Source organism: Arthrobacter sp. Ms25 (assembly GCF_059090365.1).
The window spans coordinates 168,900-284,242 of the sequence record NZ_JBNHFP010000002.1; the positions used below are offsets into that span (position 1 = coordinate 168,900).

The following is a 115,343-nucleotide window of genomic DNA, read 5'->3' on the forward strand; positions in this document are numbered from 1 at the left end:
ACGGGCAGCAGGGTGCCGGCGTCGAGCGGGGCCGGACCGATGCCGCTCATCGTGTCGGTGCTGCGGCTGCCCAGCACGGGGGCCACGGCCAGTCCGCCGCGGACGGCAACGTAGCTGCGGACCCCGCGGAACGGAGTGCCCAGGGTCAGGGTTTCCCCGTCCAGCAGGGCAAACGGTGTGTTTAGCGGTGCGGGCCGGTCGCGCGTCCCGCCGGGGGACACGACGGCGGCCGGAAGCTCCGCGCCCGACAGCGCAAGGACAGTGTCGCCGTGGGCGGTCAGCTCCAGCCCGCCGAGCAGGTTCTCGATGACGGATGCTTCTGCCGGATTGCCCACCAGCCGGTTCGCCTGCCGGGCGGAGCGGGTATCGGCGGCGCCGGCGACGGAGACGCCGAGGTCCGCGTACCCGGGGCGGCCGAGGTCCTGGACCAGGGACTGGAGGCCTGCGTTAACCACTTCCAGGGATGGGCCCACGGCGTCGCGGGTTTCCTCGGCCTTTTCAGCCCCATCCGTAGGAGCTGGCGTGGTGGTGATCAATTCCCGGACGGGGTGGAAAACTACCGAGTCGCCCGGGCGGATGAGCGCCGGGTCGGGGCGGGAGAGATCCCATAAGGGGGCGTTGGTATGGCCGATCAACTGCCATCCCCCGGGGGACGTGCGGGGATAGATCGCTGAATAGTCGCCCGCCAAGGCGACGGAACCGGCCGGAACCGCTTTGCGGGGAGTGCTGCGCCGGGGGACGTTCAGGACCGGATCACCGCCCACCAGATAGGTGAACCCCGGGGCGAAGCCGCCGAACCCGCCGGTCCACGGCGTGCCGGTATGGGCATTGATAACCGCCTCTTCCGAGAGGCCGGTGAGGCGGGCGACCTCGGCGAGGTCCTCGCCGTCGTACACCGTATCGATGGTGACCGTGCGGGCATCGGGCAGCTCGGCATGGCTGAAGTCCAGATCCGACAGGAGCCGGACGGCGGCAACCGTCTCGCGGCGGCCGGCTAAGCGGACCAATACGGTTCCGGCGGCGGCCAGCGCGTCCACCTGCCCGGGCAACGGGGAGGCCTGCAGTTGGGCATGGAGGGCGACGACGTCGGGCAGGGAGTCGAGTTCAACCAGCAGCGCCCTGGTTCCGGCGGAGCGGATGGCGCCGATCCGCGGACCGTCGGTCTGCGCGCTGCTCACACGAAACTCGAGATGGTGACGCCGGCGTCTTCCAGCCCGGCACGCACCGCGCGGGCCATCGCCACGGCGCCGGGGGTGTCGCCGTGCACGCAGATGGACTCGGCGGACATCGGGATCTCGGTGCCGTCGACGGCGGTGATGACGCCCTGGGTGGCAAGGCGGACCATGTTGGCGGTGACCTGGCCGGCGTCGTGGATGACGGCATTGGTTTCACGGCGGGACACCAGCGTGCCGTCGGGGTTGTAGTTGCGGTCGGCGAACGCTTCGGTGACGCCGCGCAGGCCGGCGTCGGCGGCAATGTCCAGGGCCACGGCGCCGGGCAGCAGCAGGATGGGCAGGTCCTTGTCGAAGGTGCGCACGGCGTCGATCACGGCCCGGGCGTGCACCTCGTGGCGCACAATCGTGTTGTACAGGGCGCCGTGCGGCTTGACGTACCGGATTTCCGAGCCGGCCGCGCGGGCCAGGCCCTGCAGGGCACCGAGCTGGTAGAGCACGTCGTCGAACAGTTCCGTGTAGGAGCAGTCCAGGAAGCGCCGGCCGAAGCCGGCCAGATCCCGGTACGCGGGGTGGGCGCCGATGGTGACCCCGGCGGCCACGGCATCACGGCAGGTCTGGGCGATGGTGGAGGGATCTCCGGCATGGAAGCCGCACGCCACGTTGGCACTGGAGACGGACTCGAAGACGGCGGCGTCGTCGCCCATGGCCCAGTTGCCGAAGGATTCGCCCACGTCGCTGTTCAGGTCAATGACGGTCATGGTTCTGCCTCCGCGTTCGTGCCGATGAATGTTCCTACAGTGTGCCCGGTCACGCTGGATTGTTCAACAATCTGTGGTGATCTTGGCCGTGCCGCCGCTCTTGGTGAAGAGTTTTCGCCTGAAGGCAGGACGGTGCAAGGGTGCAGCTGGAAACGGCAATGGCTGCCGCTCCGGGGAGCGGCACGTGCGCCGCGGCGGGTAGGTAATCCGGTGCCAGTGTGCGCAGTTGCGTCTGCTGCGTCACACCGCGGGCAATGCCCTGGTCCGTTGTTACACAGTTGGTGCTTGGGAATGCCCAAAACCGGGTCCATCAGGGGACCGTGGCTGAAATAATAGCCAAGGCGGCTTACTACTTCGGGGCCGCCGTACCACCAGAGTCTCGTGCCCAGGAATGGAGCCCCCCAGTGTCTTCCGAATCAGCCCAGCCGTTTGAGCTTTCCGCAACGGACCGTGTCACCGTTTACGGTGCCAAAGACTTTCCCGAGGTAGCCGGGCTGCTGCCGGCGTCCGCGTTCCTGGCCGAGGATGACGGGCGCTTCCCGGCCGACGTCGTGCTCCTGTTCGTCGCGTCCGCAGCCGACCTGGCTCATGAGCTGGCGACGGCGGCTGCCGCCGTCGAACCGGGCGGATCCCTCTGGGTCTGCTACCCGACGGCGGACGTGGACGGGGGATCCCCGGACCTGAACCGGGACACCGTGGCCTCCCTGTTCGAGGCAAACAACTGGGAGCCGGTGGGGGACGCCGTGTTCAGCGGCGAATGGTCGGCGGTCCGCGGCCAGCCCGCAGGGAAGTAGCCAGGAGGGAAGCAGGTAGGGCCAAATCCAGGGAAGCGGGTTCCGCCGCGCCGTCGCCGGGGGCATACTCGGTTCATCCGGTCCTACCCCTGAAGGAGACACCCATGTCCACCCTGATGAACCCCTACCTCAGCTTCCGGGACAACGCCGCCGAGGCCATGGCTTTCTACCAGGACGTGTTCGGAGGAACGCTGGAAAGTTCCACCTTCGGTGAGATGAACATGGCCGAGGATCCGTCCGAGGCGAACAAGATCATGCACTCCTCCCTGACCACCGACAACGGCCTGGTCTTAATGGCTTCGGATACGCCGAACAGCATGAATATGGATCAGGGCAGCAGTTACTCCATCTCCCTCAGCGGCGACAACGGTGAGGAACTGCGCCGGTACTGGGACAAACTGCTCGACGGCGGCCAGATGACCCTCCCGCTGGAGAAGGCACCCTGGGGAGACGTGTTCGGGATGCTGACCGACCGGTTCGGAACCAGCTGGATGATCAGCATCGAGACTGAAGACTCCTAGGCGGCCGGAGCTGCCTGGCACTGAGCCGCCGCCCTGTTTAGGCGGCGACCCAGGTCAGCGCAGGTCAGCCGCCGAACCGCGCGGCCATCTCCTCGGCCGTCAGCTCGGTGCCGGCCCCGTTGTAGATGGCGTTGGTGACCACCGTCCAGGAAGCGCGCGGCCAGGTACGGAAGGTGATGTGGCCGCCCGCAATGGTCACTTCCCCTTCACCGACGTCAAAGGACGCAATGTTGGTGGCACCGTTGAGCGCCTCGGCACCCAGGGCGTAGCCGCTGACCAGCGGGTTGCCCTCGGCCGGATACCGCGACACGGAGGTGCCCTCACCGGTGAGCCGGAACGCGGCGTCGTTGTTGAACCAGGTGGGCCAGGCCGCCGGCATGCCCCACGCCGCCTGCTGGGCGGTGTCATACTCCTGCGCCAGCAGGGCACCGGGCACGGTAAACACGTTCCGGTCCTCCGGGGTGACGTTCTCCACCGGCAGGCCCATGGCGGACGCCGCGGTGAGGGACGAGGAGCCCAGCGCCAGGATGTTCCCGCCCTGGTTCGCGAACTCGGCCAGCCGCTGCGGAGCGTCCGGAACACCGGCAGCCCAGGCGAATTCCTCCGGATACTTGGTGGCGTCCAGCCCGGCGGTCAGCCGTTCGGTGGTGATGCCCGGAGCCAGGACAATGGTGTCGAACTGCTCGGACAAGGTGGCGTAGTCCGCCGCCTCCACCACCTCGTAGTTCGTGCCGAACTGGTCCATCATCCACATCAGCCAGCCGCCGGGCATGTTGTTGGCGCCCCGGACAAGTCCCACCCGGGTGTCCTCTGCCAGCTGGACCGCCCCGGTGGCAGGCATTGCCGCGGTGGCATACACCGGCAGCGCCGTTTCCCGGACGGCCCGGGTCAGTGTTTCCCGCGCCCTGGGCTCGCCGGCCGGCACCATCAGGGCGCCGGGAGCAAACTCCCGGCCCTCCACGGTGATCGGTCCGGATGCCCGGTAGGCGTCCACGCCGGCGTCCTGCAGTGCGTCGATGATCCGGCCCAGCCCGTAGGACTCGGCGCTGAGGATGTAGGCGCCGTCGGCGCCGGGTGCACGGGGCATCCGGATCCGCTCCTGGGTGATGGCCTGCACCGGCCGGGTCTCGGCGTCGAACTGTTCCTGCACCGCTGCCACATCCACGCCCATAAACAGGCCCACATTGTCAGTGGTTTCGCTGTACGGCAGGATCAGCGGGCAGTCGTCGCATTTGCGGGCGCTGTCCGGATATTCGTCGATGCGCAGCAGCTGGTCCACCCACCGGCCCAGCGGCTGCTGGGTGCGCAGGATGTAGGAACCGGCGTCGAACTCCCGGCCCTCGGCGGTGAACGGCGCGGTGGCCTGCTCAATCTCCACCTCGCCGATGTCGAAGATCCGCATCATGTCGTACACCGCGTACGGATCGCGCTGGTTGGCCGGCACCACGTAGGCGTAGGGGCCGCCGTCCCAGGTTTCGCTGTTCGCGTTGACCCGGTAGAGGTTGTTCAGCAGCCAGGACTGCGGGTCGCCGGCCACGGTGTTCAGTCCGGAGAACGCGGCGGCGGTGCCGTACTGGACAATCTGCTTGAGCGTCCAGGTGTCCGAATCGTAGGGCAGGGGAGAGCGGAGTGTCTTGTCCGTCGGTTCGAGCACGTCCTCGCCGGTGTACGGGTAGGCGAGGTCCCGGGCGGAGGCGATTTCGGTGAGGAAGATTGAGGTGCCCAGGAAGGTGCCGTACCCGGCGACGTCGGCGTTCCAGAGGATGCCGTACGCGTCGTCGGATTTCACCCCCTTGAACCCTTCAGCCACCAGGTCGCGCTGCGTGAACTGCCCCAGCGCGTTGGAGGATGCGACGGCTATCGGATCCACGTCGGGCGAAAGCGGTTCGTCATAGGGCGGGGTCCAGATCCGCGGGCTTTCCGTGCCGGCCTGGTGCATGTAGTGCTGCACCACCGGCCGGTATTTCTGTTCCAGGGCCACCCGGGTGCGGGATTCCTTCTGCGTGAACATGAACCAGTCGCGGTTGTTGTCGTGCCCCACGTACCGGTGATAGAGGTCGGGATAGACCCGGTTGTACTCGGTGCCGGCGGTGTCGTTGAAGTAATCCACCACCATCTGCTGGCCGTCCGGATTCGCGGAAGGCACCACGAGGACCACGAGGTTGTCCAGGATCCGATTCATCGCCTCGGAGTCCTCGGTGGCCAGGCGGTGGACGACGTCGACCAGCGCCTGGGTGTTGCCGACCTCCGTCGCGTGGATGGACGCTTCGATGTAGTAGACCGGAACCGTGGTCCGGGCGAGCTGCCGGGCGTATTCTTCCGGTTCCATCCCGGCGCCTTCGGCTTCCGCGGCCATGGCCTCGGGATCGGCAAGCCGTTCATTGACGGCCAGGATCGAATCCAGCCGGGCCAGGTTTTCCTCGCTGCTCAGGCGCAGGATCGGATATTCATTGTTGTCCGTGGTCCGGTCCACCACCTCGTAGTCCACTTCGGAAGAGGAATCGGCAATCGTTTCGAAGTATTCGGAAATGTCGCTGAAGGCCGCCAGCCTGCCTTCGTCGCCCATTTCGAAACCGAAGTATTCGGCCGGAGTGGGCAGGTCCGGAAGTTTGCTGGCGGGTGCGGTTTCGCCGCGCGTTCCGGCCGCCGGGGAAATGGTGAGCCCGAGCAGGGCAAGGGAGGTAACAACCGCCGCGGCGGTTCGATGTCTGAGCTGCATGAAGGATCCCTCATCAAGAGGCCGCGCCTCCCCCTGGCGCAGCGGGTACCGCTTCGAGTCCGCACCGTGAAGCGTGCGGTGGTGCGGACGACGCCGGCCGGACAGCTTTGCGCCGGCCGGCGGTCCGCGGTGTGCCGCATCCAGTGACGATGCGGCGGCGCGAGTGCATCGGGGACGCTATGGGTGCGGGGCAGGAGCGTCAATACGGGGTGCACGCTTTCGAAGCGGTTGTGCCGATTGCCCTTGCCGTTCCCCACTCTGGTCCGGGACATTTCGGTTGGATAAAGTTTGCTGATTGTCTTGTCAGCTGCCTCTGTCGGCGGATATGTTGTCTTCGCCTACAAATCGTTGATGCATTCGTCGACAGGGCGTTACAGCGCTGTATCCGCTCGATCCGGCCACAAGATACCTCGTTACCGGCTGCCGCACCCGCGGCAGCCGGTGCGCGGGAAAGTCCCCACCGCCGGGTCCTTTTCGAAGGTTTCCAGCATGACCAGAATCAAGAATCTCTCGGCCGTTTTTCTGGCCGCTGGGTTGGCCGCCGGCATGTCGGCCTGCGCACCGGCGGGCTCCAGCACCGAAAGCGAGGGCGAGGGCACGTCCTGCAATGTCGGTATCTCCATGCCCACCCGCAGCCTCGAGCGCTGGATCAATGACGGCGAGGGGCTGAAGGAAAAACTCGAAGCCAAGGACTGCGACGTTGACCTGCAGTACGCCGATAACAAGACGGACCAGCAGATCAGCCAGATCCAGAACCAGGTCGCCGGCGGCGCGAAGATCCTGGTGGTCGCCGCCATTGACGGCGAGACCCTGGGCCCCACGCTCGAAGACGCGAAGGAACAGGACGTAGAGATCATCGCCTACGACCGCCTGATCAACGGCACCGAGGCAGTGGACTATTACGCCACGTTCGACAACTACCAGGTGGGTCAGCTCCAGGGCGAGTTCATCGAAGAGCAGCTGGGCCTGGCCGAGGGCAAGGGGCCGTTCAACCTCGAGCCCTTCGCCGGAAGCCCGGATGACAACAACGCCGCGTTCTTCTTCTCCGGAGCGTGGGACGTGCTGCTTCCCTACGTCGAAAGCGGCCAGCTCGTGGTTCCGTCAGGCAAGTCCCCGGCCAGCAACGAGGACTGGACATCCATCGGCATCCTCGGCTGGGAATCGCCCGATGCCCAGGCGGAAATGGACAACCGCCTGCAGTCCTTCTACACCGGAGGCGAGAAGGTCGACGTCGTCCTGTCCCCGAACGACAGCCTGGCCCTGGGCATCGAGGCCTCCCTGGATTCGGCCGGATACCGGCCCGGCACGGACTGGCCGCTGATCACCGGCCAGGACGCGGACGTCGCCAACGTCAAGGCCATGCTGGAAGACCGGCAGTCCATGACCGTCTGGAAGGACACCCGCGAGCTCGGCACCCAGGTCGAAACCATGATCGATGCACTCGTGGCGGGCGAGGACGTGGAGGTCAACGACACCGAGACCTACGACAACGGGGTGAAGGTGGTCGACACCTACATCCTCGATCCCGTGGTGGTCACCAAGGACCAGGTCGAGTCCACGCTGGTGGAATCGGGCTTCCTTGAGGCCGGCGACGTCGGTCTCTGATTCGAGGCAGGACGCGGCGGAGGACCACCGCCGCGTCCTGCTGCCCTGCACGGAAATGAGAACCACATGAGTGACGTCATCCTGTCCATGGACGGCATAGTGAAGGAGTTCAACGGCATCCGGGCCCTCGACGAGGTGTCGGTGAATGTTAAACGCGGCGAAGTCCACGCCATCTGCGGCGAGAACGGCGCCGGCAAATCCACCCTGATGAAGGTGCTCAGCGGGGTCTACCCGCACGGCAGCTTCTCCGGAACCATCACCCTTGAAGGCAAGCCCGTCAGCTACGGTTCGATCAACGACAGCGAGCGCGACGGCATTGTGATCATCCACCAGGAACTGGCATTGAGCCCGTACCTGTCGATTGCCGAGAACATTTTCCTGGGCAACGAAGTGGCGCGCGGCGGGGTAATCGACTGGAACAAGACAAACCTGCAGGCGGTGGAACTGCTTCGCCGGGTGGGGCTGGACGAAAACCCGGCCACCAAGATCCTTGAGCTCGGCGTGGGCAAACAGCAGCTGGTGGAGATTGCCAAGGCCCTGTCCAAAAGGGTGAAGATCCTGATCCTGGACGAGCCCACCGCAGCGCTGAACGACGACGACTCCGCCCACCTGCTGGGCCTGATCGACCAGCTGCGCGGGCAGGGGATCACCTCGATCGTCATTTCGCACAAGCTCAAGGAAATCCGGGCCATAGCAGATACCGTCACGGTCATCCGCGACGGACGCACCATCGAGGATTTCCCGGTGGAGGACACCGACGCCATCGAAACCCGGATCATCCGCGCCATGGTGGGCCGCCCGCTCGATCACCAGTTCCCGCCCCGCGAACCGAAGATCGGGGAGGAGAAGTTCAGGGTGGAGAACTGGACTGTCCACCATCCGGTGGATCCGGAACGCATGGTGGTGAAGGATGCCTCCTTTACCGTCCGGGCCGGGGAAATTGTCGGCTTTGCCGGGCTGATGGGCGCCGGCCGGACCGAGCTGGCCATGAGCATCTTCGGACGCTCCTACGGAAGCAACATTTCCGGGCACGTCTACAAGGACGGCGTCGAAATCTCCACCCGCACGGTGGGAGAGGCTATCCGGAACGGCCTTGCCTACGTCAGCGAGGACCGCAAACGCTACGGCCTGAACCTGATCGGCAGCGTGACGGTCAACGTCTCGGCCGCTGCGCTGGGGAAGCTGGCCCGGCTCGGAGTCATCGACCGGCACCGCGAATACGCCGTGGCCGACGATTACCGGCAGCGGATGAACATCCGCACACCCAGTGTCACGTCCACGGTCAGCAACCTGTCCGGCGGGAACCAGCAGAAAGTGGTCCTCAGCAAATGGATCTACTCCGGGCCGGACGTGCTGATCCTCGATGAGCCGACCCGCGGGATCGACGTCGGCGCCAAGTACGAGATCTACGGAATCATCAACGAAATGGCGGCCCAGGGCAAAGCCGTGATTGTCATTTCCAGCGAGCTGCCCGAACTGATCGGGCTCTCGGACCGCATCTACACCATCGCGGAAGGCCGCCTCACAGCAGAGGTGGACCGGGCCGAGGCGACCCAGGAAGAACTGATGCGCCACATGACCGCCGCCAGGACCCAAGGAGCACAAGTCCAGTGACCACCACTACTCCCGAACAGGCGATGGCACCGCTGCCGCCGTCATCCGGTGCGAAGCCGAAGAAACGACGCCGGGTCGACCTGCGCCAGTACGGCATCCTCGCCGCGCTGGTGGTGATCATCCTGCTGTTCCAGGTGCTCACCGGCGGCCGGCTGCTGTACCCGGGCAACGTCAGCAACCTCATCCAGCAGAACGCCTACGTGCTGATCCTGGCCATCGGCATGGTTATGGTCATCATTGCCGGGCACATTGATCTGTCCGTCGGCTCCGTGGTGGCGGCGGTTGGGGCGATCGCCGCCCTGGCCATGAACAACTGGGGGATGCCCTGGTGGGCCGCCGTGGTGCTGTCACTGGTGGTCGGTGCGCTGATCGGCGCGTGGCAGGGCTTCTGGGTCGCGTTCGTGGGGATACCGGCCTTCATTGTGACTCTGGCCGGCATGCTGGTCTTCCGCGGCGTCGCGCTGGTGCTGCTCAGCGGCGGCACCATCAGCGGGCTGCCCCGGCCGTACATCTCCATCGGCTCCGGCACCCTGCCTAGCACCGGAACCCCGGACCTGCTGACCCTGGGCATCGGCGCGCTGGCATCCATTGCCCTGGTGGCGCAGCAATTCAAGGGCCGGGCGGACCTGCGCCGGCTGGACCTGCCGCGCGAGCGGACGGCGTCGTTTGTCTTCAAGATGGCCGTGGCCGTCTTCGCGATCATGTACCTCTGCTACCTGCTGGCCTACAACCGCGGCATGCCGATCATCCTGATCATCCTGGCCGCGCTGGTGCTGGCGTACTCCTTCCTGCTGGGCCGGACGGTCTTCGGCCGGCACATCTACGCGATGGGCGGGAACCTGAACGCGGCCATGATGTCCGGCGTGAAGACCCAGTGGGTGAACTTCCTGGTCTTCGTGAACATGGGCTTCCTTGCGGGGCTGGCCGCAGTGGTGAGCACCGCCCGCGCCGGCAGCGCCGTTGCGGGCGCCGGCAGCGGCTTTGAGCTCGACGCCATTGCCGCCGTGTTCATCGGCGGCGCCTCGGTCCAGGGCGGGGTGGGCACCGTGGTCGGCGCCGTGATCGGCGGCCTGGTCATGGGTGTGCTGAACCAGGGCCTGTCCATTCTGTCCGTCGACGCCGCCTGGCAGCAGATCATCAAGGGCCTGGTGCTGCTGGCGGCGGTTGTGTTCGGGCTGAGCCGGAGCCGCAACGCGCGGTAGGGTTCGGAGAACAAGAAAGAAAGGGGTCGTCAGAGGTACTGGCGACCCCTTTTCCCGTACACCAGGCTCCTGAGCAGGAGGAATACCCGCATCGAGAGTGGATAGTCGTAACAATCCGGTTTTGTGATTTACCACCGATAGACTTCAATGCTCTAACTAATCAACAACGATTCCTGATGTGCGACCAGCCGCGGTATCGGGAGTCGCCGCACGGCCAAATCCGCCATGTATTCACGTCCCCGCGGGCTAGCGCGGTCAGGCGAAATGCAACGGGGGAAAAATGAATATGGAAATGGGCGGCATGATTATTGACTCCGTCACTGCCCTGGCGGCCGTAGTTGGTGTGCTGGTAGCCGCGCACCTGGGCCGGAAAGCGGTAAACGTCGCGAGGGAGACCGTGGACCGTTCCGCGAGGGATTATGCAGCCGGGCGGGTAGACATCCTCACGGACCTGCAGGGCGTCGTGGTCCAGCGCATGGCGGAGCTGAAAGCAGACATGCATGTGTTCTGGAAAGAGGACCCGGACACATTGCTGGCTGCAGATCCGCAGTCCACGCGTGCCGGAGAGCTCTTGAAGCTGCGGAGTGAGGCGGAAGTGGCAATCCACCGGACCATGTACCTGCTGAGCGGTGCCTGCGTACGCCTCGCGAAGGCAGTGCCGGCCGCGCGCATCGACATCGGTACCGAGACGGTACCGCCGGCCGCGGACGTCACCCGTGCCCTCGCTTCCATCCGCCTCTTTGAACGAAGCGCCATGCCCCTGTACTTTGCGCTGGTGGCGTCCCAGCAGGTCTTTCCGTCTCCGGCGTCCAACCCGGCGCGGTTCAAGCAGATTTTTCTTGGCGAGCTGCGGTTCGACCCGGAATCAGAATTGCTCCGGGGCGAGGCGGAACGGTGGCTTGATGAACACTTCGAGGCTCTGTCCAAGGACCGGCTGACACCCGGAATTGTGGCCATCAATTTCATCGAGGACTTTGCGGTCGAGACGATGGATGCCAGCCTGGAGCGTCTCATTGCCCCGATCCTCGAGGCCTGCCGGCCGGTGGTGAAGACCTCCCGCTAACACCGGGAAAACAACGGCAGGACGACGACGACGGCGGCCGCCTCCGGAGAGGAGGGGCCGCCGTCGTTCCTGCTTAAGGCGGTACCTACTTTAGGCTGCCGAGGGAGAGCCCGCCTTGCCAGTATTTCTGCAGCAGAAGGAACGAGACAATGAGCGGAATGACGGAGACCAGTGACCCGCTGGTGACCAGGTTCCAGATGAGGCTGCTCGCCGTGGCGGAGTTCGACTGCACCTGCCAGGCATTGAGTCCCACCGTCACCGGAAGCAGCGTCTGGTCCGAGATCATGGCCAGCGGCAGGAAGTAGTTGTTCCATCCGCCCACCACGGACAGCAGCAGCACGGTGACCACGGCCGGACGCATCAGCGGCAGCGCGATGGTCAGGAAGGTCCGGATTTCGCCGGAGCCGTCCACCCGGGCGGCATCCAGGAGCTCGTCCGGAATAGCATCCTGGACGTAGACGCGCATGAGGTAGACACCGAACGGGCTCAGCAGCGAGGGGAGGATGACCGCCCAGACAGTGTTCGTGAGGCCGAGGTTGTTAAACAGCACGTAGGTCGGGATGACCAGGGCCGTGGCGGGAACCATGACCGAGGCCAGGAGGATCATGAAGCTGACGGTCCTGCCCCGGAAGCGGTACTTCGCAAACGCGTACCCGGCCAGCACCGCCAGGACGGTGGCGCCGACGCCGCCCGCCGTCGCGTACAGGAACGAGTTGCCGAGCCAGCGCAGGTAGATGCCGTTGCTATAGGTGGCCAGCTGCTGCAGGTTCTCGAAGAAAGCGAAGTTTGCATCGAACCACAGCGGCCCGCCGGTCCCGGTGAACAGCCCCTGGGTGCTTTTGGTCGCGGCGACGATGAGCCACCACAGCGGAAGGAGAAAATAGAGGGACGCCACGGCCAGGAGGATGTGCATCCCGACGGACCGCTCACCCCTCGCTTTCCGGGGCGTGCGCTGTTTCGCCCGCCCGGCGGTGGTGACGGCCTGGTCGAGGAGCGGTGCAGGTGAAGTGGTCATCAGTTGAGTCCGCTCTTCTTGCGGGTAGCGATCAGGAAAATGATGGAGGCCAGGAAGACCATGAGGCCGAGCGCGAAGGAAATGGCCGAGGCGTAGTTGAACTGCTGGTAGGAGAACGCCAGATTGTAGGCGTACAGGTTGGGCGTGTACGCGGCGTCAATGGCGTTGCCGGCCAGCGGGGCCAGCACCTGCGGTTCGGTAAAGAACTGCAGCGTCCCGATCAGCGCGAACACCATGGTCAGCACGAGCGATGACGTGACAATCGGTACCTTGACCTGCAGGGCTGTCTGGAGTCTGGAAGCTCCATCGATCCTGGCCGCCTCGTAGATGGACGGGTCGATCGACTGCAGGGAGGCGTAGATGATGATCATGTAGTAGCCGGTCCACTGCCAGGTCACGATGTTGGTCAGCGACCAGAAGATCGACTCCGGGTTGAGCAGGTCCGGTGCCTGCAGCTGCAGGAAGTCGAAGAAGGACACCAGGGGACCGAAGGACGGGCTGTAGAGGAACCCCCACATCAGGGCTCCGATCACGCCGGGGATGGCGTAGGGCGCGAAGATGAGCAGGCGCGAGAATCGGGACAGGCGGGTCCGGACGTCGTCGAGGATCAGCGCGAAGAGCAGCGCCAGTCCGATCTGGAGCGGCACGAAGACGACGGCGAACCCCGCGACCCGTGCCATCCCGGCCAGGAAGCGCTGGTCGCTGAACGCTTTGAGGTAATTCGCCAGCCCGGCGAATTGTTCGCCTCCCGCGAGGGTATTGGTGTGCAGGCTCATCCAGAACGCATAACAGAGCGGCAGGACGAGGAAGACGAGGAACACGACCGCGAAGGGGGTGAGGAACACCCAGCCGAACCGGGCGTTCTTACGCTCCAGGCTGGCTTTCCGTCGTACCGGTGCCGGCGGGCCAACGGGTTCCTTCCGCTGCGAGGTGGCTGAGGTGGCTGACATATGTCTCTTCCTTCGGGCGCCTATGGGGTGGCCTCCGGGCGGGCGGGGCAGCGCTCCGCCCGCCCGGAGCTACTCATTTCAGGGTGAAACCCTGCTCGGTGGCGTAGGTCTCCAACGAGGCCTGGAGTTCATCCGCCGCGTCGGTTGCCGAGATGCTGCCCTCGATCGCCTCCGAGAGCAGGCGCTGGGACTCGTCATAGTAGAACTGGGTGAACGGCGAGAAGGTCACGCCCTTGTAGTCGAGGGCCGCCGGACCGAACACCTCCTTGTTCAACTGCTGCCCGCCGTAGAACTCGTAGGGGCGGTCCTGGAAGTACGCCGATTCGATCATTTCGGGGTAGGCCAGGAAGAGCCCCCCAACCTCCACTCCGAGTTCCTTGTTCTCCTGGGGAAGGTAGAGCTCGGCCGCCACCTTCGTGGCGAGTTCGGCGTCGTCGGCCTGCACGGTCACACCCAGCGTGCTGCCGCCCCAGTTCACCTGTTTCGGGCTGGCGGCGTCCCACTGCGGAATCGGTGCCGCACGCCAGACGGCCTCCGCGTCAGCACCCTCGAGCGCCGGAATTTGGATGTTGTACCAGACCGGATAGATCGCCGTGGCGTACCGGCCGGTCCCCAGAGCGGTGCTGAACTCGGGGGTCCATGCCTGGTCGGTGCCCACCAGGCCCTGGTTGACGAGATCGATCCAGTAGTCGAAGACCTTCTTGCTGGCATCGTCATTGTGGTTGATGCTGATTTCGGTGGGATTGCCGTTATCGAAGTCGAACGGTACCGCGCCTGCCTGGTCGAGGAAGGCGTAATGCTGGCCCTGGCCGTTCGGCGCGAAGTTGCCGATCAGGGTTTCCCCGCCGGAGGCCTCGGCCAGCTGTTCGGCTGCGGCTGCATACTCATCCCAGGTGGTCGGAACCGGGATGGAGTATTTGTCGAAGATGTCCTGCCGGTACCACATGCCCACCGGTCCCAGGTCGACCGGTACGGCGTAGACGCCTTCACCGCTGGAGACGTCGCGCCAGGCGCCCTCGGTGAAGCTGTCCTTGTACTCCTCGATGCCGTACTCGGTCATGTCCACGAGTCCGTCCTGCAGGAGGAAACTGTTCAGCCAGTCGTATTCGATCTGCACAATGTCCGGCGCCCCGGATTTGGACTGGAGCGAGGTGGAGAGCTTGGCGTACGCATCGGCTCCCTGCCCGGCGTTCGACCAGCAGATCTGCACATCGTCATGGCTGTTGTTGAAGTTGTCGACGGTCTGGGCGGTGTCTTCGAACCATCCCCAGTAGGTGACCACGGGGACGTCCTGCACCTTGATCTCATTGGTGCAGTTCGTTTTGCTGGCGCCCTCCCCGCCGCCGCCGGCATTGCCGCTGCCGTCACCGGAACAGCCCACCATTGCTGCGGCTAAGGCCGTGGTGATGCCTGCTGCGAGCAGGCCTTTTCCCTTATTCATTGTTAGCTCGTCCTTTCGCGGTGCAAAGACACCGTTGTCAGCAGCCCGGAATGTGGCTTTCAACTCCGCTGCTGCTCCGCTGGGTGGATGATGGTGCGTTCGGTGCTAAACGTGGGAGGTGCTAGGTCAGCGCGAGTGCAGTCCAGGACACCGGAGGAAGGGTCACCGTGACCGTTCCGTCGTGGACATACGCGCTTTTGTTGGGTTCGGGGACCACACGGTCCTGGTCCTGGAGGGTGTTGGCGGCGTGAAGGTCCTCATCATGGAGGGTCTCGGCGCTCCGGATGCCGTCGATGCCCAGCTGCCCGGCATCGATGGTGATGGTGGCGGGTTCGGTCAGGCTCCGGTTGACCAGGAACACCGAGGTGTTTCCGGTGGCCTCGTCATGGGTGGCGACGGCATCGACCATGGGCACCTGCCCGTAGGCGTCGGTGTGCATGGCCGGTGAGTCGATTTTCGGATCCAGGACCGTTCCGCGGGCCAGCCGCGAGGTGATGGCAAAGGGATAGAACGTGGTCTGCCGCCAGACCGGTCCCTGCGGTTCGGTCATGATCGGTGCGATGACGTTGACCAGCTGCGCCAGGCTCGCCGCCGTCACCCGGTCCGCGTGCCGGAGCAGGCTGATCAGGAGCCCGCCGACGACGACGGCGTCCATGGCCGAGTAGGCGTTCTCCAGCAGGCGCGGCGCCTGCGGCCATGTGCCCGCGTCGGTGATCTTCTCGCCGTCGTTATACTGCGACTGGTACCAGACGTTCCACTCGTCAAAGGACAGGTACATGGTCTTGGCGCTGCCGCGGACGGCTTTCACATGGTCGGCGCTCGCGGTCACCGAGTCGATGAAGCGGTCCATGCCGACGGCGGAAGCGAGGAAGCTGGCGAAATCGCCGTTCCGCGGTTCGTAGTAGGCGTGGCAGGAAATGAAGTCGACATCCTCGTACGTTTCCTCCAGCACCGTGCGTTCCCAGTCCCCGAAGGTCGGCATTGCGGCGCTTGAACTGCCGCAGACCACGAGTTCCAGGGCGGGGTCCAGCTGGCGCATGGCCCGGGCCGTTTTGCCGGCCAGGCGGGCGTAGTCGGAGGCGGTGCCGTGGCCGAGCTGCCACGGCCCGTCCATTTCGTTGCCGAGGCACCAGATCCGGATGTTGTGGGGGAGGGGGCTGCCGTTGGCAATGCGCTGGTCCGAGAGTGCGGTGCCGGAGGGGACGTTCGCGTATTCGAGGACGTCCAGCGCCTCCTGCACGCCCCGGGTGCCGAGGTTCACCGCGTACATCAGTTCGCCGTTGATCTCGCCGACCCAGCGGGCAAACTCGTCCAGCCCGACGTCGTTGCTTTCGATCGAGTGCCAGGCCAGGTCCAGCCGGGCGGGCCGGTCCCGGCGGGGACCCACCCCGTCCTCCCACCGGTAGCCCGAGACAAAGTTTCCGCCCGGGTAGCGCACGGTGGTCACTCCCAGCTCACGCACGAGGTTCATCACGTCGCGGCGGAAGCCGTCCTCATTCGCGGTGGAATGCCCGGGCTCGTAAATGCCGCCGTACACGCTGCGTCCCAGGTGTTCCACGAAGGAACCGAAAATTCTGCGGCTGACCGGTCCCACCCGGAAGCGGGGATCAAGGGTGAGGCGGGCATTGGGCATAAGGACTCCGTTGTCAAAATGTCACTGATCGGTGGGATTTCCGATGGTGCGGATACCGCGTCGATGGTGCAGCCTGAGGTGAGGTACAACGTTGTACCGGAACGCTAAACGGAGTCACCGCGGGCGTCAATAGCCATTCCGGGGAAAAGCGAAAATGTTATTTACCCCCGCCCGGCTGTCCGTCCGGGCCGGGTACGGACGGGCGGAGACGCGGACAGCCGAGCATTTTCTGCGGGGCTAGGATTTGTACATTGCCCCGCCGGAGACGCTGGAGGGCAGGAGAGGGGCACGGCGTCAGCATGAGTCCGACAATCCACGACGTTGCGCAGGCGGCCGGGGTGTCCATCAAAACGGTGTCCAACGTCCTCAACGACAGTCCCAAGGTGGGACCGGCAACCCGGTTGCGGGTCCGCAGGATCATCGAGGAGCTGGGGTACCGGCCGAATCTCTCGGCCCGCGGATTGCGGTCCGGCAGGACGGGGGTGATCGGCCTGACGGTTCCCTCGCTGCGGGAGAATTACTTTGCCGAACTTGCCGATGCCGTGATCCGGGAAGCCGCCAAGCGGGGGCTGCGGGTGCTGATCGAGCAGACGAACGGAGATCGCAAGCTTGAGCTCGAAGCGCTTTCCGGCGGCCAGATCCGCTTCATCGACGGAATGCTGTTCAGTCCCGCCGAGCTGGGCCAGGATGACGTGGGCCTCCTGCCGGCCGGCGGGCCCCTGGTGCTGCTGGGGGAGCGTATCTTCGACGGTCCCACCGACCACGTGACCATGCACAACACCTCGTCCGCGCGGGCCGCCGTCGAGCACCTCCTGGACACCGGCCGCTTCCGGATCGCCCTGGTGGGAGCGATGGACGTTGCCGGGGACGCGGCGAGCTCGGCCAGCCTGCGCGAGCGCGGCTACCATCAGGCCCTCGCCGGTGCCGGAATTCCCGGCGATCCGGAGCTGGTGGTGCGCGGCGGCAGCTGGGGCCGGGAAACCGGAGCCGCGGCCATTGCGGACCTGTGTCGCCGCGGCGTGGCCTTCGATGCCGTGTTTGCCATGAATGACACGCTTGCGCTCGGTGCGCTGCGCCGGCTCGCGGAGGAAGGCCTCAGCGTGCCCGGCGACGTCGCGGTCATCGGCTTCGACAATATCGATGAGGGCCGCTATTCCCTTCCCTCCCTGACCAGTGTGGATCCGGGCCGGGAAGAGATCGCCGAGACGGCGGTCCGGCTGCTGGTGGAGCGGATCGGGGAAAAGGAGGAGCGACTTGCTCCCCGGACCGTGAAGGCCGGGTTCCGGATTGTCCACCGCGAATCCACCGGGGGCGGCGACGGTTCGACCCGGTAAAGCATGTGCTCCCGGCGGAGGGGTGGACGCTCCGGACGGACGCCGAGGTAACAGGCACGACGACGGCGGCCGCCTCCCGCAGGAGGGGCCGCCGTCGTCGTTGTCCCGGGCCTAGCGCGAGGAAAAGGCGGCGTCGAACGCGGCGTCCGGCGGATCCATCGCCAGCGACCGGACAAACTCCAGGGCCTCCGGAGCTCCGACCAGCCGGTCCATTCCGGCGTCCTCCCATTCCACCGAGATGGGTCCGGTGTAGCCGATGCTGCCCAGCATCCGGAAGGCGTCCTCCCACGGGACATCCCCGTGCCCGGTGGAGACGAAGTCCCAGCCGCGCCGCGGATCGGCCCAGGGCAGGTGCGAGCCGAGCCGGCCGTTGCGGCCGTTGCTCATCCGCTTCTTCGTGTCCTTGCAGTCCACGTGGTAGATCCGGTCGGAAAAATCCCAGAGGAAACTGACCGGATCCAGGTCCTGCCAGACGAAGTGGCTGGGGTCCCAGTTCAGGCCGAACGCCGGCCGGTGTCCGATGGCCTCCATCGCCCGCTGCGTGGTCCAGTAGTCATAGGCGATCTCGCTGGGATGCACCTCGTGGGCAAAGCGCACGCCCACCTCGTCAAAGACATCCAGGATGGGGTTCCACCGGTCGGCGAAGTCCTGGTAACCGGCGTCGATCGCCTCGGCCGATACCGGCGGGAACATGGCCACGTACTTCCAGATGGACGAGCCGGTGAAGCCGACCACGGTGTCCACGCCCAGCGCCGCGGCGAGCCGGGCGGTGTGCTTCATTTCCTCCGCGGCCCGGCGGCGGACGCCCTCCGGATCGCCGTCTCCCCACACGGCGTCGGACACCATGTCCCGGTGCCGTTGGTCGATCGGGTCGTCGCAGACGGCCTGCCCCTTGAGGTGGTTGGAGATGGCGAAGACCTGCAGGTTGTACTTGTCCAGGATGTCGCGGCGGCTTTGCACGTATGCCTCGTCATCCCACCGCCAGGGATCCAGGTGGTCTCCCCAGCAGGCGAGTTCCAGCCCGTCGTACCCCCAGCCGGAGGCGAGCCGGGCTACTTCTTCGAGCGGCAGGTCGGCCCACTGGCCGGTAAACAGTGTGACGGGTCGGGACATGGCAGGCTCCTTTGCCTTGTGCGTGCGGTTAGGGGACAGCATAGGGGGCGGGAAGGTCAACGGACGGGCAACCACACGCTGGATTTGGCGGCGCTGCGGGTCACGGCGTCCAGGACGTCCTGGACCTGCAGCCCGTCAGCGAACGACGGCGCGGGTTCGGTTCCGGCGGCGATGGCCTCCACAAAGTCCTTGGCCTGGTGGACAAAGCCGTGTTCGTACCCGAGCGAGTGGCCGGCGGGCCACCACGCGGAGACGTAGGGGTGGTCCGGTTCGGTCACCATGATCCTGCTGAAGCCCTGCCGGTCCTGCGGAGCGGCGTAGTCGTAGAAGTCCAGGAAGTTCAGGTCCTCCAGGTCGAAGTGCACCGCGCCGAGGCTGCCGGAGATCTCCAGCCGGAACGCGTTCTTGCGCCCCGTGGCCATCCGGCTGGCTTCAAAGGACCCGAGCACGCCGTCCTCGAACCGGCCGAGGAACAGGGCGACGTCGTCGACGGTCACCGTCCCGCGCTCGCTGGCATCACCCGTCCCTCCGCCGAGGCCGGAACCGCCGCTGGCCGCGCCGGGCACCGGGCGGCTGCCGACCAGGGTCTCGAGCGTGCCGCTGACCTCGGTGAGCCGGCGGCCGGTGATGTACTGGGCCAGGTCGATGGCATGGGCCCCCAAATCGCCCAGTACCCCGGATCCGGCCTGGTCCTGCTGCAGCCGCCAGGTCAGCGGGGAGTCTTCGTCCACCAGCCAGTCCTGCAGGTAGACGGCCCGGACCTGCCGCACCGTGCCGATGGCCCCGGAGGCCACGAGGTTCCGTGCGTGCGTGGTGGCCGGCAGCCGGCGGTAGGTGAAACCCACCATCGACTTGCCGCCCCGGGCGGCGGCACGGGCAGCGGCGTCGGCCATCGCCTGCGCCTCCTCCACCGTGTTGGCCAGCGGCTTTTCGCACAGCACGTGCTTGCCGGCGTCGAGCGCCGCGATGGCGATCTCGGCATGCGAGGCCCCGGGGGTGACGATGTCCACGACGTCGATGTCCTCCCGGGTCACCGCCTCCCGCCAGTCGGTGGAGGACTCGGCCCAGCCCCATTTTTGGGCGGCGGCCTGCGTCCGCTCCGCATCGCGGCCCACCAGCAGGTCCATGCGCGGCTGCAGGGGCAGATCGAAGAACCGGGGAGCCACCCGCCAGGCCTGCGAGTGGGCTGCCCCCATGAAGCCGTGCCCCACCAGTGCCACCCTCAGTGGCGTGTTGTCCTGCATGTTTTCTCCTTAGTGCCGTGCTGCGTTGAGACTGATCGGAAGGTTCGGGCCGGCAAACGGCATCGGTTAGGATTCGAAGGCGGTGGGCAGATACTCCTCCACGTTTTCGCTGGTGACCACCGGGGCATTGAGCACCACGCGGTTGGGTACCTCGATTTCGACGAGGTCGCTCATGGCCTTGTCCTGGGCCACCAGCCGGGCCAGCCGGATCCCGTCTGCGGCCTGGGTATGCGGATAGATGATGGTCGCCTTCATGACGCTGTCTCCGGACTGGATTTCCCGCATGGCGTTGGCCGAGCCGGCGCCGCCCACCATGATGAACTCGTCCCGGCCGGCGGCATCAATGGCGGCCAGGACGCCGATGCCCTGATCGTCGTCGTGGTTCCACAGGGCGTCGATTTCCGGTGCCGCGGAGAGCAGCTGCCCGGCAGCCGCCTCGCCGCCCTGGACGGTGAAGTCCGCGGCCACCCGGTTGCTGACCTCGAGTCCGCAGCCGGCGAGGGCGTCCTTGAAGCCCTCGCTGCGGTCCTGGGTGAGCGGCAGGGAGTCGATGCCGGCAATCTCGGCCACCACGGCGTCGGGGTTGTCGCCCACCTGCTCGCAGATGTAGGTGCCGGCACTGACGCCCATGCCGTAGTTGTCGCCCAGCACGGTGGCGCGGGCGGCGAAGGGGCTGGAGAACTCCCGGTCCACGTTGATCACGGGGATGCCGGCTTCCATGGCGCGGATGGCGACGTCGGTGAGCGCGGCGCCGTCGGTGGGCAGCAGGACAATGGCGTCCACCTGGTCATTGATGAACTGCTCCACCTGGCTGATCTGCAGGTTGGCGTCATTGGTGCCCTCGGCCACCCGCAGGTCGATGTCCGGGTATTTCTCCGCCTCGGCCGTGGCGGCGGAGTTGATGGCACCCAGCCAGCCGTGGTCCGCGGCCGGGCCGGAGAACCCGATGACGACGGTGTCTCCCTCCGACTGGTTGCCCTCCACGGAGTTGTTGGTCGGTTCGGCGTTGGTGTCCTCGCCCTCGGTGCAGCCGGCGAGGGCAAGCCCGGCGGCGGCAAAGAACGCGGCAGCGGTGATGGTTTTCCCGCGCATGCTCGGTGCGTGCATGGTTTTCTCCTCTGTAAATGGGGCGCTGAGGCTGCCGCACACCCCATCGGACACCAGCCAGCGCACTGCACATCGTCGTGACATGCGTCACGATAACAGAAGTCCGGTGATAAAGCGCCAACATACTACCGGTCATCGACATAAGTGTGTAAGGTCCGTGCCATGACCGCCGCTACCGCCGCTCCGCAGCCCCTGCTTGAGGTGCGGAACCTGAGCAAGAGCTTTGCCGGGGTCCGCGCGCTGCGCGGTGTTGACCTGTCGGTGCTACCCGGCGAGGTGCACTGCGTCCTGGGTCAGAACGGTGCCGGGAAGTCCACTCTGATCAAGGCGCTCTCCGGGGTTTTCCGGCCCGACGGCGGTGAAATCCGCTGGAACGGGGAACCGGTTCAGCCGGCGAGGCCGGCCGATGCCCTGGCACTGGGCATCGCCACCATGTACCAGGAACTGGATGTGGTGGACGGACTGAGCGTCACCGAGAACATCTTCCTGGGCCATGAAGACGCCCGCAGGGGAGTGCTCCGGGTCCGGAACGCACGCCGCCGGGCACGGGAGCTGCTGGCCCGGCTGGGCCACACGGACCTGTCCCCGTCCGCCGAAGCGGGCAGCCTGTCCGCCGCCGGGAAGCAGATTGTCAGCCTGGCCCGTGCCCTGTCCCGCAATGCCCGGCTGATCATCATGGACGAGCCCAGCGCCATCCTGGACTCCGGCGAGGTGGCCAACCTGTTCCGGGTCATCCGGGAACTGACCGGCCAGGGCATCGCCATCGTGTACATCTCGCACCGGCTGGAGGAAATCCGGCAGATCGGCAACCGGATCACGGTGATCAAGGACGGCTACAGCACCGCGTCCTCCCTGCCGGTCGCGGACACGTCCCGGGCGGAACTGGTCCGGCTGATGACCGGCCGGGATGTGGCCAACGTGTTCCCGCGCCGGCAGCCGCCGTCGTCGGACGCCCCGGTGGCGCTGCAGGTGGAAGGGCTGGGGCTGGACGGCTCGTTCCGCGATGTGAGCTTTTCGGTCCGGGCCGGGGAAATCTTCGGCCTGGCCGGGCTCGTCGGGTCCGGCCGCTCGGAAATCCTCGAGACCATTTACGGTGCCCGCCGCGCGACGTCGGGAACCGTCACCGTGGAAGGCGCCGCGCTGCGGCCCGGCTCGGTGCGTACCGGGATCGCCGCCGGCCTGGGCCTGTCCCCGGAAGAGCGCAAGAGCCAGGGCCTGCTCCTGGAGGAGCCCATTTACCGCAACATCACCCTGTCCACCTTTACCCGCTTCGCCCGCGGCGGCTGGCTGAACGAACGAGCGGAGAAGGCCGCCGCCCGGAAGCAGGCCGAGGCGCTGCAGCTGAACCCATCCGATCCGGACCGGGCCGCCCGCACCCTCTCCGGCGGCAACCAGCAGAAGGTCCTGTTGGCCCGCTGGCTGATCCACGGTACCCGGGTGCTGCTGCTGGACGAGCCGACCCGCGGCGTCGACGTCGGTGCCAAGACCGAAATTTACGCGCTGATCCGCAGCCTCGCGGCTCGAGGGGTGGCGGTTGTGGTGGTGTCCAGCGAGATCGAGGAAGTGATCGGCCTGGCGGACCGGGTCCTGGTGCTCGACGCCGGGCGCGTCCTCGCCACCGGCAACGCAGAGGAGATGGACGAGCACGCCGTGCTTGACCTGGTGCTGAAAGGAAGTGCGCAGTGAGCGAATCAACGACGGCGGCGCTGCAGCCGCCTCCCAGCGGCGGCACGGCTGCGGTGTCCCGCAGCAATCCGCTGGGGAAGTTCCTGGGCGGATCCGCGGGGCGCAACATCGGCCTGGTGATTGCCCTGGCACTGCTGTTTGTCGTCGGGGCTGTCACCAGCGGTGAGCGGTTCCTCAGCCTGGACAACATGCTGACCATCCTGCGGTACGCCTCGATTGTCGGGGTGATCAGCATCGGGGCCACCTTCGTGATCACCGCCGGCGGCATTGACCTCTCCGTCGGTTCGGTGATGGGCCTGAGCACGGTGCTGGCCAGCCTCACCGCGGTGCAGCTGGCCGCCACGAACAGCAGCTGGCTGCTGATGGTGGCGGTGGCGCTGGCGTTCGGCGTCGGGGCGGGGCTGATCAACGGGGTGATCATCGCGTACGGAAACGTGGTGGCCTTTATTGCCACCCTCGCCATGCTGGTGGGGGCCCGCGGCGTGGCGGAGCTGGTCTCGGGCCGCAGCACGCAGATTGTCACCAACCGGGACTTCCTCTCCGTGATGCGCTCGAACCTCCTGGGCGTTCCGCTGCTGATCTGGATCTTCCTGCTGGTGGCCGCCGCGGGCTGGTTCCTGCTCAACCGCACCACCTTCGGCCGCCGCACGGTGGCCATCGGCGGGAACCTGGAGGCGGCGCGGCTCGCGGGCATCAAGGTGAAGCGGCACGTGGTCTGGCTGTATGTCCTTTCCGGACTCACGGCCGGCATTGCCGGGATGATGATGATGGGGCGCACCACCGCCGGTACCTCCACGCACGGGCTGCTCTACGAGCTGGACGTGATTGCCGCCGTCGTCGTCGGCGGAACCCTGCTGATCGGAGGCCGCGGCACCATTGTCGGCACCGTGCTGGGCGTGCTGCTGTTCAGCACCCTCACCAACGTTTTCACGCAGAATAACCTGGACACTTCGGTGCAGGCCGTGGCCCGCGGCGCGATCATTGTGGTGGCGGTGCTGCTGCAGCAGCGGTTCGCCGTGCGCGGGACCGGCCGGCGCAAGGGGGCGTTGTGACCGTGCGGGGTCCGGCCGCTTCCCCGGCCGGCGCGACGGCGTCGATCCCTATGCTTGAATTGCCCAGTGGTCGATATAAGGAATAACCCCGCCGCCCCCGGAGCCAGCGAACTTTTCCAGCTCCTGCGCGACGGACAGCCCCGCACCCGCAGCGAGCTGGCCGACCTCGTGGGGGTGGCCCGCTCCACCATCACGCTGCGGCTGGATCTGCTCATGGACCTCGGGCTGGTGGCGCCCATTGAAGACGCCGTGTCGACCGGCGGGCGGCCCTCCTCGCGGTTCGCACTGCAGACCGGGGCGCGCGTGGTCCTGGGGGTCGACGTCGGCGCGAGCCACCTGCGTGTGGGCCTGACCGATCTGGCCGGAACCTCCCTGGCCGATGCCTCCCGGGACCTGCCGGTGAGCGACGGTCCGGCGGCCGTGCTGGACACCGTGGTGGAGCTGGGGACTGCACTTCTGGCTTCGACCGGCCGGTCCGCCGCTGAGCTGCTCGCCGTCGGCGTCGGCCTGCCCGGGCCCGTGGAGCACCGCTCCGGCCGGCCGATCAATCCGCCGATCATGCCCGGCTGGCACGGCTTCGACGTGCCCGGCTACCTGCAGGAGTCCTTCCGCGTGCCGGTGCTGGTGGACAACGACGTCAACGTCATGTCGATGGGGGAGCGCGAGGCCGCGTGGCCCGACGTCGAGAACCTGGTGTTCGTGAAGGTCGCCACCGGCATCGGCGCCGGGATCATCGGCAACGGCGCCCTGCTGCGCGGGGCGGACGGGGTAGCCGGGGATATCGGGCACATCCGCGTGCCGTCCGGGGAGGACCTGCTCTGCCGGTGCGGGAACCGGGGCTGCCTGGAGGCGCTCGCTGCCGGGCCTGCTGTGGCTTCCCGGCTGCGGGGCCTGGGGCTGTCCGCGGATGATGGGCGTGACGTCGTCGCGCTGGTCCACTCGGGCAACCGCGAGGCGGTGCATGCGGTGCGGCAGGCCGGCCGTGAGGTGGGCGAGGTGCTCTCCGCGTGTCTGAGCATGCTCAACCCCGAGGTGATTGTGTTCGGCGGGTCGATGGCGCTGACCGGCGAGCACTTTATTGCCGGGGTGCGCGAGGTGGTCTATTCCCGGACCATGCCGCTGGCTACGCAGCACCTGCGGATTGTGCAGTCCGCGTCCGGGCTCGACGCCGGGATGCTGGGCGCGTCGCAGCTGGCAATCCAGCATGCGCTGTCCGCGGGGAGCGTGGAGCGGATGCTTGCGGGGCGGGTGGGGGTTTAAGGGGCTCTAGAATAAGGAGACCTAACCACCGGAGCAACGAGAGACACCGCCATGATCACCACGCCCATCACCCCGTCTTTGGTCCGCGGAGCGGCCGAACTTGAAACGACGCCCCGCGGTCTGCGGCCGCACCGGCTGCCGGCATCGGTGCGCGAGCGGTTCCCCGATCCGCAGCTCATGATGGCCGAGTCCCAGCCCTCCGGCGTCCGGCTGGCCTTCACGACGACGGCGGAGCACCTCGAGGTGGTCCTGCATTCGACGCGCGTGGTCTACCTTGGGGCGGATCGGCCGCGGGGGCATGTGGATCTGCTGGTCGACGGCGAACTGCTGCACAGCGACGAGCTCACCGGCGGTTCGTACACCGAGGTCAACTTGTCCACCGGGGCGGCCCGGCAGGTGGAGGGAGAGTCGCACGCGAGTGCCTTTTCCTTGCCGGCGGGCGAGAAGGTGGTGGAGATCTGGCTGCCGCACAACGAGTCCGTGGAGCTGGTGAAGCTGCACTCCGATGCTCCGGTCTCGCCGTATTCCTCGGACCGGCCGGTGTGGCTGCATCACGGCAGCTCCATCAGCCACGGCTCCAATGCCGCGATGCCGTCGGGGATCTGGCCGGTGGTGGCCGCGCGGATCGGCGGGGTGGAGCTGCACAACCTCGGTTTCGGCGGCAGCGCGATGGTGGATCCGTTCACCGCGCAGGTTCTGCGCGATACTCCGGCCGACTTCATCAGCGTGAAGCTGGGCATCAATGTGGTGAACTCTGACGTGATGAGGCTGCGGGCGTTCGTTCCTGCGGTGCACGGGTTCCTGGACACCATCCGCGAGAGGCATCCGGAGACTCCGCTGGTGCTGATTTCGCCTATTTTCTGCGGCATTCACGAGGACACTCCGGGTCCCGGTGCGTTCGATCCGACGTCTTTCGGGACGGACCAGGTGCGGTTTGTCGCGACCGGCTCGCCGGAGGGTGTGGCTGCGGGGCAGCTGACGCTGCGGGTCATCCGGGAGGCATTGGCGTCCCTGGTGGAGCGCCGGGCGGAGGATCCGAATCTTTACTTCCTGGACGGGCTGGAGCTATATGGCGCCGTCGATGCCGAGGCGCACCCGCTGCCCGATGCGCTGCATCCGGATAGTGCCACTCATCAGTTGATGGGGGAGCGCTTCGCGAAGTATGCGTTTGCGGGGGAAGGGCCGTTCGGCGCGCGTTGACATGACTAGTTTTGTCCGAACGCTCCGGATTGCCAGTACTTGCCCTTAACGCGGACACCGTAAGGCACTAAATAAACCGACGGTCTATCCGTAGGCTCGGTGGGCGTTGGTTCGGTGATTACCTTGCCCAAAACCGCATATACTGTTCTGGCAATTGGGCAGTTACCCGATAGCTACATGGGGAAACTGCACTGACGCCTGAAGTTCCGCCCGCCGTATCTCGGCGTGCTCACAGAATTCGAATCTGCCGATTCCCTTGTTCCAGCTACACAGAAACAAGGAGGTCAGCGTGGCAGACGAAACAGAATTCCGGGCGAACATTCATGGTGTGAGTGAAGCAGCATCACCCGACGCGGACATGGACACCACGGAGAGCACAGCCGTAGAAGTCGAAGGAACTGCACCCGAGCAGCAGTCCACGCCTTTGACCAGGATCTGCCCTAAATGCAGTGTTCAGAATTCGGTTCCTGGCGACTTCTGCCCGAATTGTGGTGCTTCCTACAATCGCAAACGTCTCCGCCTGAGCAAGAAAACCGTGGTGGTTCTCCTAGCGGTCCTAGTTGTCCTCGGGGCAGGGACGGCAACTACGCTCGCGGTCCAGCATTCAAAGGAGGTTGCCGCGCAGGAAGAAGCTGACCGGAAAGCGGCAGAGGCAGCGGAACAGGCTGCAGCAGAAGCGAAGCAGCTACAAGAAGCTGCTGAAGCGGACGCAGCGGCCCAGCGCGCGGTGCGTGCAATGATCGTTGATGGCTTGGAAGAATCGGTGCAGAAGGATGCCACCGAACGCGTAGATGCAGGGCGTTTGGACGGGCCCATTCAGCGGACTGAATGCACACCCTTGGGTGGAGGATCAGTCGATGACCTCACCGCCATAACAGGAACGTTCGAATGCATTGCGGTGAACGAGAAGAAGGATGACGGATCTGAAAGCGGATACGTTTTCTCGGCTACCGTCAATTGGGATGCAGCCAGTTACAGCTGGCATCTGGGGCGATAGGGTCTGCTTCAGGACAGCGAGATGCTGGCGGAGCTGGTGCCCCCAGCTCCGCCAGCATTTCCGTAGAGGGATGCCACGGCTGGTTTGCGCTATGTCTTCGGTCATCTGCTGGCCTATATCCAGCAAGCTCCCCGGGGACCATTCGGAGTCGGCCAGCGCGTTTTGGTAGCCCTCGGTCAAATACGTACGACTGGCTATCCGTCGACAGTTAGAGAGCATCGGCGCCCTCGGACTGAAGCTGCGGCTGCCACTCCTGCATCCGGTCCATGGCACGTGCCACCTCCGGTCCGCCGGCCTCGGCAATAAGGTCCGGATCCCCGGTCCGTCACCCAGCCCTTGAGGGCGTGCTGCGCGCTTTGGGACTGGGCAATGGGGCTCTCGATTTTATGTTTGCCGTGCCGGTCCGACTGGTACCACTGTCCCTGCTCGACGGAGATCTTGCCGCCCTTGACCTCAATCGCAGCCAACCCGACCCCCGGCCACAGCACCAAAATGTCGATTTCATGCTCGGCACGTCCGAGGCGCACTTGGACGGAGTGTGCCAACACGACGCCGTCGGGCAGTTGGACGCGCAGGGCAACCCAGACCGCTCTCAGCGAGCCTGCCTTCGCCGAACAGCGGCTCCTCCGGTATCCACTTCACGGTTCCCCCTCGTGTGCCGGCGGTGCGCCAGGCGTTGTGAGCAGGCTACCGCGGAGCGAGGGGAAACCGAGACACTGGGCGAATAGCCGCGTGATTATCGCCTTTGAGCGGCTGCTGAACCCAATTCGGAATGCGCAAGAAGACTGACGGGCTTAGTTCCAATTGGGCCAATTCCATGAACGCTTCGGCTACTGTCCGGAAATTGTCGGTGCCCGGAGGTATCTTGTTGCTCAACAGCTGTGTTGATGCATTCATGGCCAGACACAGGGTTCGATATCAAGGGGGATTATCAAATGGTTACCGTTGTGCAGGCTGGGCGTATAAAAGAAGCAGGTTCCCGCGTCGATTCAAAATCAGAGTTGGTGCTGTCCGCGGATGTCGGACGCGAACACACGCTACGACGTCTGGATTCCCGCCCGCGAATGGGCCAGGGTCCGGTCCGTTGCCGAGTCCATGAATACCCCGAATACGGACACCCCGGATAGCCTGCAGCTGCGCTGGCCCGTCGACCCCTGGCCGGTGACCTTCACGTTGGAGGACAACGGTGATGCCACGTACTCAGGCGACGTCTACTGGTACAACAACACCATTGGCGAATCCACCGGATATGACGTGTTCCAAAGGCACGGGTGGACACCGGAAAAGTTTGCCCGGTTCATGCTCTCGCGGCACACTATGCATCTCGACCTCGGCGGGCGGAAACACCCCACCCTCGCGGCCCTGGCCAGCTACCTGCAGACGCCGATGGTGGTGGACGAAGATATGGGAACCTTCCATCGAACCTCTCTTCTCAGTCCAGACGGCAACGTCGCCGTCGTCATGCACGAAGGCGGGCCGGGAACCATTGAAGAAATCCGGGACGCCTTCTTTACCCATAACCTGGATGCCGTACTGGCCGTTTCCGGTGTGTCCCTGAACAGCGAAAGTCTGGGGCGCACCGACACCGTGAGCGGGATGGCTTCCGGGCGGCAGACCCAAATCCGTGAATGGATGCAGGCCCACGCCGGCGGGAAGCTGCAAGCCCCCGACGGGGCGGAACTGGCCTGGAACGACTTCAATTTGCCCTACAGCGACGACATCAGCGATAGCCGGCCGGTCGTCGCGTGGGCCCGCAGCTCCAAGCACCTGTACGAAGTGGTTTATCCGACCACGGAACAGGTTGGACCGTTGGAGATGCTGTGCGCCGTCGACGGGGAGATGCAGTCCTATGTTGACCCGGACACGGGCGTGGAGGTGGGGCTGGGTGCCCACGGTGCCGATTGGGCCCAGTGGGTACTGCAGCATTCCGTTCCGGAAGACCGCCGGTCGCCGAAGCAGCCGTGGGAGGGCAACAGTCCCGAAGCCCGGCTGTATCGGATGGAACACAACATTGTCGGCTACGAGGACCACGAGACGGGCACCTCCCAGTTCGGGTCCGCCCTGGAACTGCACACCTGGCTGAAGAGGTCTTTGGGAGACCACAACGCGCCGTTGAGTGTCTATCTGCTCGACGATGTCTCGTTGATGCTGACCGAGGACACGTTGCCGGTGCTTGAGGAGCACAGTTTTGAGCGGACATCGGGTCCCGGGGTAAAAGTCCGCTACTCGACGCAGGTCTTTTTTCCCTGGGTCAACGTTCTGGACTGGCGAAAAGGCAACCATGAAGGTCATTCATGGAACTCTTCCCTGTCAACCGCCATGGACGGAGAAACCCTCGAGTCCTTTCTGGGCACGAACTGCCTGGATTTCGCCTCGCTTGAGACGCATTTGATGCCGGATGGAGCGCCGGTGGGGATGAATTCTTGGTTCCTCATCCATCTTGAAGGCACCAGGGTGTGCCTTGCGTTTCCGGCCATCGGCACGATGCTCCAGGTCAGCACCGACCACGACGGAGCAACGGCGCAGATTGCGGCACGGGAATACAGAAGCCGCCGGGAGCGGCTCGACCTGGAGGATCGGTTCCAGGAGAGATGGGCGAATTGGCTGGATGATGACCACCGGCTGACGCATACGGAACTGCGGGCGGGGATGGAAGCCCTCGCAGAGTTGATTAGGGAGCGCAGCGAATGATTGGAACGAAGGATGACACTACGGCCGGCACGGGGACGGCGGCAGACTTTGGTTCCCTCAGATGTCTGTGGCCGGAATCGGTCTGCGTCGATCCGCCGACGCACTTTGTGTCCCAGGAGCTGGCCGACGGCCGAGACGCTGAAGTGTTCTGCGTACGCCACTACGTGTTGACGTTGGCCCGGCTCTGCGAGGTTCATCTGCCGCTCTGCGAAGGGGACTTTGCCGGTCATGTCGACAGCCACGGAGAGCTGTAGCACCCGAACGAGGGTATGTGGTTGAGGATTCGCTGGCAGGCGCAACGGGCAGCTAAAGATTACCCAATTGGGAAGTGTGCTTTCGAATTGTTTGGATCCCGCATGAAGTGCACTGTTATCCGCGTCGCTTTTGAGTATTAGTCTCTGCGCTGTTATAAAAGCAGGGCACGCATACGGCTAGGCTCGCGGAATTTTTTCCGCACGCCTAGTCTCAAAATGGGGGAAATAAGTGGATATCTTTGTAAATCTGGCGGAAATTCTGTCCGCCGTCGGTACCGTGGGGGCGCTGTTCTTCATTGCCAGCCAGACGAAGCAAGCCAACAATGCGTTAGATCAGGCGCAGGAAATGCTCCGCATTGAGCAGAAGCGCGAGTTGCGTGCGGAAGTAGACGAGACCCGCCAGCAGGCCTCGGGCATCGTCTGCTGGCCTGCCATCATGACCACCGAAGAAAATAAGCAGGTCTGGGGTTTCGTCGTTGCGAATACGTCGCCTGCGCCGGTATTTGAGTTGAAGGTCTTCCGTGAAGCGGGCCGGACGAACCGAGGGGTAGTAATATCCTCGGTTGATAAGGGTGCGGCCCTACTTGCCCCAGGCCGATACTTCATGTCCGACCGGAAAGACGAGCGGTTTATGACCCTGCTCAAGGGCGACGAAGCTGCACCTCTTCTGGGAAATTCCGGCTACTCGGCGTCGCTGACGTTCACCGACAGCAATGGGAAGACCTGGACGAGGGACGCGCGAGGAAGCCTGTCTTCCCTGGAATCGGCCGTCAAAGCGGCGTAAACATCCGCAGCACCAAAGCCCTCCAGCATCCGCCAGGATGCTGGAGGGCTTTGTCGTGACCGGCCAGCTGCAATGCGCCCGGTGTTAGCCCCGGGTCCGTCGCAGGACCTCGGCACCGCTCGCCCGGCAGAAAATCAGCACCAGTTCGCTGACCTCCTCACCGGTGATTCGGCCGATCATCTTGGCGTAAGTGCCCAACTGCCGCCAGTACGCAGCCGCCTGCTCCTCGCTGACGCTGATGTCGGTCTTGAAGTCGGCAACGATCAGGGTGCCGTCATCCTCCCGGTACATCAGATCAATGATGCCCTCCACGGTGTGGCCGGTCTCCGGCACTACGACGGGCAGCTCCAGCCAGTGTTCGCGTTCGGCAGCCCGACGGACCGGCGTACTTTCCAGGGCGGCCCGGGCGGACGCCTCCAGATCGGCAGCGTTGCGCAGCCCCGCACCGGCGGCGACGGCGGCTGCCAGACCGGGAAGTGACGGAGACAGCTTCAGATCCGTGAGTTCGAGCAAACGGTGCAGCGAGGTGCCGAACACCGTTCCGTGTTCCTCCGGCTTACCGCCAAACCCGGGAAGCCGTTCCTCTTCCCCTACGGGAACCGTGAACGTACCTGCGGTTCCGTAGTCCGTCGTGACCCCGGCGTCGCCGCCCTTGGCAAGGGCCGTGACCGAGGTACGGGACACTCGTGCCGACGCCGCGGCCCACCCGGTGCTCGAGGTCAGCCAGTCGGCAAAGTCCGGTACCGGATCGGCCGAGGCCTGTGCCTTGTGCAGTGGCCGGAGGTCTTCGGGTAGTTCCAGATCCGGGGCCAGCTCGAGGAAGGTGTTCTCCTTGGCCAGCAGGCCGCTAAGACTGCTGGGCGACCCGTTGTAGTGCGAGACCACCAGGTGGCTTTCGGCCCGGGTGCAGGCCACGTAGAGCAGCCGACGGCGTTCCGCTTCCGTGAACATCTTCTCCGTCCCGGCAGCTTCCTCGTAGCCATGGGTTTCGACGTCCTTGTGGAACCGGACATAGACGTTGCCCGCCGCGTCCCAGAGCGCAGGGGCGGACGAGTGCATGGGAGCGGAGCCGGCCCCGGCCAGGACGACCATCGGGAATTCCAGGCCCTTGGACGCGTGGATGGTCATGATCCGCACCGCCTGCATGTCCGTCTCGGGGACCATGGCCTCCTTGACGCGGGCGTTTTCCTCCTGCTGTGAGGCCGCCCAGGCCAGATAATCCCGCAGGCCGCCGTGGGTCGCCTCGGACCAGGCCCGCGCCTGGTCAATCACGAACCGGATCCGCCGCCACACGTCACGGTAGCGCGGGGTGTCGGTTGCCGCTTCGAGCACCCGCCGGTCGGCGGCGATCTGCTCGATCAGCTCTGCCGGCGAGAGCAGCTGCTGTTCCCGGTGCAGGGAGCGAAGGTAGCCCAGGGCCTTCCCCACGGGGGAGTCTTCCTGTCCCTCCGGCACCCGTGCATATAGGTTCCAGGCTCCGCCGGCCTGCTTCCAGCGGAAGAGGTCGTCGTCGCCGCAGGCAAAGAGCGCGGAGCGCAGGGCCAGCACGAGGGCCGCCTGGTCGGCGGTGTTGGCCAGCGTCCGCAGCGCCAGCAGCAGATCGGTCACTTCCTGGGTGGCGTAGACCAGCGAGGACGCTTCGGCCCGGTATTCAATGCCGGCGGCGTCGAGCGCGTCCTCCAGGTAGGGCAGTGCGGTGCGGGTGGGCAGGAGGATGCAGACATCCTGCAGCTCGAGCGCCCGCCGGGCAAAGTCGTCCTTGTTCCCGGCCTGATGCTGCCAGGCGTCTGTGCCGCCGCTGCCGGTCGCCACCCGGATGGCCGCGGCGACGTCGGCGGCTTCCTGCCGGCTGCGGCTTGCTGCGCTGACTTTGCCGTTCTCATCCGGAGCGGGATCCGTGCGTCCCAGTACGACGACGGCGGGCCCGTCGTCGTCGTTCCAGGCCGGCCGGTCGGGGTCCGGCACCAGGGCGGCGTAGCCCGGCTGGACGGTGCCGTTGGGTTCAATCAACTTGTTGAACACCTTGTTGATCCAGTCCAGCAGGGGCCCCGTGGAGCGGAAGTTGGTCTGCAGGGCGGCGATGTGGGAGCCGGGATCCGCCTCGGCGCGGGCACGTGCGGCGAGGAACGTGGCGATATCGGCGCGCCGGAAACGGTAGATGGACTGCTTCGGATCGCCCACCATGAAGAGGCGTCCCGGGGCTACCGGGAGGTCCTCCCAGCCGGCGGTGCCGCAGCTGGTGTCCGCGGCGAGGCGGACGGCGATTTCAGCCTGGACAGGGTCGGTGTCCTGGAATTCGTCGAGCATGAGATGGGTGTAGCGCCGGTGCAGGGGCAGCCGTGCGGGGGCGTCGGCTTCCGTTTCGCCGACCAGCAGGTCGCGGGCATGGACGAGCAGGTCGTGGTACTCCAGTTCCCCGCTGCGCTGCCGGACCTTCGCGGCTGCCAGCAGGACGTCGCCCAGGACCGCGCTGACCGTGTTGACGGCCGGGGACACCAAGTCGGCGATGAGTCCGTTCCGCTCTTCGACCAGTGCCAGGAACTGCTGCTGGACGCTTTCGACGTCGCCGCCCCAGTTCTTTTTGGATCCCTTCCGGGCGTAGCCGGTGGAGGGCAGGGCGTTCAGCACGTCGATGATGCGGCCGAGGTCGCCGGAGCCTGAGACTTCCTGCAGCCGGGTCCGCCATTCCTCCACGATGGGGAAGCGCGCCATTAGCTTGTCCGCGGGGTCGGTGCAGTCGGCCTTTCGTTCGAGCACCAGCTCGGCGGCGCGGAGCAGCGGGCCGACGTCGAGCACCGGAACGCTCTGCCGCTGCGGCGGGTGGGTCCGCAGCCGGTCCCAGTTGCCGTCCAGGGCAGCGGCGACCTTCCGCAGCTGGTCCAGGGTGACACCAACGGCGAGCAGTACCCGCAGCGCGGCGTCCGCCGTGGGATCGGTGAACAGCGCCTGCTGCGCGTCTTCCCACCGGCGCTCGAAGGCGATCTGGGAGCGGAGCTCGTCCACCACGGTGATCAGCGGTGGAACCCCGGCCTCGATGGGGTATTCGCTGATCAGCCGGGCAGCGAAGGAGTGGATGGTGCCGATGGGCGCGGCATCCAGCCGGTCAAGCGCCGTATTCCGCCGTTCGGTCCCGGTATTGTCCAGCCCGGCGGTCTTGCCCAGCTCGCTGCGCAGTCGGTCCCGGAGTTCCCCGGCGGCCTTTTCGGTGAAGGTGATGGCCGCGATGCCGCCGATGTCGACGCCTCCGTCCACCAGGGCGGCAATGCGTCCGACCAGGGCATGGGTCTTGCCGCTGCCGGCGCCGGCCTCCACAAACACGGTGGTGCCCAGCTTTTCGGCGATGTCTTTCCGGGCCTGCTTGTCCTGCAGGGGCTTCTTAGTGCTGCCCGGGTTGTCCGGGGAGGCTGTGACTGTCGGCTGGCTCATTTTTCCTCCTGGAAGAAGCGGGAATAGTCGCTGAGGGCGGGGTCGTCCTTGAGCCGCTCCCAGGTGTGCCGCACTCCGGCGGCGCCCATCAGGGTGGTGTGGTTGGTGTACCGGTCCGATTCAGGCCGGGGCGGGAAGATCCCGGCCTGCAGTGCGGCCATGACCAGTCCGGCGTCCTCGCGGAGCCGGGTTTCGACGCCGGCCCCCACCTCATAGCCGACGTGTTCGTACTTCCCGTCGGCGGTGATGAACCGGTATTCGGCGCGGACCTCCGCGCCGGGATCGGTGGAGAACCGTCGGGCAAACAGGCCGTAGACCGGCAGCTGGAACCGGGTGCCGCCCGCGGTGGGATCCTCGCGGGTCAGCTTCTTATACTTGTCCGCCTTGCCGGTTTTGTAGTCAATGACAAGCACCTGGCCGCTGGAATGCCGGTCCACGCGGTCCACCTTGCCGCGGAAGCGGAGGGTGCTGCCGTTGGGTAGGTCCAGTTCCACCGGCGGTTCGCCGTCCTCGGCGCCGAACTCGGCTTCCACCGAGAGGTGCTGCCAGCCGTTCTCGCGTGCCTGCTGGTCCGAATCATGGACCTTTTGCAGGTCGGTGCGGATCCGGGATTTGTCCCGGTCCCAGGTGTGCAGCAGCCAGGCAGGATTGGTGGTGGACTCGAAAGCGGCTTCGGCAATTTCCAGCAGCCGTTGGGAAGACACTGCCTGGCTGCCGTCGGTCAGGCCGCGGACGTAGTCCTCGAGCACCTTGTGCATCAGGTTGCCACGCTGCAGGTTGCTGATCTGGACCTCGAGGGTTACGTCCTCAAACAGTCCGGCTCGCAGGACACGGTGCAGGAAGTAGGCCAGAGGACTGATGACCCAGTCCTCAAGGTTGGTGGGCGAGATGGTCCGCTGCGGATCGATGATCGGTCCGGAGACGCCGGTGAGGTTGCCGTTGAAGCGGGAGAAGGTCCCGTTCCGGCGGTCGGTCCGGACTTCGGACACGGTATCCAACACGGTGTCACCGGTCAGGGACCCGGTGCTCAGGAGCCGGCGGACACGCCATTCCTGCCCCGTGGCGGCCACACCCGTGGGGGAGCCGTGCATCAGGCCGTGCGCGAAGGAGGGCAGAGCCGTCACCGTGGTGCCGGCCAGCCAGCGCGAGGCCTGGAGGGTTCCGCCGGCGCGCAGGTTGCCGCGGGGAAACAGGATGGTGCGTTCGGCGCCGGTGGCGAGCAGCTGCCGGAACTGTTCCCGCCGGGCGGAGGATCGTTCGTGGATGGTAGGCAGCTTCACCGCCAGCAGATGGCCGGCACTGTCGGGAAGCAGCGGGTTTTCCCGGATACGGGCGGGAGCGAGCCCGTCCGCCGCACCGGTGATGAAGACGACGTCGAGATCCCGGCCCACGCCGTCGTCGTACGATCCCAGGACCACCCCGGTGCCGCTGCTGCCGGTGGAGAAGCGGCGAGCATCGATGCCCGGGGCGACGGCGGCGCGTACCGCCGCAGCGGAGGGCGCCGGGGCAATCCCGTGCAGCAGCCCGAGGTCACGGAGCACCTCCTCGAGGGCTTCGCGTGCCTTGGCCAGTTCCGGGCGCTCCGTCTCGGACCGGGGACCCAGGAATTCCGTGACGAACTCCGCCAGGGTTCCGGCGGCGTCCGTCCAGGTCCCGGCGGTGAAGACCTCGGCCAGCCGTTCGCCCAGGACTCCGACGAAGCCGGTGAACTGGGCGTAGTCCTGCTGACGTTCCTGCTCTGCCTCGGTTGATTCGCGGTCTTCGTCCGCTTCCTCCTGCTCGGCCGGGGGAGAGGCGTGCAGCCGCTCGCAGACGGCGCTGCTGGGCAGGTTTTCCTCGCGCCAATGCAGGACACCCTGTGACATCACGTCCAGGATCACCCGGACATCGGGGTTCGCCGGATCCAGGCTGAGCAGGTTGCCCAGCCCGCGGGCCAGCCCGGTATCGGCAAGCGCGCGTGCGGACGGCCCGGCAAAGCTGATGCCGGCTTCGTCGAAGCGTTGGGCCAGCAGGGCACGGTACGGCTCGGCGGCGGAATAGAAAACTCCGATCCGATGGCCCGGCGTGCCTGTTCGAAGCTTTTCGATGACCAGGCGGACGACGGCGCGTGCCTCGTCGTCGGCGTCGGAAGCGCTGAGGATCTCCTCGCCGGGGGCGGGGGAGGAAGTGGCGGTGAGGTAGGTGACTCCTACCTGCTGGTCCAGCGCAGCGCGGAAGGCTGCGGCGGACGGGTCCTGCTCGTCGGCGAGCTGGAAACCTATCACCGGGCCCAAAAGTCTGCGGATCCGCGGCGTCTGCAGGGCTCCGGCGGCAGCGGAGTAGAGGTCATGGCTGGTGTACCAGCTGTCCCCGAGGATCCCGGCGGCGGCCCGGTGGACGCGGGCAACCTCACACACCAGCGGCGACAGACCGGTCAGATCGTCGGGGCAGGCTGCATCCAGGGATGCGGAGGTCGCGGCGATGGCTCGTGCGGTGGCCGGCTGGTCTGCGACCTCGGTAAACAGTCCGGGTGCGTCGGCGAGCACGGCGGTGACAGCACCTTCGCGGACCATCGCCGGGAGCGGAGCGCGGCCGGCCAGTTGCCCGTCGGTGTCGGACAGTTCCTCGGCCAGATCGCCCAAGGTCGTGGTGCGGACGGCGGCGCTGCCGCGGCCGTCGTTGAGGGCCCTGCCCAGATAGTGGGCCAGGTCCAGTGCGGCTACCAGGCTGGGCGCCAGGACGGTCACCGGCTGCAGCGGTTTGCCCTGCTGGGCCTGCGCGACTGCTTCGGCCAGGGCCTGAAGTGCTTCCGGTGTGCTGTTGTAGGTCTGCGTGGACGAATGGTCCTCCGGCGCAGCGCTAGTACTCAATGAATCCGTACTCAATTAACTCCCCCTTGTTATTAAGTGTTCTTCAACCTAGCAGTAGGTGCTGATGTCTTAGCGGCGGCTTGCACGGGTCTGGAGAATTACCATTCCCAGCCGCAGCCATTGTTCATGCAGTGCCACGTTTTGGGATCGTCTGAAATGACCATGCAGCCGGCCGGCTACACCTTCGGTTTAGGGTTATCAGGGTCGCGCCCATAGGCCGCGGACGATGCGCCAGGCCTCGTGGGAAAGAATAGGACACGCAGCGGTGTCATCTTCCGTTGCCACAGGAGATCCGGACCCGTTATTTTCCAGGGCGGACGGGGAGTCATTCTCGCTTCCTGCTGCACTGGCCGGCCCGCCGGATGTGGCTGCCGAAGTGGCTGCCCGATTAGGCCACAGCGCTGACGGCTTGAAAACGAGATCCGGCGTGTGGGCCTGCTGGCGGAGGCTCGATAATGCTGCGAACTGAATAACATCAGTTCATCGCCCGCGCCCGAGAAACCGTGCGCAAGGTGCTGGAATGATCGTGGAATCGGAACGCTGATTCATTCGGCGTGGCTGGAGAGATTGGTCTGTCCGGAGTTCGACCTGAACAAGATGAACCAGCGAGCCGGCACCATGCTAAGGCTCATCAATCTCAAGAGGTTCCATGTGGACCGGGGCGAGTTCTTCCGGCTGATGCCGCAGGATCCCATAATGTCGGCACCCTGCGGGAAAGTGACCAAGTCGAGCTGCGGAAGATGGAGCACTTCAGCTTGGTAGACATCGGAAACGCCAGGCTGAGCTCTGTCGGGAGGCCGCCGGCCGGTACCGAAGGAGATTAAGAGGCGGACAGTCAGGTTATTCGGAGGCAAACGAGTGGTCACGGGTATTAGCGGCGGCCCGGTGACGCCCAAGCAGCGTTGATCGATGCGGGAAAACTGTCCCGCGCAGGGAATAAGCTTATTGTGGAGAACTCAAAACATTGAACCTGAACTCGCACCACCCTCTACTGTCGGATAGCAGCAAGGAGTCTTAGGGTGCAGGCATCTCATTGAGCGCCTGAAACCCGCCCATCCTGCTAAAAACTCAGAAAGAAAATTATGTCATTTCAGACACCAAAAAGCGTTGAAGAATTTCTAACTGCCATTCATCAACGCGACTACCTTATGCCTGCCATACAACGCGAGTTCGTATGGGGTCCAGATCAGATCATCAGACTCTTTGACAGCCTAATGCGAGGCTACCCAGTAGGGTCATTTTTGCTCTGGGATGTCAAGCACGAAACTGCACAGTCATACACGTTCTATGAATTCTTGACGCGTTACCATGAGCGAGACAACCCCTACGCTGCCAAAGCAACAGTGCCGGCGGGTTCGGGAACCACTGCAGTCCTTGACGGCCAGCAACGGTTGACATCACTGAACATTGGCCTGTACGGCAGCTTTGCCGAGAAGAAAAAGTACGCATGGTGGAATAGTTCTGATGCTTTCCCCGTAAAGCGGTTGTACATGAACCTCACTGAGGAGCCTGAAAATGAGGAGCTGGGCCTTAAATACGACCTTAAATTCCTAACCGATTCAGATGCTGAAGCCGCTTCTGACGCTGAAGATAAGTGGTTCCGTGTCGGGGCAGTCCTTGACCTTCCAGACTCGGGCCCCGCAGTCATGAAGGAGCTCGATCGGCGCGGAATCAGGAACTCTGGAGAAGCTTTCCAAAGGCTGTACGACCTCTATCAAGCTGTCCGCGTCCTCAAGCCAATGAACTACTTTTTGGTTAGTGACCAGGACCCGGATAAAGTCCTTGAGATCTTTGTCCGGGTGAACAGCGGGGGAACTACCCTTTCATATTCGGATTTGCTCCTCTCCATGGCCACCAACCAGTGGAAGGAGCTCGATGCCCGTGAGGAAGTGCGCTCGATTGTGAGCGAGCTGAACAGCAATGCCGGGCGTCAGTTCTCGTTCTCCAAGGACGTCGTCCTTAAAACGGCACTTAGCATCGCCGGAGTGGATCTCAGGTTCAAGGTATCCAACTTTACTCAGGCGAACATGGGCAAGGTGGAAGAGGCGTGGCCCGAGATCAAGGGTGCGCTTCTCCGGGCCGCCACTCTGCTCCAGCAGTTTGGTTATAACGAGCGTAACCTCACAGCTAACAGTGTCATCGTGCCTATTGCCCAATACCTGTATCTTCGTGGGGCTAATGATTCGTACCTCGATTCGACTGCTGACTCGTCCGATCGCTTGGTCCTACAGCGGTGGGTAACCCGTTCACTCATCAAGCGAGGGATTTGGGGCTCAGGGCTTGATACGATGCTTCTGCGAATTCGCGAGATTCTCGTTGAGAGCCACTCATGTTTCCCGGTAGGTGCTATCGAAACTGCTATGGCCGCAGCGGGAAAGAGTCTATCGTTCGATGCTGCTGAAGTAGACGAGCTTCTCAACCTGAAATATGCCGGACAGCGAACCTTCTCTGTACTGTCGATTCTCTACCCAGGTCTTGACTTGAGTAAGAAGTTCCACGAAGACCACATCTTCCCGAAGTCTCGCTTCACAAGGAAGAAACTAGAGGCAGCAGGAATCCCGGCTGGCAAGGTCGAGGACTACCTGGGAGCGGTGAATCTTCTGCCCAACCTTCAGCTCCTGGCAGGGACAGCGAACATAGAAAAGCAGGACTCGTTGCCCTCGGAATGGATCGGGAAAGCGTTCGCAATCGATTCAAAGCGGGACGCTTACCTTGCCGATAATGACCTTGACGGTGTGCCGCTCGAGCTGGAGGGATTTGTCCAGTTCTTTGAGGAGCGCAAAAGTCGAATGAGGGATCGCCTGATCCAGGTGCTTGGGAGCACCCTGACAGAAGAGCAGGAGAAGGTTTAGTCACGGCACCCTGCTCTCAGAGCAGCCCGCCTGCTTTGCATGTTTAACGCAGACGATCTGCATGCTGCTACAGGCCTTGAGCCAATCGTAAGCGGATCATATGGCGTCCGCCGACAGCTTCTGGAACAGCTGTCGGCGGACAAAGATGCCTCCGACCGTGCTTGAGACTTCAACATCGAAACATGGGGAGATGCCTAGTTGCTTAACCCTCGAAGTGTTCGCGTGAACTGTTTGGTGCGTACACATATAGATCAGAGAAGTGCTGGCGTGTGGTTTCTACTTTCCTGCGGTGCGGGTATGCGGGATCCTTAAACCTTCTGTTATTCGTCCGGGAACACGATGCTCGCCAATGATGAGCCAATCAGCGGAAACATCTCACCCCCCTGCAGCGGGGCGGGTTCTGCGCGCATCAAGAATGGCAATTCCGGAGTAGTACATTGCACGAGCCCTTTAGGGCAGGTGTGGCAGAAGCAGACTGCTGGACCGGCATAGTCTCCGTTATATGTCTTTGCATCTAGGCGCTAGACTTTGCCTGTACTCTGAGCGATGCGTGACAGAGATACTGCTTTCCTGAGCTAGCAAATGCACAAACGACGAGGACCAACGTAACTGAGGACACCTTTACAAGCGTCTCCGGAGATCTGAGCACGCCACGCCGAGGACAGGTTGCAGGGCTCCGTATCAGTTCTCGATCCAAGCAGAGATGGCATGAACAGTTTTCCCGCCTCAGTCAAGGACTATAAAAGTCAGTGCCCGTGACTACAGTGCATAACTAAAGACAACCCTGGGGGGACATGGTGTTAGGCAACGGTGCCGGCAACGACGTCTATGAGCGCTGGAATGCGGCGCTAGCGAAGGCGTATTTCATAGAGGAAAACGCGGGCAAGCTCGTCTATCTGGATAAAGACGACGAAGCCTTTATAGTGGCCGCGGCATCTCTAGACGTGGCCGTGGATGAGGCAACGGAGTCCCTAGCCTCCGCCGTACGCAGCCGGCTGCTCTGGAAGCGGGCGGGCGTGCCGATGTTTGCCTGGTTCGACAGAATGACCGAGCAATGGCTGGAACACCGAAATGCCGCAACCACGACAACGCAGGCGCCACCCCACATCGGTCTATTGACGGTTTTCTCGATGGCGGCGGAGACGATGGGGAATCCATCTAGCCGGTCGATGCAGAGTGAAGCGGGTTTCTACGGTCAGCTGGAGAACCTCCTCTCAGTTCCCGCCGAGGAGTCGCTTCGCCTCCGTACCTCGTTCAGGGCTTCGACCGAGGCATATTGGGAGGCGCTGGCGCTCTGGCTCGAGGACCGCGACGGCGCTCTAGGCCTGCCGAGCGCCTATGCGCTGACACACCGGTACGTGGGACTGCCGGTTTCTCAGGCACTCGTGCGGGAAACAGAACGGCGCAACCTGCGCCGCATGTTCGAAGAGCAGGGGCTGTTGCCGGGAACTGCTTTGGCTCACACCGAAATGTTCAACGCACTAGATGTCTGGATCCACAGTGCTCGTACATCCGCCAATGCGTCCATGATCAAGATGTGGGCCAACAGCGACACGCAGGACCGCATAACTGACATCGCACTGGCTGAACTGGCTGCATGGGATGGTCCAGGTGATGGAACTGATGGGCAGACCAATGTCTCTGCGAGAAGGTGCTTCTTTACGCTCAGAGAGAGCAGACAGCGCCTCGCGACTGTTTTTCAACTGGGGCTAGTGGCCAATGTGCAATTGGTCGCCGACGAAGAAGCGACGCTAGCAGGAGACCAAGAGGACATAAGCGTTGTTCTCCGGTCCGGCTCGCCAGGCCAGGCCGGCATAGATTTCAAAGGTGTGCTGCCGGATTACGCAAGTTTTCTCGAAGGCGCCGTTTCACTGACCACGCAGTCCGGACAAGCGATCAGAAGATTCCCCAAGAACGTTCTGATTCTGACTCGGGACCCTGTCACCGAGCGCTACCTGGAGACGGACCGGATAGCCCCGGGCACCCCCGCGCGGGTCTTAGTCCGTTTGCAAAGCGGCCTGGCAGATGCGGTGGAGAAGATCCTCATTGATTCGGCGCAGCCAGGCTATTCCAGGCTCCTCGAAGGTCATGCCGGATTGCCCGCAGGATGGGTCATGTTTGACCGCGTACAAGTGCTTAGAAGCCCGGCAGCTGAGCTGATTACGAGCAAGGAACTTGCTGGGTTTGAGCTCCGTCTGTCCGCACAGATGACGCTAAACGGAGGGCTCAAGCTGCCCGGCAGAGTCGCCCGGTGGAGCGCGCGTAGCCCCCTGCAGTTGGTTATCTCCTCAGACGAGGATGGCCCTTTCGAACTTGTTATGACGACGCTGAATGCTGACACTCTGCAGGCTGAAGAGAAGGTGCTCATACACGGATTGCACGCACCGTACGCAGTGATGCTCGAGGACCTCGACATTGATCGTGAGGACTTCAGCCTCTCTTTGCGCGCAGGGAAGAAGACACTGCAATCGATTTCAGTCAAACTTCGTGACTCTTCATCACCAAGAGCCGCGTCGGCGGCCGCTTACCGGTTCCTCTGCAGGGACTTTGGGGATCCCTCGTGGCCGGTTACGGCTGTCCCCGGCGTTGAGGCGTATCGGATTGGAATCGATGGTCTCCTTGTACAAGAGGAAGCGGCGGATGGCACAACGACGAGAGAAGTATCCATTCCTAGGACAGCGACATGGTCAAAGCGGAGTGCGGGAAATATTAACCGGAATGTGCTTCGACTTCCGCCTCCTGGCCCCACTTCCTGTCTGATAACAGGAAGGCACCATTTCATCTTTCCGACGTTTCATGGAGGGTGGCCGCAGACCAAATGGATATATGGGGAATGCGAGCAGTGTCGGCTGAGCAGCCGGGCTCCAACGCGTTTCACCAAAAAAACAACCCAGCGAAAGTCACTGCCAAAGCAAACCCCGCTCCCTCCACTCTCGGCTAAGGAAGAACCCAACTGGGAGGCCCTCATGGATGCCTTGGCCTACATCGGCTCAGGCACAGCCAAGGAATTCTCAGGGCTGGCCAGACAGCATGAAGACACGCCTCTCTTCGAGAAACGGTTGCTCACGGCACTCGAAGCGCTGGCATACATCGAGGTTCAGCGCGACTCCTCACATCGTCTCACCCACTGGGAAATGGCAGCGAGCAGCATTGGTGGACTCAGCGACGGTTCTTGGCTGCTTGCAGGGTTGTGGGACCGGGAAATGGTGGCTTCTGTCGAGCAGGCAGCCCAGGCGCGCGGAGGACGCATCGAGCAGATCGAGGTAGCGACTCACGCCAGCAGAATCATTCGCGGCATGGAGCAGACAGCAATCGCGGAGCTTGCTGCTGACTTGGAAGTCGTACTTCGCCCGGGCGCAGCGGATGCTCTCGCACGGGTGCTCCCAAACATATCTACCGTTGGACAATCTCTGGACCGTTCGCCACTGCCGGATGTGCACGAGTGTCAGTTTTTTGAACCGGTATCCGCAAGCTGGGTTGACGTTGACTCCGCCGAGCATGCAGGGCTGTTCAGAAGCCGTCACGGATACGTCACTCACTATTTCTTCCGTACCCCGGCAGACGTTAGAAACGGCGCAGGAGCAAGGGTCGACGTCGAACTCGGGAAACACCTGGCCGCCAATCAAATCGGGCACCATTTAGCCGCCTACGATCCTGAATCGCAGACGATGTCCGTGCCTCTGGGCGCCGAACTCCCCGGAATCTACGGACGCGCCGCGGTCATGGCCTCCGGAAGGCTCCCTGAATCTGATTTCCGAACATCATCACTGAATTACCGGGGAGTGGAACCTCAGACTGCCCGCCTTTTGATTGGAAAAGTTGCCTCATGAGCCTCGTGCCCACGCCTACATCCGTCTCGGCCGCTCTGCGCGATGCCTTCCAACGCTATTTCAGCACCCACTACCGGCTCAGGTCCCCAGGTCTAACCGCCGATCGGGACGAGCTGGTCATGTCTCCTGGGCAGGTGTTCCAGGACCCTTTGATTGAGCCTGTCATCCCCTATCCGGCTACAGACGACCTCGTCCGCACCGCCATGCAGGCAGGGTACTCCGAGTCTGTGGCCAGAACAGTTGGAGACGCGCTTTTTCGGCAGTTCACAGCGCCGTCCTCCAGTCCACAAATCCGAAGCCACCAGGCCACCAGTATTACGGTAAACCGGAGGTCCGAGGAGGACGGACCTCAGCATGTTGTGGTGACCTCGGGAACCGGATCCGGTAAAACGGAAGCGATACTCCTGCCCATCCTCTTGCGGCTGGTGGAAGAAGCTCAGGCCTGGGGAACGCCCGGCCCCGTCAACCGGTGGTGGACAACAGATTCCTATGCCAGGCTCCGAAAAGGGGAGGACCGACCAGCTGCTGTCCGCGCGATGATTCTCTATCCCACCAACGCCTTGGTGGAAGACCAGCTGACGAGACTACGCCTCGCCTTCCGTCGCATCGGACAATCCGAACCGGCCGCCAGACTATGGCTCGGTCGTTACACGGGTGCCACTCCGGGAGGGAATGGTATTCCTCAAGGCAGCAGCGCCAAATCCAAGATTGCCAGGGCAGCCCAAGACCTGCAGGATCTTGAGGGTGAGTTCACTGATTTGGTGAGAGCCGGAGCCAGCGATGAGGATCTGGCTCTGTTCACCAATCCCGCCGAGCACGAAATGGTGGTTCGCTGGGACATTGTCCAGGACCCGCCGGATGTGCTCGTATCAAACTTTGCCATGCTCAACGCCATTCTCATGCGTGACTTTGAAAACCCCCTGTTTGCAGCGACGCGGGAATGGCTCAAAGCATCCCCAACGCACGTTTTCACGCTGGCCGTGGACGAGCTTCATTCTTACCGCGGCACATCCGGCAGCGAAGTTGCACTCCTCATCAGGCGTTTACTCAACAGGCTTGAGCTCACGCCGGACAGCCCGCAACTGCGCATCATCGGTGCGAGCGCCTCGCTCAATGCAGACGACGCTGGATACGAATTCCTGGAGGAATTCTTCGGCGTCGACAGGAAGCGATTCCACATCACGGAGGGGCAACGCCAAACCTTGCAGGACACGTTGCCGCTGAATCTCACTCACGTGCTGGAGGAAGACAAGGCAGACACACTGACGAAGAGGGCCCCTGAACTTGCTGAGGCCGTAGCCCGGGCCTGCTATGACACGGACGAAAAACGCTACCGCACCTACTCACTGACCACTGTGGCCGAGCGGCTCTTTGGCTGCCCAGACCCGGGTGCCAAAGGCCTGGATGCTGCCTTCCGTGCCATCGCACAGAGCGATCAACGCACCATTCCCCTTCGAGCGCACCTTTTCGCCCGGGTGCTCTCGGGTCTATGGGCCTGCAGTAACCCCACATGCGTAGGGGTTGATGACGGACGAGCGGATGCATATCGGACTGTGGGAAAAGTTTTCGGCCGCCCAGTGTCAATGTGCGATGCATGTGGCTCACGCGTGTTGGAACTCATTCTCTGTAGCGAATGCGGCGATGTGAGCCTGGGCGGTTACCGACTGCCGCTGCAGGGAGACGGGGAAGAGGCGCTGAGCTCTACACCCACCTCCATCATGTCCGAAAGTCCCGGGCTGGTGACCAGGCGGCGACGGGAGAGCTACCGGTGGTATTGGCCATCCCCCGACGGCACCCGACCGGTTGGGCAAGCGGAGTGGACCCATGCCAAGTTCAAACTGCAATGGGTCCCCGCACGTTTGGACGAGGCAGGGGTCCTTCAGATCGGCGCTGAGGAGGCCACAGGGTGGGTATTCCAGGCATCAGGAAAGGGCGATGCCGGGGCAACTCCGGCGCTGTCCAGCCGATGCCCTCGATGCGGCCAGTCTGGCGGGCGGCAGACCGAGTTTGAAACCGGCGCAGTGTCCACGCCTTTGCAAGGCCACGCCACTTCCCCGGCACAGGCCACCTCCGTATACCTGAGGCAGCTGCCGCGAACCCTCGGGGAAAAACCCGAGGACTACCGCACCATCGTCTTCACCGATAATCGTGACTCCGCGGCACGGACGGCTGCGTCGTTAGCGACCAGACAGTACAGCGATATTTTGGTGCAAATGCTTCACCAGGGTCTTGCGGAAGCCTCCGAGCAGGATCCGATTGACCTCGTTGACCGCTTCGCCCACGGCAGCGCTGACCTGACCCAAGAAGAAGTGTCCGTCGCACAACAAATTGTTCAGGAATATCCGACGGCGATCATTGCTGCAGTTCGACTCAGGAGCGGTTCGCCGACAGAAGCTGACCTGGAAACTGTTGCGCAAATCCGTCAGGGGCGCAGCGACACCATCGGCTGGTCCGAACTCCGGGCCAGAACCACAACAAAACTGGTGGACCTCGGACTCAGCCCGGGCGGAAGTGGAGCATTTGCTCAAAAGAAAGACGGGGAACCGTGGTACACGTACTATCCGTCCCCGGAACCGGGGATGTGGATTGAAGCGCCGGTCTCTGCCAGCGCACCCGCCCGTGATGCTTTTGCGAAAATGCTGGACCAGGAAATAGCGATGCAGCTTTTCGACTCCGGCCGACGGGATATCGAGTCGACTCTCCTGGCCTGGATCAAACCCCCGGCACAAGACGGTGGTCCTTTGGAGGCAGACGTGAGCATGCAGATCCTGGCAAGCTGTGTGCGCATTCTGGCTCTGGACCGGCAATATCAGGGCCATTGGGCGCTGCAGGATACCGGCACCAAAGCACCCACCGGAGTTAGCGGGTACCTCACCAAAGTCGCAGCCAAATTTGAGACTGACCGTGCGACGCTAGAGGCATGGGTCTACCGGGCACTGCAGACCGCCAACATCACTGATGGATGGGTCCTGAGGTTGCACGGGCATTCCAGTCAGATAGGTTTCGCACCAGCAGGGGAGCAGGTCTGGGAATGCCTTCGATGCGGCTTCAGGCATCTGCAACCGTCTGCAGGAATCTGCGCACATAAAGGTTGCGCTTCAACGGAGCTCGTCGAACGGAAGACCGGAGACTACGAGCAGGATTACTACAGCTGGCTGGCAGAGCAACCAGTTCGCCGGATTGCAGTCGCCGAGCTCACTGCTCAGACGAAACCGGCCGAGGAGCAGAGGAAAAGGCAGCGGTGGTTCAAAGGTGTGCGACTCCCTGCTCCACAGGAGAACGCGCGGACGTCGCAGCTGGATGTGCTCAGTGTGACAACCACTATGGAAGTGGGAGTGGACATTGGGTCTCTGAACGTGACGCTGATGGCCAACATGCCGCCGCAAAGATTCAATTATCAGCAACGCGTTGGCCGGGCAGGCCGAGCCGGCCAAGCCTTCAGCTTCGCCATTACATCGTGCCGTGACTCCGCGCACGATGAGTACTACTTCAACCACGCGGAGCGGATAACCGGCGACTTGGCACCTCAACCTTTCCTGGATCTGGGGCGTATGCGGATCGCCCAGCGAGTCGTGGCAGCAGAACTGTTGAAAAGGGCCTTTCTCTCGGTGCCTGGGAGCCCCGAATGGAGCAGTGAAAGCCTGCACGGGTCCTTCGGCAAGACGAGGGATTGGCCAAGGTACAGGAGCGGGGTGGAACACTGGCTGGCTACGAGCTCGCAGATCGACCCCACTATTCGGAGGCTCACGGCCTACACGAAGCTCACAGAAACTGAGGTTGAGGACCTGATCTCTTGGGCACGCGATTCCCTGTGTGAACGAATTGATTTCATCCTGAAACAGCCGCATGTCACTGAGGAGGAACTGAGTCAGGCACTGGCCTTGGGCGGCGTCCTGCCTATGTTTGGCTTCCCCACCCGAGTCCGGAACCTCTATCGGGACCTTCCGAGACGTAAACTAGACGATCAAGTCGTATCGGATCGGCCGCTCGGCATGGCTATAACCAACTATGCTCCCGGGGCGCAGGTAGTCCGGGACCAGCTTGTTCATACCTCCGCAGGGTTTGCGCACTACGTCCGGCAGGGCAACGGCTGGGTCCCGGCAGATCCACTGGGACCCAATCACCATGTCTCCCTCTGCCAGGAATGTGCCACTACCTTCATCGACAAGACTGTTGCCGAGTGCCCCACGTGCGCCGCGCCCATGCAGCAATTCCGCATGTACGAGCCACTGGGGTTCAGAACTACCTATGCGGAACGGCCGTTCAGAATCGACCAGTCACGTACCCATGCCAAAAGCATGCCGACTTTCGTGTCGGAGCAGGAAATGAGCCTGCAGTCCCGCGTTTGCGACGTGGATCTTCGACTTTACGAGCAAGGAAAGCTGGTGCAGTACAACGACAATAAGGCGAAACTGTTCAAGTTGTTGCGGCAAGCAGACAAATCTGTTGTTGCTTCGGACAAGAACCTGTATCCCTCGGGATGGCGGGACATGCCTGAGACTGGACAGGATCTTGGGAGTGCGGCCATTGGAGAAATCCGGACCACCGATGCCCTCACGGTAGACTTCCTACCGCTGCAGACGGCCGACGGCGGCATCCCCATCCAGCAGTCAATTCTCCCAGCCGGGCACGCAGCGCTCTGGTCACTCGCCGAAGTCCTTCGAGTAGGCGCAAGGGAACAGCTCGACATAGATCCTCAGGAGATCCAAGCAGGTCTCCAGTACATCACCGCGGGAGCTACTCCCACGGCGCGGGTTTTCCTAGCTGATTCCCTGGAGAACGGTGCTGGGTACGCCGTCGAAATTGGCAAGCCTGATGTTTTTCGTGAACTGCTGAGAAGCACGAGAACAGTCCTTCGCCAGCAGTATGAGGACCGTGCGCATATTTCATGTTCCGCCTCTTGCCCGGATTGTTTGCGGTCCTGGGATAACCAGCGGCTTCACGGTGCCCTGGACTGGAGACTGGCACTCGACATGCTGGACCTCTGTTCGGGTGCTCCGCTGGAAACTGAGCGCTGGTTCGAACGTCGGACCGAACTTGAATCGATGATGACCACCATCAGTCCGGGCGTCCGCGTGGGTTATGACGGTAGCGGAATCCCTTTGGTGAACATCCCTGAAGTTCAGACGACGATCGTGGTGAACCATCCTCTGTGGTCCCGGAACGAGGAGAGGTTCAACGACGAGCAGACACAAGCCATTGAGGCCATCCGTTTGGCCCGCCCAGGGGACAGAATCGCAGTCAGCGACTTCTATGACATAACACGGCGTCCGCTTCCTGTGTTGCTTGCTGCCTATAACGGGGCTGCAAATTACCTGAATGTGTAGGCCACACGGTGACGTGAGTGCTCGCGCTCACGTCACCGCGTGATGTGCCGACTTCCTAGCGCCCCCACCTATATCCATTTGGGCTCTGCCCCGCAGTTGTTCGCGCAACGTTGGGGAAAAGCGTCTTATCCGCCGCAGACCACTACCTCTTGTCGTTCTTATTTCTAACGGATGGTCTGCCATGACCGATTGATTAAGGCAGATATGTGTTCCTTACAGGGAGAATGTCTCGCTTGGGGCTTGGGTTACATGGGGGTATATAGTGGCGCAGCGTGTGTACGGAGAACTACCGGGATATCCACCCGGAAGCAGATTCATCAACAGGCAGGCCGCATGCGATGCAGGCGTACACCGGCACACTCAAGCCGGAATATCGGGAACCGCAGAAGGAACGGAATCGATCTGCCTTTCGGACGGATATTCAGATGACGAAATCCAGGGCGACCTGATTACCTACACGGGGTTTGGAGGCCGGGACACCAATACCGGGCGCCACATAGCTGACCAGCAGCTTATTAAGGGCAATGCAGGATTGGTCAGGGACTACGATCTTGGGCGACCCGTCCGCGTTCTCGTCAAAGAATCGGTCTTGACAAAAAACAAGAAGGACACCTGGTACACATATCTCGGTTTATTTGTCGTGACTCAGTGGGGTTGGGGTGAGCGCGACGGATACAAGGTCCTCCGGTTCCAGATGCAGGCCGAACCTCTGGACAGCTTCACGCCGGGCGAGGTTTCTCGTGCATTAGTGAGAGGAGAAAACCTTCCGCCGCTGAGACGGACCGCGGCAGTCAATCGGAGGGTGCGCAATGCGGACGTAGCTGACTCTGTTAAGCGGCTCTACAATAATACGTGTCAAATCTGCGGCACTCAGTTGAAGACTGCAGCCGGAACGTATGCGGAAGCCGCACACATCCGCCCATTGGGCATCCCGCACGACGGCCCCGATATCCTAGAGAATCTACTTTGCCTGTGTCCTAATTGCCACAAAGAGTTTGACGGCCACGCAGTTACAGTGGACGAGGTCGGCAAGGTCTATGAATTTGGCCAGTACAAAGCCGACCTAGTCATACATCCCCATCATCAGTTGAACATGACGTATCTGGCGTATCACCGAGAGATATCGGAGAGTAAATCGCGCTGACGGCGATCCTGGAGATGGTTTCGCCGGCTAAATTGGGGGCCCTATTCAGCTCCTCTTTCCGGACCCTGGTGGGCCGCTTACAACTACCGAGGTAACCCCAGTGGTGAGGTTCCCGTATCTAGTGGGTGTTCTGATATGCGATCTGTCTTCAAAAACAAAAGCAGGGGCGACACACTGTATTACTGCTTTGTACTGTCTTAGACGAGGTCCGTAAGCACGACCGAATGTACGGAGCGCGTCATCAATGTCATTTGTTAGTGTGCGTGCGAGGTCCCAGAAGTTCTTGTTGTTTGGACGCGCTTGAAGTAACAGCTCGATGCGCTCCTGGTAGTGAATTAGCTTTTCCTCAGGGGAGTTGCCGACGAACCTGCCACGACCCAAAATGATCCCGGCATGGTGCAGGGTCAAAGGGGCAAATTGTAGAGACCAGGCTTTGAGGAATTCTAACGCAAGGAACACATTCTCGGTTCGCGACATAAGCTCCACTCGGTCTGCCTCATTTAAAGTAGCCGTCTCAGTAATTACTCGTGATACGGCACGGGTTCGACGCATTTCCCTATCGATGAGGGTGGTTACCAGCGTCTGCTCATTACGTACCGACTGAAGGATGCGCTTCAGTGATTTCACTCGAGCGTGAACTTGTTTGTTAATAACGGCAGCATCGGAGTCATCGTCAATAAAGTCGGTAAGCACGGACCAACCTTAGCCTAAAACATTGTGGCGGGCTGGCCGTTAGGGGGAGATGGCTCCAATTCGCAGGGGTCTTTGTTGATGCAGAGATAGGGCTGAAGTATAAGACGTATCAATGTTGAGCAAGATCTTAATCTCATTGCTAGCGAGATATCTGCTTCAGTGTGCTCAGCCGTATGAGATCAGCTGCAATTAGGGGTCTGAGAAATAGCGGGAGGATAGTGTCGGTGATGCCACGATGCTGTACCTTCGTCGGCGTTTCTCTCTAGCCGATGGGCTACAGCTTATCGATCCAAGTGTCCTCTTCACGGGTGTCCCAAGACGAGCCCGAGACAGGCTTCTGATGGTTCTGCCGTTCGGCTATGCGCTTCAAGACACGGCGAACATCTCTCGCCTGTAGCTCACGGATGTTGGCTACCGGACGAGCAGTACAGGATTCGATGACCTCCTGGCGTTCTTCCATGGAAGTGATGCCGGCTTGTTCAAAGGCCACCCGGATCGACGCGACTTGTTCCTCGGAGATAAGCGGTTCTTCGAAAGTCTTCTCTTCGGCTTGATCTTCAAGCTCGAAGAGTCCGGGTTCGTTGTCCTGCATGCGCATGGTCCTCAAAACGTGGAAAATGATCTCTTTCTAGGATACTTAGGCCCGCACCGGGCTCACGATTCGTTGACGTCTGTTCTCGCCACCAAAGGCTCCGACGCAACGATCGCCGCCCCGGTCCTATCCACGAATCGCTCAGCCAACGTCTTGATAGCGGTGTCCTCCGGCAGGGCGGCCGAGAACTTCAGGTTCTTGACCATCTCAACCGGCACACGTGGCACCACATTCTCGAATGAAAGACGAGCCAGCATCGACAAATCCCCAGCACCACGCAGGACCATGACGTCATTGAATGACTGTCCTTCGGCGCCCCCCATTGCCGCTCGAAGCGTCTCATTGGCCTTCAACCCGGCCCAGGTCCACAGATGTGCTTCATCGGCCACGACTTCGATGACAATTCCGTCCGAAGAAACCTGGCCCCTCCGCGCCTCGCGGACCAGATTCAACCGTTCAATCGCCCGCCGCGAGAGCGGCACGTCCGGAGTGTCCCCAAGCAGTACATCCCGCTGTGCCCGCATCATCTCGAAGGACAACGCGACCGCATCGCTCTGCCAGCGGACGTCCCCTTTATGCGCGGTGGGACTGACCAGGATCTCAAACCGATCCCAGTTAACCTGTTCAATGCGCCATGCCCGGCCGTTCATGAGGATCGGCTTAGCGTCCAATTTCTCGGCACCATGGCGGGGTAAAGCGAGCGGCGAGATGAACCCCAGCTCCTTGTTCCCGCTCACCACACGTAGTTCCTTCTCGGCGTCAAAAGAACTCAGCAGGTCCATAAAATGCCGGCGGCCGAATGACTTCTCGGCGGCTGGGCCAATCATCAGCAGCCCGCCGTCGTCGACGAGAAATGTTTCGTCCCGAAGATAGGCGAGCACTTCATCCCCGTCGCTCATCAGGTCCAGGTTTCCCCACCACTGCCGCCAGGTTTCAGCACCGTAGGCGCCCTCCTGCAAGGCTAGAGCCAAAAGCTGCTGCGCCGTCAGATGGCGCGGATGCGGGGGAGGAGTGATGGGCTCCACGAAGCCGCGCTTCCACAGCAGAAGGAGGCCTGCTGCCTCGAGAAACGCGTCCGTGCTCGTTGCAAGGAACAACGCATTACGCCGGGTGCCCGGCCTACGTCCAGTCCGCCCCAGACGCTGTAGGAAGGACGCCACGGTTCGCGGTGCATCTATCTGGATGACCCGGTCGAGGTCACCGATATCAATTCCGAGCTCCAAAGTGGAGGTGGCAACAATGACCGTGTTTTGGCCTTCCGCGAAAGCCTGCTCGGATCGACGCCGCTCATCGGCAGAGAGGGAAGAGTGGGACACGAACGTCTCGACGTCGAGCGTGCGCAGCTCAAAGGCGAGTTGTTCGCTGACCCGGCGTGACTCGCAGAAGACCAGCCGTTTCTCCCCGCGGTGAAGCGCTGCGATGACCTTGGCCGCGTTAGCGACCGATCCGACGTAATCCAGTAAAACCTCCGGCTCGGGGGTTGAGGCAGCACTCTCCTCTGACACCACTTGAAGCTCAGGCGAACCGGCCGCCGACGAGACCCGCCCACCTTGGAGCCACCTCCCGATCTCCTCCGGATTGCCAACAGTCGCGGACAGACCTATCCGCTGGATGGGTCGGTCCGCTATCCGCTCCAACCGGGCTAGGACACCAAGCAGGTGCCAGCCCCGGTCAGAAGCGGCAAAGGAATGCAGTTCATCAACAACGATGGACCGTATTCCGGAGAACAACCGGGCGTGATCCACGCGTCGGGAAACGAGCATGGCTTCAAGAGACTCGGGGGTGGTTAACAGAATGTCCGGCGGATCGGTAAGGATACGGCGTCGTGCTGTGTCACTGATGTCTCCGTGCCAAAGACCCACCCGCCGGCCGAGCCACTCGCCGTACTTGGTCACTCTCGGGTGAAGGTTGTTCAGAAGAGCCCGCAGGGGAGTTACATAGAGAACTGACAGACCCTGCCATTGTTCCTGGATCATTTCGGACAATAGGGGGAAAAGCGCAGCCTCCGTCTTTCCCCCGGCGGTCGGAGCGAGCAGCACACAGTCTGCACCCGAGCGGACGGGCGCTACTGCGGCTGCCTGGAGAGCGCGCAGACTGGACCACCCCAGGGAATTGACGACGTGATACTCGATAGCCTCGTCCAGGCCGGTAGCCCCCGCCATGGCTTAGAACCCCAAATCGACGTCGTCCACGGACGGGGCGGCGCGCAGATCGCCACGGGTCTGCGCTTCCCGCTCGACGTCGGTGAGCTCCGAGACGCTCAGCGTGAGCTCATAATGTTGGCGCGGATCGAACTCGGGAAACTGGTCGACCCTGTCGAGAACGTCGGCAACCAACTTTTTGAGGAAGACCCGCGGAGCCACCCCTGTCCGGCTTCCCAATTTCCCGGCGACGGCGCTGGCCAGATCGGCAATGTAAGCATCGTCTACTACTGAGCGAATCCGGTCAGCCGCTTCAGTCCCGGCGGCATAGATATCGCGGACACGGCTGCCCAGTTCCACCAACGTGTCGGGTGTAAATCCGTGGAGGCGGATCTGGGTTGCCCGAGGATTGTCGAACCGCGGATCAGTTCCGAAGTCCGTCTGGAGCCGCTGGGCCAGTGGAGGAAGCCGCTGGACGCCTTGCTGGCCGTCATAGAAGGCAGGGGTCCCGGTCATCAGCAGATACAGGCCGGGATACCGGCCGCTGTCCACCTCATCCATCAGCTGGCGAAGCGCGTTGAGCGATTTCTCCCGAACGTCCGATCGCATGCGCTGAAGTGTCTCCACCTCGTCCAGCACCAAGACCAACCCGGCATAATCTGAGTCGCGTAGAACGGTGAGTAATCCCTGCAGGAACCCAAGCGCTCCGAAATGGTCGAGTTCCCCGCGGACCCCGGCAGTACGCCGCGCACTGGCGGAGACATGCGGCTGACCGCCCAACCATGCCAGAAGCGCATCCGCATCCGCGTTGTTTCCTGCGGTACTCATCTGTCGGTAGGCACGCAGGGCCATGGAAAAAGCCGGAGCTTCCTTGGACACAGCAGCCAGACGCTTCTCGAGCAGAACATCTGCCCGCGCTGCCACGTCGTCGGCCTCAGCCGCGCCGCCGGCTTGGGCATCCTGGGCCAGCACATACAGCCACCCGTCAACGACGTCAGAAAACGCGCCGTTCGAGACGGTAGGCGTCGACAGGTTCTCGACGATACGGCGGTAGACCTTTTCCAACTTATACAGTGGGGTTTCGGTTTCCGAGATCTGGATTTCAGCCGTTGCGAAATTTTTCTTTTTAGCCCGCTCGGTTAGCCAGCGGGAGAAAAATGTTTTACCTGAGCCGTACTCACCGCGGACAGCTTTGAACTGGGCAGCACCATGCTTGACTGCTTCCAGCTCACCGTCGATAGCGGACTCGAAGCTGCTCAGTCCTACTGCCATAACGTCCAGCCCTTGCTGCGGCACAGTGCCGCGGCGCAGGGCATCGATAATCTCCCGGCGCCGCCGGGGACTGATGGAAACATCGGCCACTACACCACTCCGAACTGGTCCTTGAGCAAGTCAATGTCAAGGCGCAGGGTCTCACCGTCACTGTCGTAGGAAAGGATGTCATATCCCTCTACGTTGAGAACACGTTTGACTACCGCCAACGCCTGTCCCACGTTCGTGGCAGGCAGGGCGGCAGCCGATGCAACGGTGTCTTGGTGCGCACGGCCGTTGCGCTCGATGAGGGTACGGAGGACTGCTTCCAACAGAGAACCGGCCGAAGCCGCAGCTCGTCCTGCCAGTCTGACCTGGTCGGTGTAAACCTGTGACGTCAGTACACGGCCAACCAGGTCACCGCTTTTCACCGGCGTCGGGGCGGCAGGTTCAGCGACCTCGAAGAGAGAGGGTTCGCTGGTACTCTGAACCGGCTTTTTACGGGACTTCCTGGTCGCAGGCGCAGGCGCAGGCGCAGGCGCAGGTGTGGCGGCAAGCGGTTGTGTTTCAGCAATTGGGTCATTCCACCAGGCCGGCACCTGAGGAGGGGCCTGTTCCCATCCAGACGGGGCTTGCTGCGCCAGAGAATGCTGATAGACGAGGACCGGTACCGTCAGCTCCGCCAGGGAAGCTCCGCCGTGGTACCCCGCCCTCGACGCACCGTAGCGTGCATCCTCACGCCACAAGAGGACGGCTTCTCCATCCTCGGTGGCAACCCGAGGTCCACGCACCAAGACCTCTCCCTCCTTGACCGGACCCGAGGAAGCAGGACGCCACCGCGAGTCGGAACCGGGAACAGCGGGCAGCATCTCGGTTTTGCGCTCTACTACATGGCCGTGATCAGAGGTGAGAACAACGGTTCGCCCCGCGATGGACGCGGCGTTAAGCAGGGCTCGCAGCGGTTCCAGGTCTCCCATCGTCCATGGCCGGCCCGAAGTGTCATTCTTGTGCGTCGCATCATCAATGGCGTTAATGACGACGCCGACGACGGGGACACCGGGATCAGCGATCGCCGAGGCGACTGGCTCCGAGAGCTGTGCGCCGCCAGCAGCGCGCAGCTCTCCCTTATGGAACAGCTGGGCTCCGGGGAAGGCTTTGGCAAGACCATTTTTTTCCACCGCTGCATTTCCACTCCGGATTTCACCGCAGAACAAGCTGGTCCGGGAAATCTCCGTCATGGATGGTAATGCTGCGGTGGTGACGAGACGACGTTTGGAAGAAGCCGGCGCCCACTCGACGAGGCCGGAGCGACCGACCTCGGCAGACAGATCAGTGGCGATAGCGGCACTCATTCCGTCCAAGACCACCAGGAGAACTCCTCCATACGGTTTCCACGGATCAACCACAAGGCGCAGAATCTGTTCGACTCCGACTGCCGGTCCTTCGGTCAGCAGATTGGCAATTGCACTCTCCGCCACTGAGTCTCCCAGGTGGATAGCGGCCGCAGCGTCCCTCGCCCGTCGCCTCGTCTGCACTCGCTCAATGAGCCGACCATAAGCGCCGCCGACTTCGGGATCGCTGGACCCGTTCCAGAGCACTCCGACTGCGGCGTCGACCCAGGCGCCGTCGTCAATCTGGCGTTGGAGATCTCCCCGGAGGTTATGGCTCTCCTGCTCGGATGTTTCCAGCCAACGGGCAAGCCGTACCGCCATCCGAGGGGCGAGTTGATTGGCGTTGAAGGCTGCTTCTCGGTGGTCGAGAACCGCCGCCAGAGCTTCCTCCACGCCGGCCTTTTCATCCAGCGCTTTCCCGAGGGCACGCAGTCGAGCAGTGAAACCGGGACGAAGAATCAACGAGCGTTCGGCACCCGTCGGCCAGCCCAGGTTGTCACGCAGCAATGCCTCGGCTTGATCGAGTACAACGCCGAGGCGCCCCTCCGGGTCGCCTTCGCGGGATAGCCGCAGCACCGCAGACACCGAAGCGTTGGCGACGTCGCGCGCCTGCAACGGGGTCAGAGATTTGCCGCCCATGTAGCGTTCCAAAAGGCGTGTCCGGGCTGCAATTTGTTCTTCGACCAGATCGCCGGGCGGGTCAGGCCACAAAACGTCGATGGCGAGCCCGAGGGCCAGCGGTTTGACGAGCCCTCCGGCGGCGGCGGTGGTCCGCAGAGCGAAACCGGCCGCGGTTCCGTACTGCTGCTCCGCCCAATCGATGAGGTTGTTCTGCAGGCCTTGGTCCACGACAGACCAAGACGCCCTCGCCCCATTGCTTAGTGCCGTGAGGACGGTCACGCCGTCGAGAGATCCTGCATCGGTCCCCAGCAAATGCGCCAACAAGCCCCCCACAGCGTGCTCAGCGCTGACGGCAAGATCGGACGACGGCGCCCACCCCTGGGCGGGCTGATGGTCCAAGAGCGCGGTGGCAGCCCACTCGAGCCGGCGCAGATCCCGGCTGACTTCCCGCGCCCCTCGGAACAGGGCGGGGATGCTGCCCCATTCATCGGGGTCTTCGATCTGCTGCCGGTAGGCCCGGGCCAGAACTGTATCTCCAAGATCCGCACGTGGACGGTCGGTGAGGACCACCAGGAACTCGTCCTCAGCCTGCGCTGAATAGGCGTCAAGGATCGCAAGCTGGGAGATACCCTCGACCACGCGGACCCGTTGCCCGCTAACGGTTAAGGGACCACCCTGCCAACGAGGCTGAGCGCGCATCACCAGGACGCGTGACTCTCCACCCTTGGAGATGAGTTCAGCGGCGCGGGTACGAATGAGCGCCTCTGATACGGGAACGGTGCGCGTAGCTTCGGCTGCAGAGCTGATCACTCCCACCTCCAGCTCACCCGCAGCTTCTTACCCGGTACCGGATGCATGAGTTCCTCAGTGATCTTGCTGCCGATCTCCTGTACCTCGACGACGCGAGTGACCTGCTGGGTTTTTTCGCTGAGGCGGATCTTGTTGAGTTCCTCGAGCTTCTGGGCAAGGTCGGCTTCTCGCTTTGCCTGCTCCGCGGCTTGGGCTTCGAGTTCTGCCTGCTGCTTTGCCTGCTCATCGGCTTGGGCTTGGAGCTCAGCCTTCCGCTTTGCCTGTTCCGCGGCGTAAGCCTCGCGCTCAGCGGCTGCTTTGCGTGCGGCCTCCTTGCGCTCTCGTTCCTCTGCGTCCCGTATCGACTTCTCATGTGGATCGTTGAGGAGCGCCTCCGTCGCCTCTTCGGCAGCGGCGGCGAGAGCAGGTTTCAAAGCGGCGTGTAGCTCGGCTTGGCGGGCCACATCCCGCAGTTTGGAAAGGGCATCTGCAGCTTGCGTCCCCTCGAGCTTCGGCAGTCGTTCAATGAGCCCCCAATTCGCCCCGCGCAACGCGGCGGCGACATCCCCGGCGGCTGCTATGGACGTGGCGACGGCTTGCGGCTCATCAGGCAGATCAAACTGGGCCAGCACCTCGATCCTAGCAAGGGGGCCATCCGCAGCGGCCAGCGCTGCAACCAAGTCCCGTCCACGACTAACGGTCTGCCAGCGTGGGGACGTTTCATCCAGTCCCAGGACATCCCGGTGCGCAGACAGCTCCGTTGCGACGCCCGCCGTCGTAGCAAGAGCAGGGCGCACCTTCGAGACGAGCGCGTCGCTGACGCGCTGCACTGCGGCCGTAGAGAGATGGTATTCATCACTTCCCACACCGAACATGCCCTTGGCACGGCTGAGTGCTACGCGCCACTCATCTTCAGAGGGAAGCACCGGCTCACGCAAAACCATCTCCGGAGCGAGTCCGCCAATGCCTGGTTCCGATGTTCTGGAGCCCGCCCGGTACCACTCGCGATCGGTGACCTTTGCCCAGACGAGGACCAGCAGGTCCTTAATATCGGAGGTCAGCCCTCGCTCGGCAAGCACTTCGCGCAGTTTCCCGACTGTGACGTCCCCGGTGCCCGCCGCCCTTGTGAACTCATCAAAAAACTCGAAGTTCTGTGCGTCCAAGGCATAAGTCGTCTCCCGCAATGTGCCGGTGCGGTAAGCGGTAACAACACGACGGACTTTGGTACCAAGGGAGCGCTCCACGTTCTCGAGGCGCCCACCGTTGTCTACAGCCCTGCGCGCCAATTCCAACACTGAATTCAGCTCAGGTCGCCGGATTTCCTCGGTACCGCGCTCTATTTCCGGGTGTTTGGGGTACCGGTCCGTCAGTGCAGCGTTGAAAACACCTACGACGGCGTCACGCAGAGTCGCCGCTGAGGGCTTTGCCGGGGTGAAACCCTCGGCGAGGGTGACGAAGTTGCTAGTGCTGAGAGTCCTCCCGAGATTCTCCTCGTTGGCGGCATCGACGCCGTAAGCCTGGCGTAGCAGCGCCACCAATTGCCCGCGCAAGGAGTCGCGTTGGCTTTCCAGCTGACGGCGTGCAGGATCACGGTCGCTGACCGGCAGGTTTGCAGCGTACTGCTCCCATCGGTCGCCAGTGAGCAGGTACTCAAGTTGCACGAGCTTCCCGACGTCGTCCATGCGCTGGGAGGTAAGGAAGTGAGGCACCCACGCAACGGTGTCGGTGACGATGCCTTCCCGCCGAAGCGTAAAGATCCGTTCGACGTCGTCGGAGGGCGCCCGATCATCGAGGTCATCGAAGGGGAAATCGACCACGAGTTTCCACCGGCCGTCGGCTGCCTTTAGCGCCTCAACGGGGAGCGCGGACTTGTCCCGAATATTGCCGAACACGACGTCGACGGTCCGTTTTTGACCGCGCCAGACATGATCCACGGAGTACTCGCCGGCGTAGGAGCCGGTGGACACCGCACCGATTTCCCTGACAAGAGTGTCGCGGATGAGCTTGCGGCGGTTCGCGTGGGAATCCTCCTGAGTGACATGGGCCAGAATAGCGTCAAAATCGATACCGGTGAGCTGGAGGGTGATGACAGGATCCGCGGTTGAGCCGACCGTGATTTCCGAAAACTTGGACTGCCATTCTGTAGCGAGGGCCACCACCTGCCCGGACACGTTCCCGCCGAACATCGACACGACACTGCCGTAATTGAGCGCCGCGAGCTTGGACGCGGTGACGTCCTTCAGCGACGTAGCACCTGGCGCGATCGCCGCGACGAGCAGGGTCTTGGCCAGGCGGTCTTCCCTACGGAACGCGGAGTTTCGGCCTTCTGCCCTTGCCTCATCATCGGTGAGGTGATGTTTGTCCAGCAGATAGGGGCGCATCTTGCCGCGGTAGAAGGACGCCGCGGCTTCAAAGAGCTTGACCATGTCTTCGGTCAGCGGTTTGGCGTCCCCGAGCACGACGACGTCGAACAGGTCCCCTACAGGGATCAGGTCACCCACCGTGAATTCTTCGCGGCCCCGGTACAACAGTTCGCTCATGATCTTTAGCGCGGTGCGCTCGCGCTGCATGATGGCTGACAATGCCACCATCGCGTCAACCAGAGCGGGGGAGAAGGGATAGACCTTCTCGAAGTCGATGGCGGCGGATCCGGCTGCGTCGGTGAGCAGGTGTTTCCAGTCCGTGGGATTGGCCCGAATCCGTCCGACTGCCGCAGCAAGGGCAGCGCGTCCTTCATCGGATTGGGGGGTCAGCAGTCGACGATTAACAATTTCTGGAAGGTCAGCGGCCGCAAGGGTGATCTTGTCGAACCGGTCCTCCCACCACTGGAAGGAATCCTCCAGGGCGACCTGTTCAGCGCCTGCGTTGCCGCCGCCGAGGAAGTCCTTGAGCGCACGCTGCCGGGCGACGAAAGAAATCATCGGGATGGCCATTTGCCCTGACCCGGTTTCGACGAGCTTGGCCACCTTCGAAGTTTCGTTCTGGATGAACGCCGAGTCTCGCAGGTGGTTGGCCAGCCACAGGACTAATTCATCCAGGAAGAGCACCAGACCGTCGTAGCCCAAATCCTTGGCATGGGCGGTCATGACGCGCAGGCCTTCGTCAATGGGCAACCAAGAGGAGGTAGAGGTATAGGACTCGAAGTAGGTCTCCACGAGCGCTGCGGCAACTCTCTGCCGGTCACGTTCATTCGCCGTGCCGGTGGCGGCGGCATCGAGGTCGGCCGCCGCTAACCCGCCTTCGCTGAGGGTGCCCAGCACGGGGTCAAGCTCTGCTGCAAAGTTAGAGAAGAAAGATTCATCGCCCATTTGGGCCCGCAGTTTTTGGGCGTTCTGGAACAGCTGGTCGCTTTGGTGCAGCACCGGGGCGGTAGCGTCGGGATGCTTCGCCTTCACCGTGTTGATGTATCCCGAGAAGAGCGCGGCTTCGAAGGATTCCGCACCGATCAGGTGGTAATCGACTGCGAGAAATTGCTTGCCCAGGACGTCGGCATGCTCCGCCACAACGGACTGCAGTCCGCTCAATGCACGTGCTTGCGGATTTCCGGTCAGCAGCAGGTGCATCACGGCCATGTAGTGCGACTTACCTGCACCGAACGAGCCATGGATAAACGCACCCTTTGCGGTGCCGCGGGAGATGGCTGACTTCACCAGGCCGAGACCCTCGCCGAATGCTTCCGCGATTTTCTCAGTGACCACGTAATCCTTGAGGGTCTGCTCAGCCGCAGGGACGCCCTCATGGATGCGCATAACGAAGTCGTCGTCGTGGACAGCCTCAGGAACATGGATTGCATCACGCAACATCATGGCAAGGGCGCCAGAAGTGGGAGTGCTCATCAGCGAAAACTTCCGTTCATCGGGTGGATTAGGTCTACTCGGGTAAAAGGACGATGCTCCAGTTGATCAGGCACGTTTGCGTCCCCTTACCGTGGCTTGCGGCCGCCAGTCATTGAGGTCCTCGCGGGTCATCTGCAGCTGGGTCAGGAACTGGTCGATCTGGCTGGTAACGGCTTGGGCAGCGCTGGTGCCGAACTCGGGTTCGAGGTCGGTGTGCCACTGGTGCAGCCAAGGCTCCAGTTCCACGAGCCCGGCCACCATCGGGGCCAGAGCATCGTTGGATGCACCGAGTCCCTGCTGGTGCATGATCTCCCGCACCAGGGCGACGGCCTGGTCCCGGTGGTTCCAGCCGGCCCAGCCCAGCACGGGACTGGTGTCGCCTTCCCGGCCCAAGCCGGGATAGAGCACAAACCGTTCCTTCGGCACGTCGAGCTTGCCGCGGGCCTGCCAGTAGGAGACCTTCTGGAAATCCGGTGTTTTGTATTTCGGCGGGACCGGGATGGTGACCTTTTCCCCGGCGTCCTCGCGGCGCTGCAGATCCCAGACTTTCTGCCATTCCCGGTACTTCTCCAGACCGGAGGGCTTGTACCGGTAGGCCGCCAGGTACGGGACGGCCTGCGCCGGCGCCAGGGAACCGATCACAGCGGCCAGGTCCGGTTCAGGGTTTCCCGTGAGCACGCGGGCGAGTTCAAGCAGAACCTTGTCATGGCGCAGCAGGTCCGCCAACTGGGAGATTGAACGGGTTGCCGGCCCTTGAGGGTCATGCCACAGGCCCGCGTCTTCGAGGCGGTCCAAGATCGCATCTTCCAAGGCGACCCGGAGTTGCTTCTCCCATGGAGTGGTTAGCCAGCGGCGCTTGTACTCAGGGCGCTCCAGCAGGCGAATGTTTCGGTCTGTATCCATGAGGTCAAGGCGCTTTTGAACGAGCGCCCGGTAGTCTTCCGGCCACTGGGCCGGCAGATCAACGGTTGGAAGAGACCTGTGCCTTTCGAACCAAGCCGATTCCTCGTGGCCTGCCGCGATTCGCCGAGCTAATTGGATTTCAAACGCACGCTGCCCAAGTCGTATTGCGTCTATTGTGGAACCACCGTATCTCAGTGGCTCGTCGGTCAGCAGGCCATAGATGCCGTAAGTCTCCCAGTCAAGTTCTTCCTGTTCGAAGATAAGCCTGCCATTCAGGTTCACATAGTCTTCGTGGGCAGACGACAAGAACTCTGAGAGGGAACCTTTGAGCCCTTCTGTCCTCCAACTCGATATCGTCGAACGTGGAGTAACTTGGCTGAGAGAACTAGCAAGTTGATCGAGTACTTCCCCGCGTGCTGATGAAATATTTACGGGAAGAGGGAACTCCTGAACCTTCGTACCGGTGAAGTCGTAGAAGCGTTCCCACTCTTGGTCCGCGATCCCTCCACCGATTCCACCGTTCCCCTTGTCATGGCTGACCTGTTTGAGCCAGAAGCACGCCACAGAGCTATTGAGCGCACCCAACAGCTGGAAATGCTGCTTTTCAGACGCGTTATCCGGAAGCTTAATCACTGGCGCAGACTGCTTAAAGACTTTTCCACCGCGGTCGAGTACGAAATGGTTGTGCGTTGCGATGGAGGCAAAGACAATCGTCAACGGTGTCAGATAGCGCGCTCTAACCCACCGGTACCACGTCCACCACTCGTGGCCACTATTCTTGAGCGTCTCGCCACCAAAACCAGTCGTGGATTCTAGAACACGCCGAAAACACCAGAGGTGACGTCCCCAACTTGAATCGGGGTTGAACGCCACAGGCCGGAATAAGGAGTCGTATGGGGCTAAGGCAACCTCGTCAAACCGAATGTCCCAATCTCTGACAACGTCGCCTACAACCAGCTCCTTTCCATTTTCCACCGCGTCGCCGTGCCGATGAAACCATGCTTCGCCGAGTAAAAATGGTTCGTCGTTTCCGGGAAAGCTAGCGAATCCTATGTCGGTTGAGAGCAGTGACTTCAGACGTTTGTCAGCACGGTGCTCTAGCGCCCTAAATACCTCACTCGCGCCGCCGCCGGAGAGCGACCATGGAAATGTCGTAAACGTTTCACGTTGCAGATCCGCGACGCTGACATAAGCGCCCTCAAGTCCAGGTGAGTCAATGCCTTCTACGATTTCGGTCCATACAAGACCCATAGCGGGGTCTTGGGGACGGCCGGGTTCTCCTCGGACACCCAGAACAGCCCGGACCTGATCAGCGACGGGGCGGCGGCGTCGGCCGATCAGGATCACCGTCGGGGTGCCGTGACCGGGGATGTATGCCCCGGAAGTATCAATGACGTGGGTCAGGTCCACCGGGTTGTCCAGGTGGTAGCCGGCGAAGAGGTCCTCGATGAGCTTCTTGCCAAACTCACGCTTCATGAACGAGTTGGAGGTGATCTGCCCGACGAGGCCGGCGCCCTGTCCGGTGCCGCCCTTGATAGCGAGGCGGAAGAACAACTCCATGAACGGTACCGAGAGTGCATACTTCCCGGCGGTTGTTTTGTAGGCGTCTCGGTAGGCCTGGTTCAGGACCTTGTCCTTGACCGTGATGTACGGAGGGTTTCCCACCACGACGTGGTAGCGGCCGGGCTTGAGGATGTCCGTGTATTCGCCCAGATCCTCAGTGGCATACGTGTAGGTGTTCTCCCCGAAGAGGGTCTTGGTGACGCCCTGCTCGCCCAGGAGGGAATCACCGATGGCCAGGTGGAATCCCCACTCCGGCACCCCAACCAGGGACTTCTCCCCGGCGGCCAGGAGTCCGGCGACGGTGAGGCGGAACCGGGCAATGGCAACGGCGAAGGGGTTCAAGTCCACGCCGTGGATGGAGTCCATGGCTTTGCGGACCCGCTGCTTGGGATCCATGCCCGGTGCTTCGGCGGCCCACTGCTGGTTGAGGCGTTCGAACGCACCGAGGAGGAAGTGACCGGAACCGCAGGTCGGGTCGATGAGCTTCAGCCCCTCAATGCCGAACTCGTTGACGGCCGGGGTCAGGGTCCGGTCGAGGATGAATTCCTCCACGAACACCGGCGTCTGCAGCAGGGCATAGGTTTTCTTGGCGTGCTCGGACAGGTCTTGGTAAAGGTCACCCAGGAAGCGGGTGTCTAGGTCCGGGTCGGTGAAGTCATGCACCAGGTTCCCGCCGGCGTCGGTGCGGCGCCAGAAGTCCAGGAGGCCCTTAGCGGCTTCGGCGCTGATCTCGGCACTCCAGACCGGGTTGTGTTCGGGGTCGACCAGAGCGGCCCCGGCGGGCTGGGCCGCGAGCACGCGGAAGGCCTGCTGCAGCCAGTCCCGGTCATGGTGGCTGGTGTTGGTGCGGAAGTAGGCGGTCTGGTTCTCTCGGGCACGCACCGTCCTGGTGCCCGGTCCGGCGATCCAGCCCACCGGGACCGGGACCCCGTCCAGGGTGGCGCCGGCTAGCAGGTCGTTGTCTTCGCAGAATCGGATGAACGTGGTGGCCACAATCCAGGCCACCGCAGCCTGGTCGACCTCGTTGTCCCGCCACGCTGTCCAGGACAGACCCGTGCGCTCCCGCCTCAGGGCCTCGGCGTGCTGCTGCTGCAGGAGGGCACCCCAGGCTGTGGTCGCGTCGTCGGCCCGTTGCCTCAGATCGGCCTGCAGGACCTTCAGCTGGGACTTCAGATCCGGCAGGAGGGTAGAGGACGTGATCATGCAAAATCTCCGGTCAAAAAAGTACGGTCAAAGGTGGAAGAGGCGGTGCCTTCGGGACGAGTCAGCTCGCGGGGAAGATCGATCCAGCCGCTGGGACCCAGCGGCACGGACCGGCCCTCCAACAGAGGTGCGCGGGCATCGCCGGGTTTGGCAACCAAGAGCCAACGGGCTGCCGGGCGTTTACTGCCGGTGTCGAGCAGGGACGCCAGCCGCGAAGCCATGTCATACCGCATCAGCGGTCCGACATTCGTCAGCAACAGCGGTTTGGCGGATGCGATCAGGTCGGTCCAAAGTGGTTCGACGGCTCCCTGAACGACTTGCACGAGGGACTTCCATTCCTTGCTTTCCCGGTCCAACGCATCGTAGCCGAGCAATCCGGTCCAAATACCACCGGCCTTCTCTATTCTCGCTTTGGCTGCACGGACCACGAGGTCTGCGACGTCGACGACCTCCACGCCGTAGCGGGAAGCTAACGTCTCCGCGGCAGCGACATACCGTTTGGGCGCCACGGTGAGAGTCAGTGCTGCATTTCTGCCCAGTGAGTCCTGCAACTTCCGGGAGACGTCAGCGGCAGGCGTTGGCGTGAACTGAGTGGACGTTCCTGTCCCGGTGCCCGATAGAACGGTGCTCTTGGGGGCATAAACTCCGTCCCGGTTAACCAGCTCGGGATATAGCTCTCCCATCAGGGAATCGAGCTTGTCTGAACTCGGAAGCGACTCGGTCCGGTGCGGGAACCGAGCAGCCAAGGTGCGCCGCACCGCCATCTGGCTGATGGAGCGTCCAGGTTTACCCCGCATGGCGTGTTCAAGTGCGTGCTTGATCGGCAAGTTGCGTGGGTACAGCTCCTGGAATCCGGATACGGCCGCTGTCTGGCTGGCGGCAGCGGACAACCGCAGCAGACGGGTGTCGCTCACATACCATTGGCCGGCGCCGCCGAGCTCCTCGACAACACTGCGAAGTTCCTGGATTGCCGTGCTGGCGGCTACAACGCCGCCTGTGACTAGTTCATCGGCTTTATTTCCCAGCTCTCCGGCGAAATCTGTGAGGAGGTCAGCAGATGGGGATACATCGTCCTCCTGGGGCTCTGTCTGGTCACTGAGCGCCAGCAGAGCGGCCTTGCCGCCGGCACGGCGACGCAAAACAAAGTTTGGCTGACTGTCTCGGGCGTCGAATTCGACGATGGCCCGCACCAGGGCCAGCCCGTGAGCCAAACGCTCAGGGCCGTCCAGGGTGGAACCACGGAGAGTCAGGAGCGCACTCGCCGCTTCCACCACTGTCATGACCCGCCCGGCATCAACGAGGATCTTGATCAGCTCTCCGCACGCAGCCACGAACGGCTGATTCTTCGACCACGTCGAGGCGGCGTCGTCGAGCATCGTCGTGACGCGTTCCCTGGTGGTCTGGAATTTGGAGGTTACCTCGGCCACCGTGGGCCATGGTTCAGCCTCGGACAGGCCCAGGAGCCCTTTGGCCAGCGGCTTGTCCCCGGCGGGAAGCATTTCCAGCAGATCGCCAACCACCCGGTCCACCCCGAGCGTTATCTCGGCTCCTTGAGCGGTTTCCGCCGGGCGGAGGGCTTTTCGCCACTGAGAGATGCGGGCTTGAATCTCCTTGCGATAAGTCTCGCCCAGGCCCCGAATGCCGTTGATCTTGACCGGGTGAACACCGAGGACATCCCCAACGGTAACTATGCCGTTGAGGCGGCGCAGCGCCGACAGAGCATGCGCCGATAGGCCTGACTGCTCCAGTGGTGTCTCGAGCGTTACGTTAGCGGCAAGCTCATCATCTTTCTGTTTTGCCTCGACATCCAAGGCGAGGGATGCGAAAACGTCGGTCCAAGCGACCAGCAGGTCCTCAACGTTGCCAAACCGCTCGTTGAGATCCGGCGAGAGGGCCTTCGTGAACAGCTCGGTGAGCTGAGCGCTCACGGCGGGATCGAACGACGTCGGCTCAATCACCGGCCGGTCAGAAGGGTGCGCCGGTGCGCTGGCTCCGTTTGGCCACCAGGGCAGCACGCCGGTAGCCATCTCGAACAGGGTCGCCGAGACGGACCAAAGCTCGGCAGCGCGGTCGTAACGCGCACGCCGCCCTGTGCCGAGGAAGGGATCCAGATAGCCAGGCGTTCCGGAAGAAATGTTCTCCAGCGGTTCACGCGCGAGTGAGAAGTCGAACAGCGTGAGGTGAGGCTTCCGAGAGCCTGGGTCGGGAGCGATGCCCAGGTTCGCAGGCTTGATATCCCGGTGGAAAATGCCCTTGGCATCCACGAGGTACGCCATGGCCTCCAACAAATCAGTACCCCAGCGCTGCAGCTGCTCCAGGGTTGACTGGCCTTCCTTGACCAGACGGGTAGCGAGCGTCTCTTTGCCCGCATCCGACATCAGCAGCGCAGTGCGGCCGCCGAGCTCGAGCTTTTCACGCAGTCTGACGATGCGGGGATGCTCGAGTCCACTGAGCACTTGGGCTTCGACGTCGATTCGCCGCCCGGCAGCGTCATCCCGGGCGACTTTGAGGATGAGTTCCCTGTCATCGCCGGTAGCGTCATCCAACACCGCCAGGGCAACTCCGGATGATCCCTCGCCGCGGCGGCCTTCGACCAGGAAGCGTTCGCCGATCATATCGGTGCTCTGGGCATCCAGCGGGTCGGTGATGACGGCCCGGGGGGCCTGATCATCCGGACGGCGGACTTCTTCCCAGGCCAAACGGACCAGGTCCAGCGCATCCTCCACCGAGGCTGGACGCTCGGCCTCATTGACAGCCGTCAGTTCGCCAATAACATCGGCGAGGCTGTCCGGCAGTGCAGCGGTGACGGTCCGCGGATCGAACCGCCCCGCCTGTTGCTGGATCTCCTGCACCTCGGCGATCGTTGTCGCCGGTGCCTTCCCCGTGAGGATCAAGAACGCCATAGTGCCGAACCCGAAGACGTCCAGCGGGGCGCCGGGGACGTCGGTGACGGTGTGGCGTGCCTCAGGTGCGAGCCATACCATGTCTTCGGCACCGGCAATGCCGAGAAGGTCGGTCACTCCACGGCTGATGGTCCACCGCGTCGTCGTGGCTGTGTCGTGGTCCTTCTGCGCGGAATACCAGTCGCGGACTTCGAGCCGCGGACCATCCGCAGACGGACGCACCCATACCCGGTGCGGTGACAAAGCGCGGTGGAAAAGATGCCGATGGTGGGCGAAGCGGAGAATGTCGCCAAGCTGCTCAACCAAGGCAACGCGTTGGTCGAGGGTTAGCGCAGCCCCCTCGTCGGCGAGGAACGCATCGAGCGGACGCTCTTCGGTCTGATATTCGAAAACCAGGGCAGGGCCGTCGTCGGTCACCAGGAACTGCTGGGGTACAGCGATGCCTTCATGGCGGATTCCGAAGGTGAGCTGGTATTCGCGCTGAGCCAGCTGCTCGATGCGTTTGCGTTCGGAGGCTGAAGCCTTTGGCGGTACGTCGTAAAGCCGCAGACGTTGCTTGATTTTGGGAAGGTTCGGGTGGGTGACGACTACGTCCTGCCAGTCGACGCCCTCGGCTACGGGGTCTGAATCGGCAACGGCGTAGTCCCCGACCATCCGGGTCTTCGGGGTAGGAAGGAAGTCTGCCTTCTCGCAAAGGTGCCGTACGAGCTGGGCGCGCTGGGGATCGATGTAATCCCGGGCGTTGGGCGGGGGAGTCTTCAGGAACTCGCTCAGGCGTTGCAGCGGCGGGTTGGAGCTGACGTTGTACTTGTCCAGCTTGATGACGCCGGCGCGTCCGGAGGGGTCGACGGCGAAAGTCGAGCCCTGGCCATGCAACACAACGAGCGCATTCACCCACGGAACGGACTGCTCCGTGTAATGACCGGATGCATAGGTCTTCAGCAATGACGACAGGCGTTTCGCCTTCCGGTCCGTCACGAGGAACGGGTTCGGGTGCGTCTTGCCGGGCTGGTACCAGCGCTGGGAGTTGCCGGTGATGGTTCCGTGCCACCCCTTGAGCTCCACGCAGAACAGTCCCACAGGAGTCAGGAGCAGTACATCGACTTCGGCCGTTCGATTGTTTGTGTCGATGAAGGTGAGGTTGACCCAGGCGGTGGTGCGGCCGTCGTCGGGCAGGACCTCGCGGAAGGCCTCCAACGCGGCGGCTTCCTCCGGCGTGGCGGCAGGGCCCATTACTTTCCAGTGGGGCGAATCAACCTTCATCGGTGTATCGGTGCTCCAGATTCGCTCGTTGTCGTGATGCCTGTGCGGTGTTGCTTCCTGCATATACAGCTTAGATCGGTAAGCGGGCGAGTAGGAGCTCGACACCCGAGCAATAGCGTTCTGGTCACAGCGAATTTGGATGCTCTGGGGCAGACGCAAATCCCGTCGCCAGCGCTCTGCCGGCAGGCTAATGCCGGAAGCGGTATACGACCAAGCGTTTACCTGAAGGCCCGGTGGCAGGGGAAGCTGAGGCGCCCGGGCTGTGGACCTGCCTCTCGCTTGTACAATCGAGGTGAACACACGGCGACACGATAAAGAGAGAAAAATCGAAGAACTACCAGCGTCAGGATTGTTATTGGCAATCTGCACCAGCCCACCGAAAACGAGTGGAATCCGGACGCTCAATCGAGTTGAAGCGGCCCGAAAAGTCCTCTGCTTTGAATACGTTCGCTTGGCAAATATGTTCCCTTTCCCGACTCAATCATCTGGGGAATTGAAGACTCTCGGGGCTCGAAAAGATCCATGGATGATATCCCGTGACGAAATACAGTCTGGGATTTCCTTAGCGGACGGCATATTGCTCGCCTATGGGACGTCGGCTCCGACAGGCCCGGCGAGGCACCATTGGAGGGACCAGATTTCCTGGCTATCCCGCATGCTTGAGCCTACGGATATCCCCGTTTGGTCCGTTAGTGACGAACCAAGGCATCCTTCGCGCTGGCACCGCCACACCTTTCGTGAGCACCCCGGTGTGCCGTTTGATGACGCGCTTTCCCTTGTGCTCAAGGAACAGCAGTTGTCCGAAAAAGGCTTGGTGAGCCACGCCGAATAATGCGACACCGCGTAAGCAGTTGCCAGGACGCTGTTTCTCCGTCACAGCCTTAGCGCGAGGATGCCAAGGGAGCAGTCGTCTTTGGTGGCAGAGCGCAACCTTGTATTGACGAGCTTCCGCAGGTGTTTCTTGTACTTGGAGCTTTTTGACTGCGCTCGACGCGGCTTTCCGACGGCTTCGATCAGTTTCGCGCACGCTGGGGCCAGAGTTTTTGACCGGAAGTCGTACAGGCTTTCGCTTGTTCCGTCACTCATCGTGATGAAACCCGCAACCCCTTCCAATTTTCCGCGGTAGAGGCGCATGGAAGCCAGGGCCGAGGGCGACGTTACGAAGGTGGTCTGGTTTGCGAACTCTTCATTGTCAGGTGTCGAAACGACCTGCAGCCGGTCCTGCTTCACGTAGCCGATGACGCCGTCGCCGACATGCACCGCGATAAATCTGTCACCTGACACTGCGACGGCCAGAAACGTCGATGCGAGCTCTGGAACAGCACAGCCTTGCTTATCGGCAATGCCTGCCAGTCGGCTGAGCAGACGCTCGAGAATCAGCTGACGCGCTTCTTCGGCACCAGTACTGGCGATGAGGTCCGGGAAGCGCTCCGCGAGCAGCGCGCAGCCTTCTTCCACTACTGCCTGTGCACCGAACTCGGAATATTCCGCCGATCCGGCACCGTCGGCTAGACACAGCACCTGGACACCGTGGCGAGACAGATAGGCAGTCCGGTCCTGGCCGCGGGTACCGTTCTGCTCGTGCCCTCGACCACGGACCTGATGGTGGAATTCGTTGAACATCTAGAGTTCCGCCCAGCCCTTCAAACCCTCGAGGTCGAGCTTCACCGTATCTCCAGGAGTCGACCGGGACACGCGGGAGACGGACTTCGACAGCCACTCGAAGAACTCCTTGAAACTGAGTCCCCGTAGGCGCAGCGGGGGACGATTGGGGCTGAACCTAGCCAGAACGCTCATGTCTGCGTCGGAACCGATCCCGATCGGGAAGACTGTTAGCTTCTTTTGGGCGACCAGATCGGTGACGCGCTGTATGGCGCGTTCCAGTTCTATGGAGCTGCCGTTCGGTTGGCCGTCCGTCATCAGGACAAGCCAAGGCTGGTAGTAGAGGACGCCGGCTCCGGAGTACACGGCTTTGCGGTTCTCCAAGGTATCCAACGCCAGGTTTACACCCTCGCCTAGCGCGGTGCCGCCTGTAGCGTGAATTTGCGGCATCGGTTTGACTAGCAGATCTATGCTGGCGAAATCCTGGACGAGCTTCACCGTGGAGTTGAATTCGACCACGCTTACCTCGGCCGCGTCGTGGGCATCATCGTCTTGGTCAATAGCGTCATAAAAGAGGTTTACGCCTTCAACGAGCTCGCGGATTTTTTCGCCCATCATGGAGCCACTTGAATCGAGGCACAGGGCCACCGGAACCCGGGGTGTTGGGTTCTCTACGAGGTCATCGGTTCCAATGTTGAGCGCCATCAGGGAGTCACTTTCGGTTGAGGTGGTGGGTTTTTTGGGCGGATCAGCGCAACGATCAGGAATTCATCCAGTCGCTGAAGCGCCGCCATAGGCTCTTCTTCTGCGTAGTACCAGAGCTGACGGCGGCGGGCTGCTTACGGGTGTACGACGCTGGCTGGTTTGTGGGCGCCGTGGGGCACGTCTTCTTTATCTTCTGGTGTGTTTTCGGTACCGAAAGCCCCCGCGATATGAACCACTGTTCGTGATCGGGCGTAATGAACGGCTGGCGGCAATCGGCACACAACCGATTGGGATTCAGCTGCCCCGCCTTCACTGCGCAGCTCGTGCAGCGCCCGAACTTAAGTTCGGGCTTCATAGTCGGTGTTCGGCAGTCCTTGCAAGGAACAAGCTGACAGTTTATGCAGCGCCCACCGGTGAGGTGGGCCCGACGAGTCTCCTTTGCACAGCTGACACACGTGCCGTAGTTGCGTTTGTGGTTGCATTCCCAGCACCGCCCGTCTCTCAACGCTGCGGGATTCCTGGGCTTGCTGCAGTCCGAACACTTGGGCACGTTCCTCCGGCACCCGTCACAGAGTTCCGGCGTCCAGTACGTCTTTCTCTCGTCTTGCCAGCGTCCGATCAGTGACGTACCGCATTCGCCGCACGGGTATTCAGGAGTAGCCGCTTCCATCTTGCGGAATCGCGTCGGGTAAACGTCGTGGGACAGAGGGTCGAAGTCGTCCGAGCTGCCGAAAAACCTCCGGTAGTTCCTGAAGACCTTGAGCCATTCCTCCGCTGAGGGCCCGTTGTCATAGCGGGTGCCGTCTCGATGAAAGGTGTTCCAGAACATCCGCTTCACGAAGGACGGCAAGTGACTCCACATGAACTTCCAGTTACCTTCAGGCTGGTCACGGTCTGATGCGCCCTTGAACTGGAAGGCAAATTTTCCACTCCTGATCAGTTCTGCGAAGTCGCCACCATCAACGCCGCTACGGGCGTAGGGAAATTGGCCGGTAATCAGGATCATGAACAGCATGGTTGCAACAGCGAAGAGCTCGTCCTGCTCCGTGCGGAGTGCATCCGCGTAGTCTCCCTTGACGTTGGACGCGGTAAACATCGGCGTACCAACCGGACACGGATAACCTTCAAGCTGCCACGAGTCAGCATCGATAATCCACACATTCTTGTCCGTATCCAGCATGACGTTTTTGGGATTGATGTCGCCAAGAAGGATGTTCAGCGAGTGCAGGTAAGCCACCTTCTCTAGGAAGGATATGCAGACATCAACCAAGTCGGCTTTAGACCAGTTCGGATAGGTCCGCTTGAACCGCGCAGGGCGCATAACGGTCGCTTGCAACTCTTTACCGCTGGCGCGCGGCATCTCGTAGCCGACGAACTCTCCGTCCAGATTCGTGACCATACTGATAGGAAAACCGATGCCGTGACGTTCCAGCTTCCTAGACAGAAGGAGCCTTACCTTCTCCTTGCGGTGCTCTGAGCGGTGTTCAGGGTCGAACACCTTGACGACTGTTCGGTCGTCGCCGACAACGGTGTAGACGCGTCCTTCGCCGCCCTCGCCGAGCAGGGCGCCCAAAATGAGGGGACGGGTGCCGTTTGTGGCGGAAATGGCCCGTACTTCGTCACCTTCAACCGTAGGCGCGATCCTTGGGAGAACGGCATCAGGACCCTTGAAGCTGGGCTTTGAACTGAATGCCCCGACAGTTGCTTGGTCTACGGGCCGGGCCGGGCGTCGTGGTCCTGGAGCCGCCGTCCGGGCTGTGGGCGGCTCTCGTACTGGTTCTACTCCGTAAGTTTCTCGAAACGCATCGAGCAGTGGCGTGAGGGAGTCGACTTCCCAGTGGTCCTTATTGTCCGCCGATCCCTCATCAATTTGTCGAACCTTGCGCTTCAGTTTACGAACGCCTCGCTCATAGAGAGCCTGGTCGTTATCTACCTCTATCAAGCCATCTTTCGTGACGGTGCCCGTTACGAGACGTCGATCAATCTCTGCGGCCAGTAGACGAATGCGCAGGCGCAGCGTGATGTCATTTGTAATCAAGCACATCTCATACTGGGGGGCATAAGCCTTGAATACATCGACGAACAGATCGTCGGCGTATGGATTCGAGATGTCACCCAGATCCGTACGAATCAGGCCAAGCTTCTCAGCGTCCCCCAGAAAAACGAGAGCGTTAGCAGCCTTTGCGGTGGGTGAAGGCTGAGACTGATTCGGTTTGGCAAAATGAGCTTTGCTGTTCTTACGTAGTTCGTCCACAACCTTGCTTGGCACAACAATTGGGTGGCCCTGAGAAAGGATGGCTTTACCGCAACGCTCAAACAACCTCTTCAGAGCACCCTCGCGAGCGGGGTCCGTGTCCATAAATACATTTGTGTCGATGAACAGGCGGCGGTTCGAGACAACGAATTCTTCCGGCGGATAGCTGATGGCCGTGCTGGTGCTGGTCATGCGTGGCTTCCCCCACCCACGCGAAGGGAAAGTGTCACGGTTGTAGACGGATGGTGTCGTCTACCGAACGCCTCGGGCATACAGCCTTCGTGAATCCTCACGTGCACGCCGTCCCCCAAACACTAATGTCGTCAATAAATGCACTAAGCGTAAGGCATTTGCTGTGCCGTCTATGTTTAGGACGCGATCAGTCACCATTATGCGGTTTCGGTCGTCGACTCTTTCTGATGTTTCGGATAGGGCCGAAATTGTGAAGCCCTTTCACTGACGCAATACCGGATGGGGGAAATCGTTTTCGCCGCGGACCTTACACGGAACCGCCCGATTCGGCCCCCGCCCCCTCCGTCTGCAAGGATGCTGGTAAGCCTGCTGATAAAGGAGCCACCCATGCCTTCCCCCGCGCCCGCCACACAAGGACCCGCCGCCGCCTACGGGGTGCACTCCGAGGTCGGGAAACTGCGTAAGGTCCTGGTCTGCGCTCCGGGCCTGGCGCACGAACGGCTCACCCCCACCAACCGTGAAGACCTGCTCTTCGATGACGTGATGTGGGTGGAGAACGCCCAGCGCGACCACGCGGACTTCGTCACCCAGATGACCGACCGCGGCGTCGACGTCGTCGAACTGCACGACCTGCTCGGCTCCACCATGGACATCCCCGAAGCGCGGGCGTGGCTGCTGGACCGCAAGATCATCGCCAACCGGGTCGGCCTCGGCCTGGTCCCCGGCACGCGGGCGTTCCTGGATTCCCTGACCGGAGCGGAACTGGCACGCTACCTCATCGGCGGGCTCACGACGTCGGACGTTCCCGACGACTACCTCGGCGGCTACGTCGCCCTGGTCCGGGAATCCACCGGCCGCCCCGAGTACCTGCTGCCCCCGCTGCCCAACACCCTCTATACCCGGGACACCACCTGCTGGATCGGCGGCGGGCTGACCCTGAACCCGCTGTACTGGCCGGCCCGGCACGACGAGACCCTGCTGATGCAGGCCATCTACCGGTTCCACCCGGACTACACCGGCGCAAAAATCTGGTGGGGCGACGCGGAAAAGGACTGGAGCCAGGCCTATCTGGAGGGCGGCGACGTGATGCCCGTGGGCAACGGCACCGTGCTGCTCGGCATGGGGGAGCGGACCTCCCGGCAGGCCATCACCCAGCTCGCGCAGGCCCTGTTCGCCGACGAGGCCGCCGAGCGGATCGTCGTCGCCGGCATGCCCAAGCTGCGCGCCGCGATGCACCTGGACACGGTGTTCACCTTCGCGGACCGGGACCTTGCCACCATCCACCCGGCCATCGTGGACGGCATCCACCCCTTCACCATCCACCCCTCGGACAAGGCCCCCGGTCTGGAGGTCCGCGACCACCGGGACCGCCGCTTCGTGGACGTGGTCGCCGAAGCCATGCGCTACAAGCAGCTGCGCCTGGTGGAGACCGCCGGCGACTACCACGCCACCGAACGCCAGCAGTGGGACAGCGCGAACAACGCCGTCGCCCTGGAACCCGGCGTCGTGTTCACCTATGACCGCAACACCCAGACCAACGCCGCGCTGCGCAACGCCGGTGTCGAGGTCATCCCGATCGTCGGCGCCGAGCTGGGCCGCGGCCGCGGCGGCGGGCACTGCATGACCTGCCCGATCATCCGGGATCCGCTGGACTAACGACGACGACGAGTGGCGGCGTGCCGGACGCGGCAGCCGGCCGCCGATTCGGACCCCGCCGTCTCCCTCTGAGAGGATTGGAGTGAGCCGCTGACGGAGGAGCCTCCGCAGGAAGCGGTCCGTTCCTCCACAGATGTCTAAGCGGTGTTGCCTCACTGGCCGCTACATCCGATTGGAAAAAGAACCGTGTCTAATGCGCCTGCTTCAGGGGACAAAGCCCCAGCGGCCAAACTCTCGCTGTTGACCCTCACCACTGTGGTGATCGGGTCCATGGTCGGGGCGGGGGTGTTTTCCCTGCCCCAGCGCTTCGCCGAGGAAACCGGGGTGTGGGGTGCGCTGGTCGCCTGGCTGATTGCGGGTTCCGGCATGCTGATGCTGGCGTTCGTGTTCCAGCGGCTGTCCATGCGCAAACCAGGCCTTGATGCGGGGGTCTTCGCCTACGCCAAGGCCGGCTTCGGAAATTATGTGGGGTTCTTCTCCGCCGCGGGTTACTGGGCTAGTGCCTGTGTTGGAAACGTCACCTACTGGGTGCTCACCATGTCCACGCTGGGGGCCCTGTTTCCGCAGCTGGGCGCAGGGGACACCCTCCTCGCCGTCGTGCTGTCTTCGGCCGGGCTGTGGGGATTCTTCTTCCTGATCAGGCGCGGCATCAAGGAAGCCACGGCCATTAACCGGATAGTCACGATCGCCAAGGTGGTTCCCATCCTGGTCTTTGTGCTGTTTGCTGTCTTTCTGTTCGACCCCGCCGTCTTCGCGGGAAACCTTACCGGGGCGGACTATACGGGGCCCCTGTTCGATCAGGTCAGGGACACGATGCTGGTGACGGTGTTCGTGTTCCTGGGTGTTGAAGGTGCCAGCGTGTATTCGCGCCATGCCCGACGGCGGGAGGACGTTGGCCGGGCGACCATCCTCGGCTTCCTGAGCGTTTTTGCCATCTTTGCCTCGGTCACGATCGTCTCCTACGGGGTCCTGCCGATGGAACAGCTCGCCGAGCTGCGCCAACCGTCCATGGCAGGCGTCCTGGAAGCGGGGGTAGGGACTTGGGGGCTGGTGTTCGTCAGCGCAGGCCTGATCATCTCGGTGATGGGTGCTTACCTGGCCTGGAGCCTGATGTCAGCGGAGGTTCTGTACGTGGCCGCCAGGGAGAAGGACATGCCGCGGTTCCTGTCCCGGGTCAGTGCGGACGATGTCCCGGTCAACGCCCTGCTGCTGAGCACACTGCTCAGCCAGCTGGTCATGGTCATCACCTACTTCTCCGGGGACGCCTTCGACTTCGCACTGGACATGACCGCGGTCCTGACGTTGTTTTCCCTCCTTTTCGCGGCCCTCTACGCCTTGAAGCTCGGCTGGACCGGCGAAACGTATGAAGGAGCCCCGGGCCGCACCCGGCGGGGCGACCTGGCCATTGCCGTCATTGCCACCATTTACTCGGTGTTCCTGGTCTACGCCGCCGGACTGTCCCTGGTGCTGTTTTCGATGATCTTCTACGCCCCGGCCACCGTCCTGTTTGCGATCGCGCGCCGTGAACAAGGGCAGCGCGTCTTCCGGGGAGGGGAGTTTATTCTTTTCCTTATGACCTTGGCCGGAGCCGTCGCAGGCGTGCTCGCCCTGGCCCGGGGCTGGATAGAGCTCTGAGCTAGCGGACACGCGGGCTGGCCGCACCATGGGGGGAGAACGCCCAGCGCTCCCGCCGCGGCCGCGGGCACTGCATGACGTGCCGATCATCCGGGATTTCGTGGACTGACGACGACGGCGGCGGACAGGATCAGATGGTGTTGATCCATGCACCCCGGTCTGAGAAGAAAGAGAGCAACGGCTCGTAGAGGACGATATGCTCTCCGGTTTCCGCGGCAGCGTTGTCAAAGCAAACGTCGCCGGTTGCGGTGCCGCCCGGTGCGACCTGCCCGCCTGCCAAAATGTTGGGGCTCCCGGTCAGGCCGGCATTGTTGATGGTTCCTGAAGGTGCCTGAAGCTTCCAGTCGAGGGCATTGAAATCGATCGTTTCATCCGATCCGTTCTGGATGGTCGCCGTCGTGCACAGAGTGGGACCGAGGGTTGAATCGCCTGGGACCAACGTCGCTGAAGTGACGGTGATATCTCCCAAAACCAGCGGGTCGCCCGCTTGGCCGATCACGTCGCTGTCCTGCGCTCCCGGGAAGGTGGGCCCAGAGGTTTCGGTGGCGGTCGGGTCGGAGCTTTCGGTAGCAGTCGGGTCCGAGGTTGGATCCGGATCCGCGGTATTGTCCCCGCCGCCGCCCGACATCGTTGCGACGGTGATGATGACGATCAGGACAATGAGCGCCAGGGGCAGAATGAAACGCTTTTTCTTGTACCAAGGGCGGCGCGCCTTGGCATAGGCCTTGTCGGCTTTGGCCTGCGCACGCGCGTCGCGGGGGTCGCGGGGAGGTTGGTTTCGGGGATCAATCGGCTGGTTCTCTGACATTGTCGCTCCTCGCTGTCGAGCCGGTATCGGCCCAGCATGCCCTCGCTACGGCGGGCCTCCAGATACTTGTACGGAAACTCACAGACAGGAACGAAGATTGCTCACGATTGGTGTCATTTCCGCTAGAATGGGGCGGTTTGTTTCTCATAGTCGTCGTGCGAGATGCGCGGCATACGACGACGTCGACGGTCAGTCGCCCGCCGGCATCGGCTGCCTACAACGGTGACGGCAGCAGGCCCGCCCAGCGACGGGCGGGCCTGACGCGCTCCTCCTACTTTTCGCAGAACGCCGCATCCACGGCCTTCGTCACGGACTTGTAGTGCTCCAGCATCTGCTCCTCGCTGGCCGGCTGGTCGATGCCCCCGGGGAGGGAGGTCACTGCCACGGTGAAGGCGGTGCCGTCGGCGGTCACGCCGTTGCGGGTTTCGTAGCCGTGGATGTCTCCGCCGTGGCCCCAGATGTCGCCACCGCAGCTCAGCGGATAGCGTTCCAGGCCGAGCCCATACTCGGACCCCGGCCACAGGCCCTCCTCGTCGGAGGGCACCGTCTTCTGCATTTCGGCCAGTGACGCCTCGTTGAGCAACCGTCCGTCGAGCACCGCCTGGGTGAACTCATTGAGGTCGCTGGGGCTGGCGACGATCGCCCCTGCTGCCCAGGCCCAGGACGGATCCAATTCGGTGACGTCGAACCGTTTGCCATCGGTTTCCATGTGGTAGCCATTCGGATGCTCGCCCCGGATCTCCTGTTCACCCAGGTCCGGGAAATAGGTGTGCTCAAGCTGAAGGGGTTCGATGATGCGGTTCGTGATCTCCTCGCCCAGGGGACGCTCGGTCACCTTCTCGATGAGCAATCCCAGCACGATGTAGTTGGTGTTGGAGTATTCCCAGCGCTCTCCCGGGGCGAACAGTGCGGGGGAGGCCAGGGCCATGTCTGTCAGGTCGCGCGCCGACTTGTACGAGTGCTGGATCTTCTTGATATCGACGGCAAACTCATCCGTGTACTCCGGCAGCCCGCTGGTGTGCTGCAGCAACTGCCGGACGGTGATGTTCGCCCCGTCGATCCCTTCGCCGTGAACCAGACCGGGCAGGTACTTCTCGATGGGAGCGTCCAGCTCCACCGATCCCTCCTCCACGAGCTGGAGCACCGTGACGGCGGTGAACATTTTCGTGTTGCTGCCAATGCGCACCTCACCGTCCACCGGAACATCCTCGCCGGTTTCCACGTTGCCGACGCCGGACACATAGTCCTCATGGGTGCCGTCCGGATGCGTCAGGGAAGCCAGGGCTGCGGGAAAACCGCGGTCCACCAGGCCATCCAGCTGCGCCTGGACCACCGTGTCGCCCGCAGCAGGGGCAGTAGCAGTGGTGGCAGCGGCAGGCGCCGTGTCGCCGGCGACGGAGCCGATACCCCACCAGGCGCCGGCGCTGACCGTTCCGGCGGCCAGCAGGCCCGTCGCGGTGAAGGCCAGGGTGCGCTTGAGGGACGACGACGGCGGCATGGTTCCGTCCGATGTGGCCGCGGGTTCTGTTTCATGAGCCATGGTGATGTTCCTTCCGGATAAGGGGAGGGCACGTGGTGCTCGTTGTCCTCGGGATTGATAAGCACCAGCCTTCTCTTTCCCCGGATCCGGCACCCCGGCCCTGCGAACAGAAAGGAACCTGTTCCCGCGGATAGGGCGCCGCAAATGAATACGTCCGTACGCTGAAAAAATGCTTCAATCTACCTCAGCCGCCCTTCGGGAAAACAACGGACCGGACACCATCGAGGTGGATCAGAATGAAGCGATGTTAAAGGCCGCCGCCCGCCCCGGGAACTGGAACGCGCTGTGGAGTTTCGCGCCTATAGTGCTCATTGTTCTGCTGGCCATTGGTTATGTGTGGGGGGTCCTGGCCTTCGAACCCGAGTCGCTGACGGATCCCAGGGATTTCCTGCCGGTTTTCCTGATGCTGGCCCAGGCCGCGGTGCTGCCCGCGCGTTTCCGCATTCCGCTGGCGGTCCTCCTGGCGGTAATGGCGCTGGATGGCCTCACACTGGTGTTTTCCGTCGGCGAGGTGGGCACCGGCACCATTGCCGTGATGGTTGCCGTCTACGCCTACCTCCGTGCCGCGACCGGCCCACGGCGCTACCTTGTCACGGCAGCGCTTGCCGCGGCCGCCGTCGTCGTCACGTACTTCGCCGCGCGGGCAAGTGACGTGCTTCCGCCCGAGCTGGTGCCCGCATTTGCCCTGGGCCGTACAGCATTGGTCTTCGCCGTGGGTGCGGCCAGCGCGGAGATCATGGGCGGCAGGGCGCGGCTCCTGGAAGCCCTGCAGGAACGGGCGGAGGCGGCCGAACGCGAAAAGGAACGCCGGGCCGAGGAAGCCGTGATGCGCGAACGCACCCTCATGGCGCGGGAACTGCACGACGTCGCCGCTCACCATCTGACCGGCATCATCGTCAGCGCCCAGGCCGCGCACGCCCTGCGGACCTCCAATCCCGAAGAAGCCGGACATTACATGCGCCAGGTGCAGGCTGCGGCGAAAACAACGCTGGATAATCTCCGTTCGACGGTGGGACTCCTGCGCCCGAACGGTGCCGAAGGAGAGCTGGCTCCCGTTGCTTCCATGGAGAACCTCCCCGCGCTGGTGGCCGAAGCGTCACAAGCCGGCACCAATGTCCATTTTGAAGAGTCCGGCGAACCCCGTGAGCTCCGGCCGCTGGCAGGAATCGCGGCGTACCGGATGGTGCAGGAATCCCTCGCCAACGCCCTTCGCCACGCTCCCGGTGCCTCCCGCAGCGTCCGGGCGGACTACGGTCCGACGTCGGTGCGGCTCACGGTTTCCAATGACGCGCCGTCGGCCCCGCCGGGGCAGTTGGCCCGCACCGGGTACGGTTTGATCGGCATGGCCGAGCGTGCGGACCTGATCGGCGCCACCCTGCACACGGGACCCGACGACGGCGGCGGCTGGACCAATACCCTGGTGCTTCCCTATGAGGACGAGACATGACGATCACGGTAGCCATCGCCGATGACCAGGCCATTGTGCGTGCCGGACTCCGGGTGATCCTGGCAGCGGACTCCGGCATCGAGGTGGTCGGCGAGGCAGCCGACGGCGCCGAGGCGGTAACGCTGGTGCGGGAGCTGCGCCCGGATGTCATCTGCATGGACATCCGCATGCCCGGCCTCAACGGCATTGCCGCCACACAGACGATCACGGAAGATCCGCAGAACACCACGGGGGTGCTGATGCTGACCACCTTCGAACTCGACGACTATGTCTTCGGCGCCCTCGAAGCCGGCGCCTCCGGCTTCCTGCTGAAAGGAGCGGACGAGGACTCGCTGCTGGACGCCATCCGTTCCGTCGCCCGCGGCGACGGCACCCTGGACCAGCGCCTGACCCGCCGCGTGCTGATGGAATTTGCGAACCGGACGACGGCGCCGCGCAGCTCGCCGACGCCGCTGGTTGTGCCGCTGACCGCCCGGGAAACGGAAATCCTGACGCTCCTGTGCGAGGGACTTTCCACGCAGGAAATTAGTGAACGGCTGTTTGTGGAGTCCACCACGGTGAAGTATCACGTGGCGGGAATCCTGACGAAGACGGGCGCCCGCGATCGGATGCAGGCCGTGGTCTGGGCGTTCCGGAACGGCGTTGTGGCCGTACCCCGGTTTGGCGGCTGATCGGGGAGCGCCTCGACCGACCGCGCCGGAAACGTCTACGGAACCGCCGCAACAGCCAGGGCGGACCGAAGCCGGGCACCGATGAACTCGCGGGCGACGGCGGCATCATCAATCAATCCGGCCATGTAGACGAAGGGATGCACCTGGCCGCCGAAACGCACTGCGGTGGTGGGAACGCCGGCAGCCCGCAGCTGCCCGGCATAGGCCTCGCCTTCGTCGCGCAGCGGATCGCATTCACCGGTAATGACGGTGGCCGGGGCAACACCGGCGAGGTCGGGGTTCCGGGCGGGGGAGAGGCGGACGTCGTCCAAATCCGCCCCGGCCGCATACATGTCCACGAAATACTGCATGTCCCGCCGGGTCAGGAAATGCCCGTCCTCGAACGTTGCGTAGCTCTCCGTGGCGCCAACGCGCGCATCGGTCACCGGATAAATCAGCACCTGGTGCGCCAGCGGCGGGTTATGCCCGGCGAGCTGCTGGGCGGTGACCGCCGCAAGGTTACCGCCGGCGCTGTCCCCGGCAACCGCCACCCGATGAGGATCGATCGCCAGACCGGACTCACCCGAGAGCAGTGCAAGGGTGACAGCCTCGGCGTCGTCGGCCGCTGCGGGGAACACATGTTCCGGTGCCCTGCGGTAGTCCACACTGACAACGGTGGCGCCGGAATGCGCGGCGAGGGCGCGGGCCGTCGTGTCCGCGATCTCCAAATCACCCAGGACCCATCCGCCGCCGTGGAAGTACACGACGGCGCCGGGCACTGATCCGCTCGGGGCCTCCGGAACGTACACGCGCACCGGGACCGAGGCTATAGTCCGGTCCTGCACGGAGAACATCTCAGCTGCCGCGCCGGTCAGGGGCAGGGCATTCTCCAGATCGGAGCGGTTCTGCTCTGCGGTCTGGGTATCCAGCGGCGGGGCATCCTTCAAGAGGTCGAGAAAAGCCTGCGCCTGGGGATGAACCTGCATGTGCTGCTCCTGGGATTCGCGGATGGGACAAGCAATCTAGCACGATGTAAGCGGGTGGAGGCTGGCAGAAATAGGCATTGACGGCATGCAATCCGAAACCATTTCGAGGCTTTTCCAAGACTCGCATAAAGTAAGTTGATGACTCAGACGACATCTCCAAGAGTTCGCATCGGCACGGTCATCACAGTAATGGGGGCAATTGTCGCCTACCTGATCGGCTCCGGTTTCGCGACAGGCCAGGAAGCGCTGCAGTACTTTGCGTCCTTCGGGGCAGCCGGTGCAGCCGGCGCCCTGGTAATTACCTTTATTCTTTATTGCTACGTGACGGCGGTGGTCCTCCGCGACGGCCGCAACCTCCGGCTGAAATCCGGGAACCGGATTTTCGAGTATTACTGCGGAAAGTACATTGGCGGATTCTTCGGCATTTTCGCGCCCTTGTTCTTCTTTTGCATGTACGCGGTCATGCTCTCAGGAGCCGGTGCGGCCCTGAACGAGCACCTGGGCTGGAACGGGCAGGTGGGCATCTTCGCCATGGCCATCGCGGCACTGGTGACGGTGATGCTGGGACTCGACGGCCTGGTGTCCATCGTCTCCAAGCTGGGCCCGGTCATCGTTGCCCTGAGCCTGGTCATCGGCGTCATCGGCATCGTGAGGAACCCGCAGGGGATCGCCGAATCGGCGGACGTGCTCCCCACGATCGACGTCCTGCAGGCCGCGCCGAACTGGGCCGTCTCGGGCTTCATCTTCCCCGGACTGGGAATCCTCATGCTGGTTCCGTTCCTAGCCAGCCTGAGCCGGAAAGTCCGCAACGACCGGGAAGCAGTCACCGGCGGACTGGTCGGAGCCGTCACCTTCGTGGCGGCCGTCGCCGTCGTGGCGTTTGGCCTGCTGGCGAACATCGGCGACGTCTACGACAAGCAGATCCCCATGCTGTGGATCGCGGACCAGGTCTTCTCCGGCGCGGGCAGCATCTTCTCGGTGGTCCTGTTCGCCGGCATCTACACCACCGCCGTCCCACTGCTGTGGACCGCGGTTAACCGGGTCGAGCCGAATGACAAGAGCCGCCGGGCGAAGGTCCTGGCCGTCGTCGGCACGGTGATTGCGGTCCTGCTGGCGCAGGTGCCGTTCGCGGAGCTGGTCAACCTCCTGTACCCGGTCGCCGGCTATCTCGCGGTGATCCTGCTGGTCTGCATCGTGGTCCGGCACATCCGAAACGTCCGGAACCGCAGGCAGGGGACCGACGTCTACGCCGTCGGACTCGAACGCCTCCCCGAGGACACGGCAGCCGCGGCGGTCAAGTAATGCGGGGGAGGGGCCGGACGCTTCCGGCTCCGGTCTGTCCCGCGGCCCGACGACGACGGCGCGGCGGCGGGCGGGTGCCCCCGCCCCCGTAGAATCAACGGATGCCCGAAACCCTGCAGCCGCCCGCCTCCACCGCTCCGCCCGCCTCCGCCACCACGGCCTCCGCCCGGCTCGCGCGGATCGTGACCGAAGCCTCCGCGCCGACCGTCCTCGTGGGATTGTTCCTGCTGCTGCAGCCCCTGCTCACCCCGGGCGTGACCTGGCTGCAGGGCCTCACGGCAGCGGTGTTCACCGTGGGGCTGCCCTTCGCCGGGATCCTGGTGCTCAAGCGCCGCGGCCGGGTGAGCGACCACCACGTGGGCGTGCGCACCCAGCGGGCGCCGATCCTCGCCGCCTCCGCGGTGTCGATGGGCATCGGCGCGCTGCTCCTGGTCCTGCTGGACGCCCCGGCCGGACTGTTCGGCGACATCGGCGGCGTCTTCATCGGCCTGATGATCTGCCTGGCGGCGAACCTGGTGTGGAAGCTCTCGGTGCATTCCGCCGTCGCGGCCTACATCGGGCTGGCCCTGCTGGCACCGGTCCCGGCGGTCGGGGTCGCGCTGGCGCTGCTGCTGGCCTCCGCCACGGGCTGGTCGCGGGTGAAGCTCGGCGACCATACCCCCAGCCAGGTCCTGGCCGGACACATCGCCGGCTGCCTCACCTTCGCCGTGGCACTGCTGCTGCCCTCGTGACGGGTTCAGCGGACGTGAAGGTAACCGAACATCAGGCCGCCGCGCAGCTGGCGGCCCGCTGGTACTCCAGGATCCTCCCGCCGGCCCTGGTGCTGGCGGCACTCATCATTGCCGCCGGAATCGAGGCAGGGCTGGAACCGGCGGGCGTGCTCCTGCTGCTGGCCGGCGTCGTGGTGGTGCCCGGCGCGGTCTACAAGGGCACCAAGGGAATGTTCCGCCGCCGGGGCATCCCCGATAGCCGGCGCACCGCCCTGGTGGCCGCGCTGATGCTGGCTGCCGCCGTTGTCTGCTTCCTCCTGCCGGTGGCGCCGCCGGTGCCGGCCACGGTGGCCGGGCTGCTGCTCGGCAATGTGGGCCTGGTGTTCTTCCGGCGCTGGCTCAACGTTTCCGCGCACGTGTCCGTCCTGACCTTCGCCGTTCTCTGGGCAGCGGCCGCCTACGGCGCCGGGTGGGCGTGGCTGGTTATCCTGTCGCCGCTGATGATTCTCAGCCGTGTGGCCCTGCGGGAACACACCCCGCGGGAGGCCCTGTCCGGGGCGGCACTGGGGCTGGCGGCCTTCGGCTGTTTCCTCGCGCTGGAAGCCTGGGGCTGACGTGCGCTCAGGATGCGGGGCCGGCCGCCGTGGCCTCCGCAGACCGGGTTCGTGACTTCCGAAGCCCTGCAGCCCGCATCGCCCCGGCCGAGCTGACGGTGCAGGCCGCCGCAGCCACGGCGAAGGCCGGCCCGTAGCCGGAGGCCTCGATGGCGCCGCCGGTCACCGCCGACCCAAGCGCCTGCCCGAGGATGAGGCTGATAAAGAGCGCCGACGTGCCCGCGGCGCTGCTGCTCGCCGTCGCGGTCGCCCAGATGATGAGCACCGATGTCGCCGCGGTGTACGCGAGGCCGAACAGCGCAAACGCAGCGAAGCCGACGACGGCGCTGCCGGGCGCGAGCACGACGGCGCCGGTCGCGGCCCCGGTGGCCAGCACCGTGACCGGCCAGGTGAGCCGGATCGGGTGCCGGGCCAGCCAGGGGGCGGTCAGCACCGCCGCCGCACCGCCGGCCCCGAGGGCGATCCACGCGCCCGCAGACAGGGCGACGGGCATGCCGCCCTGCTCCTCGAGCAGGGTCCGGCCGTAGACCCAGATCGCAGCGCAGCCGATGCCGTAGACGAAGGCCGCAGCGAGCGGCACGGTCAGGGCGGCCAGGCCCAGTCCCCGGGACCGGCTTCGGCTGTGGGGGCCGCGGGGGCTGCCGCTGTGCGCACGGCGGCCGCTCGCGCCGTCGTCGTTCCCGTCGGCCGTGCTGCCGTCGTCGTCCTCGTCTTTCCCTCCGCCATCAGCTCCAGGTTCCGTGCCCGTTCCTCCGCGCCGGCGCGAGGCATCGGTCCGCAGCACACCGACCATTCCCGCCACCGCGATTCCGGCAATCAGCACCCACGCCAGCCGCCAGGAGGACCCGAGCGCCAGGGCCAGCAGCCCGGCCGCCACCACCCCGAAACCGGTGCCCGAATTCACCACCGACTGCCGCTTCGCCGCATGGAACGGCATGGTGTTGCGCTGCACCAGTTCCACCAGAGCGGGGGAGGCGAAGCCCGCGCCCATCCCGGCCAGCAGCACGGCCGCGGCGAAGAACCCCGTGGACGGCGCCGCAGCGATGCCCGCGGAGCCCGCCGCCGCCGTCGTGCCCGCCAGCACCGTCATCATCCGCGGATGCCGCGGCGCGTAGACAAACCCGAGTCCGGCCGAGACGCAGTAAATCACCGAGGCGCCGGAGGAGAGCAGCCCGCCCACGGCAGGGGTCAGCTCGAAGGAGGCGGAGAAGGCCGGCAGGAACAGGCCGTAGCCCAGCCGCGCCAGACCGTAGGTCGCGGCAATGAGGGTCACCGCGGCCACGGCGAAGAGCGGGCCGGCGGTCTGAACGGAAGGCTGTAACGGTCGTTTCATTGAAACGTACGTTATATGCTGGTCGCATGGTTGTACAACCCACCACGGCATCCCGTCCCAGCGCCCGGGACCGGCTGCTCGACGCCGCCGAAGAACTCGCCTTCACCCGCGGCGTCGCGGCGACGCCGGTGGACAGGATCCTGGAGCGGGCCAACGTTTCTCCGGCCACGCTGTATGCGCACTTCGGCAACAAGGAAGGGCTCATTGCGCAGGCGCTGCGCCGCCGACTCCAGTACTGGGACACAGCCTGGCAGCTCGAAATCGATGCCGCGGCCACCGACCGGGACCGGCTGCTGGCCGTCTTTCCGGCGCTGACCAGCTACCGGTCCGGCGGCTCGCCCGCACGCTGGTGCGCCTTCCTGGGGGTGGCGGCCGAAACCGTGGACCCGGGTCGGCAGCTCGCCGAGGCCCTGTCGCAGGACACACAGCTGCTCACCGAGCGTTTCCGGGAGCTCGCGGTGCCCGTGGTCGGCGCCGACCGTGCCGGGGCGGCGGCGGAGCACCTGCTCCTGGTCTTCACCGGAGTGCTGGGCATGCTGCTCCGCGGTGCGCGCCCGGAGGATGCGGCTGCGACCGGCCGGTCCACCGCGGAATTCGTCATCGACGGGTTCGGCCCGTCCCAGCTGGCGGAGTAGTTCCGGAAGGCTATGCGCCCGGTGGCGGCGTCCGCCTGCGGACCGGAGCTTCTCCCGGGCTGAGGTACCGGACATCGCGGCGGCCGTCGGTGAGGATCCGCAGGTCCTCCTCCAGGTTCCGGCGCAGCTCCATCAGTTCGAACTGGTAGTTCCCCGGGTCCTTGGCCACATCGCGCAGGTAGCGGTTGCCGGCGGCCGCCATCCGCATCAACACCGCGGTGGCAGGGGACCCGGGAACGAGGTACGCGAGGGTCTCCATCACGTTCTCGCGCAGGTCCTGCACGGCGGACCGGTGGCGGGCTTCCATGGGTCCGGCGGCGGAGGGCTGCGGATCGATGGGGGCCAGTGTCCGTTTCAGGTGCAGGTAGGTGACCAGCTCGTTGAGGGCCCGGGCTTCGTGCCGCCGGTCCAGGCTGCGCTTCGTTCCCCACCCCGTTCCGAAGCCGATCAGCACCCCGAGCGACGGCCACAGAATGTCCCAGATCCAATCCACGGCAACCTCCCGAGCATGTGCAGAAAGGCTACGGGGCCGGGGGAGCATCAGCCAGAGAGGTAGACGCCGGAGGTGGTCCCCGCGATCCTCCTGCCGGTCGCCGTCTACTCCTCCACGCGTGCTGTAGCCTATGGGTCGATGCGTTCGCATCCACATCCGATTGTCTCGTCCATGGGGGACCCTATGCCCGCTTTGCCCGCCCGCCGCACCGCGTCCACGATGACCCGCAGCACCGCCTCTTCCGCCCGTTCGCGGGTGCTCACCCTCGGCGCATTGGCGCTCAGCACCGTCGTCGTCCTCACCGGCTGCGGCGGCGACGACGCCGAACCCGCGGCCGCCACGCCGTCGCCGACCAAGACCACTGCGTCACCGACCCCGACGCCGACCGTCACGCAGATCGCCAACAAGGCCTGCACAACCGACGGCGCGACCCGAATGCAGGCGGCAACTGCCAGCTCCACGCCCACCCCATCGGTATCTACCACGGCCTCCCCGTCCCCGTCCCCGTCTTCGACGACTGCTTCTCCGTCCCCGACGCCGACGTCCCAGAGCGTCGTCTATGTCTGCACCGAGAACGACAATGGCCGGCTCATCTGGATGGATGAAGGCAGTTCCAAGAAGCTGACAGCTGAGCGCAAAGCAAAGGAAGAAAAAAGGGCAGCGGAAGAAGAAGCAGCGAAGCCCGCCGATCCGCCTCCCGCTCCCGTCCCCGAAGCGCCTGCCCCGGTTGCGCCTGCACCAGCTCCTCCTGCCCCGGCACCCGCGCCTCCGGCTCCCGCCCCAGTGGTCCCTGCACCGGCACCGCCCGCCCCTCCCGCCAGCGTTTACTACCCCAACTGCACCGCGGCTCGCAACGCCGGCGGCGCCCCGGTATATGCGGGCGGTCCCGGGTATGGCCCGCACCTGGACCGTGACGGCGACGGCGTCGGCTGCGAATAGTCCGCCCAGTTTCGGAAAGCAGTAGATGTTGCCCTTGGACCCGCCTAGCGTGGTTCCAAGGGCAACATCCGTTTAACGGGTCCGGCCATCGGATACCTGGCGGCGGTGTTGCCGCCAGAAGCCGGCCGGATCCCGCAGACCGGGGCGGCCGGACCGGCACCACCCTGCTGAGGCACCATGTCGCAAGGACCAACACCAGCAGCAGTTCCCGTCGATGCGTCCGTGCGTCAGCGAAGTCCCGGTCTCGGAAATCCCCGCTCCGCGTGGCTGGTTCTCGCGCTGGCCGCCGGATTGCTGTTTGCGGCGGCTCTGCTGGGCAGCCTCGGCATCATCGTCTGGCTGCTGGCCGTCGGGTTCCTGCTGGTGCTCACCGCCCTCTATGCCCTGGGGTTCCGGCGCCGCACCTGGGCGAACCTGGGCACCCTCGAGCAGCGGAAATTCGCCCTCTCCCTCGGCGCTGTCGTGCTCGTGGTCGGGATGGTGGCAGGCATTGTTTCCACCCCGAAGCCGGTCGGGAAGTCGCTGGCGGACGACGCTGCAGGTCTGCGGCCGAGGCCCGATCTTTTTGCGCTCCCAACGACGCCGACGACGCCGCCGCCCGGGTCCGTCCTCCGGCAGGACCGGCCGCCGGCGCAGGAGGAAGCAGCGGAGGCGAATAACAAACCCGGCCGCTATGCATTGCTTGGGGATACGTCCCCCTTGGATCCGGCGGTGGCATCCCTGGCCAACCAGCTCTGCCGGGTTCCGGGCGAAGCACGCACCCAGCTGCAGGCCGACTACCTCTGCACGCGCGCGGCGGACGGACGGCTCGTCTGGCTGGAGGAATCCGTGGCCGATCGGTTAGCGGAGGAACAGGCAGCGGCGGAGACGGCACGTTCCGCCGAAGAGGACCGGGAACGGCAGATTCAACGGGAGCAGCAGATGGCAGAGCAAAAGGCAGCAGAAGAACGCGCACGGATCGAGGAGCCCGGCGGGGCGCCCCAGTCCCCGAACCCGCCGGCCGACCGGCCGCCGCAGCCGACCGAACCCCCGACGGAGCCGCCGGACAAACCACCAACGGATCCTCCGACAGAACCACCAACGGGCCCGCCTACCCAGCCCCCGACACCGTCGCCCACGGAACCACCTACGGGTCCGCCGACCCGGCCGCCGAATCCGGACCCGACGACGCCGCCACCCACGCCCCCGGGACCGCCCGAACCGCCGGACCCGAGCCCGGAGCCCGATCTCCCGGTTCTTCCGCCGGATTTCCCGGGACCGCCGGCGCCGCCGGCACCGCAGCGCCCGTCCCCGCCGTCGTCGTCGTTCGCTCCGCCGTCGGTTGCCCCGGATGTGAAGGAGGTAGCCGTCGAAGCGGTGCCCGCCGCCCGCTAGGCATCCGTTACCGGAACGCGGACATCCCGGTGATGTGCTGGCCCAGGATGAGGGTGTGCACCTCGTCGGTGCCTTCGTAGGTCCGCACGGATTCGAGGTTGTTCGCGTGCCGCAGCGGTGAATAGTCCAGGGTGATGCCGTTGCCGCCCAGGATGGTCCGGGCCTCCCGGCAGATCGTGATGGCTTCGCGCACGTTGTTCAGCTTGCCCACGGAGATCTGCACCGGCTCCAGGGTCCCGGCGTCCTTGAGCCGCCCGGTATGGATGGCCAGCAGCACGCCCTTGGAAATCTCCAGCAGCATGTTCACCAGCTTCTCCTGGGTGATCTGGTAGGCGGCCAGCGGCTTGTCGAACTGCAGCCGTTCCAGGGAGTACTTCAACGCCTCCTCGTAGCTGTCCCGGGCAGCGCCCATGGAGCCCCAGAGGATCCCGTAGCGGGCCTCGTTCAGACAGGAGAACGGCCCGCGCAGCCCTTTCGCGCCGGGCAGCAGTGCCGTATCCGGCAGACGCACGTTCTCCAGGAAAACATCGCACTGGATCGAGGCGCGCATGGACAGTTTCGGTTCGATCGGCACGGCGGTAAAGCCCGGGGTGTCCGTAGGCACGAGGAAGCCGCGGACGCCGTCGTCGGTCTGTGCCCAGATGACGGCGACGTCGGCAATGGACGCCAGCCCGATCCACCGCTTGGCTCCGCTGAGGACCCAGCCCTCGCCGTCGCGCCGGGCAAAGGTGGTCATGCTCGACGGATCGGACCCGGCAGTGGGTTCGGTGAGCCCGAAGCAGCCGATCAGTTCCCCGCGAGCCATGCCCGGCAGGTAGCGGTTTTTCTGCTCCTCGGAGCCCCACTTATGGATTGCGGTCATGGCCAGCGAGCCTTGAACCGAGACGAAGGTGCGCAGGCCCGAATCTCCCGCCTCCAGCTCCATCGCGGCGATTCCGTATTCGACGGCGGAACGGCCGGGGCAGCCGTAGCCCTCCAGGTGCATGCCCAGCACCCCGAGCTCGCCCAATTCCCGGACAATCTCCACCGGGAAGACCGCATCCTCGTACCAGTCCTTGATGTTCGGGCGGATGCGCTCGTCCACGAAGGTCCGGACTTTGGTGCGCAGCGCCAGTTCCTCCTCGGACAGGAGCGCGTCCAGGCCCAGGACGTCCGACGCCGTGCGCAGGGTTTCGAGGTCCGGTGCGGCGGAGGCGGCGGGGGGAGTGGCGGGGATGCTCATCAGGTTCCTCCTGCGGCCGCAGCGCTGCGGCCGGAACGGGCGGTGGTGCCGGAAATCGGTGGCGTGTTGTCCAAGTCACATTACTCGTTCCGGGCGCAGTACCATTTCCAGCATGAGCGAGGCGTATCTGGTATCCGGTGTCCGCACCCCCGTCGGCCGCTACGGCGGCGCCCTCTCGAGCGTCCGCCCCGACGACCTCGCGGCCCTGGTGCTCACCGAGGCGGTCGCCCGCGCCGGCGTGAAACCGGCCGACGTCGACGAGGTACTGCTGGGCAACACCAACCAGGCCGGGGAAGACAACCGGAACGTGGCACGGATGGCGACCCTGCTCGCCGGGTTCCCCGACACCGTGCCGGCCATGACCGTGAACCGGCTCTGTGCCTCCGGCCTGAGCGCGATCATCACCGCCGCGCAGATGATCCGCTCCGGGGCGGCGGACATTGTGGTGGCCGGGGGAGTGGAGTCCATGTCCCGGGCGCCGTGGGTGCTGGCCAAGCCCGAGAAGGCCTTCGCCAAGCCGGGAGAGCTGGCCGATTCGGCCATCGGCGCCCGGTTCACCAACCCGAAGTTCTACGACATGCCCGGCACCACCTACTCGATGCCCGAAACCGCCGAGGAACTGGCCACGAGGGACGGGATTTCCCGTGAGGACTCCGACGCCTTCGCCCTGCGCTCGCATACCCGCGCCCTCGCTGCCATCGACGAGGGCCGGTTCACGGACGAGATCGTGCCGGTGGAAACAAAGAAGGGCGTGGTGAAAACGGACGAGGGTCCGCGCCGGGAAACCAGCATCGAGGCGCTCGCGAAGCTGCGGCCCATCGTGCGGCCCGACGGCGTGGTGACCGCCGGAAACTCCAGCTCGCTGAACGACGGCGCGTCCGCCGTCGTCGTCGCCAGCGCCGACGCCGTCCGCCGGCTGGGCCTGCACGCGCGTGCCCGGATTGTCGACGGCGCCTCGGCCGGGGTGGCCCCCGCCGTGATGGGGATCGGGCCGGTGCCGGCGACGCAGAAGGTGCTGGACCGGGCCGGCTGGTCGCTGGGTGACATCGAGGCCGTCGAACTGAACGAGGCGTTCGCCGCGCAGTCGCTGGCGTGCCTGCGGGCGCTGAACCTGGACGAGTCGATCGTGAACCACGACGGCGGCGCCATCGCCCTGGGGCATGCACTGGGGTCCTCGGGGTCCCGGCTGACGGTGACGATGCTCAACCGGATGGAGCGCGAGGGTGCTTCGAAGGGTCTGGTGACCATGTGCGTCGGGCTTGGCCAGGGCGTCTCGATGCTGCTGGAGCGGGTGTAGGACACACGCTGGCTTTCCCAGCGGGGTGGCGCTAGTCTGCCTCACCGGTGAGGACGTGGGGAATAGGGGAGCATGAACGTGAGACGGCGGGCTGCGGTTCTTGTGCCTACGTGCGTCCTGCTGCTGGTCCTGGCGGTAGTTGCGGTGTTGTACCCGCCGCTCTTCAACCCGATGATGCTTGCGATGCCGGTAGCGCTCATGGCCGGACTGTTTACCCTGCTGGTATTGGAGATCAGGGCGGGCCGGCGATGAGTCCGGAGCGTGCCCACAGGAAAATCCAGGAAATGCGAAACCCGGGAGCACCCAACTGGCGGTACCGGTTCTGGGGAAACCTCTTCGCCGCGGGCCGGGCCAGCCTGCCCGTGGCCGTTGAATTCCGGACAAGTGTCACGCCTTCGGGGACCAGTATCGCGGCTCGGGCCTTCGACACGTTCGGCTTCAGGATAGAAGGCCCGATGTATTTCGGAGCCGATGAAACCTTCGCGAACCGGCTGGAAGTCCTGCTGGGGAAAGTCGCCGCTGCGCTCCGGGTAAAACGCCCGAGGTAGGGGACCCTAGCCGTAAGGTTCAGGCCCGATTCTGTCGTGGGCCTTACCTGCCTTGCACACCCGCAATTTCTCCAAGATAGGCTGTGGCAAATAAATGGTGTCTAGATGGGGGAAGAACCATGCGGTTGTTCAGTACTAAACCGATTGTGGAAAAGAAGGAACAGTGGACTGCGGCCCAGCCGCCGCAGGCAGTCCTGGACGCGCTGGCGGCAGCGTTTGGTTCCCACGGGGAGGACGTCCGGCGGGAAAAGTTCCGGCTGGAGGTGCACCTGGGATCCAATGCGCTGTACCGGACGTATGGCAACATGACGGCTGAAGGCCGCGCGAACTTGCCGGTCGCTTTGACCTTCACCGTGTCCGAAACCCAAACCGAATCCGGGACCGGCACGGCCATCGAGGTGCATGCGTTCGACACTTTCGGTTTCCGGCTCGGCAGCGGAAAGTCCTTTGGTGTTCCGGAGACGTTCAACCGGCGGCTGGATGAATTCCTCAGCTACGCAGCGGGGGTGCTCGGTATGGACCGGCCGGTCACCGAGCCCGCCCCCGCCCCGCCTCGCATCAACATCTGAGAACTGACGGAGCCGAAGGTGCAGGCACTACCGGCAGGCGGGGTTACCCCCGGACCAGCTCCAGCATCCGGCGGACAATCTCTTCCCCGGCCAGCACGCCCCGCGCCCCGGTCACCTGCAGGTGCGGATCGAAGTAGCCGGCGTCGTCCAGTTCCCCGTGCGCGGGACGGAAGGCGACATCGGCGGCTTCCAGCATCGGCCGGTCCAGCAGGGAATCCCCGGCCGCAATGATCCGGTCCGCACCGACGCGGCGGGCCACCTCGGCCACGGCCTGCTGCTTGGTCACCGGCGTGGGCACGCAGTAAAGCTTGCGGCCCTGCAGCGACACCGTCCAGCCCCGCGCATCGCACCAGTCCTCCAGAGCCAGCAGGAACTCACCGGGCAGCGCTTCGCGGTCCACAATGGCGTAGGCAAACAGGTCTTCGGCGGTCCGCAGCTTCAGAATCCATTCAGAGAACTCGGGACGGCCCAGATACGTCTCAATCTCCGCCAGCGGAGCGCAGGCGGAGCCCACCGAGCCGCGCACGGACGCCTGCCAGTCGGCGTCGGGCTCACCGTGGTGCAGGATGACGCCGCCGTTGGTGGTGACCGCATACTCAGGCGTCGGCCCGGGCAGCCGGATCCGCCGGTACTGCGCGACCGTACGGGTGGTCACGGGCACGAACACGGACGCCTCCGCGGCCGCCACCAGCAACTCCTCGGCGGTGCGGGTCATGAAGGACAGCGGTTTTCCTTCGTAGACCTCGGCCACCACCATGGCCGGAGCCTGCGCGTCGGCGGTATCCAGGAACAGCGCATTGGCGGAGTAGATCAGGGTACGGTCCAGGTCGGAGGCGAGCATCGTCCTCACGCGTCGACCCCCTTAGCGGCAGCACCGGTACCGGCAGCAGCAACAGCCCGCCCGTCCGCGCCCACGGCACCGGCGGTGAACCGGGGATGGATCAGGCCCACGCAGCTGAACGGCAGGTCCGGCACCTCCTCCACCGGCACGCCGCGCTGTTCGGCCAGCAGCAGCACATGCGCCACGTCCTCCAGCGCCCCGGGGTGCACCAGCACCTTCCACGGCACCCGGCGCAGCAGCACTCGCGTGGTCTCGCCGACGCCGGGCTTCACCAGGTTTACGTTATGGATGCCGTACTCCTCGCTGAGGCGTTCCACCGCCTGCCAGCCCACCCAGGTGGGGGTCCGGTCCGCTGCGGCCAACGACGCCGCCGCAGCCTCAGCCTCGGGCCGCACCTGGTCGAAGTGCGACTCAATCGCGGTTAGGAAGTCCCGCGACACATCGGCACCGGCAAGGTGGGAGTAGAACTTCGCGCCGTGGAAATCGTGCGGGGCAATGAGGTCCTTGTTGAACACGGTCCGGGACACCAGCCCGGAGACGGTCGAGTTCAGGCAGGCCGACGGAATCAGGTAATCCTCGCGGGTGCCGAACAGCTCCACGGAGTGGCCGGGATCGGCCAGCACCGCGAGTTCGGACGAGAACCGGACCCCGTCGGTTGCTTCGAACCGATCCAGTGCGGCAGTCAGCTCGCGCGTGATGGCGCCCTTGCCGGTCCAGCCGTCCACGAACAGGATCCGCTCGGGTGAATACGTCCGCGCCAGATACCGCAGCGCCGTTTCGTCCATGCCCACGCCGCGCACGATGCTCATGGTGTAGTGCGGCAGGTCCAGCCCGTGCATCCGCTTTGCCCAGCGCCTCATCAGGATCCCGATCGGTGTACCGGCCCGCGCAAGCGAGACCAGCACCGGCTCCCGGTTCCGGGCGGCCAGCGCCAGTTCGGTCACGGTGCCGACGGCGGAGGCTACCCGCGGTGCGGAACGGCGCAGGGCTTCCTCGTACAGGTCCTGGTACTGGGCCGAGGGCAGGTACTCCATCGGCAGCGACTCGGCGTAGTTCGCCCCGCCGGACTGGATGGCGGCCTCCCGCTCGGCGGTCGGGGCCTCCAGCTTCGCATCGCGCAGGTCCTTAAGCAGCCAGGTCACATCCTCAGGCGCGTAGGAGCCGAACCCGGGTCCGGTCAACGGCACGGCCGCGGGAACCGCCTCGGGCACGTCAATGGGCTCGGCCCAGTCCCCGGGTGCCGGGATGTCTGCAGGCAGCAGCACCACGACGACGGCGCCGGTCACCGCGCGCAGCGCCTCGGTCACGCTGCCCGGGCCGGTGATGGCGGCAGGATCGGTGCCGGGTTCGGGCACGAGGACAATGCTGCCGAAGCTTCCTCGGCTGCCCGGTCCCACGTTGTACGCGTGGCGCGGGCCGGGGCCGTCTTCGGTGACGTCGTGGCTGTCGAAGTCCACGGCGCTGGCAATGGCGTAGTCCGGCCGGTCAATCGGCACGATGGGGGAGCGCGTGGTGGTGGAGAACCGGACGGCGGCATCCGGCAGCGCCTCGGCCAGGGCATTGGCGATGGTCAGGGGAACGTGGATGAACTCCTCGCAGCCCAGCACCAGCACGGGTGCAGGGACAGCACCGGCGAAGCCCGGACCCGCTGCCCCTCCGGGTCCGGCCAGTGCGGCCGCAACCTGCCCGGCTATGCAGGCCAGATCCTCGCCGCAGACGGCACCGGGCAGCGGCGCCGGCAGGCTGCCGAGGTATTCGGAGGAGACGCCGGCCGGGTTCCCGAACCGGTCGCTGCGCAGCCGGTGCGGAGCGGTGGTGAAGTCCACCATGCTCACGGTGCCCAGGGATTCCGGAGCGGGAGCGGCCGACGCCGGTGCGGGCAGCCCGCCGATCAGCTCCCGGGCCCGGTCCAGGATGTCCTCCCCAAGGTCGACACTGCCGGTCCCCAGCGCCACCACCTGGATGCTGCAGCCCAGCTCTTCCGCCAGGTCATCGAAGCGCGCCCGGTCGGCGTCGGACCGCAGGTCGATCAGCGATGCCACCACATACAGCGGATGCGGTGCCACAGCATGCAGTTCGGTGATGGTGTTGATGACCGTGGCGCCGGTGCTGAGCTCATCGTCCACCAGCACCACCGGCGCCGGCCTGTTCAGGGCCGAAGGGTCCACGGGCAGCAGCCGGTGCGAGGTGGCATGCGAATGCGCCTCCTCGAACGCGCCGTATGCCACGGCGCCTTCGGGGGCATGCCGGGTGGAGTGGATGTAGTAGGAGCCGAGCATGTCGGCGACCAGCCGGCCCAGCCCGGTGGCGGTCTCCGCGTAGCCGATGGTCAGGACGTCGGGGTGCGAGACGGGCAGGGCCCAGAGCCGTTCGCGGGCATACTGCAGCCGGGCGCGCGGTGACCGGGCGGCTCCGGGACCGGCGGCAGCGGAATCCGTTCCGCCTCCCGCGGTGCCGTCGGCGTCCTCGAGCACCGCCTGCAGTTCCCCCGCGACGCTGCGCAGCACAGAGCCGTCGACCGTGCTGCCCAGTGCCGCACCGGCCAGGGCGCCGAGCAGCTCACCGGCGGCCAGGACCAGGGCAGGTTCGGTGGGGACATGCTTGGCCAGCACCCGGGAAACGAGCAGGTGTGCCCGGCGGGGGTTGCGGCGCAGCGCCAGTCCCACCAGGTCCTCCACCGGCAGCAGCGCCGCGGGATCGGAAGTGATCCGCACTCCCAGGGCCTCGTGGACAAATCCGCCGGTCCAGGGGTGCTGCTTCAATTCATGCTCGCTTCCAGAAGATCTACGTAGGTGATGTCGGGGGCGGCGACGCCGAAGGCGGCGGCCCGGACGAGGGTGGAAGCTGCCCACGCCTGATGCGGTTTCATTTCGTTCATTTTGTTGCGGTACGGCGACGCCGCGGCGCCGCCTCCGGACGCACCGGAAATATGCAGGGCATCCAGGTACGCTTCGTGGCTGATCACGGACATGGCGTGGACCAGGGGCACGTGCGAGGGGTGGATGACGGTCTTGCCGAGCAATCCGTTGGCCTGGTCCAGTTCGATTTCCCGGATCAGGCCGTCCAGGTTCGCGGTCAGCAGCCGCTGGCGCAGGCCCAGTTCGTCGGCCTCGGCGAAGGGGGAGGCGCGCAGCATCGGACGCAGCAGCCGTTCACCCGAGCTGTAGTGTTCCCAGACCGGACCGCTGATGACAAAGCCGTCCGGCCGGCCGAGCATGTTGACGATGTCCCCGATCACCGCCGAGACCACCTTCACGTCATAAATGGTGAGGTCCCGGGAACGGCGCAGCCCGTAGGCGCTGGACATGTCCGTGGCGCCGATCCGCACCGCGAGGATGTCCGGCCGGTTGGCTTCGAGCACCTCGTAAATGCCGGCCAGGGTCTGCGTGCGGGTCTCTGCGTGGATCATCAGCGGCGACTCGAGGATCGGCATGATCCGCAGGGACCGGGATCCGGGGTCTGCCGCTAGGCGGGCAGCGTTCACCGTGTGCAGGACGTCGAGGAAACGCTGGGCGGCACCGGAGGTGTTCTCGAACTTCGGAATCACGAATCCGGTGAGGACGTCCAGGGCGCGCCCGCTGCGCCTGGCCAGGTCCAGCATCTGCTCGGGTGTGCGGACCCGGAGGAAGAGCATCAGGTCCTCGTAGCCGGCAGCCCCGGGCGTGCCGGCGTCGTGCAGTTCGGTGAGGGCTTCGACGACGTTGGCTTCGGCGGCCGGAACCTCTGCGTCGGCAATGGAATCCTCGAGGCAGATCACCATGCTGACGGCGCCGCGGGCGGCCTGTTTGCGGATGTCCTTGACCAGGTCCGGCCGGGTGGCGGGGCAATAGAGCGTGGCCCCGAGGGCTGTCGCCAGCAGTCCGGCATCGGATTCGAGGGTCAGTTCCTGCGGCGGAAGGTGGAACAGGCGGGCGGTTTCCGGCTCGCTGAGGTAGGAGAAATGCCGCATGGCGTTACCGCCCCTGGTACGGGAGGCGGGTGGTCATGGTGAACCCGAAGGCCTCCCAGATGGCCTTGAACTCCATGCCGTACGGGATTTCTTCGGCGCGCAGCTCCAGGACATCGCCGATGCGGATCACCGAGAGCACGTAGAAGCTGCGCTGGCCCGCCTGCGCGGGGATGGTGATGGACCTGCCGTTGTAGAGCCCCACGCTCATGGGCTGCTTCGGCTTCGGGAAGAACAGCGCACGCCGCAGTTTCCGGACGTGGCGCAGCGGGATCAGGGCCAGCTCATCCTCGTAGCCGACCAGTGGACGGTTGCCAGGGGTGGAGACCAGGACACCCTCCAGGTCTTCGGGCCGGAACTCTCCGGCGGAAACGGAGCCGGTACTGAATCCCGGTCCTTCCCACACGGCACGCACGGTTCCGGCCACCACCAGGCTGCCCACGGCCGACTCCATCGGGGTCAGGCGCACTACCGGGTTCTGCCGGTCCAGGCTGCGCAGGTCGCCCATTCCCGGTGCCGGGAACAGCCTGCTGTGCAGGGGCTCGACGCGGACCGGTTCCGGCGTGCCCGAGGGCGACGCCGGGCGCAGCGCCGAGGCTCCGGCGCTGCGGCTGCTCGCCGCCTCGGCGTTGGGGGACAGGCCCAGCGAAAGTGACGGGGAGACCGACGGCGCGGCCTCCTGCCGGGGCGGCGGGGACAGTGACAGGGACCCCGGTGCCGGGGATGCAGGACGGGCAGCCGGGGCAGGTGTCGCCCGGGGCGCCGGAGCGCTGGGCGTCAGGCGCGGGGCCGTCGTCGTTCCCTGCGCGGCAGCCGGGGGTGCGGCCGGGGCGGCTGCCGGGGGTGCGGCCGGCGCCTGCGCCCGCGGCTTGACCCGGCGGGTCAGGAAGGGAAGGTCGGTGCGCACGGCCGACGAGCGGTTGACGGCCATCGCCTAGAGATCGAATCCGAAGTCGGCGGCCAGTCCGCGCAGGCCGGTGGTGTACCCCTGGCCCAGGGCGCGGAACTTCCAGTCGGTGCGGTGCCGGTACAGTTCGCCGAACATCATCGCGGTGATGGAGTCCCGGTTCGCCGCAGGCAGGTCAAAGCGGACCAGTTCCCCGCCGTCCGGCCGGGCCACCCGGATATAGGCGCTGCGGACGGCGGCGAAGGTGCCGGGTCCGCGCATTTCCGGATCGGCATAGACGGCAAAGACAATCTTCGAGACGGCGTCCGGCACCCGGGAGAGGTCGACGTCGATCTGCTCGGTGTCGTCGTCGCCCTCGAACAGGACCGAGCCCTCGGGGCTGGCGATCTGGTTGAAGAAGACCAGGTGCGCGTCGGAGAGGACCCGCCCGTCGGCGCCGCACAGCAGCGTGAGGGGAACCAGCTCGGCGGCGGGGCCGCGGCTGGGGATGACGTCCCAGCCCAGTCCCACCAGCACGGACGTCAGGCCGGGGTTCTCTGCGGTGAGGGCGGCATTGGCGCCGGCCACCAGGGTTCCCATCAGTGCTCCCCGAAGGTCAGGGAGGAGGGGGAGAACTTGTCATCGAGGAACCGTCCGTGGGCGGACAGTTCGGCAATGGCTCCGGTACGGACCTGGTTCTCCAGGTCCCGGGCTATCCCTTCGAGGATGGTCAACTGGTCAACGAGCAATATGGTGGCCTCTGAAGTCTCGGTCCGCTCTCGGTCGCTGAGGGCCACGTAGGCGCGCAGGGGAGTGGGGAGGTAATTGGTGATGATGGCGTTGAGCAGCACGCGCTGTTCGGTGGACGCCCCGTTGCTGCCGACATAGTCCACCAGCGGCGCCAGGATGTCGTCGATCTGCCGGACCATGGACGATATGGAGGTCGGCAGGGCCCCGCCGGCCCGGCGCACGGCGGTGCGCAGGTTTTCCAGGGACGTCATGGTTTCCCGGTGCTCGGCGTCGGGGCCCGACGACGATGCGGCTGCGGACAGCTCCGGCGCCGGTTCCGGTTCGGGCGAGTTGCCGAAGAGGGAACCGAAGAACCTGCCTACTGGCATGGCCGGATCCTTTCCGCCGGGGCTGTCCGTTCCGGCATTTAGCGGGACTCGCTCTGCCGGGAGCGCTCGAGGTAGGGCTTGGCCTGCGTGATGGTGGACTCCAGGGACTTCACGGTCCCTTCCATGTTGCGGGCCGCCTCGGTGCGGAACGTGTCGATCGCGTCCATGGTCTGGTACACGTTGTCGAAGGCCTTCTGCAGGGTTTCCACGCTCACGCCGGAGGTGGAGGCCTGCTGGTGGATGCGGGCCGTCTGGTCCTTGAGCATTTCGCTGGTGCTCAGGATCATGTTGTTCGTGGTGGTGTTCACCGCGTCGATCTGGTCCAGGACCATCTTCTGGTTGGCCAGGGCCTGGGCCACGATGACCGCGGTGCGCAGCGCGGAAATGGTGGTGGTGCGGGCGCGTTCGACACCCTTGATCAGTTCCACGTTGTTCTTGCGGATCAGGTCCATGGCCAGGTAGCCCTGCACGGACACGGCCAGCTGGGTCAGGATGTCCTGGCGGCGCTGGCGGATCGGGAAGAGCACGTCCGCCTCCAGGGCGTTGGCCTGCTCAATCTGTCCGGCGTTCTTGAGCTTGTCCACCTTCTGCACGCACGCGGCGTCGAGGGACTCGGCCAGCACGGAGTATTCGCTCAGGGTCTGCATGGTTTTCCACAGCTCCACCTTTTCTCCGGCGAGGGCGGCGTTGTCCTTGAGCAGTTCGTCCTGGCCAGCCATCAGGGCCTTGATGATCTTGTCCAGCTGCACCTGGGCGGACTCGTACTTCTGGAAGTACTTGGCCAGCTTGTTGCCGCCGGGGATGAAGCCCAGGATCTTGCGCCCGGTGCCCAGGTTCGCCTGGTTCGGGGTGAGGTCCTCGACGGTGCTGCGCAGGTCGCCGAGGGTGGTGGCGACCTTCTTCTGCGCGTCGTTGCCGGACTTCTTCGCCCCGTTCACCGAGGTGGAGGAACGGTCCAGCAGGCGGGAGGAATACCCGGCCGACTGCACCATTTCCTGTCCGGCCAGCTTGTTGATGGAATCCACCTGTGCGGTGAATTCCGGGCTGCGCGCATCCAGCTTGGAAACTTCCTCCATGAAGGACTGAGCCTGCGCGGCGATTTCGGCGCGGCGTTCCTCCGGGACTGGAACCATGCCCGGTGCGCTCTCGGGAGCGACCGGAGCGGGCGGTTCCGGAGCGTTCAGCACCAGGGCGGCTTCGGTGGCGTCCGGGGGAGTCAACGGTGTGGTCATGGTCCAGCCTTTTCTTGGTTGAGCTGCGTATACGGATGCGGGGAGTGTCCCGGCCTGCGGAACACTCCCCGCAGGGTGTAACTGGAAACCGAGTCTAGCTGAGCTGTACGCCGAAATCGGTGGCAATGCCGGCCAGGCCGGTGGCGTAGCCCTGGCCCACGGCCTTGAACTTCCACTCGCCGTTGTTGCGGTACACCTCGGCGAAAATCATGGAGGTTTCCGGCGCGGCGTCCTCGCTGAGGTCGAAGCGGACAATTTCGCTGTCGTTGTCCTGGTTGATCACGCGGCAGTACGCCCCGCGGACCTGGCCGAAGTTCTGGTTCCGGACATCGGCCTGGTCGATGGAGACCACAATGACCACGCGGTCGACGTCGGCGGCCATCTGCGTGAGGTCGATCAGGATCTGCTCATCGTCGCCTTCGCCGGCGCCCGAGCGGTTGTCGCCCAGGTGGGTGACGGAACCGTCCTTGGCGGCGGGCTGGTTGTAGAAGATGAAGTCGTCGGAGGACCGCACCTTCCCGTTCGCCGCGATCATCAGCGCCGAGGCATCGAGGTCGAAGGGCTCGCCCGTGGTGGTGCGCGGGTCCCAGCCCAGGCCGACGACGGCCTTCTGCAGTCCGGGATCGGTCTTGGTGAGGGAAAGATTGTTGCCCTTGGTGAGGGTCAGACCTGCCATGGTGTTCAGCTCCTTGTAGACGTGGGGGAAATTAGTCGAGGGCGATGCCGAAGTCGGTGGCAACCCCGTACAGGCCGGACGCGTAGCCCTGGCCGACGGCACGGAACTTCCACTCTCCGCGGTTCCGGTAGATCTCGGCGAAGATCATGCAGGTTTCCGCTGCGGCATCTTCGCTGAGGTCGTAGCGGACCACCTCGGCGTCGGTGTCCTGGTTGACCACGCGGCAGTACGCATCACGCACCTGCCCGAAGTTCTGGTGGCGGGCTTCGGCCTGGTCGATGGAGACCACAATGACCACGCGGTCGACGTCGTCGGTCAGGATGCTGAGGTCGATCAGGATCTGCTCGTCGTCGCCGTCGCCCTGGCCGGTGCGGTTGTCGCCCTGGTGGACCACCGAGCCGTCCTTGGCGGACAGCTGGTTGTAGAAAATGAAGTCGTCCTGGGAGCGCACCTTGCCGTTGGCCCCGAGCAGCAGTGCGGAGGCGTCCAAGTCGAACGGGTCACCACTGGTGGTGCGCGGGTCCCAGCCCAGGCCGATCAGGGCCCGTTCCAGACCGGGGTCAGCCTTGGTCAGGGAAAGGTTGCTTCCTTTGGAAAGGGTCAGGCTGGACAAGGTGCTCTCCTTTGAGGACGGCGGGTGGTTTAGAGCGAGCGGGCAGCCGTGGGGATCAGGTCCTTCACGGTGCGGCCCTGGGCGCGTTCGCCGATGGCCTTGAAGCTCCAGCCCGAGCCTTCGCGTCCGACCTTGGCCATGACCATGGCCGTGTGGGTGCCGGCGTCGGTCAGCTGGTAGCGGGCAATCTCGGGGCTGCCGGGCGTGGAGTCGTCGATCAGGCGGCAGAAGGCGTTCTGCACCTGGTCGAAGGTCTGCCGGCTGTAGCTGGAGATCACGAACACGATGTTCTGCACGGCGGGGGAAACCGCGGAGAGGTCCACCAGGATGACTTCGTCATCGCCCTCACCGGCGCCGGTGAGGTTGTCACCGGTGTGCTTGGCGGAGCCGTCCTTGCTGGCGAGCTGCCCGTACCAGACCTGGTCAACCGCGTTGCCGTTGGCGTCGAAGAAAATGGCCGAGGCGTCGAGGTCCACTTCGGCGGTCTTCTTGCCGAACAGGCCCCGCTTCGCCGGGGCGGCGGAATCCCAGCCCAGTCCCAGGCGCGTCTTGCTCAGTGCGCCGCCGTCCTTCTTCGTCAGTGAAAGCGACTGACCTTTCTGCAGGCTGAGGCCCATGATTCTCCTTTGTTATTTGGTGTACGCGGGTTCTTTGGCGGCGGCGGACTTCGCGGTGCGCTTGTTGCGCACAATCGAGGAGATCAGGGCGGCGAGGATGAAGACCACGCCGATCAGGCCGGTGATGACCTCGTTGATCTCGAGTTCGATGGTGAGCAGCAGGATGGCTGCCAGGGCGCCGATCGCCCAGTGCGCGCCGTGGTCCAGGTAGACGAATTCGTCCAGGGTGCCCTGCCGGACCAGGAAGACGGTCAGGGAGCGGACGAAGATCGCACCGATCAGGCCGAGGCCCAGGGCGATGATGATCGGATCCGAGGTGATCGCGAAGGCGCCGATGACGCCGTCGAAGGAGAAGGACGCGTCGATGACTTCCAAGTAGAGGAAGAGCATGAACGCGGCCTTGCCCGTGGCCTTCACCAGCTCGCCGTTGCCGGACTTCTTGCTCACCTTCGCGGACGCGTCGTCGGCGTCGAAGTCCTCGTCGCCGTCGACGTCGAACATGTCACCCAGGCCGGTGACCAGCAGGTAGGTGATGAGGCCGGCGGCACCTGCAACGAAGATGTCGGTGGTGTGCTCGGCGTCGGCCAGGCTGGCAGCTGCCAGCAGTGCGGCGAGGCCGACGATCAGGGACGCTCCGCTCACCTTGCCGATCTTGCTCAGCGGGGTTTCCAGCCAGCGCAGCCAGCGGATGTCGCGGTCTTCGAACATGAAGTCCAGGAAGATCATCAGCAGGAACAGGCCGCCGAAGGCCGCAATCTGCGGGTGTGCCTCGTGCAGCAGGTAACCGTAGGTGCCGGGCTCCTCCGGGTCGCCCTTCTCCAGGGCGAGCTGCAGGGCCTCGATCGGGTTGATGCTGGCGGTGACGCCCACAATGATCAGCGGGAAGATGATGCGCATGCCGACGACGGCGATGAGGATGCCCACGGTGAGGAACATCTTCTGCCAGAACGGGCTCATCTTTTCGAGGATGCGGGCGTTGACCACGGCATTGTCGAAGCTAAGGCTGATTTCAAGCACGCCGAGGATGGCGCAGAGGATGAGCGCCTCTACCCCACCGTAGAAGAACGCCGTGACCAGCGCGGCGGCCGTGATGACAAACGACCAACCGAAAGTTTTGAGAAACACTCTGCTTGCAGCTCCTTTAGTTCCTGCGCGCAGCCGGTGGGGGGCGGGAAGGGCAAAAACTAGGTTGAGGATGGCTTCATCCGATTCGAATTAGGCTTCAGTATGTCGCACCCCGGACACCGCGGGCAACTACCGGCGGTGCCGTTCGCGGAGAGGGTAGCGCCGGGAGTGCCAGGTGCACCGGGGCGGAGGACGGACTCCGGTGGCCGCGGCTGCCCCGTGATTGGGCGGCGGCTCAGCGGTCTGAAAGAATAATGGAAAGCCTGCTTACTCAGGCACCCACGTGAAGGAGGACTGCATGCAGGACGAAATGAACGGGAACGGCGCTGCGGAACCGGTTATGAACATTCCGGCGGCCGACGTCGTCAGCGGCGGTGCATCGGCGGCAGCACCTGCTGAGGTGGACCCGGCCGAGGTCGCCGTCCTGGCCGAGGCCGAGGACCCCGGAACGGACCCCCTTCGGCTGCAGGAGCTGGCCACCGATTATCCGCTGGCCCGCCCGGCCGTGGCCGCCAACCCGGCTGCCGGCCCGGAGCTGCTCGAATGGCTGGGTGCCCTCGGCGACGCGGGCGTGGATGAGGCCCTGGCCCGCCGCGCCCGCTGACCTCTGCTGACAAGAGGAGCATCCCGCTGCATGAAGTCAATGCGGCGGGATGTTGCCGTTTAAGGGGAAGTGTCCTTCCAGACGCGACTAGATTTCCGCCACGGCTACCAGCGGGAACGTTGGGGTGTCGGAGCCGCCCGCCGGTTCGACGGTCAGTGCCACGGCTCCGGCCCTGGCGACGTCGCCGCTGAGCCAGATGCTGACGTCGCCGCCGGCAAAGCGGGTATCCGGAACAGGGGTCTCACCCTCGAGCAGCCAGAGCTGGTATTCCTGCCCCTCGCCGGGATTGGGCAGATCGTCGGCGACAAACAGAGCCGCGTCTTCCGTCCGTGAAACGACCAGGGTGGCCGGCCGGCCGTTGACGTCCACCTGCTGAGTGGCGACATCCGGTGCGGACAGCAGACGGTTTTCCCGATCCTGTTCCTGTGCTGTCAGTTGTTCCTGCTGGCGTTGTTCGGACTGGACGCCCAATGCCCACCCGGCCAGGCCGATTCCCGGCAGGAGGACCGCGGCCGCAGCTGCCGTAAGCAGCCGTCGGTTGCGGCGCCGGCGTCGTTCGTCCAAGGAGACGACGACGGCGGGCTCGGCTACGGCAGCCCCTTCGGTCTGGGGACCGGGCAACGGGTGCGTGCCGTGGATGGAGGAGAGCACGGAGGCGCGCAGGGCAGGCGGCGGAGTCTGTTCCATCCCGGCGGCCAGGCCGGCGGTGACCTCGGCGTACTCGGCAACCTCGGCCTGGCAGCGGGGGCAGTCCGCCAGGTGCTGCTCGAATTCGCTCCGTTCCGCCGGTTCCAGGGCATCAACGGCGTACAGCGGGGCCAGATCATGTATCTCCACGGAATCCTGATTGTGCTGGTTCATGACCGTCCTCCTCCCAATGCCGACCGAAGCCTGTTCAACCCGTCACGGATCCGTGCTTTGGCCGTACCCAGCGGGATCTCGAGCCGCGAGGCTACCTCCTGGTAGGTGAAACCCTGGTAATAGGCCATGGCAACGGCTTCACGCTGGAGCGGTGTGAGGGAGCCCAGCCCATTCCGCACTTCGTTGTTCTTCATGCCCTCCTCCACCTCCTGCCATGTCGAGTCCACGGGAGTTCCGGTCCGTTCGTCCTCATAGGTCTGTTCCCGGTCCCGTTCCCGTGCCACCTGGCGCACCCGGTCCACTGCCCTGCGGTGCGCGAGGGTGCATAACCATCCCAGCACGGTTCCCCGGTCCGGATCGAAGCGGGCCGACTGCTGCCAGGCCATCAGGTACACCTCCTGGACAACTTCGGCGGCAATCTCCGGAGACCGGGTCACCCGCACTGCCAGCCCGTAGATTTTGGCCGAAGTGGCGTCGTAAAGGGCAGCGAAACCCGCCTCGTCTCCCTCTCCGGACCGCCGCACCAGCTCTGCGAGTTCACCGCTGCGGTCACCCGGCAGGGAATCCGGTGATGCTGCAGCCCCGGGCCGGGCGGTGAAATCCGCCGGGCCGGTCCCAGCGTCAGTCATGGGCTCCCACAGGTCATCCCTTCGACAACGGCGCCCCTCCGAGGTAACGGACGGGGAGATGTTCGATGAGAACACTGTCATACTTTCGCACCTGCCTGCGAACCACTCCATACCCAGTGTTCGCAGCCGGACTGCAACCGGATGGGTGTCTCTTCCATCTCCCCGAGCACGTAGCCGGCGAAGATTTCAAAGTAATTTCCCTCACGACCCATCCGGGCGGGGATTGGCTCCGAACCTTCCATGTCTAACGACCGATGCACACACCACCCTGTGCATGCCGACACGACGAAGGAACCGATCATGAACAAGAAGATGCGCCTGCTTGCCGTTCCCACCCTGGCCCTGGGTGCGCTGGCCCTTTCGAGTGCCCCCGCCATAGCCCATGGAGAAGATTCCTGGTCCAGCCAGGCCACGTTGAACACGATGAACAATTCGGGCACCACCGGCCAGGCCATGGTGGACGTGCACGGTACGGAGGCCAAAGTGACGGTCAACGTTTCCGGTGCGGCCGAGACGTTCATGGACGGCCCCTTCCCGCACGCCCAGCACATCCACATCGCCGCCCAGGGTGTGTGCCCGGGACCTGACGCCGATACCGACGGCGACGGCGTCGTCAACACCACCGAGGGGCACCCCTTCTACGGTCACATCGGCAACTCGCTGACCACCGAAGGCGATACCAGTGCAGACTCCGCACTGGCCGTGGAACGTTTCCCCGGTGGATCCGCCTACACCTATGAGCGCACCTTCGATCTGACTCCCGAGACCGCAGCATCCCTGAAGGACGGATCCGCGGTGGTTGTTGTCCACGGCGTGGACCCGACGCTCATGCCGGCCGCCGCGTCCGAGAAGATGTCCGACCTTGATCCGTCGCTGCCTGCAGCAGCCACCCTCCCGGCAGCCTGCGGAACCCTCACCGGCTCGCAGATGGCCGCGATGCCTGAGGGCGGAGCAGACACCGGTGTGGAAGCCGCCGCCGACAACGGCAATGCGGCAGGCTTCGCCGTCGCCGGCGCGGGCGTCCTGGCCCTGGGCGGCGCGGCGATGGTTATCCGCCGCCGGGCCAACGCCTAAGACCGGCAGCCGGAGCGTCGATCCCATGACGGCATCCCGCCACGGCCGCCGCGCAGGACTGATGTCCTGCGCGGCGGCCGCGTTGCTCCTGCTCTCCGGATGCACCGGTACGGCCACCCCGGACGCCGGAGCACCCGCGAACCCCTCGACGTCGGCGTCCCCGTCCGCGGCACCGAGCCCGGCCGCCGCGCCGACCCAATCCCCGGCCCCCGGCGGGCCTGCCGCTCCGGCGGCGGATCAGCCACCGGTACTGGCGCCGTCCGCCCCGGTGTCCTTGTCCATCCCGTCCGTCGGCACCGAATCCCCGCTTCTGCATCTGGGACTGCGGGAGGACGGTTCCCTCGAGGTTCCGCCGGAGCCGCCGGGGTCACCGGCGAGCTGGTACACCGGTTCCCCCACACCCGGGGAGCGCGGTCCCGCCGTCCTGCTGGGACACGTCAATGCCACCGGCGGCGGCGAGGGAGTGTTCGCGAACCTGCGAAGCCTGAAGCCCGGCGACCGGCTGGAAGTTGCCAGGGAAGACGGGTCGACCGCGACCTTCGCCGTGGACCGCGGAGAGCAGTACGGCAAAGACACCTTCCCGACGCTTGAAGTGTACGGAAACACTGCCGGTGCGGAACTGCGGCTCATCACCTGCGACGGGTTCGACGCCGCCACCGGGTCCTTCGAGGACAACTACGTCGTCTATGCAACTCTTACCCGCTGAACCAGGGGGCCCTTCCGGGGCCTGCTAGGGTCTTGTGCAATACGTATCTGTTGGCTCGGGGGGACCATCACTTACTCCTTCCGGGTCCGCACCGACACCTGGGGGAGTTGTGAAACACTGCACAACGTGCGGGGCTGAACTGCAGCCGCACTGGAAGTTCTGTACCAATTGCCAGGCGCCGCAGCCGGCGCAGACCGGCGGCGAAACCGCGCCGCACCCCGCGGAAGCCGGCCCGGGACAGAACTCCGGAACCCACGACGACGGCTCTCCCCAGGCCGCCGCGCCCCCGACAGCCGAATTTCAGCCTCCCGCCGGGCGGGATCAGCCGACCGAGCGCTTCGAGCAGCCTCCCGCGGCGCAGTCGCAGCACGCGCAGACGGGGGTGCCCGCCCCGGCCACCTCGGTATTCGACCCGCCCGTGGCGGTTCCCACGGCAAGTGCTGCCTACCCCGGATACGGCCAGGGCGGCCTGGGAGCAGGTCCCGGCGGTTCCGGTTCCGGCGGCCCGGAGTCTCCCGGTCCAGGCGGCGGAGGCCCCAACGACGGTGGCCCCTCCGGTCCGCAGGGGCCCGACGGGTCCGGCGCGGCGTCGTCGGGCGGCAAGAAACGTTCCCGCAGGACGATCATCCTGGTCTCCGTACTGGCCCTCCTCGTGGTTCTGGGCCTGGCCGCGTTCTTCTTTGTGCAGAACCTGATCCGCGGCGGCGCCGGTTCCCCCGAAAGCGCTGCGGACAAGGTGGTGGAGGCCATCGAGTCCAAGGACTTCATAGGGCTGGCGACCATGGTGCCGCAGGAAGAACGCGAACCGCTGCAGCGGCTCCAGGAACACCTGGAGGACAAAGCCGAGGAATTCGGGATCGAGGAAGCCCTCAGCAAGGTCGCCGACGGTGAGGAAGAGTTCGACGAGGAACTCACCTTCGACGGCATGAGCATCACCTTCGAGGGCGTGGAACCTGAAATCACCGAGATCGATGACAGCACCGCACTGATCAAGTACACGTCAGGTGAGGCACGGTTCCAGCTGGATCCGGCCGCGACCACGGGTGCCATCCGCTCCGTGCTTGAGGCCTCCGGCCAGGACGAGGAAAAAATCGATGAGACCGTCCAGCTCAACGAGATCGGACCGGACGGCTCCCCGCTGACGCTCGTGGCGACCGAACGCGGCGGGCGCTGGTATGTCAGTCCGCTGTACAGCATTGCGGAAATGATCAGCCAGAGTGAAGGGTTCGGCCACGGCAGTGTGCCCGAAACATCCGGCGGCAGCGAGAACCCCGAGGCGGCAGCACAGGCCGCAGTGGAAGCAGTGCCGGACGCAATGTCCGAAGGAAGCCTGAACCCGCTGGCCGGGACGCTGTCCCTGCATGAAGGCAGCCTGCTGTACCTGTACCAGGACATGTTCGACGACCTCATGGCCGGTGTCAGCGGAGAAGAGCTGAACATCAACGACGTGCGGTTCACCGAAGGCGGGAAGGACGGCGACCGTGCCGTCGCCGTCGTCGACAACATTTCCGTGGAAACCGAATACGGTGACGAGATCACCCTCACCGGCGACTGCATTGAAGGTGAATCGGATTCGGACAGCTTCTGCTTCACCGGGGCGGGATATTCCATTGAGCCCTCCGTGGACATGCTCGGCGGTGCGAAGATCATGAGCCTGACCACCATTGAAGAAGGCGGCAAATGGCGCGTGAGCCTGGGGCACACCGTCACGGACTGGATCATCAACTGGACCGATTCCCTGACCCGTGAGCAGGCCCTGGCGATGATGCAGCTCGCGAACTCCGAAGACGCCGCCGGAGATATCAGCGTGGACGAATCCACCGAGGTGGAATTCAACTCGGCCGGCTATGCGGTCCTGGACCTGACGGTGGATGAAGACGCGGCGCTGACCGCCGAAGACCCGTACGAGTTCACCTCCCTGACGGTGTACTCCGCCGACGGCAAGGAACTCATCGGCGACCTTGGCTACGGCAATGACATCCCCGCCGGGGATTACAAGCTCGTAGTCTTCGCCGGGACGGAATGGCAGGAGGAATTCGACGAGAACGGGGCCGACGTCGACTACTCCTCCGAACTGACCCTGGTGGAAGAAGAAGCCCCGTCCTACACGGACATGTACGGTGCCATGGACTACATCATGGGCATCCTCACCTCGGAGTCCGCCGACGAGCCGGAGCTGCACACCCTGCCGGGCACCAAGGCGGAATCCGAGCTGGTGGTGGAGGTGACAGGGGATAACGACTCGGGCACTCCGATGACGGTAGTGGTCTCCGTGGACGGCAAGGAAGAGACGGTCGAAGTCTCGGGTGCCAAGGACGGTTCCGTGGCCATCCCGTATCCGAATGACGGTGAAGAGCACGAGGTTCAGGTCAGCCTGCGCGGCGTCGATCCCGCGGAAGCGTTCCTGATCGTGACCTACACCGGTGAACTCGTCGAGAAGTAACACCGTCCGGCCGGGACGAAACCCGTCCCGGCCGGACCATCGAGCCCTGCCGGACGGGCGTCCGGAAAACTTTGAAACTTTTGAAGGAAGGCGTCATGAAATTTTGTCCTGAATGCGGCAAACAACAAGAACCCGGGGGTCGGTTCTGTGCCGAGTGCGGGTTCGCACTAGGGACAGGATCCCCGTCTCCCGCCGCCGCACCCGGCCAGGGAACACCTGCGACCCCCGGCGCCGGGCCTGCCGTCGACCGGCAGTTCGTAGCCGCCGGCCATCCGGGCCGGCCGCAGGGGCAGCCACCGTATGGTCAGCCGCCGTACGGTCCGCCGGGCACATCGCAGGGACAGCAGCCGTATGGCCAGGCACCGTATGGCCAGCCGTATCAGCAGCAGCGTCAAGGGCAGCCGTATCCGGGGAATGACGGATACGGCCGGGCACAGGCGCCGTCCGCTCCACAGCGCCCGTCCGCCTTTGCCGGTGTTCCGGTGAGCGATTATGTCCGGGACGGCCTGGCTGTCCTGGCCCTCTTCGCATCGCTCTTCATGACTTGGTCCAGCACGAGCAGTTACGGGGACGGCAACGCAGCCGGGACCCGCGTCGATGTGCTGCTGATTACCCTGCTCAGCATCCTCTCGGTGGGCGCGACCTACCTGTGGCGTGCCGGTGTTTTCGGCCCCACGGTCGGCTACCGCCGGATCCAGGACATCCGTCTCCTCGCCAACCTTCCGTATGTGCTTCTGGTGCTGGTGTATTTTGTCCTGAGCATGGTCTCCGGCTTCGGGTACGACGGCGAACGTTACCTGGGCGGGGCGGTCGCCTTCGGTCTCGCCGGTGCCCTCCTCGCAGCACAGCCGCGACGGGCAGAAATTGCTCCCGGCGAGGTTGATGCGGCACGCGACCGGCGCTGGCTGTTCATGATGGTGGGCGTCGTGGGTCTGGCGGGGCTGACGACCATGGTGCAGGTCATCGAATTTGCCCTCGATGCGGGCACGTACTTCACTGCGGCCACGGACAGCTTCTGGCCGTACATGATCGCGCAGATCCTTGCAGCGCTCCTCTCGCTTGCGGTCCTTGCACTTATTGCCGTCAAGGTCTTCCTGGGGTCCGAGACCTGGCGCTTCGCCGGGGTGGCGCTCGGCGTCGGTGCTGCCTTCCTTTCCATGCTGGCGATCATGGGTGTGGAGTCGGTTGGGCTGGCCTACTATCCGGGGTCGGCATATTTCTCCATCCTCTTCTGGATGGCCTTCGGCGCCGTGGTTTCCGCCCCGTCCATCGCCCGCACCACCCAGCGCACCGCCGTCGCCCCGGGGGACCGCCTCACTGCCCTCCGGCCGGTAGTGGTCCTGACGCTGATCCTGGCGTCTGCCCTGGCGGCATTTCTGCTCATAGGCCTGGTGCAGGCCGTGGTGGCGGACCTCGACGGCGTGGCCACCTGGTCTGTCGGGCTGGTCCTGGCGCTCCTGCTGGTCGCCGCCACTGTGATGGTCCGCAGGCTCGCTGCCCGTGACGAGCGTTCCGCCTTTGTGATGGGCAGCGTGTACGCCGGTGCCGTGTTTGTCCTGTCGCTGATTCTGATGATCCTCTTCGCGGTGCAGGACTTCGGGCAGGGCGGGATGCAATACGTCCTGCTGCCGACCGGAAGTGTCCGGCAGCTGATTATGGTGCTCACCTGGGTGATGCCGTTCGCTGTCCTGGCCGTTTTGTGGCTGGACAAGGCCGCTCGGGCGCACTTCAAGTCGCTGCCCACGTCCGGCAGCACCGGCAACGGCTTCGCCTTCGAAGGGGCCCAGGTGCCCGGTATCCCGACGCCGGCGGCTTTCGCCGCGGGGCAGCAGCAGTTCGCCCAGCAGGACCAGCCGGCGCCCCTCCAGGACCCGGTGCCCGTCCAGGACCCGGACGCGTCTGAGGACACCGACGGGCCTGTGCCGGCCGCCGATCCCGATGCCGCCCTGCTGGCCGAAGCCGCCGATCCCGCGACACCGCTGCTCCGGCTGCAGGAACTGGCGACCCACCCGCGCGCACGGGTAGCCGTTGCTGCGAACCCGTCCACCTACCCGGCGCTGCTGACGTGGCTGAGCCAGCTCGGCGACCCGGCCGTGAACGAGGCGCTGGGCCGCCGTCGGTAACCTGGCACGCAGCGTAAGTAAAAGGTGGAAAGCGGCGGCCGACGTCGTTGGCGGAGGACATCCACGCCAACGATGCCGGCCGCAGCCGCTTAACCTCGTCCAACTCAACACTTCAGGGGCGCTTATGAAGAACCCGGTGCCTGCGGGCGCGGGACGGCGGACGGCAGCCGCCGCAGTCGGGGCCGGCGTACTGCTCTCGGCCTGTTCTGCTCCGCCCGACGCCGGTCCGCCGCCTGCCACGACGACAACAGTGGCAGCCCCCGCCCCGAGCACCGCTGCCCCGCCCCCACCGACAGCCGACCCGCCCCTGCCCTCCGGCTGGCTGGCCGAGGTCACCGGCGACGCCGGACGCCTGGCCGTCCTCGGCGACTCCTTCGCCGCGGGGGAGGGCGCCGGGGACTACCAGCCGGCGGTACCCGGCCACGGGGATTCCTGCCACCGCAGCCTTTCCCCTCCGGCGGCGGAACTGTTCGCCCCGGAGAACATTGCAAACCTGGCGTGTTCCCGCGCCACCACCGGGCACCTCGCCGAACCGCAGCGGCTGGCCGCAGGCACCGGCGCCGGACCGGACACGGACCCCGGTACCGTCCCGGCCCAGCTGGCGCAGCTGCAGGGCATCGACCCCACCCTCGTGGTGCTCTCCGTGGGCGGCAATAACCTCGACTTCGCCCGCATCCTGCAGGCCTGCCTGCTGGAGACCACACCCTGCAGCGGCAATCCGCAGCTGGCCGCCCACGCCGAAGCGGAGCTGGCGTCACTCCTGCCCGACCTTGTCGACAGCTATGCCGTCGTGGCAGGCGCAGTGCCGGAGCGGGTCCCGGTCCTGGTGCTGCCCTACCCCCGGCTCTTCGACGAGCCCGACGGCGGGTGCGGCCGGCTCAGCACCGAGGAACAAGTCTTCGGCCGGAAGCTGATTGATGACCTGAACGCCGTCATCCGGTCCGCAGTGGAAGCCTCCGCACTGCCCAACGTCCACTACGTGGACGCCGTCGAGAACGCACTTGCCGGCCACGGCGCCTGCAGTCCGGAACCGTTTGTCCACGCCGCGGATGTTTCCGGACTGCTGCAGGCCGCCGACTCCGCCGCCGCCAACCAGGAACTGCTGCACCCCACCCGTGCGGGCTACCGTGCCATGACCGGGGAGCTGGTCCGCTGGGCAGCGACACATCCCGCACCGCAGTGAGCTGCACCACAGTAAAGCCCTGCTCCTGCGCCATACTAGGACCGTCGGCAGTGACGCCGGCAGGAACGAAAGGATAGGCCATCGTGACGGAACCCCCGCAGCAGGCCGCGGCATTCGCAGGTTTCACCACGCTCCGGGTGACCGAGGGAGAGGACCGGGTTCACGTCCAGCTGCACCGGCCGGAGGTCCGCAACGCGATCGACGCGGCCATGGTGGCCGAACTGCACACGGTCTGCGCCGAGCTGGAACGGCGGCCGCGGGTGCTCATCCTCTCCGGCACCGAGGTCAGCGGGAAGGGGGTCTTCGCCTCCGGAGCCGACATTGCCGAACTGCGCGAACGCCGCCGGAAGGACGCCCTGGCCGGCA

Annotated in this window: 83 protein-coding genes (2 of these 83 cut by a window edge); 40 read left to right on the forward strand and 43 right to left on the reverse strand. The window is 64.4% G+C overall.

Annotated elements, in window-relative coordinates; translation table 11 throughout:
* Both AC5RT8_RS05445 and AC5RT8_RS05450 read right to left on the reverse strand, forming a co-directional pair.
* On the reverse strand, positions 1-1,178 hold the 5' portion of the coding sequence (locus AC5RT8_RS05445; protein ID WP_494094692.1) for a 5-oxoprolinase subunit B/C family protein. It extends 523 nt beyond the left edge of the window; 1,178 of the gene's 1,701 nt are visible here — the first part of the coding sequence; the start codon lies at positions 1,176-1,178; the stop codon falls past the left edge of the window.
* Entirely contained in the window at positions 1,175-1,933 is a 759-nt protein-coding gene (locus tag AC5RT8_RS05450; RefSeq protein WP_494094693.1) for a LamB/YcsF family protein, read from the reverse strand. Before AC5RT8_RS05450 ends, AC5RT8_RS05445 begins: the two co-directional genes overlap by 4 nt.
* A gap of 404 nt (positions 1,934-2,337) precedes the next feature.
* Here AC5RT8_RS05450 and AC5RT8_RS05455 point away from each other — a divergent pair, with 404 nt between their 5' ends.
* Together AC5RT8_RS05455 and AC5RT8_RS05460 are read left to right on the forward strand one after the other, a co-directional pair.
* Positions 2,338-2,727: a hypothetical protein gene (locus tag AC5RT8_RS05455; protein WP_494094694.1), complete on the forward strand. Its 390-nt coding sequence runs from the start codon at positions 2,338-2,340 to the stop codon at positions 2,725-2,727.
* Positions 2,728-2,831: 104 nt separating this feature from the next.
* Complete coding sequence (locus AC5RT8_RS05460; protein ID WP_494094695.1) at positions 2,832-3,248, forward strand: VOC family protein; 417 nt, start codon at positions 2,832-2,834, stop codon at positions 3,246-3,248.
* A 64-nt stretch (positions 3,249-3,312) separates the two neighbouring features.
* Here AC5RT8_RS05460 and AC5RT8_RS05465 read toward each other — a convergent pair whose 3' ends face one another.
* Complete coding sequence (locus AC5RT8_RS05465; protein ID WP_494094696.1) at positions 3,313-5,967, reverse strand: M14 family metallopeptidase; 2,655 nt, start codon at positions 5,965-5,967, stop codon at positions 3,313-3,315.
* A 489-nt stretch (positions 5,968-6,456) separates the two neighbouring features.
* Here AC5RT8_RS05465 and chvE point away from each other — a divergent pair, with 489 nt between their 5' ends.
* The 4 genes from chvE to AC5RT8_RS05485 all read left to right on the forward strand — a co-directional run bounded on the left by chvE (position 6,457) and on the right by AC5RT8_RS05485 (position 11,451).
* Positions 6,457-7,572, forward strand: a complete 1,116-nt coding sequence (gene chvE, locus AC5RT8_RS05470) for a multiple monosaccharide ABC transporter substrate-binding protein (protein WP_494094697.1) — start codon at positions 6,457-6,459, stop codon at positions 7,570-7,572.
* A 66-nt stretch (positions 7,573-7,638) separates the two neighbouring features.
* Entirely contained in the window at positions 7,639-9,186 is a 1,548-nt protein-coding gene (mmsA, locus tag AC5RT8_RS05475; RefSeq protein ID WP_494094698.1) for a multiple monosaccharide ABC transporter ATP-binding protein, read from the forward strand.
* Positions 9,187-9,209: 23 nt separating this feature from the next.
* A complete protein-coding gene (gene mmsB / locus AC5RT8_RS05480; protein WP_494095180.1) occupies positions 9,210-10,388 on the forward strand; it encodes a multiple monosaccharide ABC transporter permease in 1,179 nt (392 codons plus the stop codon).
* Between the two features lie 301 nt (positions 10,389-10,689).
* A complete protein-coding gene (locus AC5RT8_RS05485; RefSeq protein ID WP_494094699.1) occupies positions 10,690-11,451 on the forward strand; it encodes a hypothetical protein in 762 nt (253 codons plus the stop codon).
* An 85-nt stretch (positions 11,452-11,536) separates the two neighbouring features.
* On the opposite strand, the gene AC5RT8_RS05490 is transcribed toward AC5RT8_RS05485, so the two are convergent.
* The 4 genes from AC5RT8_RS05490 to arfA form a co-directional block, all read right to left on the reverse strand.
* A complete protein-coding gene (locus AC5RT8_RS05490; RefSeq protein ID WP_494094700.1) occupies positions 11,537-12,466 on the reverse strand; it encodes a carbohydrate ABC transporter permease in 930 nt (309 codons plus the stop codon).
* Positions 12,466-13,416: a carbohydrate ABC transporter permease gene (locus AC5RT8_RS05495; RefSeq protein ID WP_494094701.1), complete on the reverse strand. Its 951-nt coding sequence runs from the start codon at positions 13,414-13,416 to the stop codon at positions 12,466-12,468. Before AC5RT8_RS05495 ends, AC5RT8_RS05490 begins: the two co-directional genes overlap by 1 nt.
* Before the next feature lie 73 nt (positions 13,417-13,489).
* Positions 13,490-14,857 carry an ABC transporter substrate-binding protein gene (locus tag AC5RT8_RS05500; protein WP_494094702.1) on the reverse strand — a complete coding sequence of 456 codons (1,368 nt, stop codon included), beginning with the start codon at positions 14,855-14,857 and terminating at the stop codon, positions 13,490-13,492.
* A 121-nt stretch (positions 14,858-14,978) separates the two neighbouring features.
* Positions 14,979-16,490 carry an arabinosylfuranosidase ArfA gene (gene arfA / locus AC5RT8_RS05505; protein ID WP_494094703.1) on the reverse strand — a complete coding sequence of 504 codons (1,512 nt, stop codon included), beginning with the start codon at positions 16,488-16,490 and terminating at the stop codon, positions 14,979-14,981.
* 299 nt (positions 16,491-16,789) lie between these two features.
* On the opposite strand from arfA, the gene AC5RT8_RS05510 reads away from it, so the two are divergent.
* Positions 16,790-17,824, forward strand: coding sequence for a LacI family DNA-binding transcriptional regulator (locus AC5RT8_RS05510; RefSeq protein WP_494094704.1), 1,035 nt, complete (start codon positions 16,790-16,792; stop codon positions 17,822-17,824).
* Positions 17,825-17,935: 111 nt separating this feature from the next.
* Here the strand turns inward: AC5RT8_RS05510 and AC5RT8_RS05515 are convergent, their stop codons facing one another.
* From AC5RT8_RS05515 to AC5RT8_RS05525, 3 genes are all read right to left on the reverse strand, one after another.
* The gene (locus tag AC5RT8_RS05515) at positions 17,936-18,937 is read right to left on the reverse strand and encodes a sugar phosphate isomerase/epimerase family protein (RefSeq protein ID WP_494094705.1); all 1,002 of its coding nucleotides are present in this window, start codon (positions 18,935-18,937) and stop codon (positions 17,936-17,938) included.
* Between the two features lie 56 nt (positions 18,938-18,993).
* The gene (locus tag AC5RT8_RS05520) at positions 18,994-20,181 is read right to left on the reverse strand and encodes a Gfo/Idh/MocA family protein (protein WP_494094706.1); all 1,188 of its coding nucleotides are present in this window, start codon (positions 20,179-20,181) and stop codon (positions 18,994-18,996) included.
* A 66-nt stretch (positions 20,182-20,247) separates the two neighbouring features.
* Positions 20,248-21,288, reverse strand: a complete 1,041-nt coding sequence (locus AC5RT8_RS05525) for a substrate-binding domain-containing protein (RefSeq protein ID WP_494094707.1) — start codon at positions 21,286-21,288, stop codon at positions 20,248-20,250.
* A gap of 162 nt (positions 21,289-21,450) precedes the next feature.
* Between AC5RT8_RS05525 and AC5RT8_RS05530 the strand changes: the two genes are divergently transcribed.
* The 5 genes from AC5RT8_RS05530 (at position 21,451) to AC5RT8_RS05550 (ending at position 27,483) form a co-directional block, all read left to right on the forward strand.
* Positions 21,451-22,974: a sugar ABC transporter ATP-binding protein gene (locus tag AC5RT8_RS05530; RefSeq protein WP_494094708.1), complete on the forward strand. Its 1,524-nt coding sequence runs from the start codon at positions 21,451-21,453 to the stop codon at positions 22,972-22,974.
* Positions 22,971-24,026 (forward strand): ABC transporter permease, encoded by a 1,056-nt coding sequence (locus AC5RT8_RS05535; RefSeq protein ID WP_494094709.1) that lies wholly within the window; start codon positions 22,971-22,973, stop codon positions 24,024-24,026. The genes AC5RT8_RS05530 and AC5RT8_RS05535 overlap by 4 nt, the downstream gene beginning before the upstream one ends.
* Positions 24,027-24,101: 75 nt before the next feature.
* Positions 24,102-25,286: an ROK family transcriptional regulator gene (locus tag AC5RT8_RS05540; RefSeq protein ID WP_494095181.1), complete on the forward strand. Its 1,185-nt coding sequence runs from the start codon at positions 24,102-24,104 to the stop codon at positions 25,284-25,286.
* 51 nt (positions 25,287-25,337) lie between these two features.
* Positions 25,338-26,486 (forward strand): GDSL-type esterase/lipase family protein, encoded by a 1,149-nt coding sequence (locus AC5RT8_RS05545; RefSeq protein WP_494094710.1) that lies wholly within the window; start codon positions 25,338-25,340, stop codon positions 26,484-26,486.
* 289 nt (positions 26,487-26,775) lie between these two features.
* Positions 26,776-27,483 carry a hypothetical protein gene (locus AC5RT8_RS05550; protein WP_494094711.1) on the forward strand — a complete coding sequence of 236 codons (708 nt, stop codon included), beginning with the start codon at positions 26,776-26,778 and terminating at the stop codon, positions 27,481-27,483.
* Positions 27,484-27,677: 194 nt separating this feature from the next.
* Here AC5RT8_RS05550 and AC5RT8_RS05555 read toward each other — a convergent pair whose 3' ends face one another.
* The gene (locus AC5RT8_RS05555; protein ID WP_494094712.1) at positions 27,678-28,031 is read right to left on the reverse strand and encodes a nuclease-related domain-containing protein; all 354 of its coding nucleotides are present in this window, start codon (positions 28,029-28,031) and stop codon (positions 27,678-27,680) included.
* A gap of 469 nt (positions 28,032-28,500) precedes the next feature.
* Here AC5RT8_RS05555 and AC5RT8_RS05560 point away from each other — a divergent pair, with 469 nt between their 5' ends.
* The 3 genes from AC5RT8_RS05560 to AC5RT8_RS05570 all read left to right on the forward strand — a co-directional run bounded on the left by AC5RT8_RS05560 (position 28,501) and on the right by AC5RT8_RS05570 (position 31,212).
* Positions 28,501-30,174 (forward strand): hypothetical protein, encoded by a 1,674-nt coding sequence (locus AC5RT8_RS05560; protein WP_494094713.1) that lies wholly within the window; start codon positions 28,501-28,503, stop codon positions 30,172-30,174.
* Positions 30,171-30,428, forward strand: a complete 258-nt coding sequence (locus AC5RT8_RS05565; RefSeq protein WP_494094714.1) for a hypothetical protein — start codon at positions 30,171-30,173, stop codon at positions 30,426-30,428. Before AC5RT8_RS05560 ends, AC5RT8_RS05565 begins: the two co-directional genes overlap by 4 nt.
* Positions 30,429-30,657: 229 nt before the next feature.
* The gene (locus tag AC5RT8_RS05570; protein WP_494094715.1) at positions 30,658-31,212 is read left to right on the forward strand and encodes a hypothetical protein; all 555 of its coding nucleotides are present in this window, start codon (positions 30,658-30,660) and stop codon (positions 31,210-31,212) included.
* 84 nt (positions 31,213-31,296) lie between these two features.
* On the opposite strand, the gene AC5RT8_RS05575 is transcribed toward AC5RT8_RS05570, so the two are convergent.
* Positions 31,297-34,638, reverse strand: coding sequence for a UvrD-helicase domain-containing protein (locus AC5RT8_RS05575; RefSeq protein ID WP_494094716.1), 3,342 nt, complete (start codon positions 34,636-34,638; stop codon positions 31,297-31,299).
* On the reverse strand, positions 34,635-37,502 hold the full coding sequence (locus AC5RT8_RS05580; protein ID WP_494094717.1) for a PD-(D/E)XK nuclease family protein: 2,868 nt from the start codon (positions 37,500-37,502) through the stop codon (positions 34,635-34,637). Before AC5RT8_RS05580 ends, AC5RT8_RS05575 begins: the two co-directional genes overlap by 4 nt.
* A 1,067-nt stretch (positions 37,503-38,569) precedes the next feature.
* Here AC5RT8_RS05580 and AC5RT8_RS05585 point away from each other — a divergent pair.
* The 4 genes from AC5RT8_RS05585 to AC5RT8_RS05600 all read left to right on the forward strand — a co-directional run bounded on the left by AC5RT8_RS05585 (position 38,570) and on the right by AC5RT8_RS05600 (position 50,640).
* Positions 38,570-40,339: a DUF262 domain-containing protein gene (locus tag AC5RT8_RS05585; RefSeq protein ID WP_494094718.1), complete on the forward strand. Its 1,770-nt coding sequence runs from the start codon at positions 38,570-38,572 to the stop codon at positions 40,337-40,339.
* Positions 40,340-41,133: 794 nt separating this feature from the next.
* A complete protein-coding gene (locus tag AC5RT8_RS05590) occupies positions 41,134-44,169 on the forward strand; it encodes a hypothetical protein (protein WP_494094719.1) in 3,036 nt (1,011 codons plus the stop codon).
* Complete coding sequence (locus AC5RT8_RS05595; RefSeq protein WP_494094720.1) at positions 44,166-49,496, forward strand: DEAD/DEAH box helicase; 5,331 nt, start codon at positions 44,166-44,168, stop codon at positions 49,494-49,496. Before AC5RT8_RS05590 ends, AC5RT8_RS05595 begins: the two co-directional genes overlap by 4 nt.
* A gap of 262 nt (positions 49,497-49,758) precedes the next feature.
* A complete protein-coding gene (locus AC5RT8_RS05600) occupies positions 49,759-50,640 on the forward strand; it encodes a YDG/SRA domain-containing protein (RefSeq protein WP_494094721.1) in 882 nt (293 codons plus the stop codon).
* Positions 50,641-50,685: 45 nt separating this feature from the next.
* On the opposite strand, the gene AC5RT8_RS05605 is transcribed toward AC5RT8_RS05600, so the two are convergent.
* The 11 genes from AC5RT8_RS05605 to AC5RT8_RS05655 all read right to left on the reverse strand — a co-directional run bounded on the left by AC5RT8_RS05605 (position 50,686) and on the right by AC5RT8_RS05655 (position 74,542).
* Complete coding sequence (locus AC5RT8_RS05605) at positions 50,686-51,333, reverse strand: hypothetical protein (protein WP_494094722.1); 648 nt, start codon at positions 51,331-51,333, stop codon at positions 50,686-50,688.
* A 274-nt stretch (positions 51,334-51,607) separates the two neighbouring features.
* Positions 51,608-51,925 (reverse strand): hypothetical protein, encoded by a 318-nt coding sequence (locus AC5RT8_RS05610; RefSeq protein WP_494094723.1) that lies wholly within the window; start codon positions 51,923-51,925, stop codon positions 51,608-51,610.
* A 62-nt stretch (positions 51,926-51,987) separates the two neighbouring features.
* Positions 51,988-54,087: a DEAD/DEAH box helicase gene (locus AC5RT8_RS05615; protein WP_494094724.1), complete on the reverse strand. Its 2,100-nt coding sequence runs from the start codon at positions 54,085-54,087 to the stop codon at positions 51,988-51,990.
* A 3-nt stretch (positions 54,088-54,090) separates the two neighbouring features.
* Positions 54,091-55,428: a BREX system ATP-binding protein BrxD gene (gene brxD, locus AC5RT8_RS05620; RefSeq protein WP_494094725.1), complete on the reverse strand. Its 1,338-nt coding sequence runs from the start codon at positions 55,426-55,428 to the stop codon at positions 54,091-54,093.
* Positions 55,428-58,145 (reverse strand): BREX-2 system phosphatase PglZ, encoded by a 2,718-nt coding sequence (pglZ, locus tag AC5RT8_RS05625; protein ID WP_494094726.1) that lies wholly within the window; start codon positions 58,143-58,145, stop codon positions 55,428-55,430. The genes brxD and pglZ overlap by 1 nt, the downstream gene beginning before the upstream one ends.
* A complete protein-coding gene (locus AC5RT8_RS05630; protein WP_494094727.1) occupies positions 58,136-61,954 on the reverse strand; it encodes a DUF6079 family protein in 3,819 nt (1,272 codons plus the stop codon). The genes pglZ and AC5RT8_RS05630 overlap by 10 nt, the downstream gene beginning before the upstream one ends.
* A gap of 66 nt (positions 61,955-62,020) precedes the next feature.
* Positions 62,021-65,623 carry a BREX-2 system adenine-specific DNA-methyltransferase PglX gene (pglX, locus tag AC5RT8_RS05635; RefSeq protein ID WP_494094728.1) on the reverse strand — a complete coding sequence of 1,201 codons (3,603 nt, stop codon included), beginning with the start codon at positions 65,621-65,623 and terminating at the stop codon, positions 62,021-62,023.
* Positions 65,620-69,852: a BREX system serine/threonine kinase PglW gene (gene pglW / locus AC5RT8_RS05640; RefSeq protein ID WP_494094729.1), complete on the reverse strand. Its 4,233-nt coding sequence runs from the start codon at positions 69,850-69,852 to the stop codon at positions 65,620-65,622. The genes pglX and pglW overlap by 4 nt, the downstream gene beginning before the upstream one ends.
* An 810-nt stretch (positions 69,853-70,662) precedes the next feature.
* Positions 70,663-71,412 carry a PP2C family serine/threonine-protein phosphatase gene (locus AC5RT8_RS05645; protein ID WP_494094730.1) on the reverse strand — a complete coding sequence of 250 codons (750 nt, stop codon included), beginning with the start codon at positions 71,410-71,412 and terminating at the stop codon, positions 70,663-70,665.
* Positions 71,413-72,096 (reverse strand): vWA domain-containing protein, encoded by a 684-nt coding sequence (locus AC5RT8_RS05650; RefSeq protein WP_494094731.1) that lies wholly within the window; start codon positions 72,094-72,096, stop codon positions 71,413-71,415.
* Between the two features lie 55 nt (positions 72,097-72,151).
* A complete protein-coding gene (locus tag AC5RT8_RS05655; protein ID WP_494094732.1) occupies positions 72,152-74,542 on the reverse strand; it encodes a protein kinase domain-containing protein in 2,391 nt (796 codons plus the stop codon).
* Positions 74,543-74,929: 387 nt separating this feature from the next.
* On the opposite strand from AC5RT8_RS05655, the gene AC5RT8_RS05660 reads away from it, so the two are divergent.
* Together AC5RT8_RS05660 and AC5RT8_RS05665 are read left to right on the forward strand one after the other, a co-directional pair.
* The gene (locus AC5RT8_RS05660; RefSeq protein ID WP_494094733.1) at positions 74,930-76,198 is read left to right on the forward strand and encodes an arginine deiminase; all 1,269 of its coding nucleotides are present in this window, start codon (positions 74,930-74,932) and stop codon (positions 76,196-76,198) included.
* A gap of 186 nt (positions 76,199-76,384) precedes the next feature.
* Positions 76,385-77,833: a basic amino acid/polyamine antiporter gene (locus tag AC5RT8_RS05665; protein ID WP_494094734.1), complete on the forward strand. Its 1,449-nt coding sequence runs from the start codon at positions 76,385-76,387 to the stop codon at positions 77,831-77,833.
* A gap of 130 nt (positions 77,834-77,963) precedes the next feature.
* Here AC5RT8_RS05665 and AC5RT8_RS05670 read toward each other — a convergent pair whose 3' ends face one another.
* Positions 77,964-78,641 (reverse strand): DUF4352 domain-containing protein, encoded by a 678-nt coding sequence (locus AC5RT8_RS05670; protein WP_494094735.1) that lies wholly within the window; start codon positions 78,639-78,641, stop codon positions 77,964-77,966.
* 271 nt (positions 78,642-78,912) lie between these two features.
* A complete protein-coding gene (locus AC5RT8_RS05675) occupies positions 78,913-80,181 on the reverse strand; it encodes a serine hydrolase domain-containing protein (RefSeq protein WP_494094736.1) in 1,269 nt (422 codons plus the stop codon).
* A gap of 169 nt (positions 80,182-80,350) precedes the next feature.
* Between AC5RT8_RS05675 and AC5RT8_RS05680 the strand changes: the two genes are divergently transcribed.
* On the forward strand, positions 80,351-81,628 hold the full coding sequence (locus tag AC5RT8_RS05680) for a sensor histidine kinase (RefSeq protein ID WP_494094737.1): 1,278 nt from the start codon (positions 80,351-80,353) through the stop codon (positions 81,626-81,628).
* Complete coding sequence (locus AC5RT8_RS05685) at positions 81,625-82,299, forward strand: response regulator transcription factor (RefSeq protein WP_494094738.1); 675 nt, start codon at positions 81,625-81,627, stop codon at positions 82,297-82,299. Before AC5RT8_RS05680 ends, AC5RT8_RS05685 begins: the two co-directional genes overlap by 4 nt.
* Before the next feature lie 35 nt (positions 82,300-82,334).
* Here AC5RT8_RS05685 and AC5RT8_RS05690 read toward each other — a convergent pair whose 3' ends face one another.
* Positions 82,335-83,264 carry an alpha/beta hydrolase gene (locus AC5RT8_RS05690; RefSeq protein WP_494094739.1) on the reverse strand — a complete coding sequence of 310 codons (930 nt, stop codon included), beginning with the start codon at positions 83,262-83,264 and terminating at the stop codon, positions 82,335-82,337.
* A gap of 138 nt (positions 83,265-83,402) precedes the next feature.
* Between AC5RT8_RS05690 and AC5RT8_RS05695 the strand changes: the two genes are divergently transcribed.
* The 3 genes from AC5RT8_RS05695 to AC5RT8_RS05705 all read left to right on the forward strand — a co-directional run bounded on the left by AC5RT8_RS05695 (position 83,403) and on the right by AC5RT8_RS05705 (position 85,890).
* Positions 83,403-84,566 (forward strand): YkvI family membrane protein, encoded by a 1,164-nt coding sequence (locus tag AC5RT8_RS05695; protein ID WP_494094740.1) that lies wholly within the window; start codon positions 83,403-83,405, stop codon positions 84,564-84,566.
* Between the two features lie 101 nt (positions 84,567-84,667).
* Positions 84,668-85,297 (forward strand): phosphatase PAP2 family protein, encoded by a 630-nt coding sequence (locus AC5RT8_RS05700; protein WP_494094741.1) that lies wholly within the window; start codon positions 84,668-84,670, stop codon positions 85,295-85,297.
* A 14-nt stretch (positions 85,298-85,311) separates the two neighbouring features.
* Positions 85,312-85,890 (forward strand): hypothetical protein, encoded by a 579-nt coding sequence (locus tag AC5RT8_RS05705; protein WP_494094742.1) that lies wholly within the window; start codon positions 85,312-85,314, stop codon positions 85,888-85,890.
* A gap of 7 nt (positions 85,891-85,897) precedes the next feature.
* Here the strand turns inward: AC5RT8_RS05705 and AC5RT8_RS05710 are convergent, their stop codons facing one another.
* Positions 85,898-87,223, reverse strand: a complete 1,326-nt coding sequence (locus AC5RT8_RS05710) for an MFS transporter (protein ID WP_494094743.1) — start codon at positions 87,221-87,223, stop codon at positions 85,898-85,900.
* 26 nt (positions 87,224-87,249) lie between these two features.
* Between AC5RT8_RS05710 and AC5RT8_RS05715 the strand changes: the two genes are divergently transcribed.
* Positions 87,250-87,858: a TetR/AcrR family transcriptional regulator gene (locus AC5RT8_RS05715; protein ID WP_494094744.1), complete on the forward strand. Its 609-nt coding sequence runs from the start codon at positions 87,250-87,252 to the stop codon at positions 87,856-87,858.
* A gap of 10 nt (positions 87,859-87,868) precedes the next feature.
* Here AC5RT8_RS05715 and AC5RT8_RS05720 read toward each other — a convergent pair whose 3' ends face one another.
* Positions 87,869-88,351, reverse strand: a complete 483-nt coding sequence (locus AC5RT8_RS05720) for a hypothetical protein (protein ID WP_494094745.1) — start codon at positions 88,349-88,351, stop codon at positions 87,869-87,871.
* Between the two features lie 183 nt (positions 88,352-88,534).
* Between AC5RT8_RS05720 and AC5RT8_RS05725 the strand changes: the two genes are divergently transcribed.
* Together AC5RT8_RS05725 and AC5RT8_RS05730 are read left to right on the forward strand one after the other, a co-directional pair.
* Complete coding sequence (locus AC5RT8_RS05725) at positions 88,535-89,290, forward strand: excalibur calcium-binding domain-containing protein (protein WP_494094746.1); 756 nt, start codon at positions 88,535-88,537, stop codon at positions 89,288-89,290.
* A 177-nt stretch (positions 89,291-89,467) separates the two neighbouring features.
* Positions 89,468-90,664, forward strand: coding sequence for a hypothetical protein (locus AC5RT8_RS05730; RefSeq protein WP_494094747.1), 1,197 nt, complete (start codon positions 89,468-89,470; stop codon positions 90,662-90,664).
* Positions 90,665-90,671: 7 nt separating this feature from the next.
* Here the strand turns inward: AC5RT8_RS05730 and AC5RT8_RS05735 are convergent, their stop codons facing one another.
* Positions 90,672-91,886, reverse strand: a complete 1,215-nt coding sequence (locus AC5RT8_RS05735) for an acyl-CoA dehydrogenase family protein (protein ID WP_494094748.1) — start codon at positions 91,884-91,886, stop codon at positions 90,672-90,674.
* A 112-nt stretch (positions 91,887-91,998) separates the two neighbouring features.
* On the opposite strand from AC5RT8_RS05735, the gene AC5RT8_RS05740 reads away from it, so the two are divergent.
* The 4 genes from AC5RT8_RS05740 to AC5RT8_RS05755 all read left to right on the forward strand — a co-directional run bounded on the left by AC5RT8_RS05740 (position 91,999) and on the right by AC5RT8_RS05755 (position 94,300).
* Positions 91,999-93,183, forward strand: coding sequence for a thiolase family protein (locus tag AC5RT8_RS05740; RefSeq protein ID WP_494094749.1), 1,185 nt, complete (start codon positions 91,999-92,001; stop codon positions 93,181-93,183).
* 72 nt (positions 93,184-93,255) lie between these two features.
* Positions 93,256-93,435 carry a hypothetical protein gene (locus AC5RT8_RS05745; protein WP_494094750.1) on the forward strand — a complete coding sequence of 60 codons (180 nt, stop codon included), beginning with the start codon at positions 93,256-93,258 and terminating at the stop codon, positions 93,433-93,435.
* 32 nt (positions 93,436-93,467) lie between these two features.
* Positions 93,468-93,731: a hypothetical protein gene (locus tag AC5RT8_RS05750; protein ID WP_494094751.1), complete on the forward strand. Its 264-nt coding sequence runs from the start codon at positions 93,468-93,470 to the stop codon at positions 93,729-93,731.
* Between the two features lie 146 nt (positions 93,732-93,877).
* Complete coding sequence (locus AC5RT8_RS05755) at positions 93,878-94,300, forward strand: hypothetical protein (protein ID WP_494094752.1); 423 nt, start codon at positions 93,878-93,880, stop codon at positions 94,298-94,300.
* A gap of 43 nt (positions 94,301-94,343) precedes the next feature.
* Here the strand turns inward: AC5RT8_RS05755 and AC5RT8_RS05760 are convergent, their stop codons facing one another.
* The 11 genes from AC5RT8_RS05760 to AC5RT8_RS05810 form a co-directional block, all read right to left on the reverse strand.
* Entirely contained in the window at positions 94,344-95,150 is an 807-nt protein-coding gene (locus AC5RT8_RS05760; RefSeq protein ID WP_494094753.1) for an HAD family hydrolase, read from the reverse strand.
* A complete protein-coding gene (locus tag AC5RT8_RS05765; protein ID WP_494094754.1) occupies positions 95,147-97,903 on the reverse strand; it encodes a phosphoribosyltransferase domain-containing protein in 2,757 nt (918 codons plus the stop codon). Before AC5RT8_RS05765 ends, AC5RT8_RS05760 begins: the two co-directional genes overlap by 4 nt.
* The gene (locus AC5RT8_RS05770) at positions 97,900-99,090 is read right to left on the reverse strand and encodes an HpcH/HpaI aldolase/citrate lyase family protein (protein ID WP_494094755.1); all 1,191 of its coding nucleotides are present in this window, start codon (positions 99,088-99,090) and stop codon (positions 97,900-97,902) included. The genes AC5RT8_RS05765 and AC5RT8_RS05770 overlap by 4 nt, the downstream gene beginning before the upstream one ends.
* A gap of 4 nt (positions 99,091-99,094) precedes the next feature.
* Positions 99,095-100,018, reverse strand: a complete 924-nt coding sequence (locus AC5RT8_RS05775; protein ID WP_494094756.1) for a hypothetical protein — start codon at positions 100,016-100,018, stop codon at positions 99,095-99,097.
* A 3-nt stretch (positions 100,019-100,021) separates the two neighbouring features.
* On the reverse strand, positions 100,022-100,573 hold the full coding sequence (locus AC5RT8_RS05780) for a TerD family protein (protein WP_494094757.1): 552 nt from the start codon (positions 100,571-100,573) through the stop codon (positions 100,022-100,024).
* Complete coding sequence (locus AC5RT8_RS05785) at positions 100,573-101,091, reverse strand: hypothetical protein (RefSeq protein WP_494094758.1); 519 nt, start codon at positions 101,089-101,091, stop codon at positions 100,573-100,575. The genes AC5RT8_RS05780 and AC5RT8_RS05785 overlap by 1 nt, the downstream gene beginning before the upstream one ends.
* A gap of 38 nt (positions 101,092-101,129) precedes the next feature.
* Entirely contained in the window at positions 101,130-102,323 is a 1,194-nt protein-coding gene (locus AC5RT8_RS05790; protein WP_494094759.1) for a toxic anion resistance protein, read from the reverse strand.
* 94 nt (positions 102,324-102,417) lie between these two features.
* On the reverse strand, positions 102,418-102,999 hold the full coding sequence (locus tag AC5RT8_RS05795) for a TerD family protein (protein WP_494094760.1): 582 nt from the start codon (positions 102,997-102,999) through the stop codon (positions 102,418-102,420).
* 31 nt (positions 103,000-103,030) lie between these two features.
* Positions 103,031-103,612 (reverse strand): TerD family protein, encoded by a 582-nt coding sequence (locus AC5RT8_RS05800; protein WP_494094761.1) that lies wholly within the window; start codon positions 103,610-103,612, stop codon positions 103,031-103,033.
* 29 nt (positions 103,613-103,641) lie between these two features.
* A complete protein-coding gene (locus AC5RT8_RS05805) occupies positions 103,642-104,229 on the reverse strand; it encodes a TerD family protein (protein WP_494094762.1) in 588 nt (195 codons plus the stop codon).
* Positions 104,230-104,241: 12 nt separating this feature from the next.
* Positions 104,242-105,354, reverse strand: coding sequence for a DUF475 domain-containing protein (locus tag AC5RT8_RS05810; protein WP_494094763.1), 1,113 nt, complete (start codon positions 105,352-105,354; stop codon positions 104,242-104,244).
* A gap of 298 nt (positions 105,355-105,652) precedes the next feature.
* Between AC5RT8_RS05810 and AC5RT8_RS05815 the strand changes: the two genes are divergently transcribed.
* Entirely contained in the window at positions 105,653-105,958 is a 306-nt protein-coding gene (locus AC5RT8_RS05815; RefSeq protein ID WP_494094764.1) for a variant leucine-rich repeat-containing protein, read from the forward strand.
* Between the two features lie 87 nt (positions 105,959-106,045).
* On the opposite strand, the gene AC5RT8_RS05820 is transcribed toward AC5RT8_RS05815, so the two are convergent.
* Positions 106,046-106,819 carry an anti-sigma factor gene (locus tag AC5RT8_RS05820; RefSeq protein WP_494094765.1) on the reverse strand — a complete coding sequence of 258 codons (774 nt, stop codon included), beginning with the start codon at positions 106,817-106,819 and terminating at the stop codon, positions 106,046-106,048.
* Complete coding sequence (locus AC5RT8_RS05825) at positions 106,816-107,448, reverse strand: sigma-70 family RNA polymerase sigma factor (protein ID WP_494094766.1); 633 nt, start codon at positions 107,446-107,448, stop codon at positions 106,816-106,818. The genes AC5RT8_RS05820 and AC5RT8_RS05825 overlap by 4 nt, the downstream gene beginning before the upstream one ends.
* A 300-nt stretch (positions 107,449-107,748) precedes the next feature.
* Here AC5RT8_RS05825 and AC5RT8_RS05830 point away from each other — a divergent pair, with 300 nt between their 5' ends.
* From AC5RT8_RS05830 to AC5RT8_RS05855, 6 genes are all read left to right on the forward strand, one after another.
* Complete coding sequence (locus AC5RT8_RS05830) at positions 107,749-108,522, forward strand: hypothetical protein (RefSeq protein ID WP_494094767.1); 774 nt, start codon at positions 107,749-107,751, stop codon at positions 108,520-108,522.
* A 25-nt stretch (positions 108,523-108,547) separates the two neighbouring features.
* Positions 108,548-109,228, forward strand: coding sequence for a class F sortase (locus AC5RT8_RS05835; protein ID WP_494094768.1), 681 nt, complete (start codon positions 108,548-108,550; stop codon positions 109,226-109,228).
* A gap of 109 nt (positions 109,229-109,337) precedes the next feature.
* Positions 109,338-111,671: a hypothetical protein gene (locus tag AC5RT8_RS05840; protein ID WP_494094769.1), complete on the forward strand. Its 2,334-nt coding sequence runs from the start codon at positions 109,338-109,340 to the stop codon at positions 111,669-111,671.
* Between the two features lie 482 nt (positions 111,672-112,153).
* Entirely contained in the window at positions 112,154-113,794 is a 1,641-nt protein-coding gene (locus tag AC5RT8_RS05845; RefSeq protein WP_494094770.1) for a DUF7937 domain-containing protein, read from the forward strand.
* A 124-nt stretch (positions 113,795-113,918) separates the two neighbouring features.
* On the forward strand, positions 113,919-114,977 hold the full coding sequence (locus AC5RT8_RS05850) for an SGNH/GDSL hydrolase family protein (protein ID WP_494094771.1): 1,059 nt from the start codon (positions 113,919-113,921) through the stop codon (positions 114,975-114,977).
* Positions 114,978-115,060: 83 nt separating this feature from the next.
* Positions 115,061-115,343: the start of an enoyl-CoA hydratase/isomerase family protein gene (locus AC5RT8_RS05855; RefSeq protein WP_494094772.1), read on the forward strand. Its footprint extends 509 nt past the window's final position; the window shows 283 of its 792 coding nt (coding positions 1-283); it begins with the start codon at positions 115,061-115,063; its stop codon lies off the right edge, out of view.

What these genes read in the sequence shown, in the direction of transcription:
- AC5RT8_RS05450 (WP_494094693.1), bottom strand. Translation starts at nt 1,933, where the DNA reads ATGACCGTCATTGACCTGAACAGCGACGTGGGCGAATCCTTCGGCAAC.
- AC5RT8_RS05460 (WP_494094695.1), top strand. Translation starts at nt 2,832, where the DNA reads ATGTCCACCCTGATGAACCCCTACCTCAGCTTCCGGGACAACGCCGCC.
- AC5RT8_RS05465 (WP_494094696.1), bottom strand. Translation starts at nt 5,967, where the DNA reads ATGCAGCTCAGACATCGAACCGCCGCGGCGGTTGTTACCTCCCTTGCC.
- chvE (WP_494094697.1), top strand. Translation starts at nt 6,457, where the DNA reads ATGACCAGAATCAAGAATCTCTCGGCCGTTTTTCTGGCCGCTGGGTTG.
- mmsA (WP_494094698.1), top strand. Translation starts at nt 7,639, where the DNA reads ATGAGTGACGTCATCCTGTCCATGGACGGCATAGTGAAGGAGTTCAAC.
- mmsB (WP_494095180.1), top strand. Translation starts at nt 9,210, where the DNA reads ATGGCACCGCTGCCGCCGTCATCCGGTGCGAAGCCGAAGAAACGACGC.
- AC5RT8_RS05485 (WP_494094699.1), top strand. Translation starts at nt 10,690, where the DNA reads ATGATTATTGACTCCGTCACTGCCCTGGCGGCCGTAGTTGGTGTGCTG.
- AC5RT8_RS05490 (WP_494094700.1), bottom strand. Translation starts at nt 12,466, where the DNA reads ATGACCACTTCACCTGCACCGCTCCTCGACCAGGCCGTCACCACCGCC.
- AC5RT8_RS05495 (WP_494094701.1), bottom strand. Translation starts at nt 13,416, where the DNA reads ATGTCAGCCACCTCAGCCACCTCGCAGCGGAAGGAACCCGTTGGCCCG.
- AC5RT8_RS05500 (WP_494094702.1), bottom strand. Translation starts at nt 14,857, where the DNA reads ATGAATAAGGGAAAAGGCCTGCTCGCAGCAGGCATCACCACGGCCTTA.
- arfA (WP_494094703.1), bottom strand. Translation starts at nt 16,490, where the DNA reads ATGCCCAATGCCCGCCTCACCCTTGATCCCCGCTTCCGGGTGGGACCG.
- AC5RT8_RS05510 (WP_494094704.1), top strand. Translation starts at nt 16,790, where the DNA reads ATGAGTCCGACAATCCACGACGTTGCGCAGGCGGCCGGGGTGTCCATC.
- AC5RT8_RS05515 (WP_494094705.1), bottom strand. Translation starts at nt 18,937, where the DNA reads ATGTCCCGACCCGTCACACTGTTTACCGGCCAGTGGGCCGACCTGCCG.
- AC5RT8_RS05520 (WP_494094706.1), bottom strand. Translation starts at nt 20,181, where the DNA reads ATGCAGGACAACACGCCACTGAGGGTGGCACTGGTGGGGCACGGCTTC.
- AC5RT8_RS05525 (WP_494094707.1), bottom strand. Translation starts at nt 21,288, where the DNA reads ATGCACGCACCGAGCATGCGCGGGAAAACCATCACCGCTGCCGCGTTC.
- AC5RT8_RS05530 (WP_494094708.1), top strand. Translation starts at nt 21,451, where the DNA reads ATGACCGCCGCTACCGCCGCTCCGCAGCCCCTGCTTGAGGTGCGGAAC.
- AC5RT8_RS05545 (WP_494094710.1), top strand. Translation starts at nt 25,338, where the DNA reads ATGATCACCACGCCCATCACCCCGTCTTTGGTCCGCGGAGCGGCCGAA.
- AC5RT8_RS05560 (WP_494094713.1), top strand. Translation starts at nt 28,501, where the DNA reads ATGTCGGACGCGAACACACGCTACGACGTCTGGATTCCCGCCCGCGAA.
- AC5RT8_RS05565 (WP_494094714.1), top strand. Translation starts at nt 30,171, where the DNA reads ATGATTGGAACGAAGGATGACACTACGGCCGGCACGGGGACGGCGGCA.
- AC5RT8_RS05575 (WP_494094716.1), bottom strand. Translation starts at nt 34,638, where the DNA reads ATGAGCCAGCCGACAGTCACAGCCTCCCCGGACAACCCGGGCAGCACT.
- AC5RT8_RS05585 (WP_494094718.1), top strand. Translation starts at nt 38,570, where the DNA reads ATGTCATTTCAGACACCAAAAAGCGTTGAAGAATTTCTAACTGCCATT.
- AC5RT8_RS05590 (WP_494094719.1), top strand. Translation starts at nt 41,134, where the DNA reads ATGGTGTTAGGCAACGGTGCCGGCAACGACGTCTATGAGCGCTGGAAT.
- AC5RT8_RS05595 (WP_494094720.1), top strand. Translation starts at nt 44,166, where the DNA reads ATGAGCCTCGTGCCCACGCCTACATCCGTCTCGGCCGCTCTGCGCGAT.
- AC5RT8_RS05610 (WP_494094723.1), bottom strand. Translation starts at nt 51,925, where the DNA reads ATGCAGGACAACGAACCCGGACTCTTCGAGCTTGAAGATCAAGCCGAA.
- AC5RT8_RS05615 (WP_494094724.1), bottom strand. Translation starts at nt 54,087, where the DNA reads ATGGCGGGGGCTACCGGCCTGGACGAGGCTATCGAGTATCACGTCGTC.
- AC5RT8_RS05630 (WP_494094727.1), bottom strand. Translation starts at nt 61,954, where the DNA reads ATGAGCACTCCCACTTCTGGCGCCCTTGCCATGATGTTGCGTGATGCA.
- pglX (WP_494094728.1), bottom strand. Translation starts at nt 65,623, where the DNA reads ATGATCACGTCCTCTACCCTCCTGCCGGATCTGAAGTCCCAGCTGAAG.
- pglW (WP_494094729.1), bottom strand. Translation starts at nt 69,852, where the DNA reads ATGCAGGAAGCAACACCGCACAGGCATCACGACAACGAGCGAATCTGG.
- AC5RT8_RS05645 (WP_494094730.1), bottom strand. Translation starts at nt 71,412, where the DNA reads ATGTTCAACGAATTCCACCATCAGGTCCGTGGTCGAGGGCACGAGCAG.
- AC5RT8_RS05650 (WP_494094731.1), bottom strand. Translation starts at nt 72,096, where the DNA reads ATGGCGCTCAACATTGGAACCGATGACCTCGTAGAGAACCCAACACCC.
- AC5RT8_RS05655 (WP_494094732.1), bottom strand. Translation starts at nt 74,542, where the DNA reads ATGACCAGCACCAGCACGGCCATCAGCTATCCGCCGGAAGAATTCGTT.
- AC5RT8_RS05660 (WP_494094733.1), top strand. Translation starts at nt 74,930, where the DNA reads ATGCCTTCCCCCGCGCCCGCCACACAAGGACCCGCCGCCGCCTACGGG.
- AC5RT8_RS05670 (WP_494094735.1), bottom strand. Translation starts at nt 78,641, where the DNA reads ATGTCAGAGAACCAGCCGATTGATCCCCGAAACCAACCTCCCCGCGAC.
- AC5RT8_RS05675 (WP_494094736.1), bottom strand. Translation starts at nt 80,181, where the DNA reads ATGGCTCATGAAACAGAACCCGCGGCCACATCGGACGGAACCATGCCG.
- AC5RT8_RS05680 (WP_494094737.1), top strand. Translation starts at nt 80,351, where the DNA reads ATGCTTCAATCTACCTCAGCCGCCCTTCGGGAAAACAACGGACCGGAC.
- AC5RT8_RS05685 (WP_494094738.1), top strand. Translation starts at nt 81,625, where the DNA reads ATGACGATCACGGTAGCCATCGCCGATGACCAGGCCATTGTGCGTGCC.
- AC5RT8_RS05690 (WP_494094739.1), bottom strand. Translation starts at nt 83,264, where the DNA reads ATGCAGGTTCATCCCCAGGCGCAGGCTTTTCTCGACCTCTTGAAGGAT.
- AC5RT8_RS05695 (WP_494094740.1), top strand. Translation starts at nt 83,403, where the DNA reads ATGACTCAGACGACATCTCCAAGAGTTCGCATCGGCACGGTCATCACA.
- AC5RT8_RS05700 (WP_494094741.1), top strand. Translation starts at nt 84,668, where the DNA reads ATGCCCGAAACCCTGCAGCCGCCCGCCTCCACCGCTCCGCCCGCCTCC.
- AC5RT8_RS05710 (WP_494094743.1), bottom strand. Translation starts at nt 87,223, where the DNA reads ATGAAACGACCGTTACAGCCTTCCGTTCAGACCGCCGGCCCGCTCTTC.
- AC5RT8_RS05715 (WP_494094744.1), top strand. Translation starts at nt 87,250, where the DNA reads ATGGTTGTACAACCCACCACGGCATCCCGTCCCAGCGCCCGGGACCGG.
- AC5RT8_RS05725 (WP_494094746.1), top strand. Translation starts at nt 88,535, where the DNA reads ATGCCCGCTTTGCCCGCCCGCCGCACCGCGTCCACGATGACCCGCAGC.
- AC5RT8_RS05730 (WP_494094747.1), top strand. Translation starts at nt 89,468, where the DNA reads ATGTCGCAAGGACCAACACCAGCAGCAGTTCCCGTCGATGCGTCCGTG.
- AC5RT8_RS05735 (WP_494094748.1), bottom strand. Translation starts at nt 91,886, where the DNA reads ATGAGCATCCCCGCCACTCCCCCCGCCGCCTCCGCCGCACCGGACCTC.
- AC5RT8_RS05740 (WP_494094749.1), top strand. Translation starts at nt 91,999, where the DNA reads ATGAGCGAGGCGTATCTGGTATCCGGTGTCCGCACCCCCGTCGGCCGC.
- AC5RT8_RS05745 (WP_494094750.1), top strand. Translation starts at nt 93,256, where the DNA reads ATGAACGTGAGACGGCGGGCTGCGGTTCTTGTGCCTACGTGCGTCCTG.
- AC5RT8_RS05750 (WP_494094751.1), top strand. Translation starts at nt 93,468, where the DNA reads ATGCGAAACCCGGGAGCACCCAACTGGCGGTACCGGTTCTGGGGAAAC.
- AC5RT8_RS05770 (WP_494094755.1), bottom strand. Translation starts at nt 99,090, where the DNA reads ATGCGGCATTTCTCCTACCTCAGCGAGCCGGAAACCGCCCGCCTGTTC.
- AC5RT8_RS05775 (WP_494094756.1), bottom strand. Translation starts at nt 100,018, where the DNA reads ATGGCCGTCAACCGCTCGTCGGCCGTGCGCACCGACCTTCCCTTCCTG.
- AC5RT8_RS05780 (WP_494094757.1), bottom strand. Translation starts at nt 100,573, where the DNA reads ATGGGAACCCTGGTGGCCGGCGCCAATGCCGCCCTCACCGCAGAGAAC.
- AC5RT8_RS05785 (WP_494094758.1), bottom strand. Translation starts at nt 101,091, where the DNA reads ATGCCAGTAGGCAGGTTCTTCGGTTCCCTCTTCGGCAACTCGCCCGAA.
- AC5RT8_RS05790 (WP_494094759.1), bottom strand. Translation starts at nt 102,323, where the DNA reads ATGACCACACCGTTGACTCCCCCGGACGCCACCGAAGCCGCCCTGGTG.
- AC5RT8_RS05795 (WP_494094760.1), bottom strand. Translation starts at nt 102,999, where the DNA reads ATGGCAGGTCTGACCCTCACCAAGGGCAACAATCTTTCCCTCACCAAG.
- AC5RT8_RS05805 (WP_494094762.1), bottom strand. Translation starts at nt 104,229, where the DNA reads ATGGGCCTCAGCCTGCAGAAAGGTCAGTCGCTTTCACTGACGAAGAAG.
- AC5RT8_RS05815 (WP_494094764.1), top strand. Translation starts at nt 105,653, where the DNA reads ATGCAGGACGAAATGAACGGGAACGGCGCTGCGGAACCGGTTATGAAC.
- AC5RT8_RS05820 (WP_494094765.1), bottom strand. Translation starts at nt 106,819, where the DNA reads ATGAACCAGCACAATCAGGATTCCGTGGAGATACATGATCTGGCCCCG.
- AC5RT8_RS05825 (WP_494094766.1), bottom strand. Translation starts at nt 107,448, where the DNA reads ATGACTGACGCTGGGACCGGCCCGGCGGATTTCACCGCCCGGCCCGGG.
- AC5RT8_RS05830 (WP_494094767.1), top strand. Translation starts at nt 107,749, where the DNA reads ATGAACAAGAAGATGCGCCTGCTTGCCGTTCCCACCCTGGCCCTGGGT.
- AC5RT8_RS05835 (WP_494094768.1), top strand. Translation starts at nt 108,548, where the DNA reads ATGACGGCATCCCGCCACGGCCGCCGCGCAGGACTGATGTCCTGCGCG.
- AC5RT8_RS05850 (WP_494094771.1), top strand. Translation starts at nt 113,919, where the DNA reads ATGAAGAACCCGGTGCCTGCGGGCGCGGGACGGCGGACGGCAGCCGCC.